The organism is Cryobacterium aureum, from assembly GCF_002954245.1.
Taxonomy (GTDB): domain Bacteria; phylum Actinomycetota; class Actinomycetes; order Actinomycetales; family Microbacteriaceae; genus Cryobacterium; species Cryobacterium aureum.
In genome coordinates this window covers 1-96,632 of record NZ_PPTG01000040.1, presented here as the reverse complement: position 1 = coordinate 96,632, position 96,632 = coordinate 1, and the positions used below count along the sequence as shown (strand labels likewise).

General features: G+C 64.9%; 83 protein-coding genes, 4 tRNA genes, 3 pseudogenes and 1 riboswitch. Of the genes and pseudogenes, 61 read left to right on the top strand and 29 right to left on the bottom strand.

Going from position 1 to position 96,632, the window contains the following annotated elements; genetic code table 11:
* Positions 1–184: 184 nt before the first annotated feature.
* The 4 genes from CJ028_RS15185 to CJ028_RS15170 all read left to right on the top strand — a co-directional run bounded on the left by CJ028_RS15185 (position 185) and on the right by CJ028_RS15170 (position 5,759).
* Complete coding sequence (locus CJ028_RS15185) at positions 185–1,324, top strand: glycosyltransferase (protein WP_240607326.1); 1,140 nt, start codon at positions 185–187, stop codon at positions 1,322–1,324.
* Positions 1,321–3,192 (top strand): right-handed parallel beta-helix repeat-containing protein, encoded by a 1,872-nt coding sequence (locus CJ028_RS15180; RefSeq protein ID WP_105036062.1) that lies wholly within the window; start codon positions 1,321–1,323, stop codon positions 3,190–3,192. The genes CJ028_RS15185 and CJ028_RS15180 overlap by 4 nt, the downstream gene beginning before the upstream one ends.
* Positions 3,189–4,274, top strand: coding sequence for a right-handed parallel beta-helix repeat-containing protein (locus CJ028_RS15175; protein WP_129590517.1), 1,086 nt, complete (start codon positions 3,189–3,191; stop codon positions 4,272–4,274). The genes CJ028_RS15180 and CJ028_RS15175 overlap by 4 nt, the downstream gene beginning before the upstream one ends.
* Before the next feature lie 84 nt (positions 4,275–4,358).
* Entirely contained in the window at positions 4,359–5,759 is a 1,401-nt protein-coding gene (locus CJ028_RS15170; RefSeq protein ID WP_105036061.1) for a UDP-glucose dehydrogenase family protein, read from the top strand.
* 76 nt (positions 5,760–5,835) lie between these two features.
* Here the strand turns inward: CJ028_RS15170 and CJ028_RS21520 are convergent.
* The 4 genes and pseudogenes from CJ028_RS21520 to paaI form a co-directional block, all read right to left on the bottom strand.
* Positions 5,836–5,991: pseudogene (locus CJ028_RS21520) on the bottom strand (transposase family protein); the annotation flags it as partial.
* A gap of 127 nt (positions 5,992–6,118) precedes the next feature.
* Positions 6,119–6,721 carry a TetR/AcrR family transcriptional regulator gene (locus CJ028_RS15160; RefSeq protein ID WP_105036059.1) on the bottom strand — a complete coding sequence of 201 codons (603 nt, stop codon included), beginning with the start codon at positions 6,719–6,721 and terminating at the stop codon, positions 6,119–6,121.
* 41 nt (positions 6,722–6,762) lie between these two features.
* Positions 6,763–8,082: a phenylacetate--CoA ligase PaaK gene (gene paaK, locus CJ028_RS15155; RefSeq protein ID WP_105036058.1), complete on the bottom strand. Its 1,320-nt coding sequence runs from the start codon at positions 8,080–8,082 to the stop codon at positions 6,763–6,765.
* Positions 8,083–8,099: 17 nt separating this feature from the next.
* Positions 8,100–8,528 carry a hydroxyphenylacetyl-CoA thioesterase PaaI gene (paaI, locus tag CJ028_RS15150; RefSeq protein ID WP_205684062.1) on the bottom strand — a complete coding sequence of 143 codons (429 nt, stop codon included), beginning with the start codon at positions 8,526–8,528 and terminating at the stop codon, positions 8,100–8,102.
* 226 nt (positions 8,529–8,754) lie between these two features.
* Here paaI and paaA point away from each other — a divergent pair, with 226 nt between their 5' ends.
* Genes paaA through CJ028_RS15120 form a run of 6 tightly spaced genes read left to right on the top strand, consistent with a single transcriptional unit; the run spans position 8,755 to position 13,378 of the window.
* Positions 8,755–9,717, top strand: coding sequence for a 1,2-phenylacetyl-CoA epoxidase subunit PaaA (gene paaA, locus CJ028_RS15145; protein ID WP_105036067.1), 963 nt, complete (start codon positions 8,755–8,757; stop codon positions 9,715–9,717).
* Positions 9,714–10,019: a 1,2-phenylacetyl-CoA epoxidase subunit PaaB gene (gene paaB / locus CJ028_RS15140; RefSeq protein WP_092106867.1), complete on the top strand. Its 306-nt coding sequence runs from the start codon at positions 9,714–9,716 to the stop codon at positions 10,017–10,019. Before paaA ends, paaB begins: the two co-directional genes overlap by 4 nt.
* A complete protein-coding gene (gene paaC, locus CJ028_RS15135; RefSeq protein WP_105036057.1) occupies positions 10,016–10,870 on the top strand; it encodes a 1,2-phenylacetyl-CoA epoxidase subunit PaaC in 855 nt (284 codons plus the stop codon). Before paaB ends, paaC begins: the two co-directional genes overlap by 4 nt.
* A gap of 35 nt (positions 10,871–10,905) precedes the next feature.
* Positions 10,906–11,424: a 1,2-phenylacetyl-CoA epoxidase subunit PaaD gene (gene paaD, locus CJ028_RS15130; RefSeq protein WP_105036066.1), complete on the top strand. Its 519-nt coding sequence runs from the start codon at positions 10,906–10,908 to the stop codon at positions 11,422–11,424.
* Positions 11,424–12,575, top strand: coding sequence for a 1,2-phenylacetyl-CoA epoxidase subunit PaaE (gene paaE, locus CJ028_RS15125; protein WP_105036056.1), 1,152 nt, complete (start codon positions 11,424–11,426; stop codon positions 12,573–12,575). The genes paaD and paaE overlap by 1 nt, the downstream gene beginning before the upstream one ends.
* Before the next feature lie 29 nt (positions 12,576–12,604).
* A complete protein-coding gene (locus CJ028_RS15120; protein WP_105036055.1) occupies positions 12,605–13,378 on the top strand; it encodes an enoyl-CoA hydratase/isomerase family protein in 774 nt (257 codons plus the stop codon).
* Between the two features lie 20 nt (positions 13,379–13,398).
* Here the strand turns inward: CJ028_RS15120 and CJ028_RS15115 are convergent, their stop codons facing one another.
* The gene (locus tag CJ028_RS15115; RefSeq protein WP_105036054.1) at positions 13,399–13,839 is read right to left on the bottom strand and encodes an EamA family transporter; all 441 of its coding nucleotides are present in this window, start codon (positions 13,837–13,839) and stop codon (positions 13,399–13,401) included.
* Between the two features lie 48 nt (positions 13,840–13,887).
* Between CJ028_RS15115 and CJ028_RS15110 the strand changes: the two genes are divergently transcribed.
* The 9 genes from CJ028_RS15110 (at position 13,888) to CJ028_RS15070 (ending at position 24,471) form a co-directional block, all read left to right on the top strand.
* Positions 13,888–14,514, top strand: coding sequence for a hypothetical protein (locus tag CJ028_RS15110; protein ID WP_105036053.1), 627 nt, complete (start codon positions 13,888–13,890; stop codon positions 14,512–14,514).
* 101 nt (positions 14,515–14,615) lie between these two features.
* A complete protein-coding gene (locus CJ028_RS15105) occupies positions 14,616–15,332 on the top strand; it encodes a YcnI family copper-binding membrane protein (protein ID WP_105036052.1) in 717 nt (238 codons plus the stop codon).
* Between the two features lie 163 nt (positions 15,333–15,495).
* Positions 15,496–16,077, top strand: coding sequence for a copper resistance CopC family protein (locus CJ028_RS15100; RefSeq protein WP_161499002.1), 582 nt, complete (start codon positions 15,496–15,498; stop codon positions 16,075–16,077).
* Between the two features lie 129 nt (positions 16,078–16,206).
* Positions 16,207–18,300 (top strand): DNA helicase RecQ, encoded by a 2,094-nt coding sequence (gene recQ / locus CJ028_RS15095; RefSeq protein ID WP_439099050.1) that lies wholly within the window; start codon positions 16,207–16,209, stop codon positions 18,298–18,300.
* Between the two features lie 182 nt (positions 18,301–18,482).
* Positions 18,483–20,591, top strand: coding sequence for an acyl-CoA dehydrogenase family protein (locus CJ028_RS15090; RefSeq protein ID WP_105036049.1), 2,109 nt, complete (start codon positions 18,483–18,485; stop codon positions 20,589–20,591).
* 149 nt (positions 20,592–20,740) lie between these two features.
* The gene (locus CJ028_RS15085) at positions 20,741–21,679 is read left to right on the top strand and encodes an ABC transporter ATP-binding protein (RefSeq protein ID WP_105036048.1); all 939 of its coding nucleotides are present in this window, start codon (positions 20,741–20,743) and stop codon (positions 21,677–21,679) included.
* Entirely contained in the window at positions 21,676–22,524 is an 849-nt protein-coding gene (locus CJ028_RS15080) for an ABC-2 transporter permease (RefSeq protein WP_105036047.1), read from the top strand. Before CJ028_RS15085 ends, CJ028_RS15080 begins: the two co-directional genes overlap by 4 nt.
* A 16-nt stretch (positions 22,525–22,540) precedes the next feature.
* Entirely contained in the window at positions 22,541–23,782 is a 1,242-nt protein-coding gene (locus CJ028_RS15075) for a sensor histidine kinase (protein WP_105036046.1), read from the top strand.
* Positions 23,779–24,471: a response regulator gene (locus CJ028_RS15070; protein ID WP_240607324.1), complete on the top strand. Its 693-nt coding sequence runs from the start codon at positions 23,779–23,781 to the stop codon at positions 24,469–24,471. Before CJ028_RS15075 ends, CJ028_RS15070 begins: the two co-directional genes overlap by 4 nt.
* 16 nt (positions 24,472–24,487) lie before the next feature.
* Here the strand turns inward: CJ028_RS15070 and CJ028_RS15065 are convergent, their stop codons facing one another.
* Entirely contained in the window at positions 24,488–24,874 is a 387-nt protein-coding gene (locus tag CJ028_RS15065) for a TraR/DksA family transcriptional regulator (protein WP_105036045.1), read from the bottom strand.
* Positions 24,875–24,961: 87 nt separating this feature from the next.
* Between CJ028_RS15065 and pip the strand changes: the two genes are divergently transcribed.
* Entirely contained in the window at positions 24,962–25,918 is a 957-nt protein-coding gene (gene pip, locus CJ028_RS15060) for a prolyl aminopeptidase (protein WP_105036044.1), read from the top strand.
* Positions 25,919–25,987: 69 nt separating this feature from the next.
* A complete protein-coding gene (locus CJ028_RS15055) occupies positions 25,988–26,941 on the top strand; it encodes a glycosyltransferase family 2 protein (RefSeq protein ID WP_105036043.1) in 954 nt (317 codons plus the stop codon).
* Here the strand turns inward: CJ028_RS15055 and CJ028_RS15050 are convergent.
* Together CJ028_RS15050 and CJ028_RS15045 are read right to left on the bottom strand one after the other, a co-directional pair.
* The gene (locus CJ028_RS15050) at positions 26,938–28,215 is read right to left on the bottom strand and encodes an oligosaccharide flippase family protein (protein ID WP_161499001.1); all 1,278 of its coding nucleotides are present in this window, start codon (positions 28,213–28,215) and stop codon (positions 26,938–26,940) included. The genes CJ028_RS15055 and CJ028_RS15050 overlap by 4 nt on opposite strands.
* Positions 28,216–28,306: 91 nt before the next feature.
* On the bottom strand, positions 28,307–29,263 hold the full coding sequence (locus CJ028_RS15045; protein ID WP_105036041.1) for a hypothetical protein: 957 nt from the start codon (positions 29,261–29,263) through the stop codon (positions 28,307–28,309).
* 270 nt (positions 29,264–29,533) lie between these two features.
* On the opposite strand from CJ028_RS15045, the gene CJ028_RS15040 reads away from it, so the two are divergent.
* From CJ028_RS15040 to CJ028_RS15025, 4 genes are all read left to right on the top strand, one after another.
* Positions 29,534–30,817, top strand: coding sequence for an O-antigen ligase family protein (locus tag CJ028_RS15040; RefSeq protein WP_129590516.1), 1,284 nt, complete (start codon positions 29,534–29,536; stop codon positions 30,815–30,817).
* The gene (locus CJ028_RS15035; RefSeq protein WP_105036039.1) at positions 30,814–31,911 is read left to right on the top strand and encodes an acyltransferase family protein; all 1,098 of its coding nucleotides are present in this window, start codon (positions 30,814–30,816) and stop codon (positions 31,909–31,911) included. Before CJ028_RS15040 ends, CJ028_RS15035 begins: the two co-directional genes overlap by 4 nt.
* Positions 31,912–32,214: 303 nt before the next feature.
* A complete protein-coding gene (locus CJ028_RS15030) occupies positions 32,215–33,075 on the top strand; it encodes a right-handed parallel beta-helix repeat-containing protein (RefSeq protein ID WP_129590515.1) in 861 nt (286 codons plus the stop codon).
* 173 nt (positions 33,076–33,248) lie between these two features.
* Entirely contained in the window at positions 33,249–34,469 is a 1,221-nt protein-coding gene (locus CJ028_RS15025) for a right-handed parallel beta-helix repeat-containing protein (protein WP_105036037.1), read from the top strand.
* A 105-nt stretch (positions 34,470–34,574) separates the two neighbouring features.
* On the opposite strand, the gene CJ028_RS15020 is transcribed toward CJ028_RS15025, so the two are convergent.
* Complete coding sequence (locus CJ028_RS15020; protein WP_105036036.1) at positions 34,575–35,093, bottom strand: FAD synthase family protein; 519 nt, start codon at positions 35,091–35,093, stop codon at positions 34,575–34,577.
* Positions 35,094–35,364: 271 nt separating this feature from the next.
* Here CJ028_RS15020 and CJ028_RS15015 point away from each other — a divergent pair, with 271 nt between their 5' ends.
* The gene (locus CJ028_RS15015) at positions 35,365–37,239 is read left to right on the top strand and encodes a WD40 repeat domain-containing protein (protein WP_105036035.1); all 1,875 of its coding nucleotides are present in this window, start codon (positions 35,365–35,367) and stop codon (positions 37,237–37,239) included.
* 89 nt (positions 37,240–37,328) lie between these two features.
* Here CJ028_RS15015 and CJ028_RS15010 read toward each other — a convergent pair whose 3' ends face one another.
* Positions 37,329–38,402, bottom strand: coding sequence for a glycosyltransferase family 4 protein (locus CJ028_RS15010; RefSeq protein ID WP_105036034.1), 1,074 nt, complete (start codon positions 38,400–38,402; stop codon positions 37,329–37,331).
* Positions 38,403–38,614: 212 nt separating this feature from the next.
* On the opposite strand from CJ028_RS15010, the gene CJ028_RS15005 reads away from it, so the two are divergent.
* The 4 genes from CJ028_RS15005 (at position 38,615) to CJ028_RS14990 (ending at position 45,170) form a co-directional block, all read left to right on the top strand.
* Positions 38,615–39,331 carry a hypothetical protein gene (locus CJ028_RS15005; protein WP_105036033.1) on the top strand — a complete coding sequence of 239 codons (717 nt, stop codon included), beginning with the start codon at positions 38,615–38,617 and terminating at the stop codon, positions 39,329–39,331.
* Between the two features lie 145 nt (positions 39,332–39,476).
* A complete protein-coding gene (locus CJ028_RS15000) occupies positions 39,477–43,055 on the top strand; it encodes a PKD domain-containing protein (protein WP_105036032.1) in 3,579 nt (1,192 codons plus the stop codon).
* A 77-nt stretch (positions 43,056–43,132) separates the two neighbouring features.
* Positions 43,133–44,104, top strand: a complete 972-nt coding sequence (locus tag CJ028_RS14995; protein ID WP_105036031.1) for a glycosyltransferase family 2 protein — start codon at positions 43,133–43,135, stop codon at positions 44,102–44,104.
* Positions 44,097–45,170 (top strand): glycosyltransferase family 4 protein, encoded by a 1,074-nt coding sequence (locus tag CJ028_RS14990; RefSeq protein WP_240607323.1) that lies wholly within the window; start codon positions 44,097–44,099, stop codon positions 45,168–45,170. The genes CJ028_RS14995 and CJ028_RS14990 overlap by 8 nt, the downstream gene beginning before the upstream one ends.
* Positions 45,171–45,208: 38 nt before the next feature.
* Here CJ028_RS14990 and CJ028_RS14985 read toward each other — a convergent pair whose 3' ends face one another.
* From CJ028_RS14985 to CJ028_RS14965, 5 genes are all read right to left on the bottom strand, one after another.
* Positions 45,209–46,219, bottom strand: coding sequence for a glycosyltransferase (locus tag CJ028_RS14985; protein WP_105036030.1), 1,011 nt, complete (start codon positions 46,217–46,219; stop codon positions 45,209–45,211).
* Positions 46,219–47,685 carry a tyrosine-protein kinase domain-containing protein gene (locus CJ028_RS14980; RefSeq protein ID WP_105036029.1) on the bottom strand — a complete coding sequence of 489 codons (1,467 nt, stop codon included), beginning with the start codon at positions 47,683–47,685 and terminating at the stop codon, positions 46,219–46,221. The genes CJ028_RS14985 and CJ028_RS14980 overlap by 1 nt, the downstream gene beginning before the upstream one ends.
* 128 nt (positions 47,686–47,813) lie before the next feature.
* Entirely contained in the window at positions 47,814–48,587 is a 774-nt protein-coding gene (locus CJ028_RS14975) for a CDP-alcohol phosphatidyltransferase family protein (RefSeq protein WP_105036028.1), read from the bottom strand.
* A complete protein-coding gene (locus CJ028_RS14970) occupies positions 48,584–49,837 on the bottom strand; it encodes a DUF1972 domain-containing protein (protein ID WP_105036027.1) in 1,254 nt (417 codons plus the stop codon). The genes CJ028_RS14975 and CJ028_RS14970 overlap by 4 nt, the downstream gene beginning before the upstream one ends.
* A gap of 1 nt (position 49,838) precedes the next feature.
* Positions 49,839–51,386 (bottom strand): sugar transferase, encoded by a 1,548-nt coding sequence (locus CJ028_RS14965; RefSeq protein WP_105036026.1) that lies wholly within the window; start codon positions 51,384–51,386, stop codon positions 49,839–49,841.
* 462 nt (positions 51,387–51,848) lie between these two features.
* Between CJ028_RS14965 and CJ028_RS14960 the strand changes: the two genes are divergently transcribed.
* Both CJ028_RS14960 and CJ028_RS21515 read left to right on the top strand, forming a co-directional pair.
* The gene (locus CJ028_RS14960; protein ID WP_105036025.1) at positions 51,849–52,898 is read left to right on the top strand and encodes a dipeptidase; all 1,050 of its coding nucleotides are present in this window, start codon (positions 51,849–51,851) and stop codon (positions 52,896–52,898) included.
* Positions 52,899–53,016: 118 nt separating this feature from the next.
* Positions 53,017–53,080, top strand: a riboswitch (guanidine-III (ykkC-III) riboswitch).
* Positions 53,081–53,091: 11 nt separating this feature from the next.
* Positions 53,092–53,166 (top strand): annotated as a pseudogene (locus tag CJ028_RS21515) (QacE family quaternary ammonium compound efflux SMR transporter); the annotation flags it as partial.
* Positions 53,167–53,207: 41 nt separating this feature from the next.
* On the opposite strand, the gene CJ028_RS14950 reads toward CJ028_RS21515, so the two are convergent.
* The 11 genes and pseudogenes from CJ028_RS14950 to CJ028_RS14895 form a co-directional block, all read right to left on the bottom strand.
* Positions 53,208–53,690 (bottom strand): HAD domain-containing protein, encoded by a 483-nt coding sequence (locus CJ028_RS14950; protein ID WP_129590514.1) that lies wholly within the window; start codon positions 53,688–53,690, stop codon positions 53,208–53,210.
* A 716-nt stretch (positions 53,691–54,406) separates the two neighbouring features.
* Positions 54,407–54,544 (bottom strand): annotated as a pseudogene (locus CJ028_RS21510) (helix-turn-helix domain-containing protein); the annotation flags it as partial.
* Positions 54,545–54,869: 325 nt separating this feature from the next.
* On the bottom strand, positions 54,870–56,216 hold the full coding sequence (locus CJ028_RS14940) for a multicopper oxidase family protein (RefSeq protein WP_338064147.1): 1,347 nt from the start codon (positions 56,214–56,216) through the stop codon (positions 54,870–54,872).
* A gap of 487 nt (positions 56,217–56,703) precedes the next feature.
* Entirely contained in the window at positions 56,704–57,669 is a 966-nt protein-coding gene (locus CJ028_RS14930; protein ID WP_129590512.1) for a WD40/YVTN/BNR-like repeat-containing protein, read from the bottom strand.
* A complete protein-coding gene (locus tag CJ028_RS14925; RefSeq protein WP_129590511.1) occupies positions 57,662–58,921 on the bottom strand; it encodes a M23 family metallopeptidase in 1,260 nt (419 codons plus the stop codon). The genes CJ028_RS14930 and CJ028_RS14925 overlap by 8 nt, the downstream gene beginning before the upstream one ends.
* Positions 58,914–59,621 carry a M23 family metallopeptidase gene (locus CJ028_RS14920; RefSeq protein ID WP_161498999.1) on the bottom strand — a complete coding sequence of 236 codons (708 nt, stop codon included), beginning with the start codon at positions 59,619–59,621 and terminating at the stop codon, positions 58,914–58,916. The genes CJ028_RS14925 and CJ028_RS14920 overlap by 8 nt, the downstream gene beginning before the upstream one ends.
* 284 nt (positions 59,622–59,905) lie before the next feature.
* Positions 59,906–60,466: a DUF305 domain-containing protein gene (locus tag CJ028_RS14915; RefSeq protein ID WP_338064146.1), complete on the bottom strand. Its 561-nt coding sequence runs from the start codon at positions 60,464–60,466 to the stop codon at positions 59,906–59,908.
* A 127-nt stretch (positions 60,467–60,593) separates the two neighbouring features.
* Positions 60,594–61,052 carry a hypothetical protein gene (locus CJ028_RS14910; RefSeq protein WP_105036018.1) on the bottom strand — a complete coding sequence of 153 codons (459 nt, stop codon included), beginning with the start codon at positions 61,050–61,052 and terminating at the stop codon, positions 60,594–60,596.
* 1,024 nt (positions 61,053–62,076) lie between these two features.
* A tRNA-Phe gene (locus CJ028_RS14905) sits at positions 62,077–62,152 on the bottom strand.
* 71 nt (positions 62,153–62,223) lie between these two features.
* Positions 62,224–62,297, bottom strand: a tRNA-Asp gene (locus CJ028_RS14900).
* Between the two features lie 84 nt (positions 62,298–62,381).
* Positions 62,382–62,454: transfer RNA gene (locus tag CJ028_RS14895), tRNA-Glu, on the bottom strand.
* A 275-nt stretch (positions 62,455–62,729) separates the two neighbouring features.
* Here CJ028_RS14895 and CJ028_RS14890 point away from each other — a divergent pair.
* Both CJ028_RS14890 and CJ028_RS14885 read left to right on the top strand, forming a co-directional pair.
* A complete protein-coding gene (locus CJ028_RS14890) occupies positions 62,730–64,061 on the top strand; it encodes a M23 family metallopeptidase (protein ID WP_161498998.1) in 1,332 nt (443 codons plus the stop codon).
* Positions 64,054–65,484 (top strand): C40 family peptidase, encoded by a 1,431-nt coding sequence (locus CJ028_RS14885; protein ID WP_105036016.1) that lies wholly within the window; start codon positions 64,054–64,056, stop codon positions 65,482–65,484. Before CJ028_RS14890 ends, CJ028_RS14885 begins: the two co-directional genes overlap by 8 nt.
* A 190-nt stretch (positions 65,485–65,674) precedes the next feature.
* Here the strand turns inward: CJ028_RS14885 and CJ028_RS14880 are convergent, their stop codons facing one another.
* On the bottom strand, positions 65,675–66,166 hold the full coding sequence (locus CJ028_RS14880; RefSeq protein ID WP_105036015.1) for an inorganic diphosphatase: 492 nt from the start codon (positions 66,164–66,166) through the stop codon (positions 65,675–65,677).
* A gap of 44 nt (positions 66,167–66,210) precedes the next feature.
* On the opposite strand from CJ028_RS14880, the gene tilS reads away from it, so the two are divergent.
* From tilS to CJ028_RS14775, 22 genes are all read left to right on the top strand, one after another.
* Entirely contained in the window at positions 66,211–67,191 is a 981-nt protein-coding gene (tilS, locus tag CJ028_RS14875; protein ID WP_105036014.1) for a tRNA lysidine(34) synthetase TilS, read from the top strand.
* A 22-nt stretch (positions 67,192–67,213) separates the two neighbouring features.
* The gene (hpt, locus tag CJ028_RS14870; protein WP_105036013.1) at positions 67,214–67,786 is read left to right on the top strand and encodes a hypoxanthine phosphoribosyltransferase; all 573 of its coding nucleotides are present in this window, start codon (positions 67,214–67,216) and stop codon (positions 67,784–67,786) included.
* Positions 67,787–67,869: 83 nt separating this feature from the next.
* Positions 67,870–69,879, top strand: coding sequence for an ATP-dependent zinc metalloprotease FtsH (gene ftsH, locus CJ028_RS14865; protein ID WP_105036012.1), 2,010 nt, complete (start codon positions 67,870–67,872; stop codon positions 69,877–69,879).
* Positions 69,880–69,885: 6 nt separating this feature from the next.
* Entirely contained in the window at positions 69,886–70,455 is a 570-nt protein-coding gene (gene folE, locus CJ028_RS14860) for a GTP cyclohydrolase I FolE (RefSeq protein WP_105036011.1), read from the top strand.
* Positions 70,452–71,309 (top strand): dihydropteroate synthase, encoded by an 858-nt coding sequence (gene folP, locus CJ028_RS14855; protein ID WP_105036010.1) that lies wholly within the window; start codon positions 70,452–70,454, stop codon positions 71,307–71,309. The genes folE and folP overlap by 4 nt, the downstream gene beginning before the upstream one ends.
* A complete protein-coding gene (folB, locus tag CJ028_RS14850) occupies positions 71,302–71,664 on the top strand; it encodes a dihydroneopterin aldolase (protein ID WP_105036009.1) in 363 nt (120 codons plus the stop codon). The genes folP and folB overlap by 8 nt, the downstream gene beginning before the upstream one ends.
* Complete coding sequence (gene folK, locus CJ028_RS14845; RefSeq protein ID WP_105036008.1) at positions 71,661–72,200, top strand: 2-amino-4-hydroxy-6-hydroxymethyldihydropteridine diphosphokinase; 540 nt, start codon at positions 71,661–71,663, stop codon at positions 72,198–72,200. Before folB ends, folK begins: the two co-directional genes overlap by 4 nt.
* Positions 72,197–72,667, top strand: a complete 471-nt coding sequence (locus tag CJ028_RS14840) for a DUF3180 domain-containing protein (RefSeq protein ID WP_105036007.1) — start codon at positions 72,197–72,199, stop codon at positions 72,665–72,667. The genes folK and CJ028_RS14840 overlap by 4 nt, the downstream gene beginning before the upstream one ends.
* Positions 72,660–73,235, top strand: a complete 576-nt coding sequence (locus CJ028_RS14835; RefSeq protein ID WP_439099049.1) for a PH domain-containing protein — start codon at positions 72,660–72,662, stop codon at positions 73,233–73,235. Before CJ028_RS14840 ends, CJ028_RS14835 begins: the two co-directional genes overlap by 8 nt.
* Complete coding sequence (locus CJ028_RS14830) at positions 73,232–74,893, top strand: PH domain-containing protein (RefSeq protein WP_105036005.1); 1,662 nt, start codon at positions 73,232–73,234, stop codon at positions 74,891–74,893. Before CJ028_RS14835 ends, CJ028_RS14830 begins: the two co-directional genes overlap by 4 nt.
* Positions 74,890–75,651, top strand: coding sequence for a Rossmann-like and DUF2520 domain-containing protein (locus CJ028_RS14825; protein WP_105036004.1), 762 nt, complete (start codon positions 74,890–74,892; stop codon positions 75,649–75,651). The genes CJ028_RS14830 and CJ028_RS14825 overlap by 4 nt, the downstream gene beginning before the upstream one ends.
* Positions 75,648–76,520 (top strand): pantoate--beta-alanine ligase, encoded by an 873-nt coding sequence (gene panC, locus CJ028_RS14820; protein WP_105036003.1) that lies wholly within the window; start codon positions 75,648–75,650, stop codon positions 76,518–76,520. Before CJ028_RS14825 ends, panC begins: the two co-directional genes overlap by 4 nt.
* 49 nt (positions 76,521–76,569) lie before the next feature.
* Positions 76,570–78,093, top strand: coding sequence for a lysine--tRNA ligase (gene lysS, locus CJ028_RS14815; RefSeq protein WP_105036002.1), 1,524 nt, complete (start codon positions 76,570–76,572; stop codon positions 78,091–78,093).
* 6 nt (positions 78,094–78,099) lie between these two features.
* Positions 78,100–78,246, top strand: a complete 147-nt coding sequence (locus tag CJ028_RS21000; protein WP_161498997.1) for a hypothetical protein — start codon at positions 78,100–78,102, stop codon at positions 78,244–78,246.
* A 34-nt stretch (positions 78,247–78,280) separates the two neighbouring features.
* Positions 78,281–78,460, top strand: coding sequence for a hypothetical protein (locus CJ028_RS14810; protein ID WP_129590509.1), 180 nt, complete (start codon positions 78,281–78,283; stop codon positions 78,458–78,460).
* Positions 78,461–78,466: 6 nt separating this feature from the next.
* The gene (gene cls / locus CJ028_RS14805) at positions 78,467–79,930 is read left to right on the top strand and encodes a cardiolipin synthase (RefSeq protein WP_105036000.1); all 1,464 of its coding nucleotides are present in this window, start codon (positions 78,467–78,469) and stop codon (positions 79,928–79,930) included.
* A gap of 194 nt (positions 79,931–80,124) precedes the next feature.
* A complete protein-coding gene (locus CJ028_RS14800; protein ID WP_105035999.1) occupies positions 80,125–82,650 on the top strand; it encodes an ATP-dependent Clp protease ATP-binding subunit in 2,526 nt (841 codons plus the stop codon).
* Positions 82,651–82,873: 223 nt separating this feature from the next.
* Positions 82,874–83,389 carry an amino-acid N-acetyltransferase gene (locus CJ028_RS14795; RefSeq protein ID WP_105035998.1) on the top strand — a complete coding sequence of 172 codons (516 nt, stop codon included), beginning with the start codon at positions 82,874–82,876 and terminating at the stop codon, positions 83,387–83,389.
* Positions 83,390–83,586: 197 nt separating this feature from the next.
* Entirely contained in the window at positions 83,587–86,241 is a 2,655-nt protein-coding gene (locus CJ028_RS14790; protein WP_105035997.1) for an ExeM/NucH family extracellular endonuclease, read from the top strand.
* A gap of 190 nt (positions 86,242–86,431) precedes the next feature.
* Complete coding sequence (locus CJ028_RS14785) at positions 86,432–88,855, top strand: 5'-nucleotidase C-terminal domain-containing protein (protein ID WP_105035996.1); 2,424 nt, start codon at positions 86,432–86,434, stop codon at positions 88,853–88,855.
* Between the two features lie 55 nt (positions 88,856–88,910).
* On the top strand, positions 88,911–89,558 hold the full coding sequence (locus tag CJ028_RS14780) for a hypothetical protein (RefSeq protein ID WP_105035995.1): 648 nt from the start codon (positions 88,911–88,913) through the stop codon (positions 89,556–89,558).
* A gap of 226 nt (positions 89,559–89,784) precedes the next feature.
* Positions 89,785–90,192 (top strand): dehydrogenase, encoded by a 408-nt coding sequence (locus tag CJ028_RS14775; protein WP_240607321.1) that lies wholly within the window; start codon positions 89,785–89,787, stop codon positions 90,190–90,192.
* 87 nt (positions 90,193–90,279) lie between these two features.
* Here CJ028_RS14775 and radA read toward each other — a convergent pair whose 3' ends face one another.
* Entirely contained in the window at positions 90,280–91,641 is a 1,362-nt protein-coding gene (gene radA / locus CJ028_RS14770; protein WP_105035993.1) for a DNA repair protein RadA, read from the bottom strand.
* Between the two features lie 37 nt (positions 91,642–91,678).
* On the opposite strand from radA, the gene CJ028_RS14765 reads away from it, so the two are divergent.
* Genes CJ028_RS14765 through CJ028_RS14750 form a run of 4 tightly spaced genes read left to right on the top strand, consistent with a single transcriptional unit; the run spans position 91,679 to position 95,281 of the window.
* Positions 91,679–92,104: a hypothetical protein gene (locus tag CJ028_RS14765; protein ID WP_205684061.1), complete on the top strand. Its 426-nt coding sequence runs from the start codon at positions 91,679–91,681 to the stop codon at positions 92,102–92,104.
* Positions 92,101–93,399: a hypothetical protein gene (locus tag CJ028_RS14760; RefSeq protein WP_105035991.1), complete on the top strand. Its 1,299-nt coding sequence runs from the start codon at positions 92,101–92,103 to the stop codon at positions 93,397–93,399. Before CJ028_RS14765 ends, CJ028_RS14760 begins: the two co-directional genes overlap by 4 nt.
* The gene (locus tag CJ028_RS14755; RefSeq protein ID WP_105035990.1) at positions 93,396–94,154 is read left to right on the top strand and encodes a hypothetical protein; all 759 of its coding nucleotides are present in this window, start codon (positions 93,396–93,398) and stop codon (positions 94,152–94,154) included. Before CJ028_RS14760 ends, CJ028_RS14755 begins: the two co-directional genes overlap by 4 nt.
* Positions 94,151–95,281: a hypothetical protein gene (locus CJ028_RS14750; protein WP_105035989.1), complete on the top strand. Its 1,131-nt coding sequence runs from the start codon at positions 94,151–94,153 to the stop codon at positions 95,279–95,281. Before CJ028_RS14755 ends, CJ028_RS14750 begins: the two co-directional genes overlap by 4 nt.
* A 5-nt stretch (positions 95,282–95,286) precedes the next feature.
* Here the strand turns inward: CJ028_RS14750 and CJ028_RS14745 are convergent, their stop codons facing one another.
* A complete protein-coding gene (locus CJ028_RS14745) occupies positions 95,287–96,057 on the bottom strand; it encodes an SGNH/GDSL hydrolase family protein (protein WP_105035988.1) in 771 nt (256 codons plus the stop codon).
* An 86-nt stretch (positions 96,058–96,143) separates the two neighbouring features.
* Here CJ028_RS14745 and CJ028_RS14740 point away from each other — a divergent pair.
* Positions 96,144–96,233 (top strand) — tRNA-Ser (locus tag CJ028_RS14740).
* Positions 96,234–96,632: the final 399 nt, after the last annotated feature.

Sequence of the window (96,632 nt, the reverse complement as noted above, 5' to 3'; positions counted from 1 at the left end):
CGTGGTGGAAGGAGCCTTGCAGGTGGCTCTCAACCACGCCAACTATGGCTCTGAACGACACGATTCATGACTCCGGGGGCTGGCCCTCAGTCGCACCGCCCCCGGCTCCCTTGGAAGCCAATATTCAGTGATTCTCTCCGTGCGGGCGAAGCCGATCGAAAGCGATTTCCGGACCACTACATCCGTGGTCGTCCCGTCGTACCACGAAGACCCGGACATTCTCATGCGCTGCCTGGAGTCGTGGCGTGAGCAAGACCCGACGGAGATCATCATTGTGCTCGACGTCGCCGACGTCGAAGCATTCGACCGCATCGCCGCCCTCGGTGATCACAGGGTCACACCGATGCTGTTCCACCACGTCGGCAAACGCTCCGCCCTGGGCGTCGGCATCCGCCGCGCAGCCTCGGAGATCCTGCTCCTCACCGATTCGGACACGTCATGGGAGCCTGGGCTGCTGGTGAACGCTCAGAAGCCCTTCGCCGACCCGTTCGTAGGAGCGGTCAGTACCCAGCAGAACGTGTACCAGCGCACCACGAGCGTCTGGCGCCGCGTCGCCGACTGGCTGGTGAACTTGCGCTATCTGAACTACGTCCCCGCGATGGGAGCGGCCGGCGCCGTACCCTGCGTTTCCGGGCGCACCGCGGTCTACCGCCGCGCCGCAGTGCTCCCTGTTCTCGGCAGCCTCGAGAACGAGTTCTTCCTCGGCAAGCGCTGCATCTCCGGCGACGATGGGCGGCTCACCTGGCTGGTTCTCGCCTCCGGGTACAAGACGGTGCACCAGTCGTCGGCGAAGGCGCTGTCGATGTTCCCCGATACGTTCAGCGCGTTCGTGAAGCAGCGGGTGAGATGGAGCCGCAACTCCTACCGGTGCTACCTGACCGCGATCGCGAAGGGGTGGCTGTGGCGTGTGCCGTTTGTCACCAAGGTCACGGTGCTGCAAATCCTTCTCACCCCGGTGACTATGGGGCTCACCATCGGCTACCTGCTTTTCAGCCGCCTGGACCTCACACCCCTCGGCATCGCAGCTACCGCTGCGTGGCTGCTCCTCGGCCGCGGGATCCGAGGGTACGCCCATCTGGCGAAGCACCCGCAGGAAATCCTGATGCTCCCCCTCATCGCGCTGGTCGTGGTTTTCATCGCGCTCCCGGTCAAACTCTTCGCGTTCGTCACGATGAACAAGCAGGGGTGGCTAACCCGCCACGCGGACACAGTCGGCGGTGACGGTCAGAGCGCTCGCACCCTGATTGCTGACCCGTCCCTTGCTTTCCACAACGGTGACGCTCCGGTCACAGCTTCCGCGCCAACCTCTGCCGTGGGCGCGTGAGGCGCCGCGCAGTCGCAGCGGTCGCTGCGGCGCTGGTCCTGGGCGCGCTTGCCCTTCCGGTCACCTCGGGCATCGCGTTCGCGGCGGACGACGAGACGGATGCCAGTCGTGCGCTCCACTACGCCGGCGATCCCGCAGCTGAGGCGCGCATCTCCGCAGCTGAGGAACGGCGTCTGATCGAGGTTCGCTCCATCGCGAACGCTGCTGACTGGAGCGGACAGTCCCGTTACAAGCCGTACCGGATGGTGACAGGAAACCTGTACACCCTCGTGCTCGTCGCACGAGAGGCCCCGTACACGCTCGACCATCTGGCACGGCTCGCGCCGCGCACGTTCACCCGGCAGCCGGACGGGAGCTACCTCCTGGCGGAGAACATCGTCGTCGAGGACGGGGCGACGCTCGACCTCAGCGATGAGGGCCTGGTGCTGCGCATGCTGTCCACCGCCCAGTCGTTCGTTTCCATCGTCACTCTCGGCGGGTCGCTGTCAGCCACCGGTTCGACCGACCAGCCGATGACGGTCACTAGCTGGGATCCGGACACGGGCAAGGTGGACTCGGACACGTCCGACGGCCGCGCCTATATACGGGTCATCGGCGGGCACGCGGAGCTAGGTTTTGCCGCATTCGATCACCTGGGTTTCTGGAGCGGAATGACCGGCGGGCTCTCCCTCACCGGCACGGACCTGCCCGACAAAGGCACAGACAACCTACCTGAGAAGGGAACCAACGCCCGCGACACGGAAGGCATCGCCGACACCGCGACCATGGAGGTGTTCGGCACCGAAATTCTCACCACGGAGGAAGCATCCGTGCTCGACATGTCCCCTGACCTCAGTGGATACTCCTACGTTTCCGCACTCATCCACGACGTCACACTGAGCAACAACGCGTTCGGCTTGTTCGTCACCAGCGCCGACGGTGTGGTGGTCAGGGACTCGGTGGTCGAAGATAGCCTAGTAGACGGCATCGTCTTCCACCGTCACGTCACGAACAGCGAGATCGAGCGGACAAGCTCGACCGGCAACATCGTCGACGGTTTTCGCCTCACCCGCGCCACGTCGGGCATTATCCTCGATCACGTGACCGCGAACGACAACGGACGCAACGGAATCTCTCTGGACGGGCAGCCGCTCGCGGAGGGCCCCAGCGCCACCGGCATGCCGGTCGGCGTCTACGGCAACAATACCGTTTCGAACAGCTCCGCCACGTCGAACGGCCGGTACGGCATCGAGGTGATCGGTGGCGAGAACATCCTGGTGGACGGAAACACCGTCACCCGCAACAGCGTCGGAATCGTCGTCCGGTCCGGTGCCGCGGCTGTGATGGTGAAGGGCAACACCGTCGAGGGCTCCGGAGTGCAAGGCATCGCGATCCGTGACGCCGCACTCGACAACGTCATCCGGAGCAACACCGTCACCGGCGGTGAGACCGGCATCTACCTCCGTGACGCCGGTGCGTTCATTACCCGTAACACTGTCGAGGACGTCACGAATCACGCGGTCACTCTCATCGGAGCGACCGGGTCGAGCGACATCACCCGCAACACCGTCTCCGGCTCGGGGCCGAGCGCGATCGACGTCGCCCGCACCGTCGGCGCGACGACCGGAGGCAATGACGTGGAGAACTGGCGGAGCACCAAACCGCTTGATGTCATCCTCCGCGGCATCTTCCAACCGCTGACGGTGATGTGGCTGCTCCTCGCGGCACTGCTCCTGGTGACCGCGGTGAGCAGCATCGGTCGGCGGCACACCAGCATCCGGCACCCGTACGCTAATCTGGCACCACTCAGCAGCTACACCAAAGGCGAAATCAGCCGCGACCAGGTGCTGGCACCTGCGGCCGTGCGCCGGAGAGCGAACACCGAATGATCAGGATCATCCGCAGCTACCCCGTATTCGCCGTGGTCAGCGCGGCCGTGGCAGGTGCGGTGCTCGGCGCGGCCATCATCGGTGGTCTGTCGGCGGCGAGCCGCGAACGTCTCGCAGCTGACGCGCCGCTGGCCGTCGCAGAGACCGCAGCCCCGGCGGCCACCCCGACACCCACCCCCAGGAGGCAGGCGGCAGCCAGCTGCGGCGAGCCGACCGTCACGGTAGCCGACGCCGACGAGCTGACCGAGGCGCTCGGCAACGCAGCAGCTGGCGACGCGATCGAACTCGTGGCTGGAACGTACATCGGCAACTTCGTGGCGGAGAACTCCGGCACCGCGGATGCCCCGATCACGCTGTGCGGGACCGCGGACGCCATTCTGGACGGTGGCGACGAATCCCACGGGTACGTCTTCCACCTGGACGGTGCGAAGTACTGGCACCTCACAGGATTCACGGTAACCAACGGGCAGAAAGGGCTGATGGCCGACACGACTGTCGGCACCATCATCGAAGGCCTGACCGTCAATCACATCGGGGACGAAGCCATCCACCTCCGAAAAGCCAGCACCGACAATGTCATCGTGGGCAACACCATCAGCGACACCGGGCTGCGCAAACCCAAGTTCGGCGAAGGCATCTACATCGGAACCGCGGAAAGCAACTGGTGCGATATCTCCGACTGCTCCCCCGATCTCTCTGACCGCAACCGTGTCGAGTTCAACACGATCTTCGGAACGACCTCGGAAAGCGTCGACATCAAGGAAGGTACGTCGGGAGGCATCGTAAAGGGAAACACCTTCGACGGCTCTTTCATCGTCGAAGCCGACTCATGGGTCGACGTCAAAGGCAACGACTGGACCATCGAGGGAAACGTCGGCACGACCTCGCCCAACGACGGTTTTCAAACCCACGAGATCGTCGACGGCTGGGGAACAGGCAACGTCTTTCGGGGCAACACCGCCAACGTCAACGGCCCAGGTTTCGGGTTCTCCCTCACCCCCGTGTTGCACAACGTCGCCGACTGCAGCAACACCACCTCCGGAGCAGGTGAAGGGTTCAGCAACACCCCCTGCTCCCCCTAGACGGGCGGGCGCAAACCCGAATCTTGCGCCCGCCTCGCACCACCTCATCATCCACTCCCACTCCCACCCCCAGGAGGCACCGCCATGTCTACTCACGCTACCCAGATCGCCAAACACCCGAAGATAACGGTCATCGGAACCGGCTACCTCGGCGCCACCCATGCCGTGTGCATGGCCATCCTCGGCTTCGACGTTCTCGGCGTCGACGTCGACCAGAAGAAGATCGACGCACTCGCCGCAGGGAACGTCCCGTTCTTTGAACCCGGCCTGCCGGAGAAGCTACGGGAAGCGCTCGACTCTGGCCGGCTGAACTTCACCACCGACCTCGAGCGTGCCGCCGAATTCGGTGACGTGCACTTCATCTGCGTCGGAACTCCGCAGGCGCCCGACTCTCACGCCGCCGACATGACCTACGTCGATTCCGCGTTCTCCGAACTCGCCAGGCGCATCACCCGGAAAGCGTTGCTCGTCGGGAAGTCCACCGTTCCGATCGGCACCGCCGCCCGCGTCACCGAGCTGGTGCAGCGTATCTCCCCGCTCGGCACCGAGCTCGAAGTGGCATGGAACCCTGAGTTCCTGCGCGAGGGGTTCGCCGTGCAGGACACACTGCACCCGGATCGCCTGGTGTTCGGGGTCGCGTCGCTGTGGGCAGAGCATCAGCTGTCCGCGGCGTTCCGGCCGATCCTCGACCAGGGCACCCCCGTCGTCATGGCTGACCTCGCGACCTCGGAGCTGGTGAAAGTCGCCGCGAACTCGTTCCTGGCGACGAAGATCTCCTTCATCAACGCCATGGCGGAAGTATGCGAGGTAACCGGCGCGGACGTGAACCTCCTCGCCCAGGCACTTTCCTACGACACCCGGATCGGTGGCCGGTTCTTGAAACCCGGCCTCGGGTTCGGCGGCGGCTGCCTCCCGAAAGACATCCGGGCGTTCACCCACCGTGCCGGCGAACTCGGCGTCGGCCAGGCCGTCGCGTTTCTGAAGGAGGTCGACGACATCAACAACCGCCGCCGCGTTCGAACCGTGGACCTCATCCGCGAGATGGCCGGCGGCACCCTCGCCGGCATCCGCGTCGCCTGCCTGGGCGCTGCGTTCAAACCGAACTCGGACGACGTGCGTGACGCTCCGGCACTCGACGTCGCCCGGATGCTGTACGTCGAAGGCGCGATCGTCACCGTGTATGACCCGGAAGCGAACGACAACGCGCACCGCCTGTACCCGGACTTGAACTACGCAGAAAGCATGATCGCTGCTGTCGTCGGAGCGGACGTCGTCGCGTTGCTCACCGAATGGCAGCAGTTCCGGGAGGCCGACCCCGACGACCTCAGCCGCCTCGTGTCGCACAAGAGGATCGTGGACGGACGGCACGCGCTTGACGCTGACCGCTACCGGGCCAAAGGCTGGCAGTACCGCGCGCTCGGCCGTCCCGCGGAATCCGCAACCGTAGCCCTCGCGTTCGACGCGCGGGATGAGATTCTCGCCTGAACAACGCCGCTTGAGTCAGCCGGGCCTGCCGCCCATGCTTCGAGGCGCGGCAGGCCCGGCTGGTGCGGGGTGCGGCCGGTCGCTCGCTCGCCGCGCAGCGTTTGCGCCAATAGACCAACACGGTCGAGTGAAACGCGGTCTCCGGCAACGAGAACCCACACGCGGCTTTCCACCGCAAGTCATCCGTCAACGCTTCGGCCGATTCTCGGTCGGAGAGGTTGTGCAGCGTTTGAGACACGGGAAGAAGACGCCCGGCTGCAGCGTCGACATCATAAATTCGCGTTGACCATCATCACACTCCCGACGAAAGCGAGCGATACGAAAGATTGGGTCGTGTCCAGACAGGCTCAACCGCTGGTTCAAGCCGGGCGGCGGAGGCCATTCAGGGCTACGGCGAGCACGTCGTCGGCGAGGTGGGCGGCATCCTCTGGACCTTCTGCGCGATACCACTCGGCGATGGAGTTGACCATGCCGAAGAGTAGTCGCGTGACGACTCGCGGGTCGATGTCGCTGCGCAGTGAGCCCTCGTCGCGGGCCTCGACGACCAGAGCCGAGACGGCTCGGTCGAAGGCGCGGCGCCGAGTCAGCGCGTCGCGCTCGACCTCGGTGTTGCCGCGCACGCGCAAGAGCAGCGTTACGTACGGCAGCCGGTCCGCGAGCACGAGCACGGCCCCGCGGAGCACGTAGGCCAGGCGGTCGATGGCACTGCCTGTCACAGCGCCGGACTCGAGCAGCACGCCCTCGAGACCATTGAGGGCCTCGTCGAGGGCGAGCTGCAGCACCTCGTCCTTGGAGGAGAAGTGGTGGTAAATGGCCGCCTTCGAGAGGGACAGGCGGGTTGCGAGCACTCCCATCGAGGTGGCGTCGTAGCCGAATTCGTTGAACGCGGTGACGGCGATCGCCAGGATGGCGCGCTGATCGTAGCCGGGGCGCCCGCGTTTAGGGGTGTGTACTTCAGACATAGGTCTTGAGTCTCTCACGCAGACGTGCCGGCCACGACAAGCTAGCGCAGGTCGTAGACGCGCTTGTGCTTACCGGTGCTGCGCTCCAGCGTTCCAGGTTCAACGATAAAGACGTTGACGCTTGATCCAATCCGGTCCTTGATCAGGGCGATCAGGAGTGCGCGGGCAACCGTTGACTCCGAATCAGTGGAGTGCTCATGGCGTTCGATGCGCACGGTCAGTTCGTCCATGCGCGACGGCCGCGTCAGTTCGAGCACGAAGTGCGGGGAGAGGTGCTCGATGCCGAGCACGATCTCCTCGATCTGGGTCGGGAACAGGTTCACCCCGCGCAGAATGATCATGTCGTCATTGCGACCGGTGATCTTCTCCATGCGGCGCATCCCGGGTCGGGCGGTGCCGGGCAGCAACCGGGTCAGGTCGCGGGTACGGTAGCGGATGACCGGAAAAGCCTCCTTGGTGAGGGAGGTGAATACCAGTTCGCCGGTTTCGCCGTCCGGCAGCGTAACGCCGGTGTCACCGTTAATGATCTCCGGCAGAAAGTGGTCTTCCCAGAGGTGCGGGCCGTCCTTCGACTCGATGCATTCGTTGCCGACGCCCGGCCCCATGACCTCACTGAGCCCGTAGATGTCGAGTGCGTCAAAGTCGAGGCGGTCCTCGAGCTCGAGGCGCATCTGGTTGGTCCACGGCTCAGCACCGAGCACCCCGGCCCTGAGGCTTGAACGGCGCGGGTCGAGGCCGGCTGCGACCATGGCGTCGGTAATGGTGAGGAGGTAGCTGGGAGTGGACAGAATGACGTCGGGCTCGAAGTCGGTGATCATCTGCACCTGCTTGTTGGTCTGGCCACCCGACATGGGGATGGCGCAGGCACCGAGTGCTTCAATGCCGGCGTGGGCGCCGAGCCCGCCGGTAAACAGACCATAACCGTAGGCGTTGTGCACCTTCATGCCGGGACGCACTCCGGATGCGCGCAGGCTGCGGGCCACCAGACCCGACCACATGGCGAGGTCCTTCTTCGTGTAGCCGACGACCGTTGGCAAGCCCGTGGTGCCCGAGGAGGTGTGAATGCGCGCGACCTGGTCCATCGGCACCGCGAACATGCCGAACGGATACGAGACGCGCAGGTCTTCCTTGGTCGTGAACGGCAGCAACGCCACGTCTTCGAGAGTACGAATGTCGTCCGGGTGCACGCCGGCAGCATCAAATTTGCGTGTGTAGAGAGGTACGTTCGCGTAGGCGTGCCGCACGGTATGCTGCAGGCGCGTCAGCTGCAGCGCGCGAATCTCGGCCTGCGACATCCTCTCGGCCGCGTCGAGTTCTGCGAGGGCCGGTGCGTGCAGACGGGTCTTGGTCAGCGTTGACATGATGCCTTCCGGAAGGGCTAGAGGTGGTTGCGGGCAGGAACGGGCAGGTTTGTGGTGCGGCTACGACCGCGAAATTCGGCCACCGTGACGTCGTTATCAATCGTGACCCGCACATCGTAGATGCCGCTGCGGCCGCTTTTTACCCGCAGAAGTGCGGTTGCGGTGAGGTTCTGACCGCTCGTAGTGGGCTTCAGAAAGGTGATGTCGGCACCGGCCGCGAGCGTCACGTGGTGCGAATCGTTGCAGGCGATGGCGAAGGCCGTGTCGGCGAGGGCGAACACGAAACCGCCGTGGGTCACATCGAAACCGTTGAGCATGTCGTCGCGCACGACCATCGAGACGACCGAGTGGCCCGGCTCGTTGCGGTGCACGATCATGCCGAGAGAAGCGGATGCCCGGTCGCGTTGCATCATGGCCTCACTGCCTACGGGCGGTGCTTCCGTCATTCGGTTCTCCTCATTGAGTTGCCGTGCAGGTCGGGGGTTGCCCGACCGATAATGTGACTATATACTAACTGAACGATCGGTTGGTAATAGATTGCCGATCCGTGCGCAAAATTCCCGACGTGCATCACCTTAGCGTCGCCAGCTTGTGCACGATTACGATCAGACCACGACCACCGCAGTCAACGCAGACCAGGAGCCGATGATGACAAGCACCATCACGCCCGATATGAGCGCACCCGTCGCTATCAGCGTCGAAGAACAGCAGTTCAACGATCTGATCGAAGCCGATTCGCGCATTGAGCCGCGCGACTGGATGCCCGAGGGCTACCGCAAGTCGCTCGTGCGCCAGATCTCGCAGCACGCGCACTCTGAGATCATCGGTATGCAACCCGAGTCGAACTGGATCACGCGCGCCCCGAGCCTTAAGCGCAAGGCCATCCTCATGGCCAAGGTGCAGGACGAAGCCGGTCACGGTCTCTACCTCTATTCCGCCGCGCAAACCCTGGGCGCCACCCGCGACGACATGACGGATGCCCTCATCGCTGGCAAGGCACGTTACTCGAGCATCTTCAACTACCCCACCCCGAGCTGGGCCGACATGGGCTCGATCGGCTGGCTCGTCGACGGCGCCGCCATCTGTAACCAGGTGCCGCTCTGCCGGGCCTCCTACGGCCCGTACGGCCGCGCGATGGTGCGCATCTGCAAGGAAGAATCCTTCCACCAGCGCCAGGGCTTCGAGATTCTGCTCGAGCTCATGCAGGGCACCGATGAGCAACGCCAAATGGCGCAGGACTCAGTCAACCGCTGGTACTGGCCCGCGCTGATGATGTTCGGCCCGCCCGATGACGACTCGCCCAACTCGGCCCAGTCGATGGCCTGGAAGATCAAGCGTCACTCCAATGACGAGCTGCGCCAGCGTTTCGTGAACATGCTCGTTCCCCAGGCCGCGGTGCTCGGTGTGACCCTGCCCGACCCCGACCTGCACTTCAACGAAGAAACCCAGCAGTGGGATCTCGGCGAGATCGACTGGACCGAGTTCCACGAAGTGCTCGCCGGTCGCGGCCCGAACAACGCCCAGCGTCTGCAGCGTCGCCGTGACGCCCACGAAGACGGCGCCTGGGTGCGCGAAGCAGCCGCCGCTTATGCGCGTAAACAGTCCGCACGAACCGAAGAAATGGCAGCCTCATGACTACTCCCGGCGATTCCGCAGCAGAAATCTGGCCGCTCTGGGAGGTCTTCGTGCGCTCCAACCGCGGCCTCAGCCACGTGCACGTCGGCTCCCTGCATGCTCCCGACGAGACCCTCGCCGTGCGCAACGCCCGCGACCTGTACACGCGTCGCAGTGAGGGCGTCTCGGTCTGGGTCGTTCCTGCCGCCGCCATCACCACGAGCGATCCAGACGCCAAGGGCGCTTTCTTCGAATCGCCCGCCGGCAAGAACTACCGTCACGCGAGCTACTACTCCAAGAGCGAAGGAGTCAAGCACCTATGACTGACGACACTGTGAACATTGACAGCGCCGAAGCGGATGCCGACAACCACGGCCACGTCGCCGTCGATGTCACCACCCTCGACGCCGAGCTGATCGAAGGCCCGTCCGTCGCGACAGCTGACATTGCGGAATACGCCCTGTGGCTCGGCGACGACTCGCTCATTCTGGCCCAGCAACTTGGCGCCTGGATCTCCCGCGCCCCCGAGCTCGAAGAAGACGTCGCCCTCGGCAACGTCGGCCTCGACCTGATCGGCCACGCCCGTTCCCTGCTGCACTACGCCGGCACCGCCACGAACCGCAGCGAAGATGACCTCGCCTACTGGCGCACCGAGCCCGATTTTCGCTCGCTTCACATCGTCGAACAGCCCAACGGTGACTTCGCGCACACGATCGCACGCCAGTTCATCGTGTCCCACTACCTGTTCGAGCTGTACAGCCGACTGCGGGCATCCGCTGATGCGACCCTCGCAGCGATCGCAGCCAAGGCAGTGAAAGAGGTCGACTACCACCGCGACCATTCGAAGCAGTGGGTGCTGCGTCTCACGCAGGGCACCGACGAGTCACGCCGCCGCATGGTCACCGCGCTGAGCGACCTCTGGCCCTACGTCGAGGAGATCTTTCGCGACGACCCGCTCATCGAACGCCTCGAAGGAATCGCGGTGCGCCCGTCGAGCCTGCGCCCGGCGTTCGACGCGGCCATCGCGCCGGTGCTCGCCGAGGCCGAGCTGGAGATTCCGCGCGGTTTCGTCGCCTCTGGCGGCGGCCGCACCGGCAAGCACTCCGAACACCTCGCCTTTCTGCTCGCCGAGATGCAGGTACTCACCCGCGCCCACCCCGGAGCATCATGGTGACCACGCAGGTGCACGCTTCTGACCAGCACGAGGCCATGGCCCGCCCGCGTCCGTCCGACACGTTGTCCCTTGCAGCCTGGACCATCGCCGCCCGGGTCGTCGACCCCGAGATCCCGGTGCTCACCATCGAAGACCTCGGTGTGCTGCGCTCGGTGAAAGTCACGAGCGACGCCGTAGCGGTGACACTCACGCCGACCTACAGCGGATGCCCCGCCATGGACGCCATGCGCGACGACGTTCTCGGGGTGCTCACCGCTGCCGGCTACCAGAACGTGTCGGTTCGGCTCGTGCTGAGCCCGGCCTGGACCACCGACTGGATGAGTGAGATCGGCAAGGCGAAGCTCCGCGAATACGGCATCGCAGCCCCCACCGGGCATGCGACCGTGCGCGGTTCAGGGCCGGCCGGCCCGATCCGTCTGAAAATGGCCGTGAAATGCCCGCGCTGCTCCTCGCTCAATACCCGCGAGCTCGCCCGCTTCGGCTCCACCTCCTGCAAGTCCCTCTACGAATGCCGAGACTGCCTCGAGCCGTTCGACTACTTCAAGGTGCTCTAATGGCTGCAACACGTCTCGAATCCACGAACCAGGGCGCAACGACCCTGGCGCCGGTCAAACACCGCGCACGCTTTCACACCCTCACGGTGGCCGAAGTGCGCGCACTCACCGCCGACAGCGTCGAGGTCACCTTCACCGTTCCGCCCAAATTGCAGGGCGCGTTCGACTACCTGCCCGGCCAGCACCTGGCCCTGCGCGCCACGATCAACGGCCAGGAGCTGCGCCGCAGCTACTCGATCTGCCGGCCCGCGGCGAGCGACGGCGGCCAGATCAGCGTCGCCATCAAACGCGACCTCGGCGGTGCCTTCTCCACCTGGGCCAACAGCGAACTGCACCCCGGCGACGAGATCGACGTGATGAGTCCGCAGGGCAGCTTCACCTCGACCCTGCGTGATCTCGATCACAAGCACATCGTCGGCGTCGCCGCCGGCTCGGGAATCACCCCGTTGATGGCCCTCGCGCACACCGTGCTTGCCGCGTCTCCGACCTCGATGTTCACCCTCGTCTACACCAACCGCACCGCGCTCGACGTGATGTTCCTCGACGAACTGGCCGAGCTCAAGGACCGCTACCCGGCCCGCCTCGCGCTGTACCACGTGCTCTCCCGCGAGCAGCGCTCATCGTCGCTGCTCTCCGGTCGCATCGACGAAGAGAAGTTTCGGCGCATGCTCGACACCATCCTTCGCCCGGCCACTGTCGATGAGTGGTTCCTCTGCGGTCCGTTCGAACTCGTGCAGCTCTGCCGCGACACCCTGGAGACCACCGGCGTCGAGCGCTCGCACGTGCGGTTTGAGCTCTTCACCACCGGCGAGCCCTCGGCTGCCAGCGGCGACCGCGGCCGGCCGGTCATCATGGGCCAGGGCGACAAGACCTTCCAGATCGAGTTCACCCTCGACGGCCAGAGCAACACGGTCACCACCCCGGTGAACGCGAACGAGAGCATCTTGAACGCCGCCCTGCGGGTTCGGCCCGACGTGCCGTTCGCCTGTGCTGGCGGCGTCTGCGGAACCTGCCGCGCCAAACTGGTCAGCGGTGATGTCACGATGACCGAGAACTACGCGCTCGAACCCGAAGAACTCGCCCGCGGTTATGTGCTGACCTGCCAGTCACACCCGACCACCGACACCGTCGTCGTCGACTACGACGTTTAACCCGTTCACTACCCGAGAAAGCGGATGCCGTGATTGACCTCTCGATAGACAGTGACGTTGCCCACGTGGTGCTGAACGCGCCCGACAAGCTCAACGCCCTCGATGAGGCCGCGATCGTCGAACTCGACGCGGTCTACCAGGAGGCCGAGCGGGCCGGCGTGCGCGCGCTGGTGCTGAGCGGGGAAGGCCGGGCCTTCTGCGCCGGCCGCGATATCTCTGCCGTTGATCCGCGCACCGACGACGTGCTCGGGTATCTCGGCGACCTCGTCACCCCGCTGCTTCAGCGCATGAGCCGATTTCCCGCTCCGACCTTCGCGGCGGCCCACGGCGCCTGCCTCGGCGTGGGCCTCGGCCTGCTCATCGCCACCGACGTCGTCTACGTCGCCGACACCGCGAAGATCGGCTCGCCGTTCGCGAACCTCGGAGCCACGCTCGACTCCGGCGGGCACGCCCTGTTCGTGGAAAGACTCGGTGCGCACCGAACCCTCGACCTGATCTACAGCGGCCGCCTCATGTCCGGGGCAGAGGCCGTCGCCGGCGGACTGTTCAGCCAGGTATTTGCGGCCGCAGAACTGACCGAGGCGACCGTGCAGGCGGCGACGCGCGCGGCATCCGGTGCAACGCAGGCCTTTCTCGCGAGCAAAGCGCTCGTGCAATCGTTGCGTGACGAACGCCTCGGGCTGTGGCAGAGTCTGAGCGACGAGACCGCGGCCCAGGCCGGGCTCTGCGCCACCGGCGACTACCGCGAGGGCTTCGCGGCCTTCCAGGAGAAGCGTAAGCCCGCTTTCACCGGCCGCGCCTGACCGGGGCCCACGGTCGCGCCTCAGGCGATCGCGAGCATTCCGGCCGCTGTGAGGGCGAGGGCGAGGCCGAGCCACTGCACCGGCGCGATGCGTTCCTTGAGCACGACGGCGGCCAGCAGAATCGTGCCAGCCGGGTACATGGCCGTGAGCACGCTGACCACGCTCAGGTCACCGAGGCGTAGCCCGAGCAGTAACAGAAAGTTCGCGGTGACGTCGATCACGCCGCAGGCGACGGCCAGCTTCACACCGGTTGCAAGCGCCGCGCGGTCGACGGCATCCGCTTCAACGTTTGATGGGGCCGCCGGGACCAAGACCGGCACGGCAGCCTGCGCGCGTCGTCGGCGCAGCGCGCGCAGGGCGATGAGCCCGACGACCGCGAACATGATGCCGCCGTTGACGGCACGGTTCATGACCAGGGGAACGAGGCCGCTGTCGGCCGGGGTCTGGTCGATCAGAATCATGAACGCAGGGTCGGTCCGTTACTCTGGAGGGACCTGGAGGAGGGGCACATGCAGACACGCTGGGCCCGCTTCGCGCGCGGCTGGATCGTCGCCGTGTTCTCGACCTTTGTCGCAGCCCTCTCGCACACGCTCGGTGGCGACTCGGCGCCCGGCCTGCTGGCGGTCGTCGTGTCGCTCGCCTTTGCCGGAATGGTTTGCGTCGCCCTCTCGGGTCGCACTCGGTCCTTCTGGCGTGGCGCGGCATCCGTTTTGATCAGCCAAGTCATCTTTCACGGGCTGTTCTCGCTCGGAGCGCCGGGTGGGGTGCTCGGGGCCGAGGCGGTTGCCGCATCGGGCACCCACCAGCACGCGGCGCTGCCCGGGCTGATCGACCCGAAGGTTCTCGGCTCGACCACGCCAATGGCCCACGATTCCACGGCTATGTGGGTCGCTCACTTCGGTGCCGCGATCGTGACGATTCTGGCTCTGCGGTACGCGGAACGTGCGTTCTGGAGGCTGGTCGAGAACGTTCGTCTGGGTATCCGCACGCTGTTCGTTCCTGCCCAATTAGTGCTGCCGGTGGTAGCGCCGCGGCGAATTCGTCACGATGCGCCGGTATTGTCGCCGCGCGATCTGGTTTTGGTGTTGTCGGCGATGAGACATCGTGGTCCGCCGGTCTGCGCGCTCGCCGCGTAATTACAGCACAAACCAGACCATTTTCCTCGCCGCGCCGAACGACCAGCAGAGGCTTCGTCTGCATCGTTCGGCTAGTCCGGCCACCACGCTAAGGATCAATCATGAAGTTCACGACCCCCATTTCTGTTGGCACTGCTCTGACCATCGGCGCGCTGCTCGCCCTCGCCGCCCCACTCGCCGCGAGTGCGCACATTTCGGTTGACGCCCCGACCACAGCCGCCGGGTCCTATACGGTTCTCACCTTTGCCCTTCCTCACGGCTGCGACGCGTCGTCGACGACGGCGATCAGCATCGGAGTTCCGGAGGGTATTGCGAGCGTCACGCCCACGGTGAACCCTGGCTGGAACGTGTCGAAGACTTCGGTTGATCTGGCCACGCCGATCGATGACGGCGAAGGCAACACCATCACGACTCGTACCGGGGCGGTGCTGTACACGGCCGATACCCCCTTCCCCGATGGGCTGCGAACGACGTTCGCGCTGAGCGTGGCCCTGCCGGCCAATGCTGAAGGGGAGAACCTCGAATTCCCCATCCTTCAGACCTGCGAGGTCGGCCAGACCAATTGGAACGAAGCCACCGTGGAGGGGGCGGACGAACCGGCCCACCCCGCGCCGTTTATCACCGTCACCGCCGCAACCGGTGACGAGCACGGCCACGGCACCATCGCGACGGTCGCCAGCCACGACGAGACAGCGGCCACAACCGCCGCGGCCGCATCCGACGACGTTCTCGCTCGCGTGCTTGGAGCCGGCGGACTCGTCGTCGGCGCTGTCGGCATCGTGCTGGCCGTCACCGCCCGCCGCAAGACGAGCCTCTAGCGTCATGCGCGGCAACACGACACCCCGAAACGCGGCCGGCGCGGCGGCTCCCAGGAGGGCTGGAAGCACTGACCGAACGCCGGCTCTTTCTTCGAGTGGCCCGTCGAGCCACCTGTCGAGTGTCCAGCGGCGACGCCCGGCGGCTCTCCGCGCGGCCCGGGCCGTGTTCGCGGCCGTCGTCGTTGCGGCAGCGCTGGGGTGGGGCGCGGCACCGGCATCCGCTCACAACTACGTAGTCGGTTCCTCACCGGCGGCCGGCGCCGTAGTGACCGAGCAGCCCGGCGTGTTCTCGGTCACCACCAATGACCTGCTGCTCGACCTCGGCGGAACCGGCTCCGGCAGCGCCATGGTGATCACCGGCCCGACCAGCGCACCGCTCTTCTACGGTGACGGCTGCGCGACCGTCTCGGGCTCGACGGTCGAAACCTCGGCGCAGCTCGGTGCGGCCGGGGAATACACGGTGATTTGGCAGACGGTCTCCACCGACGGCCACTCGATCTCGGACGAGTTCACCTTCGATTGGCAGCCGGCCGGGGGCCAAAAGCTCGCCGATGGCGCGGCCACGGCTCCGTACTGCGGCACCGAAGCGGATGCTGCCGCGAAGGATTCCGCGACCTCGCCTCCCGCAAACACCGCCGCCGACAGCTCACTGTCTGCCATCGCCTGGATCGGTGGAACCTTGGTGGCCGTGCTGCTCGCCGTCACCGCGACGCTGCTCCTCCTGCGCCGTAAGCCTCGCCCCTGAGTTCCCCAAACCTCTCGCGAAAGCGGAAAAAACGTTGCTTCCGGTACCGTGAAGCAACGTTTTTTCCGCTCTCGCGTGGAGATGGGCGTGCGGGGGATCGTGTCAGCGGGCCCGGGTAAAGTTGGACAGGTGAGTTGGAACGCTGAAAAACCCCGAAGCCCTGATGACGTTCAACCACCCCGCGATAGTCATGGCCCGAGCGATTTCGACGCGCCGAGCGACTTTGATGGCCCGAGCGATTTCGACGCGCCAGACGATTTCGACGCACCGCCGCCAGAGTTCGACCGCCAATTCGATGAACAGCAGGCTGGCGAGCGGCAGGCTGCGTATTCGAGTGGCGCATCCGCTTCGAACCAGAGCGCCACGCGTACTCCCGCGCCGGTTCGCGCCGCAACCCGTAAGTTCGCCACCGCCGCCGAGGCCCTGCACACCGTGTTCGGCTACGACTCGTTCCGCGGCGATCAGGCCGAGATCATCGCCCAGGTCGTCGACGGCAAAGATGCCGTCGTGCTCATGCCCACCGGCGGCGGTAAGAGCCTGTGCTACCAGATCCCGGCTCTCGTACGGGCAGGTACCGGCATCGTCGTATCGCCGCTGATCGCCCTGATGCAAGACCAAGTCGATGCGCTGACCGCCGTGGGCGTGCGCGCAGAATTTCTCAACTCCAGCCAGGACTCCCAGACCCGCAGCCAGGTCGAGCGCGACTACCTGAACGGCGACCTCGACCTGCTCTACGTCGCCCCCGAGCGACTCTCCAACGAGGTCACCAAACGGCTGCTGGAGCGCGGCACCATCGCCCTGTTCGCCATCGATGAGGCCCACTGCGTGTCGCAGTGGGGGCATGACTTTCGGCCGGACTACCTGGCGCTCAGCGAACTGGCCGACCGCTGGCCGGACGTGCCGCGCATCGCCCTCACCGCCACCGCGACGGATGCCACGCACCAGGAGATCACCACTCGCCTGCAGCTAGGCGATGCCAAGCACTTCGTGGCGAGCTTCGACCGGCCCAACATTCAGTACCGCATCGTCGGCAAGTCCGAGGTGCGCAAGCAGCTGCTCTCGTTCCTGAAGACCGAGCAGCCCGGTGACGCCGGAATCGTCTACGCGCTCAGCCGCAAGACCGTCGACCAGACGGCCGAGTTCCTGCGCCAGAACGGCATAAACGCTCTGCCGTACCACGCCGGCCTCGACGCGGGAGTGCGGGCTCGCACCCAGTCCCGGTTCCTGCGCGAGGAGGGCGTCGTCATCGTCGCCACCATCGCCTTCGGCATGGGAATCGACAAGCCCGACGTGCGCTTCGTCGCACACATCGACCTGCCCAAATCCGTCGAGGGCTACTATCAGGAGACCGGCCGCGCCGGTCGCGATGGCGCCCCGGCCACGGCCTGGCTCGCCTACGGCCTGCAGGACGTCGTGCAGCAGCGCCGCATGATCGACGAGTCGCCGGGCGATCTCGGCCATCGGCGCAAGCTGTCTGCCCACCTCGATGCCATGCTCGCGCTCTGCGAGACCGTGCACTGCCGCCGCGTCAACCTGCTGCGCTACTTCGGCCAAACCAGCGAACCCTGCGGCAACTGCGACACCTGCCTCGAACCGCCGGAAGCCTGGGACGGCACCATCCCAGCCCAAAAATTGCTCTCCACCATCGTGCGGCTGCACCGCGAACGCAACCAGAAGTTCGGTGCCGGCCACCTCATCGACATTCTCCGCGGCAAGGAAACCCCCAGAGCCACCCAGTACCGCCACACCGAACTGAGCACCTGGGGACTCGGAGCCGACCTCAGCGACCAGGCCTGGCGCGGCATCGTGCGCCAGATGCTGGCCCAGGGCCTGCTCGCCACCTCCGGCGAATACGGCACTCTCGTACTGACGGATGCCGCGGCGGAGGTTCTCGGCGGCCATCGCGACGTGCAGTTGCGCCGCGAACCCGACCGTCCGGCGCGCTCGAGCGCCGCCCGCAGCCCGAGCGCGGCGAAGGTCGCCGCCGCCGACCTCAGTACCGCCCAGGAGAGCCTGTTCGAGGCGCTGCGTGTCTGGCGGTCGGCCGAGTCGAAGGAACAGGGAGTGCCCGCGTACATCGTGTTCGGCGACGCGACCCTCATCGCTGTCGCCGCGGCCGGCCCCACGAACCTCGCGGCGCTCGACGGCATCACCGGCATTGGCGCCAAGAAGCTTGAGGCGTACGGCGAAGCCCTGCTCGAGGTCGTCGCCGCCACCGCCTGATCGGACCAACCCGCTCTTTGTGGGGGAGAGCAGGTTCGAGCGGCCGGGAGTTGTAGTGAACCTACAAAACGAATGCCGCGCGCGGCAGATATCGTTGTCGCCCCGCATCGCGCATTTCGCGACTGCGCCCAAACGGCCCTAACGTAGCGACCACCACTTCGCGCGAACAGTTAGGACCACCAATGGTTGACACAGCCCAGCGCTCCAGCATCCGATCGACGACGATCGACCCCAGCCTCGATGTCAGCCTCGACACCGGCCCGATCAAATCCATCGGCGACGAGGCCGCCCCGGCGGTCAACGTCGAACAACTCGGACGTCAGCTGCTCGGCACCTGGGCCGACGTGCGCCTCGCCGCCCGTGAGGTCACCGCGCGCCCGGACATGCAGCGCATCGAGGGCCTCTCCATGGCCGATCACCGCCTGCGCGTGCTCGAGCAACTCAAGGTACTCGCCGCCAACGGCCACGTGCTGCGAGCCTTTCCCAAACACCTCGGCGGCCAAAACGACCATGGCGGAAACATCGCTGGCTTCGAAGAGCTCGTTATCGCCGACCCGAGCCTGCAGATCAAGGGCGGCGTGCAGTGGGGCCTGTTCGGTGCTGCCGTGCTGCACCTCGGCACCAAGCCGCATCACGACAAATACCTTCCCGGCATCATGGACCTCTCCGTGCCCGGCGCCTTCGCCATGACCGAGATCGGGCACGGCTCCGACGTCGCGAGTATCGCGACCACTGCAACCTTCGATGCCGACACCAATGAGTTCGTCATCAATACCCCGTTTCGTGCCGCATGGAAGGACTACCTCGGCAACGCCGCGAAGGACGGCATCGCCGCCGTGTTGTTCGCTCAACTCATCACTTTGGGCGTCAACCACGGCGTGCACGCCTTCTACCTGCCCATTCGGGGCGCTGACGGCGACTTCCTGCCTGGTGTTGGCGGCGAAGACGACGGCCTCAAGGGCGGCCTCAACGGCATCGATAACGGCCGACTGCACTTCGACAACGTGCGCATCCCGCGCGAGAATCTGCTCAACCGCTACGGCGATGTTGCCGCAGACGGCACCTACTCCAGCCCGATCAGCAGCCCCGGCCGCCGCTTCTTCACCATGCTCGGCACGCTGGTGCAGGGTCGCGTATCGCTCGACGGGGCCGCCACAGCGGCATCCGCTCTCGCCCTGACCATCGCAATCACTTATGGAAGCCAGCGTCGCCAGTTCACCGCTGGCAGTGACACCGACGAAGAGGTTATCCTCGACTACCAGCGGCACCAGCGCCGCCTGTTTCCGCGCCTCGCCACGACCTACGCGCAGACCTTCGCGCACGACGAGTTTCTGGTGAAGTTCGACGACGTGTTCAGCGGCAAAACCGACACTGACGACGACCGGCAAGACCTCGAGACCCTCGCCGCCGCGCTCAAGCCGCTCTCGACCTGGCACGCACTCGACACCCTTCAGGAGGCGCGTGAAGCCTGCGGCGGCGCCGGCTTCATGGCCGAGAACCGCCTCGTGGGGCTGCGCGCCGACCTCGACGTCTACGCGACCTTCGAGGGCGACAACAACGTGCTGTTGCAGCTCGTTGCTAAACGTCTGCTCACCGATTACAGCCGCAAATTCGCCACAGCGGATGCCGGCGCCCTCGCCCGCTATGTCGTGCAGCACGCCGCCGGTCGCGCTTACCACGGCACCGGCCTTCGCACCCTCGGGCAGACCGTCTTCGACCGCGGATCCACGGCCCGTTCCGTCGGCGCCCTGCGGGATGCCGACGTGCAGCGCGAGCTGCTCACTGACCGGGTCGAGAGCATGATCGGCGAGGTCGCGGGCAAACTGCGCGGCGCTACCAAGCTGCCCAAAAAGCAGGCCGCCGACCTGTTCAACGCGCACCAGAACGAGCTCATCGAAGCAGCACGCGCCCACGGCGAATTGCTGCAGTGGGAATCGTTTACCCGGGCGCTCGACGCTACAACGGATGCCGGCACCAAGCAGGTGCTCACCTGGCTGCGCGACCTGTTCGGGCTCGGCCTGGTGGAGAAAAACCTTGCCTGGTACCTCATCCACGGTCGGCTCTCCGCCCAGCGGGCCCAGGCCGTCACGGCCTACATCGATCGGCTGATTGCGCGCATCCGCCCACACGCTCTCGATCTGGTCGACGCGTTCGGCTACTCGCAGGACCACCTGCGGGCCACGATCGCGAGCGGCATCGAACGTGAACGCCAGATCGAGGCGCGTGACTACTACGCCGACCAGCGGGCGTCCGGGACCGCTCCTTCACCTGAAAAACCGGTCAAGCGGTAAGGCAGCACGCGTCGTACTCAGGTACGACACCAGTGGCGCACAACCATCCCCTCGGTTGATGCGCCACATGGGGGTCAAACCATACCGTTTGGTATGGGGGCTTCAACGCAATAAAACGGGGCCTCACCCACCAACGGAATGAGGCAGTCGTGATCCAGGCACAGTCCCTGACCAAGCACTACGGAAGTAAGACCGCGGTCGACTCGGTCGACTTCACGGTGCAGCCCGGCAAGGTCACCGGTTTTCTCGGGCCGAACGGCGCGGGCAAGTCCACCACCATGCGCATGATCGTGGGCCTTGACCGGCCAAGCGCCGGCTCGGTCATCGTCAACGGCAAGCCGTACCACGAGCACAAGGCACCGCTGCGCGAGGTTGGCGTCTTGCTCGACGCCAAGGCCGTGCATACCGGTCGCAGCGCGTACAATCACCTGCGCGCCATGGCTGCCACCCACAACATCCCCACCAGCCGGGTGCACGAGGTGATCAACCTCACCGGTCTCGAGCCCGTCGCCCGCAAGCGCGTCGGCGGTTTCTCGCTCGGCATGGGCCAACGCCTCGGCATCGCCGCGGCGTTGCTCGGCGACCCGGCCACTCTCATTCTCGACGAGCCGGTGAACGGCCTTGATCCAGAGGGCGTGCAGTGGGTACGCAAGCTCACCAAGCAGCTCGCGGCCGAGGGCCGCACCGTGCTGCTCTCCTCGCACCTGATGAGTGAGATGGCACTCACCGCCGACCACATCATCGTCCTCGGTCGCGGTCGGGTGATAGCGGATGCCTCGGTCTCCGACATCATCGCGTCGGCAGCGCAGAACACGGTTCGCGTACGCACCCCGCACACCGCGGCCCTGGCTGCTCTGCTCGCTCAGGCTGATGTGACCATCACCAACGTCGAGCAGGACGTGCTCGAAATCAGCGGACTGACCGTGAACGAGATCGGCGATCGCGCCGCCGCCGCCCAGATCTCCCTGCACGAACTCTCAGCGGTGAGCGCCTCACTCGAGGATGCCTACATGAAACTCACCCAGAACGAAGTGGAGTATCGCACCGGCGACTCCTCCTCCCACACTGAAACGGAGGCGGCTCGATGAGCACCGTAACCCCCACCCAGCCATCCACTTCGCGTGCATCGTTCGTGCCGACCGGCTCCGGGCTCAGCTTCACCGGCCTGCTCCGCTCCGAAACGATCAAGCTGTGGAGCCTGCGCTCCACCTACTGGACCTACTCCCTCGTTATCGTGGCCGCGCTCGGCTTCGGAGTGCTGATGTCGTTTGCGCTGTCAGCCACGGCCGGACTCGACCCGGCCACCGGCGGCCCCATGCCGATGGAGAGCGCTCAAATCTTCGTGATCGCCTCCACCTCCGGCTTGGCGCTCGGTCAACTCATCGTCGCCGTTCTCGGCGTTCTCTCGATCAGTGGTGAGTATTCGAGCGGCATGATCAAGTCCACCCTCACAGCGGTTCCCAACCGCCTGCCGGCTCTCTGGGCCAAGGTCATCGTGTTGTTCGTTTTCACCTTTTTGATCGGCCTGGTCAGCGTTGTGGGGGCCTTCCTGGCGGCCGTTCCCAGACTGGGCGTCGAGAACATCACCGCGAGCCTGTTCGACGTCGACGTGCTGCTGCCGCTGCTTGGTAACGTGCTCTTCCTCGCGCTGATCGCGGTGTTCGCTGTCGGAATCGGCACGATCGTGCGTAGCAGTGCCGGTGGTATCGCCACGGTGCTGGGAATCCTGCTTCTCCTGCCCACGGTGGTGGCGCTGTTCTCCATGCTCGTCGAGTGGGTCAACGACATTGTGCCGTTCCTGTTCACAGTGGCGGGCTCGGAAATGGTCTATCCGAACACGATGGAATCCTGGCAGGCATTCCTGGTTGTCATCGCCTGGGTCGCCGTCAGCCTCGGTACGGCTGCGCTGCTGCTCAAGCGCCGCGACGCCTAACCCGTACCATCGAAGAATGAGTACCACCACATCTCCCCCCGGGCGCGCCCTCGCGCCGGGGGGAGATGTGCCTCTGCCCACTCCGCCCGGAGTGGTGCGGCGGTTCTGGAGCCGGCATCCGCACCTGGCCGATGCGCTCATCGTCTTGATCTATGTCGTGCCCATGGTGCTCGTTCTGGTGCTCAACCTGTTCGACAACGACCCCGCACCGGTCGGCGATGTCCTCCTCAATGCTGCCATCATGCTCGTTCTGGCGGTCACACTGTTCTTTCGGCGGCGGATGCCACGGCTCGTCCTGGCCCTCACCTGGATCGGCCTGCTCACTTTCTCTGACTATGGCGAGGTGCACCTCATCGCCCAGCTGCTCGCGCTCTACGCGGTCGCGGTATATTCCGACATTCGCAGCGCGTGGGTCGGGTTCGGCGCAGCCGTTGGGCTGGCGAGTCTGGCCGCGTGGCTCACGGAAGACCTCGACGAGATCGCCTGGATTCCGGTGGCCATCCAGATCGCTATCATGATGCTCGCCGCCACCCTGGTCGGCGTCAATATGGGCAACAGTAAACGCTACGTGACCGCACTGCTCGACCTGGCCGCGCAGCTGACCCGCGAACGCGACCAGCAGGCGCAGCTCTCGCGCATCTCCGAGCGCACCCGCATCGCCGGTGAAATGCACGATGTGGTTGCCCACAGTCTCTCGGTCATGGTCGCGCTCGCCGACGGTGCCCATGCGATCGCGCCCAAGGACCTCGAGCGTTCCCGCGCGGCCATGCTCGACGTCGCTGCCACCGGTCGCCGGTCGATGACGGAGATGCGCCGCCTCCTTGGGGTGCTCGATGTCGGTTCCGACCCGGCGCCCCGGGCTCCGCAGCCGGGGATCGACCAACTTGCCGACCTCGTCGAATCCTTTCGGTCGACGGGGTTGCCGGTCGTATTGGAGCGCAGTGGCCGCGAGCCCGCCAATCCCAGTGTTCAGCTGACCATTTTCAGATTGGTGCAGGAGTCGCTCACTAACGTGCTGCGATACGCCGATACGCCGACGCGGGTCGTCGTGCGGCTGGGCTCTGTTCCTGGCGCCGCCGAGGTCACGATCAGTGACAACGGTCGGCACCGCAGCCAGCCGAGCCCGCGTGGATTCGGCCGCGGACTGATCGGCATGCAGGAACGCGTCGCCATCTACGACGGAACCTTCGAAGCGGGAGCAGGCCTCCACGACGGCTGGCGTGTGCACGCCTCGATGACGTTTGAGGATGAGACATGACAGCTCCCGAGGCGCAGCCCGCCGACATGATTCGAATCATGCTCGTCGACGACCAGGCGCTGCTCCGTGTGGGCTTTCGCATGGTGCTCGAGGCCGAAGACGACTTCAGCGTCATCGCCGAAGCGACCGACGGCGCCCAGGCGATCGCGCTCGCGGCAACGCTGCGCCCGCAGGTCATCCTGATGGACGTGCGCATGCCCGGGCTCGACGGCATCGAGGCGACGCGTCAGATCATGGCGACCCACCCGGACACCCGCATCATCATTCTCACCACCTTCGACCTCGACGAGTACGCCTTCGGTGGCCTGCGCGCCGGCGCGAGCGGCTTTCTGCTCAAAAACTCCGAACCGGGGGAGCTGATCAGTGCCATTCGTACGGTCGTCTCGGGGGAGGCATCCGTTTCACCGCGGGTGACCCGGAGACTGCTCGACCTGTTCGGCACCCAGCTGCCACTCGCCGACGCCGAAAACGGATGCGCCGCCCAGGCCCTCGCGGCCCTCACCGAGCGGGAGACCGAAGTCTTTCTCGCCATCGCGGAGGGGCTCTCGAACCCCGAACTGGCCGAGCGGTTCTTTCTCTCCGAGTCGACCGTGAAGACGCATGTCGGCCGGATCCTGCACAAACTCGGCCTGCGTGACCGGGTGCAAGCGGTCATTCTGGCCTACGAACAGGGCCTCGTCGGTCAGTGACCGTCGACCGGGTCCGTCACCGGCCGCGGCCTTCGGCTTTTCGGGCGCAATCGATGCACAGCTCGGCCGTCAGCAGCGCGGACAATCGGGCGGCCCCGATGGGTTTACCGCATCGGAGGCAAGTGCCGTAACTCCCGTCAGCAATTCGGGCCAGCGAACGATCGATTGCGGCGACTTTCTCGTTGAACTCACCGTGGACCCCGACAATTCGTGACCACTCACCCGAGAGGGTTGGACCTTCTGGATCGTGCTCATCGTCGGCCGATCCGTCGCTCCGCGCCTCACGCACGCTCGTGAGCGATTCCGCCAGCCGGTTCAGCTCGGTCGCTATTATGCCGCGCTGATCCCTGAGGGCCTGGTCGAAGCGCCGGAGCTCGGCATCCGTAAGAGAGCTGTTCGCCATAATCTATCGTCGCACTCAGCGATCGCTTCGGCCAACGGTGGATAGGTGAAATTCATCAACCTCCGGTCCGGGGAATAGGCTCGACGCATGCGCACTTTTTACCCCGAGCTTGAACCCTACGAAACCGGCATGCTCGATGTCGGCGACAACCAGACCATCTACTGGGAAGCCTCTGGCAATCCAGACGGCAAGCCGGCGGTCTACCTGCACGGCGGGCCGGGCGGCGCGTCCGGACCTGACCAGCGTCGCGTGTTCGACCCGGCGAAGTACCGCATCATCCTGTTCGACCAGCGCGGCTGCGGCCTGAGCACGCCGCACGCGAGCGAGCCCGACGTCGACCTCAGCGTCAACACCACCTGGACCCTCGTCGCCGACGTGGAGAGACTGCGCGAGCACCTCGGCATTGACCGCTGGCTGGTCTGCGGCGGTTCCTGGGGCAGCACCCTCGCCCTCGCCTACGCCGAGACGCACCCAGAGAAGGTCACCGAACTCGTCGTACGCGGCATCTTCACTCTGCGTCCGGTGGAGCTCGACTGGTTCTACGAGGGCGGCGCGAGCGCGATCTACCCCGACCTGTGGGAGTCCTTCCTTGCGCCCGTTCCCGAAAACGAACGCGGCCACCTGATCGAGGCCTACGGCCGGCTGCTGCACGACCCCGACCAGTTCGTGCGCGAACGTGCTGGCGTGGCGTGGGCCACCTGGGAATCCTCGACGATCACCCTGTTGCAGGAACCCGACAAGATCGCCCACTTCTCCGATCCTTCCTTCGCGGTGGCCTTTGCCCGCATTGAGAACCATTTCTTCGCCAACAAAGGCTGGTTCACGCCCAACCAGCTGATCGAGAACGCCTCCCGCCTCGCCGACATCCCCGGCGTCATCGTGCAGGGCCGCTATGACATGTGCACCCCGGCGTTCACCGCGTGGGACCTGCACAAGAACTGGCCGGAGGCCGACTTTCGCCTGATTCCCGACGCCGGTCACGCCTTTGACCAGCCCGGCATTCTCGACGCCATTATTGTGGCGACGGACCGCTTCGCAGCGTAAGTGTCTGAGAACAGTGCAGTGTCCTGAGAATTTGTCAGACGCTCCTCTCGGATCTGCAATACTGACCGCATGACCGACTCGAAGTTCGCCTCCCTCGCCGTCGTGGTGGTGAACTTCGGGTCGTGCGCGCTGCTCGAAGAGAACCTGCAACCGCTGTCCCGCTCGGCACCGGGACTGGCGGTCGTCGTCGTCGACAACTTCACCGATCCGGCCGAGCAGGCCAGGGTAGCGGCGCTCGCCGAGAGGGAGGGTTGGAAGTACGTGCTGTCGCCGACCAATCTCGGTTTCGGCGGCGGCATGAACCTCGGCGTCGCACGGGCACAGCAGAACGGGCGCACCCATTTTCTCTTGTTGAATCCGGATGCTGCCATCGCCGCCGACCAGGTCGCCCGCCTGCTCGAGCTGGTCGGCAAACATCCGCTCACCCTGGTCTCGCCCCGCATCCTGCGACCGGACGGCTCGGTGTGGTTCGACGGCAGCGACCTGTACCTCGACGACGGACGCGTGCGCGCGACCCGCAAACGAGGGGACTTCCCGGGCGCACGCACCACGCCGTGGCTGAGCGGAGCCTGCCTGCTGATCGGCGACGAGCTCTGGCGCCGGGTCGGCGGCTTCAGCGACGACTACTTTCTGTACTGGGAAGACGTCGAGCTCTCGCACCGGGTACTACGGGCCGGGGGAGCGGTCACGGTCTGCGTCGATGCGCAGGCGACCCACGCGCAGGGCGGCACCCAGGGCACCGGCCAGCACAGCTCCGGTGCGGCCAAGTCGTACTCCTACTATTACTACAACGTGCGCAACCGCCTGGTCTACGCGGCCCGAAACCTTGCCGCCGACGACCGCCGGCGCTGGCGTCGGCACAGCGCACAGGCCGCCTGGGAGGTCGTCTCCCGCGGGGGCCGGCGCCAGCTGCTGATGTCGCTGCGGCCGCTTCTGGCCGCGACCCGCGGGCTGCGCGACGGCCTCGCCTACCGGCCGGCTCCCACAGCTTCGGCGGTGACAGCAACGACCAGAACGGGCTAGCGCTTGCGTCGCCGAGTGAACCGCTTCGCGTACTCGCGCAGGGTCACGAAGTCGGTGCGCCGCACGCCGTAGAACTGCAGCGGGTTGATGCCGAAGTTGCGATACAGGAACAGAAGATTCAGGTTGCTCGAGATCAGGTTGCCGGCCAGGGTCGCCAGCGCAGCCCCCATCGCGCCGAGCATCGGTGCCAGCACAATCAACATGCCGATGTTCACCAGGCAAGCGATCAGCAATGACATGCTGCGCAGGCCAGGGCGACCGCGCGCACTCAGGCCGGAACCCCCGATCGACCCGGGGGTACCGAGCACCACCGCGGCGAGCAGAACGCCGGCCACCGGCAGGGCCGGCCGAAAATCTTCGCCGAACAGAAACGGCAGCCACCACAGCATGCTGATGCCGAGGAACAGTGCGGCTAGGCCGCACAGCATTGTGGAAATGCGCGCTGACGACGCGAGGCGCGCATCGACGGAATCGGCGGCATCCGTCACGAAGGTCACGTCGCGCACCGCCTGGTTGATGATCAGTGGCAGTTCGCTTACGCTCACCGCCACCACGTAGAGGCCGAGCTGATAGGTGCCGGCGAATGGTGTCATGAGCACCTGGTCGAGCCGGGAGAGCAGAATTCCCGAGAGCGAGCCGACCCAGATGCGCAGACCGTAGCTGAGCAGCCCGGCCGTGCGCGCCTCCCGCGGAACGTCGAAGGCGCGCGGGTCGAGGCTGCGCATACGCCCGATGTAGACGAACAGTCCGGTCACCGGCATCGCCGCCACGGCGATCGTCGCCACCAGCGGCGTCAGGGTGCCAGTGAGCCAGAACGGAATCAGAACGGCAAGCCGCAACGACGAGGTGACGATGCGTTCCAGCGCGACCAGCCGCCAGCTCTGGGTAGCGGATGCCACCCCGCGGAACACGCCAACCAGCAGGTTGGGCACGATGGCCAGGCAGGCCACCAGGATGAGCTGCTGCACCGTGGGATCGCCACCACTGAGCCAGGCCGCTGACAGGGCGACGGCGCCCATGGCGAGCAACCCGGCGACAACGATAATGAGCATGCCCCGGTTCGAGGCGTTGCGGGCCAGGGTGGGGTTGCGCGCGATCGCCCAGGTGACGGCTTCCGGAACGCCGAAGGTCGCGACGGTGACCACGAGCGCGAGCGGTGCTGTGGCGGCCGCCACCGCACCACGACCGTCGACCCCGAGGGCCTGGGCCAGGATCGGACCGGAAAACAGCGCGACGAGGGGGGGGAAAGCGTTTCCGATCAGCGCAATCGTCATGTTGCGCGACACTGAATTCGCCGCAGCCGCCCGGGTGGCGGCCGTGGTCACGGTCGGCGGGGCTGGCCGTGGAGCCGGCCCGCGTGGCCGCCTAAGCGCCATTGCCGCTCACGACCTGGCCCAGTGGCACCCCCGGCAGCGCGCCTGAATCGTGGGGGTCGTCGCGCAGCATCCGCTCTCGTTCCTGTTCGCCCACGCACGCCGCAAACTGCGCGTCGTTGCCGCCCTCGGTTACATTCTGCCGATAAAGGGTGCCACGTTGCGAACCCGGAATCGCCGGATACTCTGCCTGCCGCTCACCAACTTGACGGGCGCGAATTCCGTGCCGCACGGCGACCGAATAGACCCAGAGGTCGTCCGCTCGTGGGGCAACCCGGAGAAATGCCTCACCTTCGGCCCGCAGGGCAGCAAGCAATTCGAGCGGGTAGTAGATGCCGGAGACGCCGGTGCAGAGTGTTCGAAAACTAGCCGCGGTGCCGCGGGCGGCGACCCAGCGGGAATAGGGTGCTACCCGGTCGCCGTCGAAGGTGATCGTGTGGGCGCGCTGCCCGGTGATCTCCAGTGGATGCCGCGCGGCCGCCGCGAGCAGTTCGGCCAGCCACCGGCGCGGGTACAGCACGTCGTCGTCGGCGGCGACCAGGGGGAGGGTCGGGGTGGAAGAGGCATACGGGAACTGTTTTTTGTGCGGTCCGAAGTCGGGGCAGGAGCGAATTTCCAGGCCTCGCCGCTGCAAACGACGGAGTGTGGACGGTGGGTGCGCGAGCGCCGTGGCGTCATCGAGCCAGAGAATGAGGCGCCGTGGGCGGATTCGCCCGGCGGCGATGGTCTCGAGGGCATAGTGCACAAGGTTGATCCGATGGCCGAACGAGGTGAGGTTTACCACCACGGTGCCCGATCCCGTCACTGACCGATGGCTGAGCCGGTTGGTCAAGCGCAGGCGCGCGAGGCGCAACTTGATGCTGGCCCGCTGCGCCAGAGCGGCCGGGTCTCGGCGCAGATCGGTGACAAGCCGATGGACGGTGTTGATGACCACGTTATTGATGACCACGAGCTGCTTCCGGTTGCACGATGAATTTCTCTCACGAAATCGATACTATACAGGGCGGGCCACCCGCCCCCGCGCCCCCTCTCGGGGGGTGATAATCTCTCAGTTTGTCTGGCGTGACCCTTGTTGGTTCGCCGTGGAGCCGTCTATTGTTGTGCACGATGCGGCTGCGCAACAGGGGTCGGTGCCCGAATCGTCCCTGTGTGGCCCGGGTGGTGGTGGCTATTGTCCTTTCAGGTGCGCTCCAGTAACACCGCAACGCGTCCCGCTCCGGTGGCGCCCCCTCGCACCCGCGCTGGCCGGTTTGCGTACCAGGCCCCGCCCGTCGTCAATAAACTCATCGCCGTCGTCGTTCTAGTCCTCGTCGCCCTGCGCCTCGATATCGACCAGGGCGTGACCGCGGGGGCGGTGGCCTGCGTGGCCCTGTTCCCCGTCTGGTTCCCCGTGCTGCGCCAGTACTCGGGCGCTCGACTGTTCCTACTGGGCGGAGTGGTCGCGATCGGCTCCGGCATCTGGCTCACCGTACTGTCGGCGCCCACACACGATGCCAGCCTTGGCCAGGCATTCGGTGCGATCGCAGGTCTGGTCGGGTTGCTGGCCGGCGTCGGATTCGTGCTCTGGGCGCGCACCGTTCTGCCCGACTCCCAGATCGCCATCTGGTACGGCGCCGGAATCCTGCTCGGCGTCTCGCCGTCGAGCGAGCTCTACGCGGAGAATCCCTGGCGCTTCGGGTACTCCGTGGCCCTGACAATTCTGCTGCTCGGAATCACACTACAATTGCGCCGCCGCTGGCTGGAGCTGGCCGTCGCCCTGCTGCTCACAGTGGTGGCCACCCTGACGGATGCCCGCTCCACGTTCGCGTTCATGCTGCTGACAACGCTGTTGGTCGCCTGGCAAATGCGCCCCACCCGGCCGACACGCGGTAAGTCGGCGCTGCGTGCGCTGCTCGGACTCGGCGTGCTCGGCCTGATCGTCTTCAACGTCATCCAGGCCCTCATTCTCGACGGAGCGCTCGGTGTGGCCACCCAACAGCGCTCCCTCGCTCAGCTCGAGGAGACCGGTTCTCTCATTCTCGGCGGACGCCCAGAGCTCACCGCCACGATCGCGCTCATGCAGCATCAGCCGTGGGGGTTCGGCGTGGGGACCGCGCCCAATCCGCAGGACATTCTGGCGGCCAAGACCGGCATGGCGTACATCAACTACGACCCGAACAACGGCTACGTCGAAAACTACATGTTCGGCGGCCACATCGAACTGCACTCGATCATCGGGGACTTCTGGGCGGCCTTCGGCATCCCGGGGCTCCTTTTTGCCCTCATCATTCTCGTACTCATCGTGCGCAGCATCGGCGTGCACGTGGCGTCCAACACCGCCAGCGCCGTGCTGCTGTTCCTCGGAATCAAAGCCGTCTGGTTCATGTTCTTCGGCCCGTTCTTCAGTTCGTCGGTTCTGCTTGTGCTCGTTCTCGGGCTGCTCATCACCCGCAAAGTGCCCGCCGAAACGGATGCTGCACTCCGCCCCACATTCCGGGCCACGCGGGATCCGGGGCGGCGATGAGCGCCACGAGGCCGACCGAACGCATCGGCTGGGTCGACTCCGGTCGGGGCCTCGCGATTCTGCTCGTGGCCCTGTTCCACTCGGCGAATTGGCTGCTCGAGGTTGGTTTCACGATCCCGTACTGGCGCGAAATCAACGACGCCCTGTCGTCGATGCGCATGCCCCTGTTCTTCGTCTTGTCCGGGTTGTTCGCTGCTAAGTGGCTGCTCAGGTCGTGGCGCGACCTGTGGACGGTCAAGGTGCGCCTCTACCTCTGGGTGTTCCTGCTCTGGGAAGTCGTCGGCTCGATCGTGTTTCAAATCGGTCAGATCATGACAGGCGTGGGGTTCGGCCTGCGGGACGCCGTGCTCGGCCTTGTGGCTTCGCCGGTGCTGCCGCGGTTCGAACTCTGGTTCATCTGGGCCTTGTCGATCTTCTTTGTCGTGGCCAAACTCAGCCGGAGGGTGAACCCCCGGCTGCAACTCGTCGTTGCTGGCGCCGTTTCTGTCGTGGCGCTGAGCGGACTCGACACGCCCAACGTCGGTTGGTCCGGTGCGCTCAAGTACTACTTCTTCTTTCTGGTTGGTATCTATCTGCGCAGCTGGATCGTTCGAATCGGCACTGTCAACAGCCGACTACTCATCGGCGCGACCATGCTCTTGTGGGTGGCTGTCACTGCCACCGTCGCGCTGCTCGGGCTGCGCGACGTCTTTGGAGTCTATTTTCTGAACTGCGTGGTCGGTGTCGGCGGCGGCATCGCGCTCAGCCGCACGCTCCGTCGCCTGCGCTGGTTCGGCGTCATCGGGAGGATCACCCTGCCCATATACCTGGCGCACACGCCGATCATCATCCTGATTTCCGCCGTGCTGTCACTGCCGATTCTTTTTGGTGCGGTCGCGGTCATCGCGCCCGTTATGCCGCTCATTCTGGCCGCGACGGCCATACTTCTTGCACTCGGGTTGAACAAGTTCGCGTCGAGCAACTGGCTCCGCTTTGCGTATGAGCCGCCGCCGTTTGTGACCGACTTCGGTGACCATCGCCGCCGGTCAGCCGAGCCGGCAGACTTCCCCGATCGGCACAGGATTCGACGTGATCTCCCCGACACGCAAAGTTAATTTGACGTAATTTCATTTTCGGGTAACACTCTAATAACTATCGGCGACTCCCTGCGGTTGCCTCATTCGCATACCCGAACGTGCACCACCCGAAATGACTTCATGACCGACCATATCTCACGTTCCCACCGCCGACCCCTCACCCTGACCCCGCTGCATTCGCGTGGTGCGCACCAGCATCACCCGGCCCTTCATCGTTTTGATCCACCTCGTCCCGCCCTCACCCGCCCCGATCTGCCGAATGCCGTCCGTCTGGAACACACGAGGAATCGGCGCAATTCGAGCACACGAACACCGACTGTGGTGGCCGCCGCGACCCTGGCCATTCTTCTTCCGCTGGCCGGCTTGGCCGCTCCCGCCCAGGCTGCAACCGGTGGCGTCGTTCGGATCGCTACGGCGAGTGCCGGCAGCACCGGAGTTCCGTACGGGACCAGTCTGACGGTGCACAACGGGGACCTCACTGTTTCCAAGGCCGGCGCAGTCATCAGTGGCCTGGATATTCGCGGCCTGGTCAAGATTAACGCGATCAACGTCACGATCAAGAACTCAATCATTCGCGGTCGCAGTCTGAGTGCCCCCGATGCCCTGATCAACAATCTGGGAGGACGCTCCGGGCTCAAGATCATCGACTCGGAACTGTATCCATCGAAACCGTCACCCGACGTGAACGGAATCTACGGCTACAACTTCACCGCGACCCGCGTGGACATCCACGGCGTCATCGACGCCGTGCACATCACCGGCAGCAACGTCACCATCGCCGACTCCTGGTTGCACGGCAACCTGCACTACACCAGTGACCCGAATCAAGGCGGCAAGCCAAGCCATGATGATTCCATCCAGATTCAAAAGGGCAGCAATATCACGGTGTACGGAAGTACCCTGAGCGGCTCGCACAATGCCGGGGTGCAGATCACCCAGGACCGGGGGGATGTCTCGAACTTCTCCTTCAAGAACAACTTTGCCGACGGCGGCGCCTGCACTATCAACGTCGCCCAAAAATCGTATGGCCCCATCTACGGCACCGTCATTACGGACAACAAGTTCGGCCGTAATACCAAGGTGGCTAACTGCGCCATCATCTCTCCCAGCACGACCAAGATCAGCACGGCGCGCAATTACTACACGCCCGACAGCACGACAGTTTCTGTACACGCCGGATAACCGACAGCCAGAGTCCCCTTGTGGCGGGTGCACTGCGCCCGCTTCAAGGTATTCACAACTTCTCGTTTGACCCCTTGGCATCGATACGGAATGCTGTACCAACGACCGGCGGCTCCCTTCAGCTGCCCCGCCCAACACGCCCCGAAGCGTGTGCAGGACACGAAAACACACTTATGAAACTCAACCCGAAACTGATCCACGGCCTACCCGCCCAACAGAAAGCACGTTCCCCATTTCGTCGCGTGCGCACGAGCGCCGTCGCCGCTGTGGCACTCGGATTGACCGGCGCCTTTGTGGGAATCGCTCCCGCCCAGGCCGTCGACGAGGTGCAACCGAGCTACACAATCACCCCATGGCGTGCTGAGCCCGTGGCTCCCCCCGCCACCACGCCGGCGACGGGCCTGACCCAGGCCCAGTTGCGTTGGCTGCTGGCTCTACTGTTTCCGCCCGTCACGCCGGCTCCCGAGCCGATTGTGGCCCCAACGCCCGGGCCTGCTCCCCTTCCGGTTCCGTCCCCGGTGCTGGTTCCCGCTCCAGTGCCGGTACCTGCTCCCATTCCGGTTCCCGCTCCAGTGCCGGTACCTGCTCCCATTCCGGTTCCCACTCCTCCCGCGCCGGGAGGCACGCCGAACGAGAGTAACACCGGTGTGCCGGCGGGCACCAAGCTGAGGGTGCATGACGGCGACCTGACGATCACCCAGGCCGGCACCGTCATCGACGGTCTGGATATTCGTGGCATGGTCAAGATCGAAGCTCCCAACGTCACGATCAGAAATTCGATCGTGCGCGGGCGAGACCTGAGTGGACCGATGGCCCTCATCGGCAACCTCGGCGGTTACGAAAATCTGCGCATCGTCGACACCGAGCTGTTCCCCTCCACGCCGTCACCTGACGTTCAGGGGATCTACGGCTACAACTTCGAGGCCACGAGACTCAACATTCACGGTGTGATCGACGGCATCCACCTGACCGGCGGAAACGTTGCGATCGTGGACTCCTGGCTGCATGACAACCTGCACTACGACCGGGACCCCAATCAGGGCGGCACGCCGAGCCACGATGATTCCATTCAAATTCAGAAAGGATCAAACATTCGCATCGACGGTAACCGGCTGACCGATGCCTGGAATGCCTCCGTGCAGGTCACCCAGGACCGCGGTGACGTGTCCAATCTCACCATCACGAACAACATTGCCGATGGCGGCGGATGCTCGATCAACCTCGCCGAGAAAGCCCACGGCCCCCTGCACGGTGTGGTCATCATCGACAACACCTTCGGTCGCAATACTCGCGTCGATGATTGCGCGGTTATTGCCCAGTCGTCCACCAAGGTGCAGATGTCGCACAACTATTACACGCCCGACGACACTCTGGTCGTGGTTCACCCCGGGTAACCACGGCAACGCGTAATCCACACGCTTAATCAACACAGAAGAGGGCGGGTTCCTCGTGCGCTGCACGAGGAACCCGCCCTCTTCTGTTCGGCGAGCCAGCTGGCTTTATGAGGTGCCTTCGATCGCCTGGGCCTGCCAGCGGGAGCCGGTATCCGGTCGCGTCAGGGTGTCAAGGGCTCGACGCAGCATCGTGCTCGAGGTGTTGACGGTGTACGGAAAATAGACGACATCAACGCCGACAGCGGCGAACTCACGCTCCAGGTGGGTGCCCCGGGGGGTGCCGCGCCAGTCGTCGCCCTTGAAGAACACATCGAAACGTAGCTGGCGCCACGCCTCCATCTTGTCTTCAACAACCTCGGCGACGGCCTCATCGACGAATGAGATGTGCCGCACAATCTCGAGGCGCTCAAACAGCGGGACCACCGGGGTGATCCCCTTGGTCAACTCCAGCATTTCATCGGACACGACGCCGGCGATCAGGTAGTCGCACTGGCTCTTTGCGTGTTTGAGAATATTGAGGTGCCCAACATGAAACAGGTCGAACCCGCCCGCGGCATAACCGATGCGCAGTGGCTTCGGTGATTCGGCTTGCGACTCGGGGGGGAGGGAATGTTCTGCGGCCATAGCGTGCTCAAATTTCTCTCAGACTGCCCGGGATCGCGGCAGAATTCGGGTAGAGGAGATCAAGGGAGGTAATGAGGAATCCTAGCGTCTATCCATCGGTGTGACTATGGTGCACCGTGGCGCGTTCGCAGTGAGTGCCACTCGTCGATGGCGACAACTTTAATATGTCGGTGTTTAATATGTCGGTGGACGGAAAACGGAAACTGAGTATACTTCCTGAATTGCGGGGGTCGTCCGGAGGCCACCGACCACGAGAAGATGAGGCTCCTCTATGTTCTGGCGTTTCCGTTCCGCAGCGACAGTCATTGTCACTTCCGCAGTACTCGCCGGTGCGATATTCACCGGGGCGGGTGCGGCCCAGGCCGACACGTCACCACCCAGCGCCTCCACCCCCAAGACCGTCGCAGCGGATGCCCTGCCCACAGCCCAAATCAACGGCGTCGTGTGGTCGCAAGTGATCGTGGGAAACACCGTCTACGTCGGCGGTGAATTTACCAAAGCGCGCCCCGCTGGAGCATCCGCAGGAACGAGTGAGGTATCCCGCAATAACCTCATGGCCTACAACCTGTCGACCGGAGTGATGACATCGTTCAACCCCAGCCTGAACGGTGTCGTTCGAGCGATCACTGCATCTCCGGACGGATCACGCATCTATGTCGGTGGTGGCTTCAGCACGGTTGGCGGCGTCTCGCGCACGAGGCTCGCAGCCTTCAGCACAGCGACCGGCGCGCTCCTGTCCGACTGGAAGCCGACGGCGAACGGCACCGTTCGTGCCCTCGGTGCCTTCGGCAGCACGGTGTACGCCGGGGGAAGCTTCACCTCGACCAGCGGCCAAAGTCGTCAGAGGGCCGCATCGTTTAACGGTTCGACCGGGGCCGTTGGCGGGTGGAAGGGCACCATCCCCAATGGCTCGGTCAACGCGTTGACGGTCTCGCCCAACGGCGACCGGGTCGTCATCGGCGGGTCATTCACCTCGTACAACGGGGCTACCACGCCTGGCTACGGCATGGCCGCTACGAACTCGAGCACCGGCGCCGGCATGGCCTGGAACATCGGCAAGCTGATCAAGAATGCCGGCCCCAACGGGGCCATCCTTTCGCTCACCTCCGACGCTGACGGCGTCTACGGTACCGGCTACGATTTCGGCTCCGGTGCCATGTTCGAGGGAACCTTCCGGGCCAGCTGGAGCAATGGAAACACCGTCTGGATCGAAGATTGTCACGGTGACACGTATTCGGCCGTACCGGTCGGTGACGTCGTCTACACCACCGCCCACGCGCACTTCTGCGGCAATATCGGCGGCCCCCCCGAAACCAACCCGCGCAGCTATCACCGCACACTGACCTTCACCAAGGCTGCCACCGGCACGATCGGACGCAACAGCACAGGAAGCAGCTACTTCAACTTCGAAGGTCGGCCGTCCCCCACCCTGCTGGCGTTCTTTCCCGATATCAACACCGGCACCTTCACCGGGCAGAGCCAGGGGCCGTGGAACCTCGCGGCCAACTCCCAGTACGTTCTTTATGGTGGCGAGTTCACCATCGTGAACAACAAGCGCCAACAGGGCCTCGTGCGCTTCGCGGTGTCGTCGATCGCACCGAACAAGGAGGGTCCAAAGGCCACGGGTACCGGCTTTCAGCCCACGCTCAGCACTCCCAGTGCGAACGCGGTCAAGGTCACCTGGAAATCCAACTACGACCGGGACAACGCGCAGCTTAGCTACCAGGTGCTGCGAAACGGTGTCGTGGTGCACACGCAAACCGGGCAGTCAGCGGACTGGATTCGGCCCACCCTCAGCTGGACCGACACCGGCCGATCTGGTGGGACGACGTACACCTACCAGCTGAAAGCCACTGACCCCTTCGGCAATGCTGTCACCGGATCGTCGGCCAGCATCAAGGCCACCGGTGCGGCGAACAAGACCGCTCCCGACCAGACCATCGCACCGGAAGCGCCGACGGTTGCACCCGACGCAACCGTGACACCGGACGCCGCTCCGGTGCCGGAGATCGTGCCCGTGCCAGAGGTTCAGCCAGTCCCGGCCGTGCCAGAGGTTCAGCCGGCCCCAGAGGTGAATCCGGTTCCGGGAATCAAGCCCCTCCCGGAAGACGCACCAGCGCCGATCCCCGAGGTTCCCGCAGCCTAGCTAATGCGCTCGAAGTGCACCATCCTGAGGGGGCCGCTCGACAGCCGAGTGGCCCCCTCAGTCGTGCTCGGGGTGGGGGCCGTCGTCCGCTAACTGCGCGCGAGGACGCCGGTGATGAGGGCGCGGCGGCGGTCCTGAGAAAACAGCGGGTTGACTCGAGCCGGCTGCGGCAGAGCAACCCGTGCGTGCACCATCGCCGCCAGGCCGACGAGCGCGGAGGCGATGTCGCGGTCGGGAAAATCGGTGCGCGGTACCCCGAGGCCGCCCACGACCGGAAGTACTTCGCCAGCGCCGCCGTCCGCGAAGCCGACCGAACGCACGCCGACCCGCCAGGCTTCGATCGGCACCAACCCGAACGGCTCCGGTGTCGACGGGAAGCAGGCCACGGCATCGATCTCCTCGGCAATGGCCGATACCGAGGCAGCTTCGCCGCGGTATTCGATCCGGGGGTCACGATGCACCAGCCCTAGCACGGCCTGTAGTGCGTCGTCCTGCCCGGGGTACGGTGCGCCGAAGAGAAGAAGTCGCCACCCCGCGCCGGACAATTCCGGGGACTGAAATGCCCGGGCTACTTCCAGATGCCCCTTGTGCCCGTTGACCCGCCCGACGACCGCCACGGTCAGCGGATCATGCACGGTACGGGCCGGTACATCGTCGATGGCACTGAACACCGGAGACGTGACCGTTACTCGATCCCGGCCGACGCCGTGGTCGTGCAACCAGGCCGCGGTCGCCTCGCTGCAGGCGCACACCGGAAAGCTGCCCGCTGCTAACAGCGTTCGCACGAGCAGTCCGCCAACTCGACCCAGGAGCAACTCGTGCACCGAGACGTAGAATCGGCGGCGTCGCAGCCGCAGTACGGGAATATAGGCGCTCAGGGCCAGGGTCCACAGAACGACGACGTCCGCGCGGGCCACGTCGTGGCGCAGGATTAGCGGGTGCAGCAGATCGGTCAATTTGCTGCGACGCAGCACCACCAACGATGGGTCGACGACGACCGACACCGCAGCGCCGAACGGTGCCAGTTCGCTCGCCAACGGACCGGAGTGCGGAACGATGACCAGGACTTCGTGACCGAGGCTCACTAGGCATTCCACCTCCTGGCAGAGCACCTTGGAGGCGCCGTAGGCATCATTGCTGCCGTGCAAAATGGCAATTCTCATGTCTGTCGCCTCGTTGGTCGTGTGTTTTGGGGGAAAACCGATCGGGTGCCGGAATTTCACACTGTACAGCGTGAGGGGATGCCCCCGGATGGGGTTCACCCGCCCCCTAGGAATGAGGGTTCACCCCGTGTATTAATGGCTGCACCATATCTATCGCCGCACCAAGAACCCAACCCGATCTTGCAACCAGCCGAGCAACCTGGAGTTTCACCATGTCAGTGCACCAGCCCGTCGATAACAGCGCCGGCCCCACCGCGGGCGACGAATCGACCAAACGGCGACGCGTCTGGTGGATCGTCGCATCCGCTGCGCTGGCCGTTCTCATCGTCGTACTCGTCGTCGCCGGGGTCGCCGCGTCGAACGGAACCGCCCCAAACCTCGCCGGAGCCAGCGCCAGTGCCTCGCCGAGCCCACGACCTACGGCAACGCCGACCGCCGTTCCGTCATCCACTCCATCATTCACGCCGATTCCGACCGCCGCCGCCCCAGCGCCGACCGAGGCCGCCGCTGCAGAACCCGCTCCGCCGGCCGCGCAGGCACCGGTACCACTCACTGAATCCGCCGCCGCTGTCCCCGGCGTGGTCTTCAGCGTCGGTGCACTCTCAGCCGTCGACGGCGTCGCGCGCGGTCCGGGCGAGGTGGGCGGCCCGTCCCTGCGTTTCACGGTGACCGTGCGAAACGACACGCCCGACACCGTGTCGTTAGCGTCAACGGTGGTCAACCTGTTTTTCGGTGCCGAGCAGAGTCCCGCCACCGAATTGACGGCGTCAGGCGGGGCTCCGTTCCCGGAGTCTGTCGCTCCGGGGGCGACCCAGCAGGGGATTTTCGTTTTCGCCGTGCCCAGCGACCAGCGCGACCAGGTACGCATCGCCGTTGACTACTCCGTCGGCGTGCCGATCGTGCTGTTCGAGGGCGCCGCCCCGCGCTGATCTGCTCCCGCGCGGGGCCGCGCTGGGCGGCCCCGCGGGTGTGCCCCGGATAGGGGGCAGCAATCCATGAAAGATTCTCACTATACTCCGAGGAATGCGGTGGCTACCCGAAGCCCCTGCGCCTCGTTTCGAGTAAGGAATCTTCGTGCGACTTCTCTCCGCGTCTCGCCTGCACGTCAACCCGCGCACTGCCCCCTCCAAAGACGCGAGTCCGTCGCGTGCGATCGGGTCGCTGCGTGCCGGCTGGCTCAGCCTCCTGACCATCGCGTCCATACTCGCGGGCGTCTTGACGGCACCCCTCATGGCGCAGGCCGACACCAGCCCAGTGGATGCCGGTACGCCGCTCACCGTGGCCGCCGACGCCCTGCCCACGACTCAGATCAACGGCGTCGTCTGGTCCCAGGTGATTGTGGGCAACACCGTCTACGCCGGAGGCGAATTCACCAAGGCACGGCCGGCCGGGTCGGCAGCCGGTGTGAACGAAGTTGTACGCAACAATTTGCTCGCCTACAACCTCACGACCGGCGTGCTGGTCGCGAGCTTCAACCCGAACCTGAACGGAGCCGTTCGCTCTCTCGTGGCATCCGCTGATGGCACCCGACTCTATGCCGGCGGATTCTTCACGGCTGTCGGCGGCGTAACGCGCTACCGCCTGGCCGCGTTCGACACGGCCAGCGGCTCCCTCGTCTCATCCTGGGCTCCAACGGTCAACGCCTCGGTGAAAAGCCTCGCGACCTTCGGTGACACCGTTTATGCCGGGGGAGTGTTCACCTCGGCCAGCGGGGTCGCCCGCAATCAGATCGCCGCGTTTGCCACCTCAAACGGTGCAGTACGTAGCTGGACCGGAAACCCGGTCGGCGGGTCGGTCCATGCCATGACAATCTCACCGGACGGCACCAAGGTGCTCATCGGCGGCTCGTTCACCTCCTATAACGGCAGCGCTGCCCCCGGCTATGGAATGGCCGCGACGGATGCCGTAACCGGTGCGTCCCTGCCCTGGGCCGTGAACACTCTCATTCGCAACGGCGGCGTCAACGGTGCCATCACCAGCCTCACCTCATCGGCCGATGGCGCCTTCGGAACCGGCTACGACTTCGGAAGCGGGGCAAACTTCGAGGGCACCTTCCGAGCTAACTGGAGCGACGGATCCCTCATCTGGATGGAAGACTGCCACGGCGACACCTACTCAGCTGTACCGCTCGGCAACGTCGTGTACACCACCGCTCACACGCACTACTGCGGCAACATGGGTGGCCCGGTCGAGACCACACCGCGCTCCTACCACCGTACCCTCACGTTCTCCATGGCAGCGACCGGCACTCTCACGCCCAATGCCGTCGGAAGCTATGTCAGCTTCACCGGCAAGCCGAGCCCGAGCATCCTGACCTTCTACCCGGAGATCAACTCCGGCACCTTCACCGGCCAGGGCCAGGGACCGTGGACCATCACCGGCAATGGGCAGTACTTGCTCTACGGCGGTGAGTTCACCAACGTCAACAACAAGGGCCAGCAGGGACTGGTTCGTTTCGCCAGCACGGCGATCGCCCCCAACAAGGAAGGCCCGCGGGTGGCTAACGCGGCCTTCGCCGCAGCCTCTTTCGTGCCCACCGTGGACTCCCTCTCGGCCGGCACCGCCCGCATCGGTTGGAAAGCGGCCTTCGACCGCGACAATGAACGGCTCAGCTACGAGGTGCTGCGGGACGGGGTTTCCGTCGGCACGGTGACCGGGCTGTCCACCGACTGGTCTCGGCCGGCCATGGGCTTCACCGACACCGGGCTGACACCGGGGCAGACCTACGCCTACCGCGTGCGCGTGCAGGATTCCTTCGGCAATGTGAAAACGGGCAACCCGACCAGCGTGACTGTCTCCGGTTCCGGCGAGTACAACGCCTATGCCAAAACCATCCAGAGCGACTCGCCGTCCTCGTACTGGCCGCTCGGCGAGCCAACCGGCGTGACCGCCTATGACTGGGCTGCCGGGTCCAACGAAACGACCGGAACCGGTGTCACTCGAAACGTCGCGGGCGCGCTCGCCGCCGATTCGGGAACGGCCTCGCGATTCAGCGGCACGTCCGCCGGAACCGCCGCCTCATCGGCCTTTGAAACCCCGCGGGGCGCCTTCACCGTCGAAGCTTGGGTGAAGACCACCACGACACAAGGTGGAAAGATCATCGGGCTGGGAAGTGCGGCGAGCGGTGCGTCCACGGCCTACGACCGTCAGGTCTACATGGACAATGCCGGCCGCCTCTGGTTCGGCGTGAAGCCCGGAATCCTCCGCACCGTGAACACGACCGCGTCGTACAACGATGGCCAATGGCACCACATCGTCGCCTCGGTCGGCGCCACCGGCATGTCCCTCTACGTCGACGGCGCGCTCGCCGCCCAGCGCACCGACACGACGTCGGCGGCGCCGATCCAGGGCTACTGGCGCATCGGAGGCGACAATCTCAGCGGGTGGACCAGCCGACCGGCGAGTGATTACATTGCCGCCGACATCGATGAGGTAGCCGTCTACAACACGGCTCTCAGCCCCAGCGCCATCGCCCGGCACAATTCGGTCGGCCGATCCGGGCCCCAGGCCAACGTGGCGCCGACCGCCTCGTTCAGCAGTGCGATCGCCAATCGTGACCTGAGCGTTGACGCCACCGGATCCACCGATTCCGACGGTACCATCACGAGTTATGCCTGGAACTTCGGCGATGACAGCACCGCGACCGGTGCCACCGCAACACACAACTACGCGGCAGCCGGCAGCTACCCGGTCACCCTCACGGTCACCGACAACTCGGGAGCTAGTACGGTCACAACGCGTACGGTCCAGGCCTCCGACCCGGCGGGCAACGTCGCGCCGACGGCAGCTTTCAGCTACCAGGCCACGCCGCTTACCATCGCGACGGATGCCTCCGCCTCCGCCGACAGCGACGGCACCATCACCGACTACAGCTGGGACTTCGGCGACGGGAGCACCGGCACCGGCGTGACCGCCACACACACCTATGCGTTCGAAGGTAGCTACGGCGTGACGCTCACAGTGACCGACAACGCCTCCGCCACCGCGCAAACCGTGCAGACAGTTGTGATTCCGGCCGTCGATCCGATCACACCGATGGCCGCCGATGCGTTCTCCCGCACCGTGGCGACCGGCCTGGGCACCGCCGATACCGGTGGGGCCTGGACCACGACCGGGACGGCATCCAACTACTCGGTCAGTGGTGGTGTCGGCCGCCTCAAGGCGTCAGCCGGTGCCACCGTCAACGCCTATCTCTCCGGCGTGTCCCTGCTCGACACCGATATGCTCGTCACGACGACCCTCCAGCAGGATGCGACCGGTTCCGGTGCCTACACCTCACTGATTGGCCGCCGTGTCGGTACGGACGACTACCGGATGCGCATCAAGAACCTGTCGACCGGAGTGGTGCAGCTGCAGCTCATGCACGGCGCCACGACCCTGAAAGCCCAGAACGTCTCCGGCCTCACCTACACGACCGGCAGCGCGCTGCAACTGCGCGTTCAGGTCGCCGGCTCGGCCCCGACGACGATTCGGGCCAAGGTCTGGGCCTTAGGTACGCCGGAACCGTCAGCGTGGCAGGCCACGGTGACGGATTCGACCGCAACGATGCAGACATCCGGTGCCGTCGGCCTGGCCTTCTACCTGGGGTCGACCGCCACCGTGACACCCGTCACCGCAACGTTCGATGACCTGATCGTGAAGCGGGCCAATTGATCCTGGTCCCACTCCCGAGCTCATCGCGCATTTCTGGCACTACCGGCACCGCTCGCACGACTACAGAGGGGTAGGTCATGTCACCTGTCAACCGAACCACGACTGACCCGCACGTCGTGATTGCGGTGCTGACCTTCCAGCGCCCGGCCGACCTTGAGGAGCTCCTGCCGGAGCTGCTCGACCAGGCCGGCATGGTGTTCGCGCCGGTGGAGATCATCGTCGTCGACAACGATCCCGACGCCGGAGCTCGCACCCTGGTGACCGACACCAGCTGGTTGGAGGCGGGGGAGCCGTCGACCCGGCCGACACCCGTCCGCTACGTGCACGAACCCACCCCGGGCATCGCCTCGGCGCGCAATCGGGCGCTGCTGGAAGGCCAGGGGGCCGACCTGCTCATCTTCATCGACGACGACGAACGACCCAGCAGCCATTGGCTCGTTCAGCTGCTCGATACCTACTCGACCTATCGGCCGGCAGCCGTGGTCGGCCCGGTGCTCTCGCAGTACGACATCGAACCCGACCAGTGGATTCGGGCCGGTGGCTTTTTCGAACGCCGTCGGTTCACCACCGGCACGCCGGTGTCGCTGGCCGCCACGAACAATCTGCTGCTGGACCTGGCCCAGGTGCGCCGTCTGGAGCTCAGGTTTGATGAACGGTTCGGGCTGTCCGGTGGGTCGGACTCGCTGTTCACCCGGCAGCTACACCAGCGGGGCGGGCAGATGATCTGGTGCGATGAAGCGATCGTCATTGACATCGTGCCGGCGGACCGCCTCACCCGGGAATGGGTGCTGCAACGTGCCTTTCGCATGGGCAATACCTGGAGCCGGATCAACCTCGACGACACCGAAAACGGCAAACGAGTGCTGGTGCGCATGACGCTGCAGGCGCGCGGCGCCGCACGGGTCTGCGGCGGAATCGTGCGGTACCTCGCCGGCTCGCTGGTCGGACAGGTGCCGTTGCGTGCCCGCGGCTTGCGCACCGCGGCCAGGGGCGCCGGGATGCTGGCTGGTTCGGTGGGGTTGGTATACCACGAGTACAAGCGTGGCTAGCAATCGCATTCTGATCGACCGGGCCAGGCTGTACCGCACCCTGCGCAGCGCTCACTTGGAACGCGCACACGAGTTGCCGCCGGCCGCCATTCTCTTCCGTATTAAGAGGTATGACTTTCACGAAGAGCTTGCTCAGGGCCTCGTGGTCGTGCAGGCTCACCCGCTGCGCGCCGCGTGGTTGCTCGCCCGTTCCCCAGTCACGACGCTTGAAATTGGCGAACCGCTCATGCTTGCAAGCGTGTGGGCCAGCACATTCGCGATCTGCGCCCTCCGTTTGCGGGCACTGCTCGGCGGCGGCCGAGCAAGCATCGTGTGTTACGCGCTGGAGAACGCCGACCCGTTCGACCGAAAGCTGGGCTCCCGTGCGCGGCTGAGGCGCGCCCTCAACGGTGTCGCAGCCCGCTTCGTCTGGCGCCAGACCGACCGCATCGTTTTCGGAACGGACGCCGCCAGCGTCACGTACCGCGCAGCCCTGCCGGAACCCGCCCGTGATGCCGTCTCCGCCGTTATTCCGGCGTTGCCGGCCGCGTGCACCTGCCCGGGCGACGTCGAGGTGAACCGGGTGGTGTTTCTGGGGGCGTTCGCCCAGCGCAAGGGGTTGCCGGGCCTTCTCGCGGCCTGGCCACTGGTCACAGCACAGGTGCCAGCGGCCCGTCTCATCCTCATCGGCAAGGGGGCGCTGGAAAACCAGGCACGCCAGGCCGTGGCCAGCGACCCAACGATCGAGCTGGTCATCGACCCGCCGCGCAGCGAGATTCACCGGCAGTTACGTCGCGCCCGCGTGCTGGCACTGCCCAGCCAACCGACCGCGACCTGGCGCGAACAGGTCGGCCTGCCGATCGTCGAGGGACTCGCGCACGGCTGCAGCATCGTGACTACGACCGAAACCGGGCTCGCCTCCTGGCTCGAGGAACACGGCCACGACGTGGTCGCACCGGGCTGTACCCCCCAGCAGCTAGCGGATGCCGTGCTGCACGCCTTGCAGGCAGCGGGCCCCTCCGTCGACGACCTGCCGGCTATTGACGGACGGCTCGCCGCCGATGCCTGGCTGTTCGCCGGTGCCTGAGCGCGACCGCGCATCGAGTGCCAGCGGGATCCTCTGGTTCAGCGCGAGCGGGCTGACAGCACGGCCCGGCCATAGGCGTCGACGTGTTCGGCCGCTCCGACCGACCACCGGCGGCGCGAGAGATCGGGTGCGGGCGTGGACCGAGGTCGCCGCACGCGCACGAGCGCATCGGCGAGAACCTCGGCGCACAGCGGCCCACTGTAGCAAAGCACCCACTCGGCACCGACCTCGTCGGCCAGGGCGGTGGTCACCGCGTTCTGCGGCACCAAGACCGGCCGGTCCAGCGAGAGGGCCAGCAGTGCGGCGCCGGAGTTGTGCATCTCGGTGTACGGCAACACGACCAGTTCGGCTGCCTGAATGGCGGCGGCCAGCTCGGCATCGCTGGTGTGGCGCAGTACGAACTCGATGCGTGGTTCGCCGGCCGCGCCGAACTGCAGCTGCTGGGCCAGCTCGCTCGATTGCGGAGCCCCCACGATGCGCAGCGTCGGCCGGGGATCGTCGGGGAGTCCAGCGCCCAGCTGTCGGAAGGATTCGACCAGGGCGTCCACACCCTTATACGGGCGAATGAGCCCGAAGTAGAGCAGTCGGCCAGGCACGGTCGCGCCCGATGGCTGGTCGAAGTACCAGTCGCGGTAGTCCCCGTGCGGGATGGTGCGTTCGAGCGCGCCGGCGGGTACCGGTGTGAATGGGTTGAGCCGAATCCACAGCGTGGTGCGCTGGTCGAACCGCTCGAGCAAGCGTTGGTCCTGCCGCGGTGCGAGCTCGTGGCTGCGCACGTTGTGCAGCGTGCGCACCACCGCGGTGCGACGCAGCCGCAGCCGCGCCAGGAACAGGCGGAACAGCATCCGTCTGGCCAGCGCCCGGCCCGGTGTGCGACCCTGCAGGAGAATCTCCGGCCAGTGCACGTGGAACACGTCGTACCGGCTCGTGAGCGCCCGGCGCCAGGTGAAGCCGAGCACCTCCACGTGCGGGCGCAGTGACCGGCTCAGTTGCAGCAGGTAGGGATTCGTCGTGGCGCGACCCTCCGGAAAGGACTGGAGGACCCGCACTACGACGACCGCGCCGAATCCGACGTTCGGGAGCTGCGACGGCCCGTCTCATCAAACGTGGTGCGGGGTGCCCGGGTGGCGGTGACCCGGTTGGCCGTTCCCGGCGTCAGCGGCACGGGACCGGTCACCGGGGCGAGCGGTCCGTAGTACACCTCGGCGCGACGTTCGCGCACCTGGTTGAGCACGATGCCGAGGATGCGGGCGTTGACCGCTTCGAGCGACTCCAGCGTGGTGGCCAGCTGTTGGCGGGTGGTCGATTTGTAGCGAGCGACGACGATGGCACCGTCGGTGAGGTGGGCCAGGCCGAGTGCATCCGTGGCCGGAAGAAGTGGCGGGGAATCGATGACGATGAAGTCGTAGTCGAGCAGCAGGCGTTCCATCAGGGTTTTCATTGCCGCCGACCCGAGGAGCTGCCCCGGATTGGGTGGCACTGCGCCGGAGGGCAGCACGTCGATGCCGTCCGACCAGCGCACAATGGCGTCGTCGGGGTCGACATCGCCCAGCAGAACGGTGGTGAGTCCCACATCGCCTTCGAGGTCACACAGCTCGGCGATCGACGGGCGCCGCAGGTCGGCGTCGATCAGCAGCACTCGTGACGAGCGTTCCGCCATGGCCAGGGCCAGGTTGATCGCGGTCGTGGACTTGCCATCGCGCGTCACCGCCGACGTCACCACGGCGCTACGCGGCGGGGTGTCCACGTCGATGAATTCCAGGTTGGCCCGCACTCGTCGGTAGGCCTCGGCGAGGGCGCTGTGGGGCATGACCCGCATGACCAGGCCGGCTGGATCGGTGCGCTTCTTGCGACCGACCTTTCCGAGCAGGGGGTCGGAGGAGACCCGATCGAGGTCCTTCTCCGTACTGACCCGGGTGTCGAATACCTCGCGGGCCAGGGCATAGAGCACGCCAAGTACGAGCCCGAGCAGCAATCCGGTGATGATGATCAGTTGCGTGTTGGGAGCAAAGGGGCTGCCCGGCAGTTGAGCCGGCGAAACCGTCTTGACCGTGATCGAGGGCAGGTTGTCTGGCCCTTTCGGTGCCAGATTCTGCACAGTGGCGGCGAGGGAATCGGAGACGGCGTCGGCGAGGTCCACGGCCTGCGTCGCAGACCGGCTGGTCACGGTGATGTTGATGAACACCGTGTTGAGGGGAGTGACCGCGGTGACCCGAGAGGCCAGGGCCTGCGTGGAGATCTTCAAGCCGAGCTTGTTGATCACCGGCCCCAGAACGGTTGGTGTCGTGGCGAGTTGCGCGTAGGACTGCACGAGGTTTTGCGTGAAGGTCGACGACTGCAACAACTCGCTGGTGGTCGCACCTCGATCGCTCGTGACAAAGACGCTGTTGGTGGCCTGGTACTGGGCGGGGAGGGTCGTTGCGTAGCCCCACGCCGCGCCGCCGCCAAGAAGGCCCACGATGGCGATGAGCAGCCACCGTCTCGTGATGGTCCTCAAATAGTCGATTGGTTCCACAGCATTCTCCGTCCGGTTGCGCTCACCCTACAATCAAGCTGATCAAAACTCACCTCCGAATGCGAGAGGGAGCATCCCCAGAACGGGGCACACGGCAGAGCTGGCACGTGCGAACAGCGGATGCCCGACTACGGCCGGACGACGTCCACGCGCCCCAGCGCGGTCATGTCGCGAAACCACTTACCCAGCGCCAGTGCGAGATATAGCGCGTTGGCAATGAAGAGCAGCGTGTACAGGCCGAAGAAGGCCAGCGGAGCGCCCAGCAGCACGAAGGCGAGGCAGAGCACACCGTAATCGGTGGGAAGTCCAAGAAGTGACCGCACCGCGGTGCGGGGGGCCGTGGAGAGTGGAGCCCTTGGCGCATGCTTGGCTTTGAGCAGATCGTTCAGAATCATGGCGAAGAACGACACGGCCGCGACGGCGGCAAACCCGATCGGTACGAGCAGCCAGATCGAGCTTGACAGGGGAAAGTGCGTGAACATCGTGATGAGCACCGCGAGGTGCAGCGTGGAGATCTTGATGGAGTCAACGACGTGGTCGAGCCATTCGCCCGAGGGGGAGCCGCCCCCACGCAGGCGTGCGACCTGGCCGTCGGCAGAGTCGAAGGCGTAGCCGATGGCCAGCAGCAGCCACACGACGAGGCCGAGCCACCAGCTCGGTTCGCCGATCGCGAGCAGTCCGATCGCGCAGAACGTGAAGCTGGCACTGATGGTGGTGACGTTGTTCGGGGTCAGACCGAGACGGAACGCGCCCGCCGCGAGGTAGCGACCCACCCGTCGGTTCACATAGACGGAGTACGGTGGAGCGCCGCGGGCGGCTGTTTTCTGAGCGGACGACAAACGGCGCACGGTGTCAAAGTACGTTTCGGTCGAGGCGGTGGCGTGGGCCGAGGTACTGGTCATAGCGTGATCCCCCTAGATGGTGCGGTTGACGGTTGGTGGTTCATGGTGTCGGAAACGCTCCAGGTTGATACTCCGGCCCGGCCGCTGCTCTGTCGATGGGTGCTGTAGCCAACGGCCACTCGCCGAGCGAGCCTTTCGTAGCTGGCCGCGACGCTGTCCCAGTTGTAGAGTTCCTTGGCCCGCTGCTGCAGCGCCGCCGCGACCGCGGCGACGTGCTCGGGGTTCAATTCGGCATCTTCGATCAGGCCGCTGAGGGAATCGGCCCGCGAGAAGTAGGCGCCATCGCTGCCAAGGACCTCGCGATTGAACACGACGTCCCACGCGATGACCTTGGTTCCGGCACCCATCGCCCGCAGCAGCGACGGGTTCGTACCGCCCACCGAGTGGCCATGCACGTAGGTGGTGGCGTGTGTATAGAGCTGATCCAGCTGGTTTTGGTCCCACACGCTGCCGAGCATGCGAATGCGGGAATCGGACGCAGCCAGGACACTGATGCGGTTGGTGTAGTCAGCCGCGTAGGGCGCGGAGCCGACAACGACCAGTGGGAGGCGTGCCCCGCTGGCGCGGTATCCCTCGACAATCATGTCGACGTGGTTTTCCGGTTCGAACCGGGCGACGACGAGGTGGTAGCCGCCGGGCCGGAGTCCGAGTTCGGTGAGCCGATCGGTCGGGGTATCGTGCAGAATTCGGGTGCCGTAGGAGATCAGTTCGGTCGGGATGGAAAACTCGTCCCGGTAGTAGTCGACGATTCCCTGCGCGTCAGCGATGAGGGCATCCGCTTCGCGCACCGAGACTTCTTCGGCCCAGCGGTAGTAGCGTCGACCGGCGCCGCCCCATTTGTCTCGCTTCCATTCGAGACCGTCGACGTGCACGACGCTGGGAATACCGCGCAGGCGCAGCAGCGGAACGAACGGGGCATTGGCTGCGTTGAACACGAAGGCGACATCGGCTGGGCGGTGCAGGGTTGCGTGCAGCACCGACAGCCCGGTGTGGCTCAGCGTCTCCAAAATCTTATGGCGCAGGGCCGGCAGCTCCACCAGTTTCATACCGAGGTACTCCGCTGGAACCGGCTGGGCCGTGCGGCGACAATAAACGGTCACGTCGTGGCCGCGGTCAACGAGCCGGCGCCCGATTTCCTCGACGGCCGTTTCAAACCCGCCGTAGGCTGCGGGCACTCCGCGGGTACCGATCATTGCGATGCTCAGACGCCGGCGGCTGGACGGCGCAGTGTGTTCGATGCCCGCGGTCATGTCAATATGCCCCTACTGGTTGAATGACGGTCTTGAAGGTGCGCCAGATGATCATCAGGTCGCCGGCCAGTGACCAGTTCTCGACGTAGTAGAGGTCGAGCCGTACGCTGTCTTCCCAGCTGAGATTGGACCGCCCGTTGACCTGCCACATGCCGGTCAGACCGGGCTTGATGTACAGGCGGCGGTGCACGTGGGTTTCGTAGACCTGAACTTCTTCGGGCAGCGGCGGGCGTGGCCCGACCAGGCTCATCTCGCCGACAAAGATATTCCACAGCTGGGGCAGCTCGTCGAGTGAGTATTTGCGCAGCACGCGGCCGATCTTGGTGATTCGAGGGTCATTGCGAATCTTGAACATCACCCCGGAAGCTTCGTTCTGGTCGAGTAGACCAGCCAGGTCGTCTTCCGCGGTCTGCACCATCGAGCGGAATTTGATCATGCGGAAGGTCTGTCCGTTGCGGCCGCACCGCTCCTGCCGAAACAGCACCGGGCCGGGGCTGTCGAGTTTGATGAGCACGGCGATGAAGGCGAGCACGGGGAGCAAAAACACGATCGCGAGTGCCGTCGTGACGATATCCAGGGTGCGCTTGAGGGCATGGCGGCCCCCCTCGAACCGAGGAATTTCGACGTGGATCAGCGGGAGGCCGTCAACCGGACGAAAGTGGATGCGGGGACCAGCGACATCCGTTAGTCGGCTGGAAAGAACAAGCTCCGCGGAGGTGCCCTCGAGGTCCCAACCCAGATTGCGAATGTAGGAACTGCCGCCGCTAGGCTGCCCGGCCACAATGACCGTGTCAACCCCCATGGCGGCGGCGGCGGCTGCGACGTGCTCGAAGTCGGACACGATCGGCACCACGCGCTCGCCGGCTGAGATATCGTCACCGATGCCGTCTTCCAGAGCTGCGCCGACGATGTAGTAGGCGGCTCCAGACTTGGTGTCGATCTGACTGACCACGTATTCTACGTCGTCTCGATTTCCAACGACGATCACGCGGGCGAGATAGTGGCCGAACCTGCGCTGGTGCAGCAGCCATTTGCGCCACAGCCACCGTTCGAGAACCAGTGCCGCAATACCGAGGGGGAGCGCCAGAACAAAGTACAGCCGAGCGATGTCGATGTTGAAGATCAGAAAGATGATGGCGAGCATGCCGAAAGTGACAGCACTGGCATTGATGACCTGTTTGTACTCGCTCGCTCCGACACCCACGACGCGGGAGTCCCTGGTGTGGAAAAGCTCAAGGGTCATGAGCCAGGTCGCCACGATCAGGAGTGAAACGAGCCAATAGTTGGCGCTGAACGATCCCGGTACGGCCGGAATGCCGTCCACGCCGAACCGGAAGACCAGTGCGCTACCCACCGCGAGAACAATGACCGCAACATCGGTCAGTCGCAGCTTGGTTCGGTACCGCCGAGCCCAAATCAGCCCTGAGGAGGGGGTGTCCACCGCGATATCGGCGGGCGCGGACACCGACTGGTCAACGAGTCGAAGCTTGGCGGTACGCCGAAGGGGCAGAGGTTGCTGGAAAGAGGCGGGCGAATCTGATTCACTCATGCGTCACTCCCCCTACGGTCGAACGTGAAAGTAGTACCGGGCGTGGTCGTTGTGGCGCGGCGGTAACGGAGGCGCGTATCGGGTTCTGGGGTAGTTCGGAGAGTGAATGTCACGTTTTCATTCCCTGCAGTCGGGTTTACAGGAACAGGTGGCGATGCTGGCACTTGTCGTTCGATGGAGCGCGTCGTATGAAGATGATTCTTTCTCAGCAACTTACTGGCAGAGACTACCCCGATTCAAGTCGGCGGCGCTGTAACCTCAATGGGGGTCAAAATCCCCTGTATGGGGGAAGGTGTTGGGGAATGCTCAGCCTGAGATCGGCCGACACCCCCCGTAAGGCCCGCAAGCGCGGGCAGGAATCACGCCGTCAGTGCCGTGAGGTGATACGGCCTGAGCGCATTAGATGCCCGATGGAGGGGGTCCTAGGCTGGTATGGTGCATCAATTGCCGGGAAGAGTTCAGATGACCGTAAGAAAACCGAAATTTGCTGTTCTTGACGGGCACAATGACCTCGCTTGGGCCTGCAGAGAGCATCGTGACTATTCCGTTGCCGGGCTGGACTCGGAGCAGGATTCTGCCCGCAGTCATTTGCAAACGGATGTCCCCAAATTGCGGCGCGGCGGGGTGCAGGGCCAGTTCTGGTCGGTGTGGGTGCACACCGACCTGGAGGGCACGGATTCGGTGCAGGCAACGCTCGAGCAGATCGACTTCATTCATCGCCTGATTGCCGCCTATCCCGACGATTTCGAACGGGCAGTCACCGCCGATGACGTAGGGCGCGCCCGGCACGGCGGAAGAATTGCGTCGCTCCTCGGGGTTGAGGGCGGCAACCAGATGAATAACTCGCTCGCGGTACTCCGCGAGTACGCCCGGTTGGGCGTGCGTTACATGACGCTCACCTGGAACTCATCGACGGAGTGGGCCGACGCGGCGGTCGGCGAGGTGACGCACGACGGCATGAACGAGCGTGGCCGGGCCGTCATTGCCGAGATGAATCGCATCGGAATGATGGTCGACTTGTCCCATGTTTCCTCTGCCACCATGCAGGACGCCCTCGATGCCTCAACCCTCCCCGTTCTCTTCAGCCATTCCTCGTGTTTTGCCCTAAATCCCCACCCGCGCAACGTGCCCGATGCAATTCTTAGTCAGCTCGCCGCCAACGGTGGCGTTCAGATGATCACCTTCGTGCCGGCCTTTCTCTCTGCCGACTACCGCAGCTGGGAAGACAACGGTTCGGTGGGGGAGAAGCCGGTCGTGACCGTGGCGCACGTGGCGGACCACGTTGAGCATGCCCGCAGCGTGGCCGGCATTGATCACATCGGCCTCGGTGGCGACTTCGACGGCTGCCCCGACATGCCGGTTGGGCTTGCCACCGTGGCGGAATACCCCAACCTGTTCGCCGAGCTCGAGCGGCGCGGCTGGAGCGCAGCCGACCTGGCCAAGCTGGGCACCGAGAACGTGCTGCGCGTGCTGCGCGCGAACGACGCGGCCTACCGCGCCTTCATCGCCTAGCCGCCGCAGCCGCGCCCGCGCGGTCCAAACGGGCGCGCGAAACGGATGCCGCGGCATCCGTTTCGCGGCAGGCCGCGGTTCTGCACATGGTTAGCCCAGTGGCGGTGCCTATGGTCGAAGCAGGCCGTGGAGTGCGGCCCCGGACGACGAAAAGTACCCGGAACGCGACAAGACTGGCCGAGGAGTATCAGTCATGTCGTGGATTCTGCTCATTGCGTCAGGAGTGCTGGAAGCGGTCTGGGCGACGGCGCTCGGCAAGTCCGACGGCGCGCACTGAGTCGTCCGGGCTGTGTCGCCAGGACGGCGTCGTCAGGATGGCGTCGGAGCGAGCCCATCCACGAAGAGGCGTACCGCGTCGAGGTGCGCGGCCGTGAGCCCAACGTTCAGGTCGGGCTGCACCAAATGTGTCGGCCGGGCCTGCGCGGTGGCCCAGCCGACGGCATCGTGGCGCAGGATGTCGTCGATCCAGATCACCGCGTCGGGCTGCGGATCCTGCCGGGCCAGCCAGCGGGCGACCCAGTGGAGTTTTGCCGTGGGTGCGGGATTTGACGGGTCGAAGTGCAGATTGCGCGGAAAAGCGATGCCCTCGGTGTCGGAAGACAGGCCGAGATCCCGGGTCAGGTGAAACGTGTGTGTGGGAGACCAAGTGGTCGCCCACACGATGGATCCGAGGTCGGCCAGTTGGCGTACGAGTTCTGCGCGCGCCGGGTCGAGTACGAGCCTCTGGTCGACGAGCCGTGGGTTGAGCACTCCGTCGACGTCGAGCAGGATCAGAACGGTGCGGGCGGTCATCATTCGAGCCTAGCTGGCCGCTCACTGGACAACTTCGAGCGGTTGCGACCCCGCCACACCCGTCGAAGTTGTCCAGTGAGCGAAGTAGCGGGCACAAAATGGGCCACCCTCCGGTTCTGCGACGTGGCGATCCGCGCGATGGCTATGCACTCGTGACCGTCGTGGGCACGACTGCCTTGCTCCACATGAAGTTGCACATTCGGCGGCGCTTGCTTACGCACTGTCGAACCCTCACCCTGGCCTTCCGGTGGGCGACGCCCTTGCGGGCGGAGGATATTGAATCCCAAGATCGTGGTCTGGGTGCACTTCGAATGCAACGAAGTTCGGCTAGGTGGTTTGACCAGAGGGTGGTCCGGCTGCTTCGATTGGCTTCCCCGTGGGGCGCGCGAAGTAGGCCCACGGAAACCACATTGTTCCTATTCGGTGCCATCCTTCGCCCTCCAGGCTGTGTCGGCTGGATCCGAAGGCGGCGACTCGTTGGTGTTCCCCTTGCTCATTGGATTGAATGACGTCGTGGAAGTACATTCCATAGCCAATTGAATGCCACCCAGTGCGTCCAGCTTCGTCGAGTGCGTCCATCTCGTTAAATGCCGTAAGGGGATATAGGTGACGCTTCTCGATAGAGCGATGAACGTCCGTGCTGTCGAGAACCCGCCCGATAGGTGATCCGGTCTGCGGGGTCCTTCAAAACCGTCGAAAGCCGACGGACTCGAACCGCGACGATACTGCGGAGGCCCAGCCGAATGAACCGCTCGAGTGACCGTCACCCGCGACAAGCCCAACTGCTTCGCAATCGCCCGCACCGACAAGCCCTCACTGACATGAAGATGCCGAATCTCTGCCCAATCCTGCACTGTAATCACCCATCCAATCGTGGTGGGTGGTCTACTGTTCAAAGAGCGAAACTGGCCTCGTTTTCAACGAGCGCTGACAGCCTGAATTGACATCTGGCGTGTGAGTTGTGCGAGGTGGCATGGCAATGGTGGCGCCGGAGTGGGGTCTGCCAGACGCGCTCGCTTCGCCGGGGCGGCAGGCCGACGTGGCACGGAACATCCGGCCCGATTTCGTTGCGGCCCGAGAACTTCCCAGCTGTCTTCACGGCACCGGACGGGGGAGTCAGCAGAGATACTGGGGCAAATCCTCGGCGTATCTCCCTCTTGATCAAAGGCCTACCGGTGCTCACATCGCCTGAATGATGCCCATCATGCCGGCGTCTTCATGGTCGAGGATATGGCAGTGATAGACGGTCCGTCCGCGAAAATCATCGAAGGCGATCCGAACGCGCACGGTACTGCGTGCCGGTATGTTGACGACGTCCTGCCAAATCGCTGACTCGGCTGATTGGCCATCCTGTTCAATAATCTGCATTGGCCAGACGTGCAGGTGAAGCGGGTGATCGAGAGTGCTGGTGTTGGTGAGAGCCCACTCTTCGACGCTTCCAAACTGCACGGTGGTGTCGACATGGGCGGCATCAAATGTGCGGTCGTTGATCGTGGCTGACATCATGCCGCCGCCCATGCCGCCTCCCATTCCCATAGCGAACACCAATTCGCGTCGAGCTGTGACGGTAACGGAACGTAAGTCCCGTGGTGCGAGCTGGTCGGGTACTGCGGTGAATTCGTCGGTGTTGGCACCGGCGACGGCGAACGTGGCCAGTGCGACATCGGCGGAACTGGTCGTGCCGCCGCCCATCATCCCGCCGGATGCACCACGGTCATAGCGGAGGGTGCGAAGGGTGGACGTGCCCGCGCGAGCGGTCACGAACAAGTCTGCGCGATTGCCTGGAGCCAAGACGACTTCGTCAACGTCGCGCGCGGATTCGAACCGGCCGGAGTCGATGCCGAGGAGGGTGAGTTGCTGCCCGTCGAGTCGAAGCCTCAGATAGCGGGAAGTGCACGCGTTGATGACTCGCCAGCGTTCCCGGTCGCCGGGGCTGGCGCTCAGGTCAGGAGTGAGCTGCCCGTTCACCAGAACGAGCTCGCCCTCCCTGCCCGACATCTTCTCCATTTCGGTGGTAGCTGAAATGGTACCGGAAGAATCAAAGGTCATGTCAGAGATAACGAGTACGCGCTCCCGGGTGGCCGGGATCTCTTTGGCATCTTCTACGATGATCGCACCGTAGAGGCCTCCAAATATCTGATCGGCGACGAGTCCATGGTGGTGCGGGTGGTACCAGTACACGCCCGGCGGGTGGTTTGCGGGTAGCTCATAGCGGTATTCGAAGGAGTCGCCGGCGTCGACCGTGACGAACATGTTGTCGCTATTGTTTTCCGGCGAGACGTGCAGGCCGTGCACGTGCAGGTTGCTCGGGTCGGTCAAACCATTGCGCAGGCTGATATTAAGGATGTCGCCCGCCCGAACGCGCAGTGTCGGGCCGGGGACGCTTCCGTTGTAGCTGAGCGCACGCACAGTTCGGCCGGCAACGCTTACCGGCTGAGACGATGACTCCAGTGCCACCGTCAACACGCCTCCGGTGCTGTGTAATTCGGTGGGCTGAACCAGGGCGAACCCAGGCGCAGCTTCCAAAGCCTGCTGCCTCCTCGAGGATTGATTCGCAACGAAACCGGTCCCGCCAATGGCCACCCCGCCAATTCCTACGCCGCCGAGAATGAGAGCATTTCGGCGGCTAATGTCGGCCATCATCGGCCTTCGCTGAGCACCCGGACCTGGTCGCGGTACTGCTCTGCCGTTAGTTCTCCGCGAGCAAATCGCTCGTCGAGGATCTTCCGCGCGCTGGTCAGATCAGAGGACGCTGACGGCGGCGGTGACCAGGGGCCACGCTCCCGGTTTTTGTCGATAAGCGAATGATGACGTACACGAGAATTACGATGCCGACCATTGCCAGCAGTCCGTATCCCCAAGACCACCCCATAGCTCCATTGCCCCACATCATGATGTGATTCCTTTCGTAAGTTGACAATATCCCATTAAACCTCTAGGGGTATCTGTCGTACCTGGATGCCAGCCGCTCGTAGTCCGGTCGGATGGCCGGTGTCGTTCGGTGGTGCCGGAGCTAGCTGGACAGCGATACCAGCGCGGTCCACGTGCTCCCGAAGTCATTGCTGGCGGAGATTCCGGTGGCGTCCGCGACAAGGATCCAAGGCGAGGAGCCGCCGACGACGGTGAACGCTTCGGGGGCACGACCGGTCGTTCCGGTTTGCGTCCACGTTTCGGCGTCCTGCCGCCAGACTGCGCCGCTGGGATCCAGACCGACCAATCCACCGCCTGCGTTTGCGTCGATAGTGTCCAGCAGTAGCAGCGCGGGTGCGCCATCCAATGCGGAGAAGGTGCGACCCGCGTCGGTGCTCACCATGACGCCTGCGGCGGTCGTTGCGTAGAGCCGATCGGCCTGCGCTGGATCCGTGCTCAGGTCGCGGAGTGCGAGGTTAGCTCCCGCTGTCCAGGAGAGGCCGGAGTCGTCACTGACGGCAATGGTCCCGGCGCCTGCGTCGTACCCGTAGACGCGTAGGGTGCCGTCGTTGAGGGGGACCGCATCCAGATCGTGAAAATCGGTCTCGCCCGCCAGCGACAGTGCCGTCCAGGTGGACGCACCGTCCGTGCTGGAGATGAGGCCCAGATTGGGAAGCGCCAGGTCGCTGGGTTCGGTCGGATCGGGGTGACCCGACGCCAACAACTGCCCGGGCGCGGCCACAGTGAAGCCCATCGTGTCCTGCGCCAAGCCAGCGATCTGTCGCGGCTGGGTCGTGTTTGCTCGCGGCGCTCCGGTCAGATAGGTGTCGGGCAGCACGTCGGTAGGAATGAGCCACACCCCCTGGTGGGTTGCCGCGTAGGTGTCGCCCGTGAGGGGATCAGCACCGAGGCCATGCACGTGCTCAAAAGCGCCCGACGTCGAATGCATGCTGGGCGACGCTGCCGTCGAAACCGAATCGTTGGCGGAACAACCGGTGAGAACTATGAGGCCTACGAGCGGGAACGACAGTGCGATGATCCGGCGTCGTGACCGGTTGAATCTAACCAAGGGTGACTCCTCGAGCGCTCATGAAGGGTTGTGGATTGACGCGGGCACCATTGACGCGTGTTTCAAAGTGCACGTGGCAGCCGTTGGACGCACCCGTCGTTCCCACGAGAGCGATGGTAGCGCCCGTGGAAACCTGTTGCCCGGTGCTGACGAGCAGCGAGCTGTTGTGCGCATAACCGCTTTGGGTGCCGTCGCCGTGGTCGATGAGGACCCAGTTGCCGTAGGAGCCCAGCCAGCCGGCGTAACTGACTGTTCCAGCGGATGCTGCCGACACGGTCTGCCCGCAGCCCGCGGCGATGTCGGTTCCATAGTGGAACGCACCGACTCCCGCCACCGGTTTGTTGGGCCGAGCCCCATACGCTGAGCTAATCCAGCCTGATACGGGCAAGGTCCAGCCCTGTGCGTTGGGCGTGCTGCTGCCGCCCAGGGGCCTGCTCGGTGCTGCGGCTGCTGAAGCTGCGGCCGCAGCGGCTTGGGCGGCGCGCACTTTCGCGGCGGCTGCTTCGGCTGCCCGGCGGATTTCTTCGCCCGCGGCGTAGTCGGCTTCCGTCGCGGCCCGATCCTCGGTCAGAACGGCAAGCTGTGCCTGTAGCGTTGCGGCAATTTCCTGCTGGTCGGCTAGTGCCGTCTCCACCCGGATGCTCGCGGCCATCGCTTCGGTCAACGCGGTTTCAGCCGTCGCAGCCAGCGCACCGAGCGTCTGTTGAGCGATCTGAGCTTGATCCGTGAGCGATCTAGCGGAGTTTTCGTCGGCGGCGGCGGACTCATAGACCAGACTCATCCGCTCGGTCAGCTTGCTCATGGAACCGAGCTGATTCAGGAGATCGCTGGCGCTGGGCCCGTCCAAGAACAGCGACAACGACAGGTCGCTGTTTCCCGAGCGTGCGAGCATTGCTGCCAGCCGGCCGGCCTGTTCGCCCGAAATGGCGGCGGTGGCCGAGGCGGCGTCGGCCTGGTCCTGCAAGTTCGTCGCTCGCAGGGTCGCGTCATCGAACGCGTTTTGCGCGGCCTCATAGGTGGATGCGCGACGAGATGCTTCCGCACGCGCAGCATCCACTTCGGCGGTGAGGCCTGCGACCAGCCCGGTCAACTCCGTGACCTGCGCTTGTTTACCAGCCTCGGACGATCGTGCGGATTCCACATCCGACCAGCTCGGGTACTCTGCCGCGCCGGCCGGTGCCGCGATTCCGAGAAGCGCGAAAACCGTCACCGCTACAAGAGCGAACCGAGCGCCAGTCTTGCTCTTAGCCAAGAGACACCCCCCGAGTGCTCATGAAGGGTTCCGCGTCGACGCGTTCACCGTCGACGCGTGTTTCAAAGTGCACGTGGCAGCCGCTGGATGCACCGGTCGATCCCACTATCGCGATGATTTCACCGGCCACAACCAGCTGACCGGAGTCGACGAGGAGCTGACTGTTGTGGGCATATCCCGTCTCGACGCCGTTGCCGTGGTCGATGAGAACCCAGTTGCCGTAGGAGCCCTGATAATCCGAGGTGACAACTTTGCCGCCGGTAGCAGCGAAGACGGGCTGACCGCAGGGCGCGGCAATGTCGGTTCCGTTGTGGAAGTCGCCGACACCATCCACTGGTTTGTTCGGGCGAGAACCAAACGGGCTCGATATTCGGCCCAGAACGGGTAGAGCCCAGCCTTGATCGCTGAGCTGACCCGGACTCAGGCTGGCCCATTCCCCGTTGCCGGCAACTTCGGTGTACGAGGCCGGTTCAGGTGCTTCCGTGATAGTATACCCGTCGCGTTCAACGAGAACGGATGCCGCCCCCGCGGCGCTGACGCTTTGCAGATCGTCGATCGGAGCGGCGCTCGTAGCATCGGCTTGCGGTGATTCTGTGTTGATCGCAAGCGCGGGCAGGGACGTGCTAATTGCAAACAGTGCGATCATCGCCATGGCGCTGCTGGCCGCAACACGCTGGCGCAACGGGATCGAACGGGGCACGGCTTTCGCCGCTGGCGCGGATTTTGAGGGGTCCGGGCGACCCGTACGCAGCATGCTCTCCATGGCACGCAAATCGCGTCGTGACATTGGTGGAATGGCGCCGGGAATGTGGGGCGCTGTGGCCACGTGGCCGGTGTTATCCACGGAGCACCGCCCCGGCGACGCGAAGCAGCTGAAGAATTTGACGGCAATGCATACTTATGTCCTTGCAGGTCATTCAGAAAGAGAAAATTGGGCTCCAATGGCGGGCCTTCCAGAGAAGGATCCGCCCCGAACGTGTCGCTTTAGAGCGAGGCGAGGAGCTCGGCCATGACGGCGATTTCGGCCGTCTGCGTCTCAACGATGGTGGCGGCCATCGCCTGCGCATCCGCATTCTCACCATCATCAATTTCGAGCTGCGCCATCGCGACAGCGCCCTCATGGTGCACCGTCATCTGTTCCAGGAATAGCGTGCTGGCCTCGACTCCCGAGGCGTCCTGTAGGGCCATCATGTCGTCGTCGGACATCATCCCGTCAGAGCCGCCGTCCATGCCATCCATGCCGCCCATGCTGCTGTCACCCTCGCCCCACGCCGTCAACCAGTCTTTTAGCTGCGCAATCTCCGGTTCTTGCGCAGCCTTGATCTGAGTTGCGAGGTCAATCACGCTTTGGTCGATACCGTCCTTTACGAGGAGGTCATCACTCATTTGAACGGCCTGCTCGTGATGGGGGATCATCATCTGCGCAAAAGTCACGTCCGCTGAATTGAACGCCGCTGTGGTTTGGCTCGCGGAGGGGCTTGCTGGGTCGGTGGCGGGACTGCCGCCGGCGCAGGAGCTCAGGGTCAGTGTGGCCGCCAGTGCCACAGCCGCATACAGAAAAGTTCGTGATTTGAGCATCGTTCATCCATTCGTCGATAAGTAGTAGAAACCGAGTGGCCGTGGGCACGGCGAAGTTCCGAAGCCAGGTGGTGGCTCGGAGCTACATCTCGGTTTAAACGCGACAGACGGAGAGAAGGGTGAGGTTGGGTCGCTGAACAGGCAGGGCGGCGGTGCGCCAGGAGTCCAGGATGATGCCGCCGGCATCGAGCAGGCGCGGATACGTGGCCGGAAGTCGAGTCAGGAAAATCATGACGACGAGGGTGAGGAGCAGGACGCACGTCATTGCGAGCAGAGCACAATCCAGCATTCCGTCCAGGCTTCCGGACGTGATCGCCGCGACGACGGGAGCAGCCACGACAGCAGCCCTACCCATAACCAAAGATTGCTCAGCGGCAGCCGATGAAGCAACAACACTTGACGAAGCAGCGGCCGGGGTGTGCATGGCATGCCCGGTCGCCTCGGAATGAATGGCAAAAACCGCAAAGAGCAGTGCGGCCAGGGCAAGCAATGAGACGAAAGGCGGCACAGAGACGGGTGCAACCAGTCGTCGTACCGCACGCTCCAGCGTCATTTCACCTACTTCTCTGCCCACAGTCCACGAGTGGACTGCCAATGTCTTCCCTCGCAGAGTACCCCACGGCGAGCGGTGAATCCTGAATGCCAGTTCATAAGAACGAGAACGCGGATCATGACGAGCTGTTCTGCGGGAGGCACGGCAAGCAGCACCGCTCCACTCAGATGGCGATCGGTCCATGCACGCGTGCCAAAAATGTCGGCTGAGTTGTCTGCGCCTGAAGCACCGATATTCGTCGCTGACGCACCCCGCGATATTCAACAGGGTCGAAACAGCCCCAATCTCTCCATTCAGGGGATCATTAAAAGACGGAGTGTGATCTCTTCGACGTGGAGGATCGTGATGGCGACAATCGAGTCCTATCCAACCGCAGACGGCAAGCTCTACCGCGTACGATACCGAATGCCAGATCGCCGGCAGACGAGCAAACGCGGCTTCAGCACTCAACGAGACGCAGAAAGATTTCTTTCGGGCGTTGAAGTGTCGAAAGACCGCGGCGAATGGGTTGATCCCACCAAGTCGCGAATCACACTCACGGCCTGGGCTGAAAAAGGGTGCAGCGCCCAAGTGCAATTCAAGCCAACCACCCGTCTGGATATCGGCACAGCCTTGACAAGCACGTACTTCCGCGATGGGGGAAGACAAAGCTGGGTACGGTAGCGCGCGGCGATGTGCAGGAATGGGTGAATGCCCTGTCGGTGAATCTCGCGCCGTCAACTGTCCGGCAGATCCACCTCGTCTTGTCGGGGACTATGAAGTTTGCAAGCGCTGACCGACGAATCTCCACGAATCCTTCTGATGATATTCGTCTCACTGAAGTCGCGCTGCCAGGATCGGCGGGAGGATGGCCTTGTCTTCACGGCGCCAGATGGGGGAGTTCTTCGCAACGGAAACTTTCGGGGATGAACGTTTAATCCCGCCCTGGCGAGGAGAAAATGAGGCCGGATCGGAGCCCGCAAATGGGCATAAAAAAAGGCCACTCCCCGAGTTGCTCACGAGTGAGTTTCCTAGGGAGTGGCGGTGGTGGCCCCGACCGGCGTCGATCCGGTGACCTTTCGATTTTCAGTCGAACGCTCTACCAACTGAGCTACAGGGCCCCAAAGCTGCGTCGAAAAAACGCCTCTTCTAAGGAAAAAAGCCCTTCCTTTCGAAAGGGCTATTACCTTTGCGACCCTGACCGGACTTGAACCGGCGACCTCCGCCGTGACAGGGCGGCGCGCTAACCAACTGCGCTACAGGGCCTCGATGTAAAATGTGTATCTGTGTGCGAGGCACTTGGTAAGACTATTCTATTTCGAGTAATGCTTCGTGCACGTGCAGTTTGCGTAGCCCCAACGGGATTCGAACCCGTGTTAACGCCGTGAAAGGGCGCCGTCCTAGGCCGCTAAACGATGGGGCCGTGAGCCACAAAGTTCATGGCTGCCGAAGAGTAAGCATACGGTCTTGTGGGGAGAAGGCCAAATCGGCGCGCGCAGCATCCGCTTGATTGGTAAATAATTTTCATCGCCGGTTCGCACCGCGCCTGCAAATGAGCGGGCCAGCGGGCATTTCGCGGGTTAGATTCACCGGTAAGACTGGGCGAATCGTGCCCAGCTTGTTACTGTGAAGAGTCTGCCTCGGCGCACGGGGCGACTGCTATAAGCCTGTTGGGAAACAATGATTCGTACGAGAACCGTGAGCGATTACGGGACCGACCTGCCTGCTCGCCGCTTGCGTTTGACCGATCATTGGCCCAGGCACACCCTGGCGCTGACCAGCATCATGGCCGCCATGACGCTGCTGGTCACCCTCGTGAGCCCCGTCGCCCCGGCCCGCGCCGTGGATTATCCTTCCTGGCAAGACCTGCAGGACGCCAAGGCGAACACTGCCTCGGCGGCCGTGCAGGTGACCGCTATTGAAAATCTCATTGCCGGCCTGCAGGTGCAGGTGCAGGAGACTCAGGCCGCTGCCGAAAAGAGCGCCAGTGAGCTCGAGGTGGCTCAGCAGGAGTTCGACGACGCCACCCGCCGTGCCGAAGATATCCAGACCCAGGCCGATGCGAGTAAGGCGACAGCGGATGCCGCGACCAAGCAAGCCGGTCAGCTCGCCGCTCAGCTCTACCGCACCGGTGGTACCGACCTCAGCGTGAACCTGTTCCTGGAGGGCGAGGGGGACGGTGCCGACGCCGACCTGCTGCTGGCCAAACTCGGCAACATGAGCAAGCTCGTTGAACGCAGCTCCGACGTGTATGAATCGGCGCAGTCGGCCACGAACAACGCCCAGTCACTCGGCGACCAGGCCAAAGTCGCTCAGTCAGAACGTGAGACTCTGCGCGTCGCCGCCGAGGCCGCGCTCGCTGCGGCCCAGGCTGCAGCCGAAGTAGCAGCGAACGCGCTGGCGGACTCCGAGGCGAAGAGCGTTGAGCTGGAGCAGCAGCTGCAGTTCATGCGCGACGCCCAGGCCACCACGACTGCCGGGTATGAAGCCGGAGTTGCCGAACGCGCCCGGCTCGAAGCCATTCGGGTTGCGGCTGAAGCAGCTGAACGGGCTGCGGCAGCCGCGGCCGCGCGTGCCAGCAGCGGCGGCTCCGGTGGTTCGGTGAGCATGACCGGTTGGGCCGTTCCGGCCAGCGGCCGCATCACCGGCGGCTACGGTCCCCGGGCGGTCATCTGTAACGGTGGTGACTGCAGCGGAAGCTTTCACTACGCCACCGACCTCGGCACCGGCTGCGGTTCACCGATCTACGCCGCCCACGCCGGCGTCGTCACCTGGGCTGGTGTCCTCGGCACGTACGGCAACTTCGTGAAGATCAGCCACGGCGACAACGTCTCAACCGGCTATGCCCACATCCGCAATGGCGGGTACAACGTTCGCTCCGGCCAGTCCGTGTCAGCGGGGCAGATCATCGCCTATTCCGGTGACACCGGGGCAGCCAACGGCTGTCACCTGCACTTCGAAGTCTGGATCGGTGGAAACCGCATCAATCCCGTTCCATTCATGGCCGACCGGGGAGCATCACTTGGCTAAGAGCACCACAACCGTACCGAGCACCACTGCGCCCGGCACCACCGCACGCGCACGGGTTCGCACCAAGTCGAAACGGCTGCTGTCCGCAGTGGCGATCGGCGCGGTCTCGGCGGTCACAGCATCCGTTGCCGCCGCCGGCGGGGCCGCCTTCGCCGCCCCCGACTATCCGAGCTGGAATGATGTGGAAAAGGCCAAACAGAACGAATCGACCAAGCAGGCCGAGATCGCAACTCTCGGTGAGCTGCTGAACGGGTTGGCGAGCCAGGCGGCGAAGGCGGTCACGACCGCGCAGATCGCGGCCGAGGTCTACCGAGTGACGCAGGATGCCCTGGACGCCGCCACCCTGCGCGAAACCAGCCTCAGCGAGCAGGCTGCAACCGCCGAAGCCACTGCTGCAACATCGAAAATGCGGGCCGGCCTCATCGCCGCGCACCTCGCCAAGTCTGGCGCCAGCAGTCTGTCACTCAATCTGTTCCTGAACGGCAACAGTGCGGATGACCTGCTCAGCCAGCTCGGAACGGCCAGCAAGCTGAGTGAACAGTCGGAGCAGATCTACACGGAGGCCGTGCAGGACAAGAACGCAGCCGAGTCCCTCGGCGAGCAGGCCGCATCGGCGACCGAGGAACGCGAACGTCTCACCGAAGAGTCCAAGACTACCTTTGATGCCGCCACGGCCAGCTCGACCGCAGCTGAGGCCGCCTACGACACTCAGCAACGCAAGTCGAGTGAACTGTTCGAACAGCTCGCCCTGCTCAAAGACACGACGGCCGAGGCCGAGCGCAGCTTTCACGCCGGTGAAGACGCGGCTGCCGCGGCCACCGCGTTCGCGCAGGCGCAGGCATCGGCTGCCGCCATAGCGGATGCCGCAGCCGCGCAGGCCGTGCAAGATGCCGCAGCGGTAGCCGGCTCTGGGTCGGGCTCCGGCTCCGGCTCCGGCTCGGGCTCGGGCTCCGGCGCTGGGTCGGTTACACCGTCCGCACCGTCCGCACCGGCCGCACCGTCCGCACCGGCCGCGCCCTCAGCACCCGTCGCCCTGCCCAACGCGAGCATCGTCGACACCGCGCTGACGTTCGCCAACGCCCAGCTCGGCGACCGCTACGTCTTCGGCGGCTCCGGCCCCGACGCTTGGGACTGCTCCGGCCTGACCAAGGCCGCCTACGCGGCGGCCGGCGTGTATATCGGCACCCACTCGGCCACGAACCAGTACAACACCATGGCCAGCCAGGGCAAGCTCGTCTCCTTCGCCCAGGTGCAGGTAGGCGACCTGGTGTTCTGGGGCAGCCCCGGCAACTACTACCACGTGGCGATTTACGTGGGCAACGGCCAGATCCTCGAAGCTCCGAACCCCTCGTCGCGCGTGCGTGTGCACAGCATCTGGTCGTCCTGGGCCGTCGCGCCGTACGTCGGCCGCCCGGCCGCCTAACACCGGGCCCGGATAGGTCGCCCGGTGGTGGCTAATTCAGGAGATTCTCGGCGGATCGCGCGATGGCCGGCGGACCAGTGCGAGAGGTTCAGCCGAATTCGGTCTCTTTCCTGAATTAGCCCCCGCGAGGAGGGGCGACAGGCAGAACGAAGGCCCCCGGTCAACCAGGGGGCCTTCGTCGATGTCCGGTCTAGTGGCCCTCTGCGGCGAGCTTGGCAATGCCGTCGACCACGATCTGGTCGGCTTCGGCGGCGTCGCCCCAGCCCTCCGTCTTGACCCACTTGTTCGGCTCGAGGTCCTTATAGTGCTCGAAGAAGTGCTCGATTTCCTTGCGGGTATATTCCGGAATGTCGAGGACATCCTGGATGTGGTTCCAGCGCGGGTCACCGGCCGGAACGGCGATGACCTTGGCGTCGCTTCCGCCGTCATCGGTCATGTTGAATACGCCAACGGGGCGCACGGACACGCCAACGCCAGGGAACAGCGGGTAGTCGAGCAGCACGAGAACGTCGACGGGGTCGCCGTCGAGGCCGAGCGTGTTCTCGAAGTAGCCGTAATCGGTGGGGTACATGAAGCTCGTGTAGAGCACGCGGTCGAGGTACACGCGACCGGTTTCGTGGTCTACCTCATACTTATTGCGGCTCCCGCGAGGGATTTCGATGACTGCGTCGTATTCGGCCATGGCTGGTTTCTCCCTTGATCAAAGTCTGCCGCTAACGTTACTGGATGGAATCTCCCCGCCGCCCGCGCCTGACCCCGGCCATCGCCGACATTCGCCGGGCCGTGCGCGAGTCGCTGCCGTCGGAGGGGCTCGTTCTGGTCGGCCTGAGCGGCGGCGCCGATTCGCTCGCGCTCGCCGCCGCGACCGCTTGTGAAGCGGGTCGGGCGGGCATCGGTGCCGGGGCGGTCATCGTCGATCACAACCTGCAAACCGGGTCAGCGGATGTCGCGGCTTGGGCCGCCGAGACCGCCCACCAGCTCGGTCTCGACCCGGTTCTGGTACTGAGCGTCACGGTCGAGCGCACCAATTCCGGGCCGGAAGCGGGCGCCCGTTCTGCACGGTATGCCGCGTTCGACGCAGCGCTGGAGCAGACCGGGGCGAGCGGTGTGCTGCTGGGCCACACCCTCGACGACCAGGCCGAAACCGTGCTGCTCGGCCTCGCCCGCGGCTCCGGACCGACCAGCCTGCGGGGCATGGCGGCGCGAACCGGGCCGATTCTGCGACCGCTGCTGGGCATCCGCCGTGCCCAAACCCGGCAATTCTGTGCCGATGCCGGCCTCGAGCCGTGGAGCGACCCGCAGAACTTCGACCCGCGATACGCCCGGGTGCGGGTGCGAGAAACGGTGCTGCCGCTGCTCGAGAACGAACTCGGACCCGGGGTTGCCGTGGCGCTCGCCCGCACCGCCGAGGCGCTGCGGGAAGACGCGGACGCCCTCGACGGGTTGGCGCGCTCGATACTGCAGGAACACTGGACCAACGGCAAGATCTCCGCGGACGTGCTGGCGGCGCAGCCGGCCGCGATTCGGCAGCGCCTGATCCGGTTCGGAGTTGAGGCGATTTGCGGGGTGTGGCTGACTCGAGTGCAGACCCTGGCCGTGGCGGCGCTCGTGACGCAGTGGCACGGACAGGGGGCGCTCAGCCTGCCAGGTATTAGAGTTGTACGGCAGGACGGCATTTTGATCTTTTCCGCCCCTGGACCCACCTGACACAAAGGACTGCGCCTCTCACATGGAACCTCGCGACATTGACGGCGACCTCACCGAGATCCTGATCAGCGAGGAGCAGATTCGGGCCCGACTGGCCGAAATGTCACGCCAGATCGAAGTCGACTATGCCGGCACCGATCTGCTTCTGGTCGGCGTACTTAAGGGCGCGGTCATGGTCATGGCCGATCTGGCTCGCGAGCTGCATCACCCGGTTACCATGGACTGGATGGCGGTCAGCTCCTACGGCTCCGGCACGCAGTCCAGCGGTGTCGTGCGTATTCTGAAGGACCTCGACACCGACCTCTCCGGTCGTAACGTGCTCATCGTCGAGGACATCATCGACAGTGGTCTGACCCTGTCGTGGCTGTTGGCGAACCTGAAAACTCGCGGTCCGGCATCCATTGAGATCTGCGCGCTGCTGCGCAAGCCGGATGCCGCCAGGGTCGACATCGACGTGAAATACGTGGGCTTCAACATTCCGAACAAGTTCGTGGTGGGCTACGGCCTCGACTACGACGAGAAGTACCGCAACCTGCGCTCGGTCGGCATTCTCGCCCCGCACGTCTACTCCACCGTCGCCGCAGCCGCGCTCTAGCCACAGCCTGCACCAACGCCTGAGTTTTCCTTTGGGCGAACACACGGCATTCCCTTGCAATCGAGCGCTAGCCTGAGGTCACCATGAACGTCAAGAAGCTACTCCGCGGACCGATTCTCTATATTGTGCTCGCCGTCATCGCCGTCTGGGTGGGGTCAAGCCTCATCACCATGAGCGGATTCCGCGAGGTCAGCACGCAGGAAGGCCTCGCGTACCTGAAATCGGGCAACGTCGCCGAAGCCACCATCGTCGACGGCGAACAACGCGTCGACCTCACTCTGACCAAGGCCAGCGGCGACCTCGGCACGCAGGTGCAGTTCTACTACGTTGCCCCGCGCGGCGAAGAGATCATCACCGCGGTGACCGCAGCGAACCCGAAGGACGGCTTCACCGACGAGGTGCCGCAGCCCAACTGGGTGCTTTCCGTTTTGAGCTTTTTGCTTCCCGTACTGCTGATCGGTGCCTTCTTCTGGCTCATGATCTCAATGCAGGGCGGTGGCAGTAAGGTCATGAAGTTTGGCAAGTCCAAGGCCAAGCTCGTCTCCAAGGAAAGCCCGCAGGTCACCTTCGCCGACGTCGCCGGCGCCGACGAGGCCATCGAAGAGCTCGAAGAGATCAAAGATTTTCTCAAGGAACCGGCCAAGTTCCAGGCGGTCGGCGCCCGGATCCCGAAGGGTGTGCTGCTCTACGGCCCTCCCGGAACTGGTAAAACGCTGCTCGCCCGCGCGGTCGCCGGCGAGGCTAACGTGCCGTTCTACGCCATCAGTGGTTCGGACTTCGTCGAGATGTTCGTCGGTGTCGGCGCCAGCCGCGTGCGCGACCTGTTCAGCCAGGCCAAAGAAAACGCGCCCGCCATCATCTTCATCGACGAGATCGACGCCGTCGGCCGTCACCGCGGCGCCGGCATGGGCGGTGGCCACGACGAACGAGAGCAGACCCTCAACCAGCTGCTGGTCGAGATGGACGGCTTCGACGTGAAGGCCAACGTCATCCTCATCGCCGCCACCAACCGCCCCGACATTCTCGACCCCGCGCTCCTTCGCCCTGGCCGGTTCGACCGTCAGATCGGTGTGGACGCACCCGACATGCTCGGCCGCAAGCGCATTCTCGAAGTACACTCCAAGGGCAAGCCGATGGCCCAGGGCGTCGACCTCGAAGTGCTCGCCCGCAAGACGCCCGGCTTCACCGGCGCAGACCTGGCCAACGTGCTCAACGAAGCCGCGCTGCTCACGGCCCGGTCCAACGCCCAGCTCATCGACAACCGTGCCCTCGACGAAGCCGTCGACCGGGTCATGGCCGGACCACAGCGCCGCACCCGCGTCATGCGCGACAAAGAAAAGCTCATCACCGCTTACCACGAGGGCGGCCACGCCCTCGTCGCCACCGCGATGAACTTCACCGACCCGGTGACCAAGATCACGATCCTGCCGCGCGGCCGGGCCCTCGGCTACACGATGGTAATGCCGCTCGAAGATCGCTACTCGGTCACGCGCAACGAACTGCTCGACCAGCTCGCCTACGCCATGGGCGGCCGCGTCGCCGAAGAGATTATCTTTCACGACCCGACCAGCGGCGCCTCCAATGACATCGAGAAAGCCACGGCGACCGCCCGCAAGATGGTCACCGAGTTCGGCATGAGCAGTGTCGTCGGCCCGCTCAAGCTTGGCCAGGGCTCGGGAGAGGTCTTTCTCGGCCGCGACATGGGTCACCAGCGCGATTACTCGGAGCGCGTTGCCGAGAGCGTCGACCGCGAAGTACGCCAGCTGCTCGAAGACGCCCACGACGAGGCCTACGAGGTTCTGATCAAGAACCGAGTGATTCTCGACAACCTCGCCACTGCGCTGCTCGAGCACGAAACGCTCGACCAGACCGCCCTGGCCGAGATCTTCGCCAAGGTCGAGAAGCTGCCGGCGCGCCCGCAGTGGCTCTCCAGCGACAAGCGCCCGGTTTCCGATGTGCCGCCCATCGCCATGCCGGCCCCGAAGGCTCCCATCGACGGCGCTGCCGTTGACGGCGGCATCTCCAGCGGTGACGCCGTTCCCGCCAAACCCAAGCGCGCGCCGGCCCGCAACCCCCGCCCCGCAACCGCCTAGGCGCTCGTGGCAGTGGACAGGGCGCGCATCCAGGCGGCCGTCTCGGAGATTCTCGCTGCAATCGGCGAAAATCCCGAGCGGGTCGGCCTCGAAAGCACCCCGCGTCGCGTAGCGGATGCCTATGCCGAGTTCTTCGCCGGGCTCGACCAGAACCCGCAGGACCTGCTGGCGGACTTCGTTCCGGTCGGGGAGAGCACCGGCGAACTCGTGCTGCTGCGCGACATCGCCTTTCGCTCGATCTGCGAACACCACCTGCTGCCCTTCCTCGGTATCGCGCACGTGGCCTACCTGCCGGGGGACCGCGTTGTCGGGCTCGGTCGGCTGCCGGCCGTGGTCGAAACCATTGCCGCCCGGCCCCAGCTGCAGGAGCGGCTCACCGAAGAGATCGCCGATGCGCTGCAGACCGGCCTCGACCCCCTCGGCGTGCTCGTCGTGCTCGACGCCGTGCACGGCTGCGTCGGCACGCGCGGCCCGCGGCAGAGCGCGAGTTCGACTGTGACCATGGCCTCGCGCGGAGCCCTGACTGAACCGACCGCCCGCGCCGAAATCATCGCGCTGATTGCGGCCGGCGGATGACTCTCATCATGGGCGTGCTCAACGTCACGCCCGATTCCTTCAGCGACGGTGGTCAGTGGGCGTCAACGGATGCCGCCATCGAACACGGCCTGCTGCTGCACGCCCAGGGCGCCGACCTGATCGACGTGGGCGGCGAGTCTACCCGGCCCGGTGCCACCCGGGTTTCACCCGAGCAGGAACAGCGCAGGATCATTCCCGTCGTCACCGAGCTCGCCCGGCAGGGCCTCAAACTCAGCATCGACACGCTCAACGCCTCGACCGCCCGCGCGGCGGCGAAAGCGGGCGCGAGCGTCATTAACGACGTGTCCGGCGGACTCGCCGACCCCGGAATGGCCGCGGTTGCCGCGGACACCGACCTCACCTATATCGCCATGCACTGGCGTGCCCACGCTCAGAAGATGGACACCCTCGCCGACTACGGCGACGTCGTCACCGATGTCATCGCCGAACTGAGTGCCCGCGTCGATGCGCTGACCATCGCCGGAGTGGCCCGGGAGCGGATCGTACTCGACCCCGGTCTCGGGTTCTCCAAGAAGACCGAACACAACTGGCAGCTCCTGGGCCGGCTCGACGCCTTCGCCGCACTCGGTCTCCCGGTCATGATCGGGGCGTCCCGCAAACGCTTTCTCGCCAGTGTGCTGCCCGTCGGTTCCCCCGTCGTCGAGCGCGACCTGGCCACCGCGGTGGTCAGCGTGCTGGCCGCCCAGGCCGGCGCCTGGGCGGTGCGGGTACACGATGTCGCGGCGACCCGCACGGCCCTGAGCGTACTGGCCAGTGTGCGGCAGTCGACGCCCCGCATCGCATCGGAATTGCCGGGACGCACACCGAGTCCGTCACAATGGACCCATGACTGATTCGATCACCCTCACCGGCCTGCGGGTGAACGCCCACCACGGCGTCTACGATTTTGAGAAGGAAAACGGCCAGGATTTCGTCATCGACGTGACTGTCTGGCTGGACCTGCTGGCCGCAGCGGCGAGCGATGACGTGACCCAGACCATCCACTATGGCGAACTCGCCGAGGAGGTCACGGCTGCGGCCGCGCACAACCCGGTCGACCTCATTGAAACCGTCGCCGAACGCATCGCCAACGTCGTGCTGGCCCACCCGCCGGCGCTGCGCGTGCAGGTTACGGTGCACAAGCCGCAGGCCCCGATCTCGGTGCCGTTCACCGATGTGGCCGTGCAGATCACTCGGTCGCGGCCATGACCGGGTCAACGGAACGCGTCGTGCTCGCCCTCGGCAGCAATCTGGGCGACCGCGCGGCCACTCTGGCCGGGGCCGTGCGTGATCTGGCCGCACTGTCGGGTGTCGCTCTCATCGCCGTCTCGCCCGTGTACGAATCCGCCGCGGTGAAACCGGGCGGTGTCGACGAGAACGCGCCGCGCTACCTCAATGCGGTGCTCACCCTTGACTACACCGGCGACCCGCACGGCCTGCTCGACGCCGTCAACGCCATCGAGGCGGAGCACGGCCGGGTACGCGCTGAACGTTGGGGCGACCGCACGCTCGACATCGACCTCATCCTGTTCGGCGAACTGAGCATCGACGACGACCGCCTGACCCTGCCGCACCCCCGGGCAGCAGAACGAGATTTCGTCCTCGCCCCGTGGCTCGATGTCGACCTGGCAGCCGTCATCCCAGGCCGCGGGCTGGTGCGTGACCTCCTCACTGCGACCGGCAACACGGTGCACCGGGCAGCGGATGCCGCAGGCCTCGCCCCCTCGCTGAGAGTTGGGCCATGAAGCGTTCACACGCAACCGGGCTGCTCGCCGTTCTGCTGATCGGTCTCGTCATCGGCTTTCTGCTCGAGATCGCCTTCGCGGCCTCCGGTGCCCCGATCGTCGTTCCGCCGGTCACCCTGACTCTGACTCTGATTCTGCTGGGCGTGGTCGTCGTCGGACTGGCCTGGCGGGTGCGCCAGGGCAGTCATCGCAAGGCGCTGCGCCGCATCGACCCATTCTGGGCCATGCGAGTGGCCGTTCTGTCGAAGGCAACCTCGCTGTCTGCATCGCTGCTGTTCGGCGCCGCCCTCGGCATCGTGCTGTACATTCTCACCCGATCAGTCGTTCCCGCCGTCACGTCGTTGTGGCTCGCGATCGGCACGGCGATCGGCGCGGCGCTCATGCTCACGGCCGGTCTGGTGGCCGAATACTTCTGCACCCTGCCGCCCGACGACGAAACCGATGAGTCCGGAGGTACCCGTGCCTGATCGCGACTTGCCCGAAGTGAACCGGCCGGCTGAGCCGATCCGGTCCGTCGACGCTGAGCCCGAACCCGCTGTCGTGGCATCGTCCGCGCGGCTTGAGTTGGCCGACGTGGGGGAGTGGAAGCGCGTCTCCCCGAAGTATGTGCTGGTCGAGATCGTCGGCACCATCGTGAACGCCGTCGTCGTCTGCGGCGGAGCGAGCCTGCTCTGGCTGCTGCTCGATCAGACCTGGGCGATGTGGGTCGGCATCGTGGTGCTCGTTCTGTCCATCATCAACCTCATCTTCGAACCGCGCCGCGTGCGTGCCATCGGCTACCTGCTGCGCGCTGATGACCTGCTCTTTCGCCGCGGCATCCTCTTTCAACGCTTCGTCGCGGTGCCCTACGGGCGCATGCAACTCATCGACATCACCCGCGGCCCGCTCGCCCGCTGGCTCGGCCTGGCCGATCTCAAGTTCGTGACCGCCGCGGCGACGGCCGGGGTGTCGATTCCCGGGCTCGCTGAGGCCGACGCCGAAATCCTGCGCGACCGACTGGTGGAACTCGCGGAGAGCCGCCGGGCGGGGCTGTGAGCGAGCCCAGCGCTGCGGTTCCGGCGCCCCTCGCTGCGCCGCGCACCGACCTGACCGACGGTGAATGGCACCGCCTGCACCCGGCGACCCCACTGCTGCGCGGCGGAATCTTCATGGTGGCCATCCTCGGCTTCATCGTCGCGAACCTGCGCGAACGCTTCATCGACCTGTTCATCGGCGAAGAAAATTACGGCGGCGATCCGATCGACGAGATCTACCAACGCGGGGCCACCGGTTGGGCGTTGCTCATCATTGCCGGCGTTCTGCTGGTCATTCTCGTAGCTTTCTACCTGTCCTGGCGGATGCACACCTTTCGCGTGAACGGCGAAGTCGTCGAAGTGCGCAGTGGCCTCGTCTTTCGCAGTCACCGCAAGGCCCGGCTCGACCGAGTGCAGGGCGTCAACCTCGCCCGGCCGTTGATTCCCCGCCTGTTCGGTGCCGCCCGGCTGGAAATCACCGTCGCCGGGCAAGACGGCAACGTGCAGCTCGCCTACCTCGGTTCGAAACTAGCGGATGACCTGCGCCGCGATATCCTGCACCTCGCCTCTGGACTGCGCCAGGCCAGGCAGCCCGCCGCACCAGACGCCGCCCACATCGCCGCGCAGCCCGTGCCCGGTGACATCACCGAGCCACCACTGATCGGCCCGTCCGCCGCCCACTTTGCCCTCGGCGACTTCGCGACCGCGCGCTATAACGAGTTTCGGGCGCCGGAACTCGACCCGGATGCCGCACCTCCGGAGTCGGTGGTGCGCATCCCGCCGGGGCGGTTGATCGGGTCGGTCGTGCTGAGCGGCTTCACCGTCTTCCTGCTCCTCGCCGGTGTCGGACTCATTATCAGCGTGATCGCCGGAAGCAGCGGCTGGGTACTCGTGGCCGTGTTGCCCGGCCTCATCGGCAGCGCCGGATACTACTTCTCACGCATCACCAAGATGTTGCGGTTCAGCATTGCGGGCACTCCAGACGGAGTGCGCGTCGGCTACGGACTGCTCTCGACCAGCAGTCAGACCCTGCCGCCCGGGCGTATCCATGCCATCAAGGTCTCTCAGCCCATTCTCTGGCGCCGGTTCGGCTGGTGGCAGGTGAGCATCAATACCGCCGGGCAGGCGTCCGGCCGCGGCAGCGGCCCAGTGATGAGCACCACCCTGCTGCCGGTCGGCACCCTCGGCGACGTCGAAAAGGTGCTGCAATTGGCACTGCCCGGGTTCGACACCGACGCCCATCGTGCCCTCGTCGAAAACGGAATGCTCGGCGGGCGCAAGCGGGACGCTGGCATCGCCGATTTCTACAGCAACGCCCCAGCGCGTGCTGTCTGGCTTCGCCCCTTTTCGTGGTGGCGCACCGGCTGGGCAGTCTCGGGGCCCGTGGCCCTGATTCGCCGCGGCGTGCTGTCGCGCGACCTCATTCTGGTGCCCCTGGCCCGCATGCAGGGAGTGCGCATCAGCCAGGGTGCCATTCGGCGCAGACTGCGCTTAGCTGCGGCCGACCTGCACACGGTCGCCGGACCGGTCAATGCCTCCCTCAGCGTCATCGACGTCGACGAAGCGCTCGTCTTGTTCGAGTGGATGTCGACGGGCGCGGTGCGATCAGCCCTCGCCGATACCAGTCACCAATGGAGTCGGACTGCGACGCCAGTACCAGCCACGGAGGCCACCGAATGAATACCAAACCGGGACGCCTCGGCGTCGGAATCATCGGCGCCGGCCACGTCGGCCCCATTCTCGGAGCCGCCCTCGCGGGCGCCGGCCACGCCATCGTGGGTATCTCCGCGATCTCGCAGGCCAGCCGGGACCGCGCCGAAGCCATTCTGCCGCTCGTACCGATTCTGCCCGTGCCCGAGATCGTTGAGCGCAGCGAACTGGTCATCATCGCGGTGCCCGACGCCCAGCTGGAAAGCCTCGTGCAGGGCCTCGCCGCGACCAATACCTGGCAGCCCGGCCAGCTCGTGCTGCACACCTCCGCTCGCTACGGCACCGCGGTGCTCGCGCCAGCGCAGGCCGCGGGCGCTATTCCGTTGGCCATCCATCCGGCCATGGCTTTCACCGGTACCAGCCTGGACCTGGCCCGACTCGCCGACAGCTACTTCGCCGTGACCGCCCCCGGCCCGGTGCTGCCGATCGGGCAGGCGCTGGCCGTGGAAATGGGCGGCGAACCGCTTATCGTCGCCGAGGCCGACCGGGCCAGCTATGCCGAAGCCATTCAGATCGCTACCGCCTTCTCCACCTCGATCGTCGAGCAGGCCACGCACCTGCTTGCCGGGATCGGTCTGGAGCATCCGGGGGCTATTCTCGGTCCGCTGCTGCGTTCCGCGATGGAAAACGCCCTCGCGCGCACGAGCCCCGAACGGCTGGACCTCGCCGGGTTTGATGAAATAGAGCAGCGGCAGCATCCGCTTGACGACGACCGGGAGGTCGAATGAGCACCATCCAGGTAGTGACTACCATTGCCGAGTTGCACGACCGTCTGGGGCACGCCCGTGACAGTGCGGCACTGACCGGTGGCGATACGCGCATCGTACTCGTGCCGACCATGGGCGCCCTGCACGCCGGCCATCTCGCGCTGGTGCGACGGGCGCACGCACTCGGCGGAATCGTGGTGGTGTCGATTTTCGTCAACCCGCTGCAGTTCGGCGCCGGTGAAGATCTCGACAGCTACCCGCGCACACTCGACGCTGACCTCGCCGCCCTCGGAGCCGAGAACGTCTCGTTCGTGTTCGCGCCGAGTGCCCGCGAGATGTTTCCGGGCGGGGCGAGCGACACCCGGGTCACCGCCGGCCTGGTCGGCTCACTCTATGAGGGCGCCGCGCGACCAGGGCACTTCGACGGCATGCTCACCGTTGTGGCGAAATTGTTGGGCATCGTGACCCCTGATGTCGCAGTGTTCGGCCAGAAAGACGGCCAGCAGGCTTTTCTCGTGCAGCGCATGGTCGACGATCTCAACGTGCGCAGCACCATCGAGGTCGTCGAGACCGTGCGGGAACCGGGCGGGCTGGCACTGTCCAGCCGTAACCGCTACCTCGACGAGGCGCAGCACACGGCCGCGCAGGCCCTGTTCGCAGCGCTCAGCGCGGCCGTGGAAACGGCGCAGGCCGGCCCCGCCGCTGCCCTTGTCGCTGCGCACGCGCGCATTGCCGCCCAGCCGTTGGTTAAACTGGATTATCTCGTGATCGTGCACCCGGAAACCCTGCTGGCCGTGCACGACGATTATCGCGGGCCGGCCCGGTTGCTCGTGGCCGCGCGCGTCGGCAAAACCCGGCTGATCGACAACGTGTCGCTCAGACTGGGGTGAGTCGCAGCATCCGCTTTTTTGTGAAACGACAGCACCAACGGAGAACCGCATGAGCCAGAACCCCACGCCAGCCTCGAACGACGAAGGCTTCTCCGACGCGGAGATGAACGAGCAGAAGGCCGTGCGCCTCGGCAAACGCGACCGCTTGAACGCTGCCGCCGCGAGCCCGGCCGGCGGTGCCTACCCGGTATCGGTTCCGGTCACCCACACCATCCCGGCCGTGCGCGCCGAATTTGGCGACCTCGAAGCGGATGCCGTCACCGGCGTCACCGTGGGGCTGGCCGGTCGCATTGTGCACCTGCGCAACACCGGCAAGCTGTGCTTCGCGAGCCTGCAGTCGGGTGACGGCACCCGCATCCAGGCCATGGTCTCCCTCGCCGCCGTCGGCGACGAGTCCCTCGCCGCCTGGAAGGACCTCGTCGACCTCGGCGACCACCTGTTCGTCACCGGCGAGGTCATCTCGAGCCGCCGCGGCGAGCTGTCGATCATGGTCACCGACTGGCAGGTCGCCGCGAAGGCTCTGCTGCCGCTGCCCAACCTGCACTCCGAGCTCAGCGAAGAGACCCGGGTGCGCAGCCGCTACCTCGACCTGATCAGCCGCGAACAGGCCCGCACCAACGTGCTCTCCCGCTCCAAGGCCGTCGCGAGCCTGCGCCGCACCTTCACCGATCGAGGCTTCATCGAGATAGAGACCCCGATGTTGCAGGTCATGCACGGCGGGGCATCCGCTCGGCCGTTCCAGACCCACAGCAACGCCTTCGACACCGAACTGTTTCTGCGCATCGCGCCCGAACTGTTTCTGAAGCGCGCCGTCGTCGGTGGCATCGACCGCGTCTACGAGATCAACCGCAACTTTCGCAACGAAGGCGCCGACTCCACGCACTCACCCGAGTTCGCGATGCTCGAGGCTTATGAGGCGTACGGCGACTACAACTCCATCGCCGACCTTACCCAGAAGCTGATTCAGGATGCCGCGTTCGCCATCGCTGGATCGCACGTGGTGACCTGGGCCGACGGCACCCTGTTCGACCTCGGCGGCGACTGGGACCGCATCGGCATGTACGACAGCCTGTCCGCCGCCGCCGGCATCACGATCACTCCCGAGACGCCCCTGGCCGACCTTGTAGCGCTCGCCGCGCGGGAAGGTATCGAGATCGACCACCCGATTCACGGCAAGTACGTCGAAGAGCTGTGGGAACACTTCGTCAAGGTTGACCTGGTGCGCCCAACCTTCGTGATGGATTTTCCGATCGACACGAGCCCCCTCGTGCGCGGCCACCGTTCGGTGGCCGGTGTAGTCGAGAAGTGGGACCTCTACGTGCGCGGCTTCGAACTGGCCACCGGCTACTCCGAGCTCGTCGATCCGGTCGTGCAGCGTGAGCGTTTCGTCGAACAGGCCAGCCTCGCCGCCGGGGGAGATCCCGAGGCCATGCGCCTCGACGAAGAATTTCTGCGTGCCCTGGAATATGGCATGCCGCCCACCGGAGGCATGGGTATGGGCATCGACCGTATGCTGATGGCACTGACCGGTCTCGGTATTCGCGAGACGATTCTTTTCCCCCTGGTGAAGTAGGACCTGATGAGCTATCTACCCAATGACGAGCTTCAGCCTGAAAAGGGCGGGCGCAAACCTCCGTCGATGAACCGCATCGCGATCTGGGTGATCGTGGGCGGCGTCGGCGTCTACTTTCTCGGCACCGGCATTATCGGGCTGCTCAGCAAGTAGCCGGTATCCCAGCCTTTACGCGTAGTCTGTGGGTGTGATTGAGAACTTCTGGGGAAACGCGATCTTTTCGGTCGTACCCACCATTGCGCTTGGCCTCATCTTCTGGTTGCTGCTGCGCTCGATCCTGCGCGCCGACCGCATTGAACGTAAGGTGTACGCCCAAATCGAAGCCGAAGAACGCGCCCGGCTCGGTCTCGACAAACCGGCCACCTAAGTACCAATGTTCGGCATCGACGGCCTGACAATCACCGTTCTGCTGGCCCTGATCGTCGACTTCTCCGTTCGCGTCGTGGCCATTATCGTGGTTCCGCGTAATCGCCGACCGATGTCGGGCATGGCCTGGCTGTTGACCATCTTTTTCATTCCGTACCTTGGCGTGCTGCTCTTTCTACTGATCGGCTACCGCACCCTTCCGAAGAAGCGCCGCCTGATGCAGGATGAAATCAACAAGTTCATCCTCGACAGCACCGAGGGCATGGAGCTGGTGAGCCGTGATCATCCGTGGCCGAGCTGGCTCGAATCGGTCGTTGAACTCAACCGCAACCTCGGGGCAATGCCGCTCGTCGGCGACAACACGGCAAGCCTGATCAACGAATACCAGCTGGCCTTCGATACCATGATCGCCGACATCGACCGGGCTAAAAAGTACGTGCACGTCGAGTTCTATATTCTTTCCCTCGACCACACCACTGCACCCTTCTTCGACGCCCTCGAGCACGCGCACAAACGCGGCGTCACCGTGCGGGTGCTCATGGACCACATTCAGTCGATGCGCAAGCCCGGCTTTCGCCAGACCAAGAAACGGCTAACGGATGCGGGTATTGCGTGGGAGCTCATGCTTCCGGTGCAGCCGTTCAAGGGCAAATGGCAAAGGCCCGACCTGCGCAATCATCGCAAGCTGCTCATCGTCGACGGCCTGGTCGGATTCATGGGGTCGCAGAACATCATCGACCGCTCCTACAACATGAAAAACAACATTCGACGCGGCCTGCAGTGGAAAGACTTCATGACCCGGCTCGAAGGCCCGATCGTGTCGGGGCTCAACGCAATCTTCATCACCGACTGGTACAGCGAAACCAACGAATTGCTCACCCGTGACATCGAACCGGTTCATCCGCGGCCGGTATCGGATGCCCTCGACTGCCAGGTCGTACCGAGCGGCCCCGGATTCAAGGGCGAGAACAACCTGCGCCTGTTTCTCGCGCTGCTGTACTACGCGCAGGACCGTATCATCATCACGAGCCCTTACTTCGTACCCGACGAATCGATCATGTACGCCATCACGACCGCCGTGCAGCGGGGGCTGCACGTAGAACTGTTCGTGTCGAAAATCGGCGACCAAGCCGTGGTCTATCACGCCCAGCGCTCCTACTACGAAGAGCTACTGACCGCCGGCGTGCACATCTACATGTACAACGCGCCGTACATCCTGCACGCGAAGCACTTCACGATCGATGACGAGGTGGCGGTCGTCGGGTCGAGCAATATGGACCAGCGTTCGTTCAGCCTCAACATGGAGGTCTCGCTCATGGTGCGTGGCCGGTCGTTCGTGCGCAACCTGCGTGCCATGGAAGACGAGAACCGGCGCAACAGCCGCGAGCTGACCCTGGAGGAATGGCGCAAACAACCGCTGCGCTCCACCATCCTCGACAACCTCGCCCGGCTCACGTCTGCGGTGCAGTAGGCCGGGTAAAGCGGATGCTGCGCGCAGGCCCGGCGCGGAGCATACGTCACGCTGTCCCTATTAAAACAAAGGCGTGACGGATGCTGCTCCGCAGCATCCGTCACGCCTGCGGCGAACAAACGCCCGCAGGCGGCGCAGGCTGGTTACTCTCGATGTAACGGCACCAACTGCCCTGGCGCCAAGGGAGCGATCACATGTTTGAAAGATTTACCGACCGAGCTCGTCGCGTCGTCGTTTTGGCCCAGGAAGAGGCCAAGATGCTTAACCACAATTACATCGGCACCGAGCACATTCTGCTCGGGCTGATTCACGAGGGTGAAGGCGTCGCCGCCAAGGCTCTGGAGAGCCTCGGCATCTCGCTGGACGCCGTGCGCGAGCAGGTTCAGGACATCATCGGCCAGGGGCAGCAGCAGCCCACCGGCCACATCCCCTTCACGCCCCGGGCGAAGAAGGTTCTCGAGCTGAGTCTGCGCGAAGCGCTGCAGCTCGGCCACAACTACATCGGAACCGAGCACATTCTGCTCGGTCTCATTCGCGAGGGCGAGGGCGTAGCCGCTCAGGTTCTCGTGAAGCTCGGCGCCGATCTCAACCGCGTGCGCCAGCAGGTCATTCAGCTTCTGTCCGGATACCAGGGCAAGGAGCAGGTGGCGGTCGGTGCCAACGAGCAGGCGGCCAACACGGCCGGCAGCCAGGTGCTCGACCAGTTCGGTCGCAACCTCACCCAGATGGCCCGCGACAACAAACTCGACCCGGTCATCGGGCGCGAGAAAGAAATCGAGCGGGTCATGCAGATCCTCTCGCGTCGCACCAAGAACAACCCCGTGCTGATCGGTGAACCCGGAGTCGGCAAGACCGCCGTCGTCGAGGGCCTCGCCCAAGCCATCGTCAAGGGCGATGTGCCAGAGACGCTGAAAGACAAGCAGCTCTACTCGCTCGACCTCGGCTCGCTCATCGCCGGCAGCCGCTACCGCGGTGACTTCGAAGAACGCCTGAAGAAGGTCACCAAGGAGATCCGCACCCGCGGCGATATCATCGTCTTCATCGACGAGATCCACACCCTCGTGGGTGCCGGAGCCGCCGAGGGCGCCATCGACGCCGCGTCGATCCTTAAGCCGCTCCTCGCCCGCGGTGAGCTGCAGACCATCGGTGCGACCACCCTCGACGAGTACCGCAAGCACTTCGAGAAGGATGCCGCCCTCGAGCGCCGCTTCCAGCCGATCCAGGTGAACGAACCGTCCCTGCCGCACACCATCAACATTCTCAAGGGACTGCGCGACCGTTACGAAGCGCACCACAAGGTGTCCATCACCGACGGTGCCCTCGTGGCCGCGGCGAACCTCGCCGACCGCTACGTCTCCGACCGGTTCCTGCCCGACAAGGCCATCGACCTGATCGATGAGGCCGGCGCTCGCCTGCGCCTGTCGATCCTCTCGAGCCCGCCGGAGCTGCGCGAATTTGACGAGAAGATCGCCGTGGTGCGTGCCGCCAAGGAACTCGCCATCGAAGAGCAGGACTTCGAGAAGGCTGCCGGCCTCCGCGACGAGGAGAAGAACCTCCTCGGCGAGCGTCTGCGCCTCGAGAAGAAATGGAAGTCGGGCGACGTCAAGACCACCGCGGTCGTCGACGAAGGCCTGATCGCTGAGGTCCTGGCCCAGGCCACCGGCATCCCGGTGTTCAAGCTCACCGAGGAAGAGTCCTCGCGGCTCGTCTTCATGGAGAAGGCACTGCACCAGCGCGTCATCGGTCAGGAAGAGGCCATCTCGGCACTCGCCAAGACCATCCGTCGCACCCGTGCCGGCTTGAAGGACCCGAAGCGTCCCTCCGGTTCCTTCGTCTTCGCCGGCCCCACCGGTGTTGGCAAGACCGAGCTGGCTAAGGCGCTCGCCGAGTTCCTGTTCGACGACGAGGCCGCCATGATCTCGCTCGACATGAGTGAGTACGGCGAGAAGCACACCGTGTCGCGCCTGTTCGGTGCGCCTCCCGGGTTCGTCGGCTTCGAAGAGGGTGGTCAGCTCACCGAGAAGGTGCGTCGCAAGCCTTTCTCCGTTGTGCTGTTCGACGAGATCGAGAAGGCTCACCCCGATATCTTCAACTCGCTCCTTCAGATTCTGGAAGAGGGCCGGTTGACGGATGGTCAGGGTCGCGTCGTCGACTTCAAGAACACCGTCATCATTATGACCACCAACCTCGGCACCAAGGACATTTCGGGCGGACCGGTCGGCTTCCAGCTGGAAGGCGACAGTACGACCGGGTACGAGCGCATGGCCGGCAAGGTGAAAGACGAACTGAAGAAGCACTTCAAGCCCGAGTTCCTCAACCGCGTCGACGAGGTCATCGTCTTCCCGCAGCTGACCAAGCCGGAGCTGCTGCAGATCGTCGACCTGTTCATCAAGCGATTGGGCGTTCGTCTGCTCGACCGTGACATGACCGTTGAGGTCACAGTTCCGGCGAAGGAGCACCTGATCGAGGTCGGATTCGACCCGACGCTCGGTGCTCGCCCGCTGCGTCGCGCCATCCAGCGCGAGGTGGAGGACCGCCTGTCGGAGAAAATCCTGCAGGGCGAGCTCAACGCCGGTGACCACGTGCACGTGGACTTCGTCGATGGCAAGCTCGTCTTCACCACGACGACCCGGGTTGACCCGGTCGGCGTCGGAGTGAACACCGCAGCCGCCGTCGGCACCGGCCCGGCCACCCCGGATCTGGCTATCACGAGCGACTAGCAGTTCCACCGCTAGTTTCAACAGAACAGACAAGGCCCGGCAGATTCGTCTGCCGGGCCTGTTCTGTGTCCGGGGCGGCCCTGCGTGCGCACAACACCTGCAAATTCTGAAGCATCGGATCAAGTTGCGCGTCTTTCCAAGAGTTTCCGGTCGAAGCGAACACGAATTGCAGGAGTTATGCGCGGGGGAGAGCCGATGGAACGGGGATCAATAGACTGGAGGAGTGAATTTGGAAACGGGATACACGGTACGCCGCGCTCGCACGAGTGACGTGCCCGGCATTGAGGCGCTCGTCGAACCGCTCGTGCAGCAGCGCATTCTGCTCGGCAAGGACCGCGTCGTGTTCTACGAGGCGGTGCAGGAATTTCGCGTGGCCGTGGACTCCTCCGGCAAACTGATCGGCTGCGGCGCCCTGCACGTGATGTGGGAAGACCTCGGGGAAGTGCGCACTCTCGCCGTCGACGCCCAGTGGCTCGGGCTCGGCGTCGGTTACACCATGATGCAGCGCCTCGAAGCGGATGCCCGCGACCTCGGCCTCAGCCGGCTGTTCTGTCTCACCTTCGAGGTGGGTTTCTTCGCCCGCAACGGGTTCAGTGACATGGGCACCGAAACCGTCGATCCGGCCGTCTACGCCGAGCTCGTACGCTCGCCCGATGAAGGCGTCGCCGAGTTTCTCGACCTGGCTCGGGTGAAGCCCAACACGCTCGGCAACACCCGCATGGTAAAGCGCCTGAACTAGCGAATGTGGGCGCGATCGGCCTGATCACGGCTTAAAGCGCTGCTCATAGGAGCAAAATACGAGGTGTTCACCCCCCGGACACGGGCCGTCGCTAGGCTGCGATTAATTGCACCCGCCAATCCGTGGGCCGGGAGATCTGTCGATAGCGCGACCCCGGGTGCAATGACACGACCATCGTTCTATGAATGAGGAGATCCATGTCATCCGCCGTTCGCCGCCGTTCCAGGCTGGTTTTCGCCACATTACTTGGGGTGAGCCTTGCGGCCGCCCCGCTCATTGCCGTACCGGCCAGCGCCATTATCGCCGGCACCGGGGTTGTCATCAACGAGGCGTATCTGAACGGGGGAAGCTCGGGCGCGACCTTTTTGAACAAGTTCGTCGAGCTGTACAACCCGACCGCCGCCGACGTGTCGCTCGACGGCACCTCCATTCAGTACCGTTCCTCCGGAGGAACCTCGAACCCGACCGGGGTCGTCGCCCTGAGCGGCACGATCGCCGCCGGCGGCTACTACCTCGTGCAGGGCAGCTCGAACGCGGCTAACGGTGCAGCGCTGCCGGCTCCGGATGCCTCCTTCGGCACCTCCTTCGCCGCCGCCTCCGGCACGATCTTCTTCGCCAACCAGCCCACGGCGCTCACGGCGCCCGCTACCGGGTCGCTCACCGGGCAGTCCGAGATTCTCGATCTGCTCGGCTACGGCAGCTCGAACACTTTTGAGGGAACGGCTGCCACCGCGGCATCCGTCACCACGTCGGTCAACCGCACCGGGTTTGTCGATACCGACGTCAACGCTGCCGACTTCACCGCATCAGCCCCAACGCCGACCAACACCGCCGGCGACACGGGGACACCGGTCGAACCCGAACCAGACCCTGACCCGACCCCGGTACCCGACGAAGTGACCGCGATTGACGCGATCCAGGGAACGACCGACACGAGCCCGCTCGCCGGAACCGTCGTCAAGACAACCGGCGTGGTCACGGCCGCGTATCCGACCGGCGGTTTTGATGGGTTCTACCTTCAGACCGCAGCAACCGGCGGTGATGTGGACTTCGCCAGCCACACCGCCTCGCACGGTGTCTTCGCCTACTCCAGCACGGCTACCGCCGACGTGCAGATCGGCGACCACGTTCAGGTCGTCGGCACCGTCGTGGAATTCTTCGGGATGACCGAGGTCACCTTTGGTACCGTCGAGGACGTCACCGAGCTCTCCACCACTGACGTGGTCGCCCCCACCCCGGTCACGGTGGCATTGCCGACCAGCGCAGAACAGCGCGAAACCCTCGAGGGCATGCTGCTCACCCCGCAGGGCGACTTCACCGTCACCAACAACTACACGACCAACCAGTACGCCGAAATCGGCCTCGCAGCCGGATCGACCCCGCTCGTGAACCCGAGCGTAACGGCCCTGCCCGGCTCCACCGAGTATCAGGCCGCCCTCGCCGAGAACGCCGGCCGAGCCGTTACGCTCGACGATGGTGCCACGACCAACTACCTGGCCGCGGCGAACCAGGGCAGCCCGGTTCCGTACCTCTCGACCAGCGAACCGGTGCGCATCGGTGCCGCGGTGTCGTTCCTGTCTCCGGTCATCTTCGACTTCCGCAACGATGTCTGGAAGTTTCAGCCGGTGACGGCGCTCGTGTCGTCCAATGCGGCGACGGTGCAGCCGGTGACCTTCGCCGATACCCGCACGAGCGCGCCGGTCGACGTGGGCGGAGACATCCGTTTGGCCAGTTTCAACGTGCTGAACTACTTCTCGACCACCGGCGACTCGCTCACCGGCTGCAGCTACTACAACGATCGGGCCGGCGTGCCGACTACGGTGCGCGGCGGATGCGACGCCCGCGGCGCCGCGACCCAGCTCAGTTTCGAACGCCAACAGGCCAAGATCGTCGCGGCGATCAACGCCCTCAACGCCGATGTCGTCTCGCTCGAAGAGATCGAGAACTCGGCGAAGTTCGGCAAGAACCGCGACGACGCCCTCGCCAACCTGACCGCAGCGCTCAATACTGTTGCCGGCAGTGACGTCTGGGCTTTCGTGGCCTCGCCGGTCGCGCTTCCGGCCAGCGAAGACGTGATTCGCACGGCGTTCATCTATAAGCCGGCCGCCGTCGAAACGGTGGGGGAGTCGGTCATTCTCACCGAATCCGTGGCGTTCAACGGCCGCGCGCGTGAGCCGCTGGCTCAGGCGTTCCAGCTGGTCGGCAATAAGAAGAGCAGCTTTCTCGCGATCGTGAACCACTTCAAGTCGAAGGGTTCCGGCACCGGGGACGATGCCGACCAGGGCGACGGCCAGGGTGCGTCGAACCCCACTCGGGTGGAGCAAGCCACCGCGCTCGTGGCCTTCGCCGATCAGGTCAAGGCTGATTCCGGCATCGACCGGGTCTTTCTCACCGGCGATTTCAACGCGTACGACCTTGAAGACCCGATTCGGGTGCTGCTTGACGCCGGCTACATCAACCAGGGCGACAAGAGCGGCGAGTACACCTACGCCTTCGGCGGCACGGTCGGCTCACTCGACCACGTGTTCGCCTCGCCCGAAGCGGATGCCACGGTCAATGCCGTCGACGTCTGGAACATCAACTCCGTTGAATCGGTCGCCCTCGAGTACAGTCGGTTCAACAACAACGTGACCGACTTTTACGTCGCTGACGCATTCCGCTCTTCTGATCACGACCCGGTCGTGCTCGGCCTAAACCTCGCCACGCCCAAGACGGATAAGCCCGACAAGCCAGAGAAGCCGGGCAAACCGGACAAGCCAGAGAAGCCGGGCCTGCCCGACAAGCCGGGGCACCCCGGCCACCCGGGTCAGCCCGGTAAAGCGGCATTGCCGGGCCTGCTCACCGCGCAGTAACTCACAGTCGTGCGGGGCTCTGGCCGATACCGGTCCGGGCCCCGCACTCCAGTCGCCCTGAAAGTTTCAATTCGAGCGGCCGGTCCAGCGCTCATAAGAGCAAACTTCGACCACTTTTCCGTGAGGACACCTGCCGTCGCTAGGCTGCACCTAAGCGTGTATTTTCACAGACGTTTCACAGGGGAGAGCAATGATTCACCGTTCCACGAGCGTTAAGAAGCTCATCCTCGCATCCGTTGCCGGGGTGAGCCTGGCGGTTGCACCGCTGGTCGCGCTGCCTGCCATAGCCGCACCCGGGGCTCCGGTCCTGATTAATCTGCTCAATATCAACGACTTTCACGGGCGCATTGACGCCAACACGGTGAAGTTCGCCGGCACCGTTGAAACGCTGCGAGCCGAGTACGGCGACGCGAACTCGCTGTTCCTCTCGGACGGCGACAACATCGGCGCGTCGCTGTTCGCCTCGGCGTCGCAGCAAGATCAGCCCACCCTCGACGTGCTCAACGCGCTCGACCTCGCAGCCTCGGGCGTGGGCAACCACGAGTTCGACCAAGGCTTTGGCGACCTTACCGGTCGGGTGGCCGCCGCGGCCAACTTCGACTATCTCGGAGCCAACGTGTACAACGCCGGCACCGAGACCCCCGCGCTGCAGGAATACGCCATCATCGACGTGGCCGGCATCACGGTGGGCGTGATCGGCGCCGTGACGGAGGAAACCCCGACACTCGTCTCGCCCAATGGAATCTCCAGCCTCAGCTTCGGTGACCCCGTCGCCGCGGTCAACCGCGTGGCCGCTGAGCTCACCGACGGCAACGATGCCAACGGTGAAGCGGATGTGCTGATCGCCGAGTACCACGAGGGCGCCGGCGCGGGAACCCCCGACGGCGCGACGCTCGAGCAGGAACTCGCCGCCGGCGGGGCCTTCGCGAGCATCGTGAACGAGACCTCCGCCGAGGTCGATGCGATCTTCACCGGTCACACGCACAAGCAATACGCCTGGGACGCACAGGTTCCCGGCGCAGCCGCCGGCACGACTCGCCCGGTGCTGCAGACCGGTAGCTACGGCGGGAACATCGGCCAGGTTGTGCTTAGCTACGACAGCGATTCCGGTGCCACGAGCACGGTGAAAAACCACAACGTGGCCCGCTCGACCTCGCCCGACGCCGGCCTCGTGGCCGCCTACCCGCGCGTTGCCGAGGTCCAAGCCATCACGAACGCCGCGTTGGCCGAGGCTGCGGTGCGGGGCAATGTTCCGGTCGGATCGGTAACCGCTGACATCACCCGGGCGTGCATTGGCGGAGTCGCACCGTGCGCCGAAGACCGCATGTCCCCGTCGGCCATGGGGTCGCTCGTGGCCAACGCACTGCGAGACTCGCTCGCCGACCCGACGATCGGCGCAGCCCAGATTGGCGTCGTCAACCCCGGTGGTATGCGCACCGACCTCTCGCTCGCTCCCGACGGTGTGGTGACCTACGCTGAGGCGAACGCGGTGCTTCCGTTCCTGAACAACCTGTGGACCACGAGTCTCACCGGCGCGCAGTTCAAGACCGTGCTCGAGCAGCAGTGGCAGACCAACGCCGATGGCACGATTCCGAGTCGGCCATTCCTATCGCTGGGCCTGAGTGACAACGTCAACTACACCTTCGATGACAGCCGTACCGCGGGTGATCGCGTGACGAGTATCTGGATCGACGGAGTTCAGATTGACCCGGCGCAGTCCTACCGCATCGGTTCGTTCAACTTTCTGCTCACCGGCGGCGACAACTTTCGCGAGTTCACGAATGGCACCGACACCCGCGACTCGGGGCTGGTCGACCGCGACGCCTGGATCTCCTACATTCAGGCGAACAGCCCGCTCACCCCGTCGTTCGCCGCCAGCCAGGCGACGGTCACCGGGGCTCCGACGGCAACTGTTGATCCGGGAGACATCGTCACCCTGACGGTCGGCGACCTCAACCTGACCTCGCTCGGTGCACCGAAGAATACGACGCTGAACCTCGCCTGGGCGGGCAATTCGACCGACCTGGGTGCGGCATCCGTTGATGCAACGGGCACCGCGGCCGTGAGCTTCGCCGTCCCCATGAACGCGCAGGCCAACAGTGTGCTCGAACTGACCGCTCCACAAACCGGCACGATCGTGCGGTTAGCCATCTCGGTCAACGCCGTCGTGGCGCCGGCGGTTGCTGCCACTCCGGCCGACGAATCGGCCCTCACCACGGCCCTGAAGGACCACATCGCTCCGCTCGAAACGAACTACCACGCCGGCGACACGATCAGCATTGCTGTCGGTGAAGAGTTCTGGGGCGAATACGTGTCGGTCTGGGCTCGTTCCGTTCCGGTGCAACTCGGCGGTTGGTTGCAGGTCAACCAGCAGGGCACGGTGACCACCGTGCTGCCGAGTGACCTTGCGGTCGGCACGCACCGAATCATCGTGCAGAATTCCACCGGCGCGGTGATCGGTTGGGCCGTGATTGAGGTGCTGGCCGACGGTACGACGGCCCTCGCCAGGACGGGCATTGACGGTAGCCCATTGCTCTACGGTGGAGCGCTGCTCCTGCTGCTGGGCGCTGTGCTCTATGCCCGTCGGCGCAGGGGGGAATTCGCAGAAAACTAGGCGACACGCGCGCCAGTACCGGCACCGGTACACAGAACTTCAATAACCTTGGGGCATGTCGACGATCCAGCAACCGGTCGGCCGCCAGTCCAGCAAGGTGTACCGGCGCCGGCGTTTCGTAGTGGGGCTCGGCCTGCTCGCCGTGCTTGTCATTCTTTTTCTTATCATCGTGCAACCGGGCGTGAGCAAGGGCGATGGCGATTCGCCCAAGACGCCCGCGGCCGACACGACCGAGTCGGCCACGCCAACGGACGCCGCCACCACCATTCCGGAGGTCGCCACCGCCGTCGGCGGCGCGGCCTGCGACCCGTCCGCGGTGCAGGTTGCGGCCGTCACCGACGCGACCAACTATGCCGCCGGCGTGCTGCCGCAGCTGTCGCTAAGCCTGACCAACATCGGAACCACCGACTGTGTGATCAACGCCGGAAATGCCAAGCAGGTGTTCACCGTGATGAGCGGGCAGGACGTCTACTGGACCTCCACCGACTGCCAGACCAACCCGATCGACGCCCAGGTCACACTCAAGCCCGGTGTGGTGATGCCGCTGGCGACACCGATCACCTGGGATCGCACTCGATCGGCCGTCGACACCTGCCAGGCCGAAACCCGCACCGCGGTTCCGGCCGGCGGAGCCTCGTACTACCTGCATGTGACCGTGGACGGCATCGAAGCGGCCGACCCGGCGTTGATGATCCTGAACTAGGGCTCATCTGCCCCTGCTGGCGCTCGGTTTGGGGGCTAATTCAGGAGATCCGGTCATGTGCGCCATTTCGACCGGCGGACCAGCGCCGCGCCTGCCCCGATACACGGCAGATCTCCTGAATTAGCCACATGGGCGACCATGACCCGGGTGCGGGCCGCGGCATCCGTTCGCTCGTGGCATGCGTTGCCAGCTGGGCGCGCACGGCCACGCCTGATTGAATGGATGGGTGACCGATACGACTGCCAACACCCGTTCCGAGGCGCTCGCCGCCGCACTGGCAGCGCAAGACGTCGTCGCCGTCGCCTATGCGTTGCGCAATGACTACATGATCGTGCCGCAACTCGTCGTCAACGGCGAGGCCGCTCAGGTGCGCGTGTTTGGCCGTGAAGGCTCAGACAAACGGATGCTGCTGCTCTTCTCCGCCGCGGAGAACTACGTGCGGGTGGTCCCCGACGACGTGGATCCGCAGGTCATGGTCTGCGACGGCCAGTGGCTGCGGGAATTTCTCACCGTGCACGCCTCGACCCTGGAGATGGTCTTCTTCGACATTGCCGGACCCAACGTGATGCAAGCAGCCCCGGCGGACCTGCTGAAGGCTCTGAGCTCTGAACTCGGCCGTAGCGACGACGACTAACCGCCCCGCAAACCGGGATCGGCTGACGGAAGGTCGCGAGCCAGCGCGGGCGATCCGGCCCAGAAGGCCGAGTTCAGAAGGCCTGGTTTAGAAGGCCCGATCGAGTTCGGTGTCGCGCGGAGTGCGGCTGGTGCCGAGAGCCAAGGCCACCGCCGCATGGATCGATCCGCAGGCCGCATCGATCTGGGTGGTGAAGCCGAGGCGCACGGCCTCGTTCACGCGCTGCTTCGACATGAGCGCCCCGCGCACCTCGCCGGCCAGGCTGATCTCGCCGAACGCAACCACATTGTGCGCCACGGCCAGCCCGGTGAACGCTGACGCGATGGCCAGGGCGATCGCCAGGTCGGCGGCCGGCTCACTCAGACGGATGCCGCCGACGGTCGACACGTACACATCTTTGGTGGAGAGGTTCATTCCCGCGCGCTCCTGCAGCACCGCGAGCAGCATCGCTACCCGGGCGGAGTCCACGCCGCTGGTAACGCGGCGGGGGTTCGGCGCCTGGGTGTCGGTGACCAGTGCCTGCACCTCCACCGGCATCGCCCGCCGGCCTTCCAGCGCAACGGTCACGCAGGTACCGTCTACGGGTTCGGTGGCGCGGCTGAGGAACAGCCCGCTCGGGTCAGGCACCTCGGCGATGCCGTCGCCGGTCATCTCGAAGCAGCCGACCTCGTCGGTGGGCCCGAACCGGTTTTTCAGCGCGCGAATGAATCGCAGCGAGGTCTGCCGGTCGCCCTCGAACTGGCAGACCACGTCGACCAGGTGCTCGAGCACCCTCGGCCCCGCAATCGAGCCGTCTTTAGTGACGTGGCCGACGAGCAGCACCGGCAGGCCACGATCTTTGGCCACTCGGATCAGAGTGGATGCGACCTCCCGCACCTGGCTGGGCATGCCCGGCGACCCGTCGGAGAGCGCACTCGACACGGTCTGCACGGAGTCGATGATGATGAGGTCGGGCTTGACGGCGTCGATCTGCCCGAGGATCACACCGAGATCGGTTTCGGCGGCGATGTACAGCTCTGGTTCGAGGGCGTTGGTGCGTTCCGCGCGCAACCGCACCTGGCTCACCGATTCTTCAGCGCTGACGTAGAGCACGCGGCTCTTCGCGGCGGCGGCCTTGGACGCGACCTCGAGCAGCAGGGTGGACTTGCCGACGCCCGGCTCCCCGCTGAGCAGAATCACCGAGCCGGGCACGATGCCGCCGCCGAGCACCCGGTCGAATTCGTTGATGCCGGTCGGCCAGTGGGCGGCGGCATCCGTTTCAACGTGGGTGATGGGTCGGGCGATACCATCGCCGACGAGCGTGATGGCCTTGAGCTTGCGGGTGATTCCGGTCGCCTGGCCGGCATCGACGACGGTGCCCCACTGCTGGCATTCGCCGCAGCGGCCCGCCCATTTCAGGGTGGTCCAGCCGCACTCGGAGCAGCGGAAAGTAGAGACGGATTTTGCCATGTTTCGAGCCTAGCCGGGGCCACCGACAGGCGGATCCGTGGCGGCAAACGGCAGCTCGAACCTGCAGTTGCGGTCGCAGAACGTCAGCCTCGGCCGTATCCTGAACAGAACGCAACTGCAGTGGGGAGAAAGAGGAGCAATGGCCGACCTATGCGTCAACACCCAGTCATTGAGGGGGCTGAGTGACGAATTGACCATTGTCGCGCGGGAATTCAACGATGCCAACACGCGAAGTGACACGATTGCGGCGGCCGTTGGGCATTCCGGGCTGGCCGACGCTGTGACGGATTTTGCTCACGGCTGGGACGACCGTCGCTCCGAGATGGTCGACTCGATTACTTTTCTCGCAGAAGGCGCGGCTGGCTGCGCGGACACCTTTGACGACGTCGACAACCAGCTGGCGAAGTCGATTGAAGTTCCGCCCGCGATGGCGGCGACGTCAACGGGAAGTGTGGCGCAATGAGGCCCATCGACTGGACACCGGTCAGCTGGGGTTCCGACCCGGTTCCGGGGGAGCCGGGGATCGTGCAGAGCGGCGGGTTCTCCTATCTGGAGGTTGCCGACGCGATCCTGAGTGCCGAACAACGACTGCGCAACCTTGACGCCGGGGGCAACGTGGTCTCGGAGGCGGTCGAAGCGCTGCAGGAGACCGCGAACACGGTCGCCGACAACATTTTGCTGGCCGAGCGGCGCTACCGAGCCGTCGGTCAGGCGTTGGTGGACTATGCGCCCCAGTTGGATGCCGCGCAGCAGGAGTCGCAGTCTGCGCTGGAAAGCGCTCGTATCGCCCGGGAAACAGCAGACGAGTCCAGCGCGCATCAGCGTCACTACCTGCGGTTGGCCGCCGATGACAACGATCCTGTGCAGGCGCTCGCGTACACGAACGTTGCCGAAACGTTTGAAACGGATGCTGTGTCGGCATCCGCTGGCGTCGGCCTGGCCATCGCCCGAATTAATGACGCCGTCACCAGCCGTGACCGGGGCGCTGAGACTGCACGCAGCAGTATTGAAAACATCACTTCCTCGGATGACCTCAACGACGGTTGGTGGGAGAACTGGGGAAAGGACACACTCGCCGTCATCACGGACATTGCGGGCTGGGTTTCGGCGATCGCGGGCGTACTTGCCCTGCTGGTTTCGTGGATTCCGGTCGTGGGCCAGCTTCTGGCTGCGGCGCTTCTCGTGGTCGCCGGACTCGCAGCGGTGGTCAACGCGATCGGAAATATCGTGCTCGCCTCCTCCGGAGAACGCAGTTGGGCAGAGGCCGGACTCAGCATCGCCGGAGTGGCGCTGTCCTTCATTGGCATGGGCGCGGCGGTGAAAGTCGTCGGACGAGTGCTCATGATGGAGAAAGTCACCATGAAGGTGGGGCAGCAGATCACGGTCAAGCAGTCACTACGGTTGCGACCTGCCGATTGGAAACAGTGGGCTGGTGACATGCGAACTCCAGTGACCCCGCCCGTGAATGGGCAAACCATTTGGCGTGCCTATGGGGGCAAGGCCAACGCCACTGGAGGCTCGTGGAGCCCGGTCGATGTACAGGGGCTGAGTAATCCGCGAATGCAGATGGGCCTTCCCGATGACAACGGTATGAGCCGTGTGGTCGTCGCGCGTCTCGATGACGCCGAGGCCGTACAGACGGTCCGCCACGGCTTGCCGTATGAAGGAAATTTAGGCGGTGCGCCGGAGTATCGCATCCCGTGGGATGCCCAGGGCGGAATTACGGTGCTGAACGACCTGCCGTTCGTTGTTCCGTGAACGTCTGGCGACGCACCGTCGCGCAGCTGGCCTACCCCTACGACGTGGGTGTTTGGGGCCAGCCGGGCCATTTTGTAGCGCGCGAGCTGCAGGCATCCGCTCGTATCGGTGGCTGGAACCGCGGGGTTTTTCTGCGCAATACGAGTGTGGATTCCAGCCTCCCCTCGACGTATTTGTTTGCCCAGGCTCGTGCTCGTTCCGTGGCCGATTGTTCCGACCGAGAGAGCTGGATGGTTTCAGCGGTCGTTTACGCGGTTGACGGTTCAGAGACGCCGGCGAACGCTCGTGCGGAAATCATCAGGCTCGGCTCGGTCGGTGCGTTGGCCGAGGTGGAATTTGTCGCTGACGCCGCCCGGGCTTGCAAGCTCCAAGCGGATGCCGACCAGATCTACAATGAACGTCGCGCCGAGACGCCGTGGATCACCGATCCGACCTATGCGGGCGATTTTGCGGGGGCGCAGTGGGCGCAGGACCTGAGCGGGTCATTCGGCGCTTTTCCCATTAATCTTCTCAAACGGGAGTACCCCCCGTTCCTTCACATGTTCGCGGCGCTCCGCCCTCCGCCGGGGTGGCCAAGTGCCAGTCTCGTGCTCGCCAATCCGACGCCGATCACAGACCGGTTCGAGCTGTTTCCCGTTGACGCCCGCGAGAACGAAGTCGACGTGACCGAGGACGCACTGCGTGGCCGTCGCGCAGCGCTGTGCACCGTGCGGATAGGGTCGAAAGACGAGATTGATGTGGAGAAAATGTCATGACGAATGAACTGCCCGACAGCATTCTCGTTGCTGCCACGGCCGAGGTCGGCTCGGCGCACTTGGCCACCGCACTTGAGGATCAGGACGTCGACGCCATCGGTCGGGCGCTCCGCCTCGACTTTGTCGTCGTGCCGTTGTTGCGAAATGCTGCCGGTACGCTCGAGACCCGCGTGTTCGCCGCCGCAGACTCTACGGTGGGTGCCCCCCGCTTCAATCTCTGTCTGTTTTCGTCCACCGAGACGTTCGCACAGTTCATCACCGACATTTCCGACCGCGAGTTTGCCTTACAGCGTGGCGCCTCCCTGGTGCCGTTTCTGATTCAGCATGCCGATTTTCTCAATGCGGTCGTGTTCGACCCGGCCGGCCCTCATCTGATGTCCGCGTCCGTTGCCGACGTGGTCGCCGCGTTGGAACCGCAACCCGGTGATGACGAGGCGGCCTGGGTAACCGGCGATACGCATCCGCCTGAATTTCGAAGCGATGGAGACCCGAGCCTGTCGCTGGTCACCGGCTTTGACCTGCCGCTTTCCGGGGACTGGTTTTCGATCGCTCTCAACGATGCCGCCGCACGAGACGCGAGTGTCAAGCAACTCGTCAATCGCCAGCTTAAGGGGCTGCCGGCGGCGCCGGTGTTGCGACGAGAACTCGCCCGCTGGCTCACCGAAACCTGCATACGTGCGGCTGCCGGCGGAGCCGAATTTATGGCCTACCTGTTGCAGCGCAACCGCACCGGGGCGCTCGCGCTGAATGTTGTGTTGTACTGGCAGCAACTCGGCCCGGCCCAGGGCGGCCGCACCCATCTCGAGAGCATGGCTAAGCGGCTGAGCGAACGGCTGACCCCCGACGCGAAACTTCTCAGCGCGGTCACCCAAGCGGGCCCACTCGTGAGGCACAGCAGGGTGACGAGCGCGTCGGCCGACGTGGGTGCGTCAGACCTACCGCTTCTCATCGTTGACTACTGGATTGAGTTTCCCGACCATCGCGGCTTGTGTCTGATCACCTTTTCCAGCCCGCATGTTGATCTCACTGACACCCTGCTGACCTTGATGGACAATATTGTGTTGTCGGGGTCATGGGAGTTGGAGACCCCAATGGGGGACGCCGATTCGGTCGTTGCGGAGCAGTGAGCCGATCAGGTTACTGACGCCCCCTTCAGCGCTAAAACCCGCGCGACCTCGGCGCTCATCGCTGGCAGAAATGCCTCGGCCCAGGACAGGTAGCCGCGGTCGTTGGGGTGGAACAAATCCCGGGCGACGTGCGTCAGGATGCTGCGAAAGCCGGCCCGTTTGGTGGTCGAGTGCAGCGGAACCACCGTCAGCTCGTGTTCGTCGGCGACGCGTCGAATGATCGCGTTGGCCACCGCGACCTTGACCTCGTTCTGCGGCAGGTGAAAGCACGGCAGGTCGGCGATAAGGGTGTGCGGCGGCAGCGCGGCGAACACGGTGCGAATGTCGGCTTCGAACGCCGCTGGGTTCCACTGGGCGATATCGTTGGCACCGATCGCGACCGTGACCAGATCGGGCTCCAGCTTGGCGAAGCGCGGAAGCTGGTCGCGCACGGCCAAAGCCACTGTGGCGCCCGACACGCTGAGGTTCACAACGCGCACCGTCTGACCGGTGACCAGCCGCACGTGATCGGCGAGCACGCCGACGTAGCTCTTGTTCGGGTTGGAAGCCCCGATACCTTGGGCTGCGCTGTCACCGATGGCGACATAGAGCAGCTCACCTGGGTGCTTGGCGTTGTCGCGCCACCAGGCGGAATGCATCGGTAGGGTTTCGTTCAGAATAGCCTTCTGCTGTTCGAGGTCGCGGCGAAACCAGGTGGTGGCGAGCACGATGCCGGTCGCGACAACGGCGACTCCGGTAGCGATTAAAGAGCGGATGCTGGGGGTTGGTTCGCGCATCCACTGAGGCTACTCCGCGGCATCCGTGTGTCTGCTGCATGTTCACCGATTCGCGCCAGACCCCAGTCTCTACTAGAATCGACGGCGGTACCGTGTCCGAGCGGCCGAAGGTGCGACTCTCGAAAAGTCGTGTGGGGGAGACTCCACCGTGGGTTCAAATCCCACCGGTACCGCCACGAAAAACCCTCTATTCCCCAGTGTTTGACTGGGGAANCCGGTACCGCCACGAAAAACCCTCTATTCCCCAGTGTTTGACTGGGGAATAGGGGGTTCTTCTTTGCCCGGGTGGTCCAGTGGTAACGCAGCGGTAACGGAATACCTGTGAGTGGGTGTGATCAAGTGCGAGTTGCGGCACACTCCAGCCCCCTGGGTGCCCAGGGCGCTTGAGGGTGGCTCGTAAAGGTTGACATCTTCCGGAGAGCCGCTTGTTCATATTGAGCATTTTTGAGGCTCTCATGACGTAACCGTGGGTCCGTTGGGAGCGCCTTAACGGCCGCACGCCGCTCTCCGCCTAGGTTTCTAACTGTCAAAGGTAAGAAACTCGGGAACGGAAAAAGCGGCGTGCGAACTCTAAG

Bases quoted from the DNA above. Each gene is read 5' to 3' on its own strand.
- CJ028_RS15175 (WP_129590517.1), top strand. From the start codon at position 3,189: ATGATCAGGATCATCCGCAGCTACCCCGTATTCGCCGTGGTCAGCGCG.
- CJ028_RS15170 (WP_105036061.1), top strand. From the start codon at position 4,359: ATGTCTACTCACGCTACCCAGATCGCCAAACACCCGAAGATAACGGTC.
- CJ028_RS15160 (WP_105036059.1), bottom strand. From the start codon at position 6,721: ATGTCTGAAGTACACACCCCTAAACGCGGGCGCCCCGGCTACGATCAG.
- paaK (WP_105036058.1), bottom strand. From the start codon at position 8,082: ATGTCAACGCTGACCAAGACCCGTCTGCACGCACCGGCCCTCGCAGAA.
- paaI (WP_205684062.1), bottom strand. From the start codon at position 8,528: ATGACGGAAGCACCGCCCGTAGGCAGTGAGGCCATGATGCAACGCGAC.
- paaA (WP_105036067.1), top strand. From the start codon at position 8,755: ATGAGCGCACCCGTCGCTATCAGCGTCGAAGAACAGCAGTTCAACGAT.
- paaB (WP_092106867.1), top strand. From the start codon at position 9,714: ATGACTACTCCCGGCGATTCCGCAGCAGAAATCTGGCCGCTCTGGGAG.
- paaC (WP_105036057.1), top strand. From the start codon at position 10,016: ATGACTGACGACACTGTGAACATTGACAGCGCCGAAGCGGATGCCGAC.
- paaD (WP_105036066.1), top strand. From the start codon at position 10,906: ATGGCCCGCCCGCGTCCGTCCGACACGTTGTCCCTTGCAGCCTGGACC.
- paaE (WP_105036056.1), top strand. From the start codon at position 11,424: ATGGCTGCAACACGTCTCGAATCCACGAACCAGGGCGCAACGACCCTG.
- CJ028_RS15115 (WP_105036054.1), bottom strand. From the start codon at position 13,839: ATGATTCTGATCGACCAGACCCCGGCCGACAGCGGCCTCGTTCCCCTG.
- CJ028_RS15110 (WP_105036053.1), top strand. From the start codon at position 13,888: ATGCAGACACGCTGGGCCCGCTTCGCGCGCGGCTGGATCGTCGCCGTG.
- CJ028_RS15105 (WP_105036052.1), top strand. From the start codon at position 14,616: ATGAAGTTCACGACCCCCATTTCTGTTGGCACTGCTCTGACCATCGGC.
- CJ028_RS15090 (WP_105036049.1), top strand. From the start codon at position 18,483: ATGGTTGACACAGCCCAGCGCTCCAGCATCCGATCGACGACGATCGAC.
- CJ028_RS15080 (WP_105036047.1), top strand. From the start codon at position 21,676: ATGAGCACCGTAACCCCCACCCAGCCATCCACTTCGCGTGCATCGTTC.
- CJ028_RS15075 (WP_105036046.1), top strand. From the start codon at position 22,541: ATGAGTACCACCACATCTCCCCCCGGGCGCGCCCTCGCGCCGGGGGGA.
- CJ028_RS15070 (WP_240607324.1), top strand. From the start codon at position 23,779: ATGACAGCTCCCGAGGCGCAGCCCGCCGACATGATTCGAATCATGCTC.
- CJ028_RS15065 (WP_105036045.1), bottom strand. From the start codon at position 24,874: ATGGCGAACAGCTCTCTTACGGATGCCGAGCTCCGGCGCTTCGACCAG.
- pip (WP_105036044.1), top strand. From the start codon at position 24,962: ATGCGCACTTTTTACCCCGAGCTTGAACCCTACGAAACCGGCATGCTC.
- CJ028_RS15055 (WP_105036043.1), top strand. From the start codon at position 25,988: ATGACCGACTCGAAGTTCGCCTCCCTCGCCGTCGTGGTGGTGAACTTC.
- CJ028_RS15050 (WP_161499001.1), bottom strand. From the start codon at position 28,215: ATGACGATTGCGCTGATCGGAAACGCTTTCCCCCCCCTCGTCGCGCTG.
- CJ028_RS15035 (WP_105036039.1), top strand. From the start codon at position 30,814: ATGAGCGCCACGAGGCCGACCGAACGCATCGGCTGGGTCGACTCCGGT.
- CJ028_RS15025 (WP_105036037.1), top strand. From the start codon at position 33,249: ATGAAACTCAACCCGAAACTGATCCACGGCCTACCCGCCCAACAGAAA.
- CJ028_RS15020 (WP_105036036.1), bottom strand. From the start codon at position 35,093: ATGGCCGCAGAACATTCCCTCCCCCCCGAGTCGCAAGCCGAATCACCG.
- CJ028_RS15015 (WP_105036035.1), top strand. From the start codon at position 35,365: ATGTTCTGGCGTTTCCGTTCCGCAGCGACAGTCATTGTCACTTCCGCA.
- CJ028_RS15010 (WP_105036034.1), bottom strand. From the start codon at position 38,402: ATGAGAATTGCCATTTTGCACGGCAGCAATGATGCCTACGGCGCCTCC.
- CJ028_RS15005 (WP_105036033.1), top strand. From the start codon at position 38,615: ATGTCAGTGCACCAGCCCGTCGATAACAGCGCCGGCCCCACCGCGGGC.
- CJ028_RS14995 (WP_105036031.1), top strand. From the start codon at position 43,133: ATGTCACCTGTCAACCGAACCACGACTGACCCGCACGTCGTGATTGCG.
- CJ028_RS14975 (WP_105036028.1), bottom strand. From the start codon at position 48,587: ATGACCAGTACCTCGGCCCACGCCACCGCCTCGACCGAAACGTACTTT.
- CJ028_RS14970 (WP_105036027.1), bottom strand. From the start codon at position 49,837: ATGACCGCGGGCATCGAACACACTGCGCCGTCCAGCCGCCGGCGTCTG.
- CJ028_RS14965 (WP_105036026.1), bottom strand. From the start codon at position 51,386: ATGAGTGAATCAGATTCGCCCGCCTCTTTCCAGCAACCTCTGCCCCTT.
- CJ028_RS14960 (WP_105036025.1), top strand. From the start codon at position 51,849: ATGACCGTAAGAAAACCGAAATTTGCTGTTCTTGACGGGCACAATGAC.
- CJ028_RS14950 (WP_129590514.1), bottom strand. From the start codon at position 53,690: ATGACCGCCCGCACCGTTCTGATCCTGCTCGACGTCGACGGAGTGCTC.
- CJ028_RS14910 (WP_105036018.1), bottom strand. From the start codon at position 61,052: ATGACGCTGGAGCGTGCGGTACGACGACTGGTTGCACCCGTCTCTGTG.
- CJ028_RS14880 (WP_105036015.1), bottom strand. From the start codon at position 66,166: ATGGCCGAATACGACGCAGTCATCGAAATCCCTCGCGGGAGCCGCAAT.
- tilS (WP_105036014.1), top strand. From the start codon at position 66,211: ATGGAATCTCCCCGCCGCCCGCGCCTGACCCCGGCCATCGCCGACATT.
- hpt (WP_105036013.1), top strand. From the start codon at position 67,214: ATGGAACCTCGCGACATTGACGGCGACCTCACCGAGATCCTGATCAGC.
- ftsH (WP_105036012.1), top strand. From the start codon at position 67,870: ATGAACGTCAAGAAGCTACTCCGCGGACCGATTCTCTATATTGTGCTC.
- folP (WP_105036010.1), top strand. From the start codon at position 70,452: ATGACTCTCATCATGGGCGTGCTCAACGTCACGCCCGATTCCTTCAGC.
- folB (WP_105036009.1), top strand. From the start codon at position 71,302: ATGACTGATTCGATCACCCTCACCGGCCTGCGGGTGAACGCCCACCAC.
- folK (WP_105036008.1), top strand. From the start codon at position 71,661: ATGACCGGGTCAACGGAACGCGTCGTGCTCGCCCTCGGCAGCAATCTG.
- CJ028_RS14840 (WP_105036007.1), top strand. From the start codon at position 72,197: ATGAAGCGTTCACACGCAACCGGGCTGCTCGCCGTTCTGCTGATCGGT.
- CJ028_RS14825 (WP_105036004.1), top strand. From the start codon at position 74,890: ATGAATACCAAACCGGGACGCCTCGGCGTCGGAATCATCGGCGCCGGC.
- panC (WP_105036003.1), top strand. From the start codon at position 75,648: ATGAGCACCATCCAGGTAGTGACTACCATTGCCGAGTTGCACGACCGT.
- lysS (WP_105036002.1), top strand. From the start codon at position 76,570: ATGAGCCAGAACCCCACGCCAGCCTCGAACGACGAAGGCTTCTCCGAC.
- CJ028_RS21000 (WP_161498997.1), top strand. From the start codon at position 78,100: ATGAGCTATCTACCCAATGACGAGCTTCAGCCTGAAAAGGGCGGGCGC.
- cls (WP_105036000.1), top strand. From the start codon at position 78,467: ATGTTCGGCATCGACGGCCTGACAATCACCGTTCTGCTGGCCCTGATC.
- CJ028_RS14800 (WP_105035999.1), top strand. From the start codon at position 80,125: ATGTTTGAAAGATTTACCGACCGAGCTCGTCGCGTCGTCGTTTTGGCC.
- CJ028_RS14790 (WP_105035997.1), top strand. From the start codon at position 83,587: ATGTCATCCGCCGTTCGCCGCCGTTCCAGGCTGGTTTTCGCCACATTA.
- CJ028_RS14785 (WP_105035996.1), top strand. From the start codon at position 86,432: ATGATTCACCGTTCCACGAGCGTTAAGAAGCTCATCCTCGCATCCGTT.
- CJ028_RS14780 (WP_105035995.1), top strand. From the start codon at position 88,911: ATGTCGACGATCCAGCAACCGGTCGGCCGCCAGTCCAGCAAGGTGTAC.
- radA (WP_105035993.1), bottom strand. From the start codon at position 91,641: ATGGCAAAATCCGTCTCTACTTTCCGCTGCTCCGAGTGCGGCTGGACC.
- CJ028_RS14760 (WP_105035991.1), top strand. From the start codon at position 92,101: ATGAGGCCCATCGACTGGACACCGGTCAGCTGGGGTTCCGACCCGGTT.
- CJ028_RS14750 (WP_105035989.1), top strand. From the start codon at position 94,151: ATGACGAATGAACTGCCCGACAGCATTCTCGTTGCTGCCACGGCCGAG.
- CJ028_RS14745 (WP_105035988.1), bottom strand. From the start codon at position 96,057: ATGCGCGAACCAACCCCCAGCATCCGCTCTTTAATCGCTACCGGAGTC.